At 36.3% G+C, this 115,343-nt stretch carries 91 protein-coding genes, 2 pseudogenes and 1 riboswitch (1 of these 94 running past the window's edge); of the genes and pseudogenes, 80 read left to right on the top strand and 13 right to left on the bottom strand.

Annotation, left to right across the window (positions count from 1 at the left end):
• A partial coding sequence (locus BM305_RS07085; RefSeq protein WP_143099144.1) for a transposase occupies positions 1-256 on the bottom strand: 256 nt, incomplete at its 3' end.
• A gap of 354 nt (positions 257-610) precedes the next feature.
• On the opposite strand from BM305_RS07085, the gene BM305_RS07095 reads away from it, so the two are divergent.
• From BM305_RS07095 to BM305_RS07155, 12 genes are all read left to right on the top strand, one after another.
• Positions 611-1,141: an RNA 2'-phosphotransferase gene (locus tag BM305_RS07095; protein WP_092560272.1), complete on the top strand. Its 531-nt coding sequence runs from the start codon at positions 611-613 to the stop codon at positions 1,139-1,141.
• A 305-nt stretch (positions 1,142-1,446) separates the two neighbouring features.
• On the top strand, positions 1,447-1,578 hold the full coding sequence (locus BM305_RS19735) for a hypothetical protein (RefSeq protein WP_330393435.1): 132 nt from the start codon (positions 1,447-1,449) through the stop codon (positions 1,576-1,578).
• A gap of 361 nt (positions 1,579-1,939) precedes the next feature.
• Complete coding sequence (locus BM305_RS07110; protein ID WP_092560007.1) at positions 1,940-2,647, top strand: response regulator transcription factor; 708 nt, start codon at positions 1,940-1,942, stop codon at positions 2,645-2,647.
• Positions 2,648-2,673: 26 nt separating this feature from the next.
• Positions 2,674-4,281: a sensor histidine kinase gene (locus BM305_RS07115; protein WP_092560008.1), complete on the top strand. Its 1,608-nt coding sequence runs from the start codon at positions 2,674-2,676 to the stop codon at positions 4,279-4,281.
• Positions 4,282-4,380: 99 nt separating this feature from the next.
• Positions 4,381-5,865, top strand: coding sequence for a DEAD/DEAH box helicase (locus tag BM305_RS07120; RefSeq protein WP_092560009.1), 1,485 nt, complete (start codon positions 4,381-4,383; stop codon positions 5,863-5,865).
• A complete protein-coding gene (locus BM305_RS07125; protein ID WP_092560010.1) occupies positions 5,843-6,682 on the top strand; it encodes a peptidylprolyl isomerase in 840 nt (279 codons plus the stop codon). Before BM305_RS07120 ends, BM305_RS07125 begins: the two co-directional genes overlap by 23 nt.
• Before the next feature lie 192 nt (positions 6,683-6,874).
• Complete coding sequence (locus BM305_RS07130) at positions 6,875-7,447, top strand: hypothetical protein (RefSeq protein ID WP_092560011.1); 573 nt, start codon at positions 6,875-6,877, stop codon at positions 7,445-7,447.
• A 192-nt stretch (positions 7,448-7,639) separates the two neighbouring features.
• Complete coding sequence (locus BM305_RS07135) at positions 7,640-8,863, top strand: NAD(P)-dependent oxidoreductase (protein WP_092560012.1); 1,224 nt, start codon at positions 7,640-7,642, stop codon at positions 8,861-8,863.
• A 37-nt stretch (positions 8,864-8,900) separates the two neighbouring features.
• Positions 8,901-10,148: a condensation domain-containing protein gene (locus tag BM305_RS07140; RefSeq protein WP_092560013.1), complete on the top strand. Its 1,248-nt coding sequence runs from the start codon at positions 8,901-8,903 to the stop codon at positions 10,146-10,148.
• A 90-nt stretch (positions 10,149-10,238) separates the two neighbouring features.
• Positions 10,239-11,045, top strand: a complete 807-nt coding sequence (locus BM305_RS07145) for a 4-alpha-glucanotransferase (RefSeq protein WP_092560014.1) — start codon at positions 10,239-10,241, stop codon at positions 11,043-11,045.
• 155 nt (positions 11,046-11,200) lie between these two features.
• The gene (locus tag BM305_RS07150; protein WP_092560015.1) at positions 11,201-12,739 is read left to right on the top strand and encodes an alkaline phosphatase; all 1,539 of its coding nucleotides are present in this window, start codon (positions 11,201-11,203) and stop codon (positions 12,737-12,739) included.
• 20 nt (positions 12,740-12,759) lie between these two features.
• Complete coding sequence (locus BM305_RS07155; protein WP_092560016.1) at positions 12,760-13,881, top strand: YibE/F family protein; 1,122 nt, start codon at positions 12,760-12,762, stop codon at positions 13,879-13,881.
• 61 nt (positions 13,882-13,942) lie between these two features.
• On the opposite strand, the gene BM305_RS07160 is transcribed toward BM305_RS07155, so the two are convergent.
• Positions 13,943-14,494 (bottom strand): DUF3877 family protein, encoded by a 552-nt coding sequence (locus tag BM305_RS07160; RefSeq protein WP_092560017.1) that lies wholly within the window; start codon positions 14,492-14,494, stop codon positions 13,943-13,945.
• 192 nt (positions 14,495-14,686) lie between these two features.
• On the opposite strand from BM305_RS07160, the gene BM305_RS07165 reads away from it, so the two are divergent.
• A complete protein-coding gene (locus tag BM305_RS07165) occupies positions 14,687-16,150 on the top strand; it encodes a methyl-accepting chemotaxis protein (RefSeq protein ID WP_177214605.1) in 1,464 nt (487 codons plus the stop codon).
• Positions 16,151-16,206: 56 nt separating this feature from the next.
• Here the strand turns inward: BM305_RS07165 and arcC are convergent, their stop codons facing one another.
• Complete coding sequence (gene arcC / locus BM305_RS07170; protein WP_092560019.1) at positions 16,207-17,139, bottom strand: carbamate kinase; 933 nt, start codon at positions 17,137-17,139, stop codon at positions 16,207-16,209.
• 175 nt (positions 17,140-17,314) lie between these two features.
• Between arcC and BM305_RS07175 the strand changes: the two genes are divergently transcribed.
• The 8 genes from BM305_RS07175 to BM305_RS07210 all read left to right on the top strand — a co-directional run bounded on the left by BM305_RS07175 (position 17,315) and on the right by BM305_RS07210 (position 25,739).
• A complete protein-coding gene (locus BM305_RS07175) occupies positions 17,315-18,715 on the top strand; it encodes a beta/alpha barrel domain-containing protein (protein WP_092560020.1) in 1,401 nt (466 codons plus the stop codon).
• Positions 18,716-18,740: 25 nt separating this feature from the next.
• Positions 18,741-19,904, top strand: a complete 1,164-nt coding sequence (locus BM305_RS07180) for an isocitrate/isopropylmalate family dehydrogenase (protein WP_092560021.1) — start codon at positions 18,741-18,743, stop codon at positions 19,902-19,904.
• 67 nt (positions 19,905-19,971) lie between these two features.
• Positions 19,972-20,658: a GntR family transcriptional regulator gene (locus BM305_RS07185; RefSeq protein ID WP_092560022.1), complete on the top strand. Its 687-nt coding sequence runs from the start codon at positions 19,972-19,974 to the stop codon at positions 20,656-20,658.
• A gap of 34 nt (positions 20,659-20,692) precedes the next feature.
• Positions 20,693-21,475: a transporter substrate-binding domain-containing protein gene (locus tag BM305_RS07190; RefSeq protein ID WP_242940487.1), complete on the top strand. Its 783-nt coding sequence runs from the start codon at positions 20,693-20,695 to the stop codon at positions 21,473-21,475.
• Between the two features lie 39 nt (positions 21,476-21,514).
• Positions 21,515-22,255: an amino acid ABC transporter permease gene (locus BM305_RS07195; RefSeq protein WP_092560273.1), complete on the top strand. Its 741-nt coding sequence runs from the start codon at positions 21,515-21,517 to the stop codon at positions 22,253-22,255.
• Entirely contained in the window at positions 22,203-22,925 is a 723-nt protein-coding gene (locus tag BM305_RS07200; RefSeq protein ID WP_092560024.1) for an amino acid ABC transporter ATP-binding protein, read from the top strand. Before BM305_RS07195 ends, BM305_RS07200 begins: the two co-directional genes overlap by 53 nt.
• Before the next feature lie 219 nt (positions 22,926-23,144).
• Complete coding sequence (locus tag BM305_RS07205) at positions 23,145-24,575, top strand: MBOAT family O-acyltransferase (protein WP_092560025.1); 1,431 nt, start codon at positions 23,145-23,147, stop codon at positions 24,573-24,575.
• Positions 24,576-24,602: 27 nt separating this feature from the next.
• Positions 24,603-25,739 carry a hypothetical protein gene (locus BM305_RS07210; RefSeq protein ID WP_092560026.1) on the top strand — a complete coding sequence of 379 codons (1,137 nt, stop codon included), beginning with the start codon at positions 24,603-24,605 and terminating at the stop codon, positions 25,737-25,739.
• A 168-nt stretch (positions 25,740-25,907) separates the two neighbouring features.
• On the opposite strand, the gene abc-f is transcribed toward BM305_RS07210, so the two are convergent.
• Positions 25,908-27,920, bottom strand: a complete 2,013-nt coding sequence (gene abc-f / locus BM305_RS07215; protein ID WP_092560027.1) for a ribosomal protection-like ABC-F family protein — start codon at positions 27,918-27,920, stop codon at positions 25,908-25,910.
• Between the two features lie 175 nt (positions 27,921-28,095).
• Here abc-f and BM305_RS07220 point away from each other — a divergent pair, with 175 nt between their 5' ends.
• From BM305_RS07220 to rlmH, 7 genes are all read left to right on the top strand, one after another.
• Positions 28,096-28,740 (top strand): redox-sensing transcriptional repressor Rex, encoded by a 645-nt coding sequence (locus tag BM305_RS07220; RefSeq protein WP_092560028.1) that lies wholly within the window; start codon positions 28,096-28,098, stop codon positions 28,738-28,740.
• A gap of 29 nt (positions 28,741-28,769) precedes the next feature.
• Positions 28,770-29,390 (top strand): hypothetical protein, encoded by a 621-nt coding sequence (locus BM305_RS07225; protein WP_092560029.1) that lies wholly within the window; start codon positions 28,770-28,772, stop codon positions 29,388-29,390.
• A gap of 1 nt (position 29,391) precedes the next feature.
• Entirely contained in the window at positions 29,392-30,924 is a 1,533-nt protein-coding gene (locus tag BM305_RS07230) for an NAD(P)H-hydrate dehydratase (protein ID WP_092560030.1), read from the top strand.
• A 33-nt stretch (positions 30,925-30,957) separates the two neighbouring features.
• Entirely contained in the window at positions 30,958-32,148 is a 1,191-nt protein-coding gene (alr, locus tag BM305_RS07235; RefSeq protein WP_092560031.1) for an alanine racemase, read from the top strand.
• A gap of 148 nt (positions 32,149-32,296) precedes the next feature.
• Positions 32,297-32,641 carry a type II toxin-antitoxin system PemK/MazF family toxin gene (locus tag BM305_RS07240; protein WP_092560032.1) on the top strand — a complete coding sequence of 115 codons (345 nt, stop codon included), beginning with the start codon at positions 32,297-32,299 and terminating at the stop codon, positions 32,639-32,641.
• 97 nt (positions 32,642-32,738) lie between these two features.
• Positions 32,739-34,067, top strand: coding sequence for a hemolysin family protein (locus BM305_RS07245; RefSeq protein WP_092560033.1), 1,329 nt, complete (start codon positions 32,739-32,741; stop codon positions 34,065-34,067).
• 462 nt (positions 34,068-34,529) lie between these two features.
• Positions 34,530-35,009 (top strand): 23S rRNA (pseudouridine(1915)-N(3))-methyltransferase RlmH, encoded by a 480-nt coding sequence (rlmH, locus tag BM305_RS07250; protein ID WP_092560034.1) that lies wholly within the window; start codon positions 34,530-34,532, stop codon positions 35,007-35,009.
• Between the two features lie 169 nt (positions 35,010-35,178).
• Here the strand turns inward: rlmH and BM305_RS07255 are convergent, their stop codons facing one another.
• On the bottom strand, positions 35,179-36,537 hold the full coding sequence (locus BM305_RS07255) for a flagellin N-terminal helical domain-containing protein (protein ID WP_092560035.1): 1,359 nt from the start codon (positions 36,535-36,537) through the stop codon (positions 35,179-35,181).
• A gap of 246 nt (positions 36,538-36,783) precedes the next feature.
• On the opposite strand from BM305_RS07255, the gene BM305_RS18960 reads away from it, so the two are divergent.
• The 20 genes and pseudogenes from BM305_RS18960 to BM305_RS07345 all read left to right on the top strand — a co-directional run bounded on the left by BM305_RS18960 (position 36,784) and on the right by BM305_RS07345 (position 60,834).
• On the top strand, positions 36,784-36,924 hold the full coding sequence (locus BM305_RS18960; RefSeq protein WP_177214606.1) for a hypothetical protein: 141 nt from the start codon (positions 36,784-36,786) through the stop codon (positions 36,922-36,924).
• A 282-nt stretch (positions 36,925-37,206) separates the two neighbouring features.
• Positions 37,207-38,232 (top strand): SAM-dependent methyltransferase, encoded by a 1,026-nt coding sequence (locus BM305_RS07260; RefSeq protein WP_092560036.1) that lies wholly within the window; start codon positions 37,207-37,209, stop codon positions 38,230-38,232.
• 149 nt (positions 38,233-38,381) lie between these two features.
• Entirely contained in the window at positions 38,382-38,627 is a 246-nt protein-coding gene (locus tag BM305_RS07265; RefSeq protein ID WP_092560037.1) for a phage tail protein, read from the top strand.
• A 106-nt stretch (positions 38,628-38,733) separates the two neighbouring features.
• On the top strand, positions 38,734-38,979 hold the full coding sequence (locus tag BM305_RS07270; protein WP_092560038.1) for a phage tail protein: 246 nt from the start codon (positions 38,734-38,736) through the stop codon (positions 38,977-38,979).
• 18 nt (positions 38,980-38,997) lie between these two features.
• Positions 38,998-39,999 carry a cadherin-like beta sandwich domain-containing protein gene (locus BM305_RS07275; protein WP_092560039.1) on the top strand — a complete coding sequence of 334 codons (1,002 nt, stop codon included), beginning with the start codon at positions 38,998-39,000 and terminating at the stop codon, positions 39,997-39,999.
• Positions 40,000-40,054: 55 nt separating this feature from the next.
• Positions 40,055-42,910, top strand: a complete 2,856-nt coding sequence (locus BM305_RS18785) for a cell wall-binding repeat-containing protein (RefSeq protein ID WP_143099145.1) — start codon at positions 40,055-40,057, stop codon at positions 42,908-42,910.
• 246 nt (positions 42,911-43,156) lie between these two features.
• The gene (locus BM305_RS19615; RefSeq protein ID WP_272481951.1) at positions 43,157-43,285 is read left to right on the top strand and encodes a hypothetical protein; all 129 of its coding nucleotides are present in this window, start codon (positions 43,157-43,159) and stop codon (positions 43,283-43,285) included.
• Between the two features lie 17 nt (positions 43,286-43,302).
• Positions 43,303-43,674: pseudogene (locus BM305_RS19935) on the top strand (phospholipase D-like domain-containing protein); the annotation flags it as partial.
• 57 nt (positions 43,675-43,731) lie between these two features.
• A pseudogene (locus BM305_RS19465) lies at positions 43,732-45,665 on the top strand (DUF3427 domain-containing protein).
• Positions 45,666-45,709: 44 nt separating this feature from the next.
• A complete protein-coding gene (locus tag BM305_RS07295) occupies positions 45,710-46,087 on the top strand; it encodes a (deoxy)nucleoside triphosphate pyrophosphohydrolase (RefSeq protein WP_092560041.1) in 378 nt (125 codons plus the stop codon).
• 149 nt (positions 46,088-46,236) lie between these two features.
• Positions 46,237-48,222: a methyl-accepting chemotaxis protein gene (locus BM305_RS07300; protein WP_092560042.1), complete on the top strand. Its 1,986-nt coding sequence runs from the start codon at positions 46,237-46,239 to the stop codon at positions 48,220-48,222.
• A 105-nt stretch (positions 48,223-48,327) separates the two neighbouring features.
• The gene (locus BM305_RS07305) at positions 48,328-49,020 is read left to right on the top strand and encodes an ABC transporter ATP-binding protein (protein ID WP_092560043.1); all 693 of its coding nucleotides are present in this window, start codon (positions 48,328-48,330) and stop codon (positions 49,018-49,020) included.
• A complete protein-coding gene (locus tag BM305_RS07310; protein ID WP_092560044.1) occupies positions 49,004-51,619 on the top strand; it encodes an ABC transporter permease in 2,616 nt (871 codons plus the stop codon). Before BM305_RS07305 ends, BM305_RS07310 begins: the two co-directional genes overlap by 17 nt.
• A gap of 67 nt (positions 51,620-51,686) precedes the next feature.
• On the top strand, positions 51,687-52,358 hold the full coding sequence (locus BM305_RS07315; RefSeq protein WP_092560275.1) for a response regulator transcription factor: 672 nt from the start codon (positions 51,687-51,689) through the stop codon (positions 52,356-52,358).
• A complete protein-coding gene (locus tag BM305_RS07320; protein WP_092560045.1) occupies positions 52,348-53,268 on the top strand; it encodes a sensor histidine kinase in 921 nt (306 codons plus the stop codon). Before BM305_RS07315 ends, BM305_RS07320 begins: the two co-directional genes overlap by 11 nt.
• A gap of 204 nt (positions 53,269-53,472) precedes the next feature.
• The gene (locus tag BM305_RS07325) at positions 53,473-54,423 is read left to right on the top strand and encodes an ABC transporter permease (protein ID WP_330393438.1); all 951 of its coding nucleotides are present in this window, start codon (positions 53,473-53,475) and stop codon (positions 54,421-54,423) included.
• 22 nt (positions 54,424-54,445) lie between these two features.
• The gene (locus BM305_RS07330) at positions 54,446-55,369 is read left to right on the top strand and encodes a carbohydrate ABC transporter permease (protein ID WP_092560047.1); all 924 of its coding nucleotides are present in this window, start codon (positions 54,446-54,448) and stop codon (positions 55,367-55,369) included.
• 68 nt (positions 55,370-55,437) lie between these two features.
• Positions 55,438-57,222, top strand: a complete 1,785-nt coding sequence (locus BM305_RS07335; protein ID WP_092560048.1) for an extracellular solute-binding protein — start codon at positions 55,438-55,440, stop codon at positions 57,220-57,222.
• Positions 57,223-57,303: 81 nt separating this feature from the next.
• The gene (locus BM305_RS07340) at positions 57,304-59,328 is read left to right on the top strand and encodes a beta-galactosidase (RefSeq protein WP_092560049.1); all 2,025 of its coding nucleotides are present in this window, start codon (positions 57,304-57,306) and stop codon (positions 59,326-59,328) included.
• Between the two features lie 39 nt (positions 59,329-59,367).
• On the top strand, positions 59,368-60,834 hold the full coding sequence (locus BM305_RS07345; RefSeq protein ID WP_092560050.1) for an alpha-L-fucosidase: 1,467 nt from the start codon (positions 59,368-59,370) through the stop codon (positions 60,832-60,834).
• On the opposite strand, the gene BM305_RS07350 is transcribed toward BM305_RS07345, so the two are convergent.
• Both BM305_RS07350 and BM305_RS07355 read right to left on the bottom strand, forming a co-directional pair.
• A complete protein-coding gene (locus BM305_RS07350) occupies positions 60,821-62,374 on the bottom strand; it encodes a response regulator transcription factor (protein WP_092560051.1) in 1,554 nt (517 codons plus the stop codon). The two genes, BM305_RS07345 and BM305_RS07350, sit on opposite strands and share 14 nt — an antisense overlap.
• A 4-nt stretch (positions 62,375-62,378) precedes the next feature.
• Complete coding sequence (locus BM305_RS07355; protein WP_092560052.1) at positions 62,379-64,163, bottom strand: sensor histidine kinase; 1,785 nt, start codon at positions 64,161-64,163, stop codon at positions 62,379-62,381.
• Between the two features lie 226 nt (positions 64,164-64,389).
• On the opposite strand from BM305_RS07355, the gene yicI reads away from it, so the two are divergent.
• The 3 genes from yicI to BM305_RS07370 all read left to right on the top strand — a co-directional run bounded on the left by yicI (position 64,390) and on the right by BM305_RS07370 (position 69,242).
• Positions 64,390-66,741, top strand: a complete 2,352-nt coding sequence (gene yicI, locus BM305_RS07360; protein ID WP_092560053.1) for an alpha-xylosidase — start codon at positions 64,390-64,392, stop codon at positions 66,739-66,741.
• 12 nt (positions 66,742-66,753) lie between these two features.
• Positions 66,754-68,901: a glycoside hydrolase family 3 C-terminal domain-containing protein gene (locus BM305_RS07365; protein ID WP_242940490.1), complete on the top strand. Its 2,148-nt coding sequence runs from the start codon at positions 66,754-66,756 to the stop codon at positions 68,899-68,901.
• Between the two features lie 65 nt (positions 68,902-68,966).
• Complete coding sequence (locus BM305_RS07370) at positions 68,967-69,242, top strand: hypothetical protein (RefSeq protein WP_092560055.1); 276 nt, start codon at positions 68,967-68,969, stop codon at positions 69,240-69,242.
• Positions 69,243-69,547: 305 nt separating this feature from the next.
• Here the strand turns inward: BM305_RS07370 and BM305_RS07375 are convergent, their stop codons facing one another.
• Complete coding sequence (locus BM305_RS07375; RefSeq protein WP_177214607.1) at positions 69,548-70,027, bottom strand: deoxycytidylate deaminase; 480 nt, start codon at positions 70,025-70,027, stop codon at positions 69,548-69,550.
• A 218-nt stretch (positions 70,028-70,245) separates the two neighbouring features.
• On the opposite strand from BM305_RS07375, the gene BM305_RS07380 reads away from it, so the two are divergent.
• From BM305_RS07380 to BM305_RS07410, 7 genes are all read left to right on the top strand, one after another.
• Positions 70,246-71,166, top strand: a complete 921-nt coding sequence (locus BM305_RS07380) for a phosphate ABC transporter substrate-binding protein (protein ID WP_177214608.1) — start codon at positions 70,246-70,248, stop codon at positions 71,164-71,166.
• Entirely contained in the window at positions 71,166-72,053 is an 888-nt protein-coding gene (gene pstC / locus BM305_RS07385) for a phosphate ABC transporter permease subunit PstC (protein ID WP_092560058.1), read from the top strand. Before BM305_RS07380 ends, pstC begins: the two co-directional genes overlap by 1 nt.
• A gap of 13 nt (positions 72,054-72,066) precedes the next feature.
• Positions 72,067-73,215, top strand: a complete 1,149-nt coding sequence (gene pstA / locus BM305_RS07390) for a phosphate ABC transporter permease PstA (RefSeq protein ID WP_092560059.1) — start codon at positions 72,067-72,069, stop codon at positions 73,213-73,215.
• A 15-nt stretch (positions 73,216-73,230) separates the two neighbouring features.
• The gene (pstB, locus tag BM305_RS07395; protein ID WP_092560060.1) at positions 73,231-73,992 is read left to right on the top strand and encodes a phosphate ABC transporter ATP-binding protein PstB; all 762 of its coding nucleotides are present in this window, start codon (positions 73,231-73,233) and stop codon (positions 73,990-73,992) included.
• A gap of 76 nt (positions 73,993-74,068) precedes the next feature.
• Positions 74,069-74,734, top strand: coding sequence for a phosphate signaling complex protein PhoU (gene phoU / locus BM305_RS07400; protein WP_092560061.1), 666 nt, complete (start codon positions 74,069-74,071; stop codon positions 74,732-74,734).
• A 30-nt stretch (positions 74,735-74,764) separates the two neighbouring features.
• Entirely contained in the window at positions 74,765-75,472 is a 708-nt protein-coding gene (locus BM305_RS07405; protein ID WP_092560062.1) for a response regulator transcription factor, read from the top strand.
• A gap of 18 nt (positions 75,473-75,490) precedes the next feature.
• On the top strand, positions 75,491-77,227 hold the full coding sequence (locus BM305_RS07410; protein WP_092560063.1) for a HAMP domain-containing sensor histidine kinase: 1,737 nt from the start codon (positions 75,491-75,493) through the stop codon (positions 77,225-77,227).
• 1 nt (position 77,228) lies between these two features.
• Here the strand turns inward: BM305_RS07410 and BM305_RS07415 are convergent, their stop codons facing one another.
• The gene (locus BM305_RS07415; RefSeq protein WP_092560064.1) at positions 77,229-77,918 is read right to left on the bottom strand and encodes a TIGR01906 family membrane protein; all 690 of its coding nucleotides are present in this window, start codon (positions 77,916-77,918) and stop codon (positions 77,229-77,231) included.
• Positions 77,919-78,032: 114 nt separating this feature from the next.
• On the opposite strand from BM305_RS07415, the gene BM305_RS07420 reads away from it, so the two are divergent.
• From BM305_RS07420 to uvrA, 12 genes are all read left to right on the top strand, one after another.
• Positions 78,033-78,479, top strand: coding sequence for an immunity protein YezG family protein (locus BM305_RS07420; protein ID WP_092560065.1), 447 nt, complete (start codon positions 78,033-78,035; stop codon positions 78,477-78,479).
• 60 nt (positions 78,480-78,539) lie between these two features.
• Positions 78,540-78,622: riboswitch (ZMP/ZTP riboswitch) on the top strand.
• Between the two features lie 89 nt (positions 78,623-78,711).
• A complete protein-coding gene (gene purH, locus BM305_RS07425) occupies positions 78,712-80,283 on the top strand; it encodes a bifunctional phosphoribosylaminoimidazolecarboxamide formyltransferase/IMP cyclohydrolase (RefSeq protein WP_092560066.1) in 1,572 nt (523 codons plus the stop codon).
• A 372-nt stretch (positions 80,284-80,655) separates the two neighbouring features.
• A complete protein-coding gene (locus tag BM305_RS07430) occupies positions 80,656-83,619 on the top strand; it encodes an insulinase family protein (RefSeq protein WP_092560067.1) in 2,964 nt (987 codons plus the stop codon).
• 14 nt (positions 83,620-83,633) lie between these two features.
• Entirely contained in the window at positions 83,634-84,539 is a 906-nt protein-coding gene (gene era / locus BM305_RS07435; protein ID WP_092560068.1) for a GTPase Era, read from the top strand.
• A 70-nt stretch (positions 84,540-84,609) separates the two neighbouring features.
• A complete protein-coding gene (locus tag BM305_RS18965) occupies positions 84,610-84,753 on the top strand; it encodes a hypothetical protein (protein ID WP_177214609.1) in 144 nt (47 codons plus the stop codon).
• The gene (recO, locus tag BM305_RS07440) at positions 84,740-85,480 is read left to right on the top strand and encodes a DNA repair protein RecO (RefSeq protein WP_092560276.1); all 741 of its coding nucleotides are present in this window, start codon (positions 84,740-84,742) and stop codon (positions 85,478-85,480) included. Before BM305_RS18965 ends, recO begins: the two co-directional genes overlap by 14 nt.
• A gap of 129 nt (positions 85,481-85,609) precedes the next feature.
• Positions 85,610-86,203, top strand: a complete 594-nt coding sequence (locus BM305_RS07445; protein ID WP_092560069.1) for a hypothetical protein — start codon at positions 85,610-85,612, stop codon at positions 86,201-86,203.
• 24 nt (positions 86,204-86,227) lie between these two features.
• Positions 86,228-87,616: a glycine--tRNA ligase gene (locus BM305_RS07450; protein ID WP_092560070.1), complete on the top strand. Its 1,389-nt coding sequence runs from the start codon at positions 86,228-86,230 to the stop codon at positions 87,614-87,616.
• A 346-nt stretch (positions 87,617-87,962) separates the two neighbouring features.
• Complete coding sequence (gene ppdK / locus BM305_RS07455; RefSeq protein WP_092560071.1) at positions 87,963-90,584, top strand: pyruvate, phosphate dikinase; 2,622 nt, start codon at positions 87,963-87,965, stop codon at positions 90,582-90,584.
• A gap of 595 nt (positions 90,585-91,179) precedes the next feature.
• On the top strand, positions 91,180-91,461 hold the full coding sequence (locus BM305_RS07460) for a condensation domain-containing protein (protein WP_272481954.1): 282 nt from the start codon (positions 91,180-91,182) through the stop codon (positions 91,459-91,461).
• Entirely contained in the window at positions 91,461-93,479 is a 2,019-nt protein-coding gene (locus BM305_RS07465) for a C45 family autoproteolytic acyltransferase/hydolase (RefSeq protein WP_092560073.1), read from the top strand. The genes BM305_RS07460 and BM305_RS07465 overlap by 1 nt, the downstream gene beginning before the upstream one ends.
• 2 nt (positions 93,480-93,481) lie before the next feature.
• Positions 93,482-96,349, top strand: a complete 2,868-nt coding sequence (gene uvrA / locus BM305_RS07470; protein WP_092560074.1) for an excinuclease ABC subunit UvrA — start codon at positions 93,482-93,484, stop codon at positions 96,347-96,349.
• Positions 96,350-96,525: 176 nt separating this feature from the next.
• Here the strand turns inward: uvrA and BM305_RS07475 are convergent, their stop codons facing one another.
• The gene (locus BM305_RS07475) at positions 96,526-97,302 is read right to left on the bottom strand and encodes an SDR family NAD(P)-dependent oxidoreductase (RefSeq protein WP_092560075.1); all 777 of its coding nucleotides are present in this window, start codon (positions 97,300-97,302) and stop codon (positions 96,526-96,528) included.
• A 423-nt stretch (positions 97,303-97,725) separates the two neighbouring features.
• Between BM305_RS07475 and BM305_RS07480 the strand changes: the two genes are divergently transcribed.
• From BM305_RS07480 to BM305_RS07525, 10 genes are all read left to right on the top strand, one after another.
• Positions 97,726-98,013, top strand: coding sequence for a hypothetical protein (locus BM305_RS07480; protein WP_092560076.1), 288 nt, complete (start codon positions 97,726-97,728; stop codon positions 98,011-98,013).
• Complete coding sequence (locus BM305_RS07485) at positions 98,010-98,963, top strand: SPFH domain-containing protein (protein ID WP_092560077.1); 954 nt, start codon at positions 98,010-98,012, stop codon at positions 98,961-98,963. Before BM305_RS07480 ends, BM305_RS07485 begins: the two co-directional genes overlap by 4 nt.
• A gap of 225 nt (positions 98,964-99,188) precedes the next feature.
• Positions 99,189-100,079, top strand: a complete 891-nt coding sequence (locus BM305_RS07490) for a hypothetical protein (RefSeq protein ID WP_092560078.1) — start codon at positions 99,189-99,191, stop codon at positions 100,077-100,079.
• A gap of 179 nt (positions 100,080-100,258) precedes the next feature.
• Positions 100,259-101,506 (top strand): MFS transporter, encoded by a 1,248-nt coding sequence (locus BM305_RS07495; protein ID WP_272481955.1) that lies wholly within the window; start codon positions 100,259-100,261, stop codon positions 101,504-101,506.
• Between the two features lie 36 nt (positions 101,507-101,542).
• Complete coding sequence (locus BM305_RS07500; RefSeq protein ID WP_092560080.1) at positions 101,543-107,626, top strand: non-ribosomal peptide synthetase; 6,084 nt, start codon at positions 101,543-101,545, stop codon at positions 107,624-107,626.
• A 14-nt stretch (positions 107,627-107,640) separates the two neighbouring features.
• The gene (locus BM305_RS07505) at positions 107,641-108,675 is read left to right on the top strand and encodes a hypothetical protein (RefSeq protein ID WP_092560081.1); all 1,035 of its coding nucleotides are present in this window, start codon (positions 107,641-107,643) and stop codon (positions 108,673-108,675) included.
• 636 nt (positions 108,676-109,311) lie between these two features.
• Positions 109,312-110,094, top strand: coding sequence for a molybdate ABC transporter substrate-binding protein (gene modA / locus BM305_RS07510; RefSeq protein ID WP_092560082.1), 783 nt, complete (start codon positions 109,312-109,314; stop codon positions 110,092-110,094).
• Positions 110,095-110,121: 27 nt separating this feature from the next.
• Positions 110,122-110,934, top strand: a complete 813-nt coding sequence (locus BM305_RS07515; RefSeq protein WP_092560083.1) for an ABC transporter permease — start codon at positions 110,122-110,124, stop codon at positions 110,932-110,934.
• 11 nt (positions 110,935-110,945) lie between these two features.
• Entirely contained in the window at positions 110,946-111,728 is a 783-nt protein-coding gene (locus BM305_RS07520) for an ATP-binding cassette domain-containing protein (protein WP_092560084.1), read from the top strand.
• On the top strand, positions 111,652-112,392 hold the full coding sequence (locus BM305_RS07525; protein WP_177214610.1) for a Rossmann-like domain-containing protein: 741 nt from the start codon (positions 111,652-111,654) through the stop codon (positions 112,390-112,392). Before BM305_RS07520 ends, BM305_RS07525 begins: the two co-directional genes overlap by 77 nt.
• A gap of 60 nt (positions 112,393-112,452) precedes the next feature.
• Here BM305_RS07525 and BM305_RS07530 read toward each other — a convergent pair whose 3' ends face one another.
• The 3 genes from BM305_RS07530 to BM305_RS07540 form a co-directional block, all read right to left on the bottom strand.
• Positions 112,453-113,247 carry an ABC transporter ATP-binding protein gene (locus tag BM305_RS07530; protein WP_092560085.1) on the bottom strand — a complete coding sequence of 265 codons (795 nt, stop codon included), beginning with the start codon at positions 113,245-113,247 and terminating at the stop codon, positions 112,453-112,455.
• A gap of 1 nt (position 113,248) precedes the next feature.
• Positions 113,249-114,268 carry an ABC transporter permease gene (locus BM305_RS07535; protein WP_092560086.1) on the bottom strand — a complete coding sequence of 340 codons (1,020 nt, stop codon included), beginning with the start codon at positions 114,266-114,268 and terminating at the stop codon, positions 113,249-113,251.
• Between the two features lie 135 nt (positions 114,269-114,403).
• Positions 114,404-115,343 carry the 3' portion of an ABC transporter substrate-binding protein gene (locus BM305_RS07540; protein WP_092560087.1) on the bottom strand. The gene runs 41 nt beyond the window's last position, so the window shows 940 of its 981 coding nt (coding positions 42-981); its start codon lies off the right edge, out of view; the stop codon is at positions 114,404-114,406.

Raw genomic sequence — 115,343 nt, forward strand, 5'->3', positions numbered from 1 at the left:
TCTCTTTATCTTGATCTCTAACGCGTTTTCTGAGCTCAATTAACTCTTCATTAAGAGATAATGCATTATTTGGCGTATGAACAGCCTCTTTTGCCTCTAAGCGTCCCTCCTTAAATGCTTTTATCCATGTATAAATAGTACCTGTTGGAAGCCCAAGTTCTGCAGCGGCTTTATGCCCGCCTATTTCCTGTGCAAGTTTTACTGCTTGTGCTTTAAATTCTTGATCATATGATTTTGTAATTCGTTTTTCTGCCATCTCAATTCTCCTCTTCTTGTATTTATTATATATCAAAATCCTTGAGAATAGGGTGGCAATTTTTATTATACAACATCAACATTTCTCGGAAGGTGAAAAATGAGGTATTAATTTTGCTTTGAAGTTGGTAAAGGAAACAAGGTTCAAATTATTCATGATTTTGCTAGTGATGGATATGAGCAAAGAAAAGAATATGATTGTTTTTGGAGTTGGTTCAAGGACGCTATTGAAGAAATGATAAAGGATGAAAGTAATGAATAAAATAATAGAGTATAATTTTATATCAGATGAAAGATGAAATAGGTATTTATTAATTTAAAGCTCAAATATGTGAGGTGAAAGAAATTGAATGGTATGGAGGAATTAAGTAAAGAAATATCATATGCATTGAGGCATGCACCGTGGGAATATGACTTGGAAATGGACGAGGATGGATGGGTGCCAGTAATACAACTTTTGAGTGCATTACATGTCTCGGAAAAGTGGAAAGATGTAGATGAAAATAGCTTAATAGAAATGATTATAAAATCAAAGAAAAAGCGCCATGAGATTAAAAATGGAAAAATAAGAGCATTTTATGGACATTCTATTCCTATAAAAATTGTAAAGGATGAAAAATGTCCCCCTAATACATTATATCATGGTACAGCAAGAAGGTATTTAGATTCTATTAAAGAGAAAGGGCTATTACCGCAAAATAGACAGTATGTACATCTGTCACAAGATATTGAAACGGCTCGAAATGTTGGTAAAAGGCATGATGATAGACCGATTATACTTTTAATAAATGCAAAAAAGGCATATGAAGATGGTATAAAATTTTATTACGGCAATGAAAAAGTATGGCTTGCAGACATAGTACCCAATAAGTATATAACAGAATAATAATATTAAAAAATGTTTTTGGTTTGCTAATTAAATTTATTATGGTTATACTATAGGATTTTTAGGTCAAGTTCCAATACACTCATATAAACGTACTTTTTGTAGCAAAAAAATTTGTTGCGAATGGTGCGTTTTATTATGCGAATTAAAAAAAAGTAGATTCAAAATCAATTTTTCTCCATGAGGAGACCGAAGTAAAATTCAAAACAGCGGTGGACATGGACAAGCTAATATAGATTTTTTGGAGGAAAACGGAATAGAATATAATATCGAAAAAACATATGACAATGGAGTAAGGGTTGGTAATGTTCCAGATCATAAGGTTAAAGCAAAAAGAACTGGAACCAATCAAGCTTGGTTTCCTGAAAGTTGAAGTGAATCAGATATTACTAAAGCAGGTGAATATGTTGGAAATTTATCTGAAAATGAAACTATAATATATTTACAACAGTGTTCTAAAGAAGATTTGTATTATATAAGTGAAGTATTTGAGGATATTTCTGAAAGGTTGCAAAGTAAAGCATATATAGAATGTTTGCGTAAATTAGATGAAAAATATCCAGAATTAGAAATGACAAAAGATATAGATATAGAAGAAGAATATTTTTAAAAAGCCATTTCTCTCCTTACATAATACCATAAAATTCAGACTTTGCAAGTATTCACACAACAAAAATAAATGCTATCCTATTAAGAAAGCATTTTCTTAAGAAAATCTTTCGTTTTTTCACCTTTGTATGGATCGAATTATGCTTTATGATCGAATTAAGCTTAATAAATAGAAAGGAATCAAGAGAAATGACGTCATATCATATTTTGGTTGTAGAAGACGACAAAGAAATATTAGATGGTATCGGTATTTATTTGGAAAATCAAGGTTATCAGGTTTCAAAAGCAAGAAATGGGCGAGAAGGATTAGACATGATTCAGCAAGAAACCATACACTTAGCAATCGTAGACATTATGATGCCAGTGATGGATGGTATTGTAATGACGATGAAGCTTCGAGAACAATATGATTTTCCAGTTATCATGCTGTCAGCCAAGTCAGAAGACATTGATAAAATTACAGGGCTCAATATAGGGGCCGATGACTATGTTACAAAGCCATTTGTACCAATGGAATTATTAGCAAGGGTAAATTCACAGCTGCGCCGCTATGCAAAATATTTGCAGGTATTAGATTCAAAAGAAGAGATTAAGGAAAATTGCTATGTGATTGGTGGCTTAGAGTTGAATGAGGATACAGTAGAGGTGACAGTAGATGGAAAACCAGTCAAACTCACCCCCATTGAATTTAAAATCCTCTTATTGCTTATGCGGCATCCAGGAAAAGTCTTTTCAGCAGATGAAATTTATGAATGCGTGTGGAATGAAAGGCCAATTACGACAGATACCATAATGGTACATGTAAGGAGAATTCGCGAAAAAATAGAGATCAACCCCAAAGAACCTAGATATTTAAAAGTAGTATGGGGTGTTGGATATAAAATTGAAAAGCAGTAAAGGCTGGATGGAAGGAGAATGTGGACATGGAAAAGTCAAAGAGTGTACCTAGCAGGTGGATTGGAATTTTATTAACATATGCTGTTATTGCAGCAACCGCAGGAATGGTAGTCTATATATCGGGCCAGTTGTGGAGTAACTATTATCATTCCTATGAAACATATATAAGCGAAAGAAATGCGATTTTTGAGGGCGGATTTATTTTCTTATTCGTGGGTGCAACAGCAGTGCTTGGAATATTGGCATTACTATTATTTTGTATTCCTATCCTTCAGATTGGAACGAAAAAAACAAAGAATATTCCTGTGGAACTTACAATAGCGATAGCAATTTACATGATACCGTTTGCGCAGATGCTTGCGGAGCTTACTATTTATTATGTAGATGGAAGACTGACAAGAGAATTGTATGAGGGAAACTTGCCCATGGACGTGGCTGAGATACTGGCAGAAGTATTGTGCTATATGAGTTGGGCAGTCTACCTGGGTATCTGCTTTTTTCTCTGCGTATCCATATTACAGGTGTTTCGAAAGGGAATTAAACGTTTTTTATATGAGAACAGCATCCTAATAAAATGTCTGCTGTTCACTAAGAAAACAATTGTAAAGGGTATTCAGAGGTTTGGAAAAATCAATTATGCAGACTCTCTTGTGAAAAATATTATAAAAGTGCTGGTTATTAATTACATTGTACTTTTTCTAATATGCTGTACTTGGGTTACAGGTTTTTTTCTACTAGTTATTTATTCTGTTGTATTATTTTTCTTATTGCATAAGTATTTAGGTGACATAGAGAAAAAGTATCAAGAGTTGTTAGGTGCTGTAAATAAAATGGCGGAGGGTAATTTGGAGGTGAGCCTGGAAACGGATTTAGGTTGGTTTCAGCCAATTGGAGATTCTTTGATGGAAGTGAAAAATGGATTTAAGAAGGCGGTGGAAGAAGAGGTAAAAAGTGAGAAAATGAGAAGTGAGCTAATTACCAATATATCTCATGATTTGAAAACACCTCTGACAGCCATGATTACGTATGTAAATTTGCTGCAACAGGAAAATATAACAGAGGATCAGAGAGAAGAGTATATCCATACATTAGATCAGAAATCCCAAAGACTAAAACGACTGATAGAAGATTTATTTGATGTGAGCAAATTAAACAGCAATACAGTGGAACTTCAATGGATGGAGGTTGACATTATTGCGCTAATGAAGCAGGTACAGCATGAATTGGGAGAAGGCTTTCAGCAGGCAGATATCGAACTGAAATATCAGCTGCCAGAAGAAAAAATTTGGATGGAACTGGATAGCCAGAAAACATATCGGATTTTTGAAAATCTGTTTGTAAATATTATAAAATATTCAATGCCTCAGACAAGGGCATACGTGGTTGTGCAGGAGAGAGAAGCAGAAGTATGGATTACAATAAAAAATATCTCAAAAACAGAGTTGGATTTTAAGCCAGATGAGGTTGTGGAACGCTTTGTCCGTGGCGATAAGTCAAGAAATACAGAAGGATCTGGCTTGGGGCTGGCAATCGTGGAAAGCCTTATGAAAATACAGAATGGAAAGTTTGAGATTCAATTAGACGGCGACTTGTTTAAAACCATTCTTGTGTTCAAAAAAAATTCACACATTTAGGAATGGTCATTTTATAGGAAGTAGGTTATAATAAAACTGTTATGTGTAATTACAATATGTGAAATAGTGTTAAGAAATGATGATGTGCGAGGAAGAAGAATGACCCATAATAGTTTTTCTCAATATAACCTGAGTGACCCCATTTTGGAGACATTGACGTTATTGGGATACAAAGTACCAACTCCTGTACAGCAGAAGGTAATCCCTCTTGCTTTGCAGGAAAACGATTTAGTTGTGAAATCCAAAACAGGAAGCGGAAAAACGGCATCTTTCGCGATTCCCATTTGCCAGCTAGTTACCTGGGATGAGAATTTACCACAGGCTCTCGTATTAGAACCGACACGAGAACTGGCAGTACAAGTACGAGATGAGATTTTTCATATAGGACGAAAAAAACGGCTGAAGGTTCCTGCTGTATTTGGAGGTTTTCCGTTAGAAAAGCAGGCATTGACATTAAAGCAGAAATCTCATGTTGTAGTCGGTACACCAGGCAGGGTTTTAGATCATTTTCAGAAAGGAACGCTGCATGGAGATAAAATCCAGTATCTCATTGTAGACGAAGCGGACCTAATGTTAGATATGGGCTTCATTGAAGACATTAGACGGATTATGGAGTTTATTCCAGAGAATAAGGTTATGATGTTATTTTCGGCAACTATGGGCGTGCATGTGCAGAGATTGACAGAAGAATATATGAAAACGCCGATATACATTGAAATGGAAGATAAAGAAGCAGCAATTCCAGATATTGTACAGGAAGCTTACTACGTTGAAAATGAAGAAAAACTGCCTCTTTTAATTCGGATTCTGATCAAGGAAAATCCAGAGAACGGTATGATATTTTGCGCTACAAGAGAAATGGTGAATGTGCTGTACCGACATTTGAGAAAAGCAAGGATTCGGTGCGGAATGCTTCATGGAACAGTAGACCAGAAGGAAAGACTAAAAACCATTGAGGATTTTCGTGAGGGAAGATTTCATTACTTAATAGCTACAGACGTGGCAGCTAGAGGAATTGACTTTGACAATATTACACATGTAATTAATTATGATTTTCCTACTGGAAAAGAGTCCTACGTCCACCGCATTGGAAGAACAGGACGGAATGGAAAGAGTGGAAAAGCAATTAGTCTGATTCAGAATGCAGAGAAAAAAATGCAAGAAGCAATTGAAGCCTATACGAGTGTTCCAATTATAATATGTCAGCAGCTTTTTGACGAGCATATAGATACTGCCTCTAAGAAAATATTTTGGGGACGCCAGAGAGAACCAGTAAAGCCAAGGGTAAAGAAGGGTGCGGTTTTTCATAAGCAGATTACAAGATTATGTATTGGAGGCGGACGAAAGTCAAAGATTCGTGCCGTAGATATTGTGGGTACAATCTGCAATATAGAAGGAATACAGTCTGATGACATTGGAATCATTGATATCCGGGACAGCATTAGCTACGTAGAGATTTTAAATGAAAAGGGATTAATGGTACGGGATGCTTTGCAGAGTAAGCCTGTAAAGGGAAAAGTTCGTAAGGTTCAGATTGCAGGTGAAAGGAAGAAAAAAGAAAATGAAACAAAAGCAAGTGAGTAAAGTACTTCTGTTTTTGACAGCCTCCATTTTATTGTTAGCAAGTCTAACAGGCTGTAATTCTAAGAAGTCAGAAAGTGATGATAATAAAGCAGTAGTGACCGAAACACCAGCTGTAACAGAAGAACCAACTGAAACAGAAGAACCTGCTGAAACGGAAGCAGTATCAAAAAAGGAATATGTAGAGATTGATCAGCTTGCAAAAGTGAAAAGCGGTGAGACCGTTGCCAGTATGACAATAAAAGATTATGGCACAATTAAAATGAAGTTTTTCCCAGAAGCAGCTCCTAAGGCAGTTGAAAATTTTATTACTCATGCCAAGGAAGGCTATTATGACGGGGTAACATTTCACCGTGTTATTTCCGATTTTATGATTCAGGGTGGCGATCCAGAAGGTACAGGAAGAGGCGGTGAAAGTATCTGGGGAGAAAGTTTTGAAGATGAGATTTCCCCATATTTATTACCACTGCGGGGTGCTCTGTGTATGGCAAATGCTAGTGGAGGAAATACCAACGGAAGCCAGTTTTTCATTGTACAAAACAGTGAGATTCTCGATACAGAAGGTATCGCTGAAATTTTTAATTACTACATTCCGTATTATAAGAGTGAAACAGGATTAGAGTTGGATGCTTTTGCTGATCTTGCGTTGGAAAACTATCAGAAGGTTGGCGGTTGTTTATATCTGGCAGGAGGTTATACCGTTTTTGGTCAAGTCTTTGAAGGCATGGAAATTGTAGATGAAATATCAAAGGTTGGCACAGAAAATGATAGACCGTTAAAGGATGTTGTGATTGAAAAAATTGAGATAACTGAATACTAATAAAATAAAAAACTCCTCAATACTGCTGCGGCAGGTGTTGAGGAGTTTTTTGTGTAAGAAATTATGGTATTTATAGAACTCTCTATATGTATGCATAGAATAATATTCCATATACTTCTAGCAAGTGTTATAATGTCGCGTGATAGGGTAGTTTTGACTAATTATGACTAGATGATATAAGGAGTGGGTGAAATGATAGATATGGAGCGATATTTGTATGAAAGAGTTAAGCCGATTATTGAAGGTTGGAAGGAGGAAGGAATTTATGCAATTTCTTTTTTCATAGAGACTAATCTGGTAGAGGACAATATCCCAGTTTTTATAGTGAGCTATAACACAGAAGCTGATTGTGAAGAGGAGGATGAACTAATCTCGTATCGCGAACGCAGGTGGAACTATGCTTCTTGGAGACAAGAAGAAACCCCTGTTATTTCGGATGAGGAATCGACACAATTTTTATTGGATTGGTTTTCAGAAAAGGGAATTAAAAATGTTGGCGTAGAAGAAGGGGAACAATATGATGAAGAATTTCGCTATATTGGAAAGGGCCCTAACGGATTATATGAATTACTAGAAGTAATTACTACTGTAGCAAAAAGGTTACATGCAGAAGAGGTAATTAAAAATAAATTTGGAAAAGAGATTCCTATTATTGTGCATGACCTGGAGTATCCATGGTATATGATCGAAGCTACAGAAAAGGCAAATCCACCAGGGCTGGTAGATGAGTTTATTGAAGCAGTTGAAAATGGTTTTGAGGACTAAAATCTTGGGGCATCCAAATTGATAAAATAGGTAAGAGTGCCTGCTGTCAAATGGGATAGCAGGCCTTTTCTGTAATAGGTACTTTCCTTGTTAGGAATATAACATTCATTGAAATGTACTGTATTCCTGTTTATAATAGTATTGTTTGGAATACTAAATTATAATTATAAAAGGAAGTAGAAGGAGAACATTATGGCATTACACGTAATTGACGAGGCAAAAAGATGTTTGAACTGTAAAAAACCTATGTGCAGGGAAGGGTGTCCTATCAACACGCCGATTCCTGAGATGATACAGATGCTCTTAAATCGAAAGATGAATGAAGCAGGTGAAAAGGTATTTCTAAATAATCCTTTGTCCATAATCTGTTCTTTAGTATGTGATCATGAGAAACAATGCGAAGGACACTGTATACTTGGGAAAAAGGGAGTTCCTGTTCATATTAGCAGCATTGAAAACTATATTTCAGATTCCTATTTCGACAAAAGCTCGATTACATGTCAAGAGAAAAATGGGAAAAAGGTTGCAGTAATTGGTTCAGGACCAGCAGGTATTACGATTGCCATTTTGTTAACAATAAAAGGGTATGAAGTAACTATTTTTGATGCAAAAGAAAAAATTGGAGGAGTACTTCAATATGGGATTCCAGAGTTCCGGCTGCCAAAAACAATTTTGGACAGATATAAAAAGAAATTGATGGAAATGGGAATTAAAATCCGTCCCAATACTACCATTGGCGGAGCTTTAGAAATAGATGATTTGTTTCGGGACGGTTATAAAGCCGTCTTTGTAGGAACTGGTGTATGGAGACCACGCACGCTGGGAGTAAAGGGCGAAAGTTTTGGTAATGTTCATTTTGCAATTGATTATCTTGCAAATCCTGATGCTTATGAGCTAGGTGAAAAAGTGGCTGTTATTGGAGCCGGTAATGCTGCAATGGATGTTGCCAGAACAATTTTAAGAAAAGGAGCAGTTTCAGTTACCCTATTTGAAAGAAACCAAACGGCTGCTGCCAGCCAGCGTGAGTTGTCTTATGCTATTTTAGATGGCGCTAATGTAGAATATTGCAAAGAAACAGTAGAAATTACGGAGGAAGGACCAGTGTTTCAGACATTAACCTTTGATGAGGAGGGTAATGTTACTGGCATTTCAGAAGATAAAAAATTAGTTAAAGCTGATTCTACTATTATTTCAATTAGTCAACGGCCCAAAAATAAAATTGTGTTAACAACAGATGGTTTAGAAACAACAAAAGAAGGGCTGTTGAAAACAAATGAGAAAGGAGCAACTACGCGTTCAGGAATTTTTGCTTCTGGAGATGTAGTTGCTGGAGCGAAAACAGTTGTAGAAGCAGTTGCGTTTTCCAAAATAGTTGCAGATGAAATGGATGCTTATATACAGGGTTTAGGGGAGTAGGAGTTTTCCATTATAAGTAGTTCATAAGGAGGTTTAAATGAAGCATAATAAGAAAATCCCAATGTATTTTAATGATGTAGCTTCACTTTTTGCAAATTATTTTTCAGATGGACAAATTAATTTTGCTTTCTATTTTGAAGGCTATTTGGACAAGGAACGGCTGGAACAGGCAATTTCATTGCTGCCAGAAACATTTCCAGTGCTTCGTTCCATTGTGAAAAAGGAGGAGGGCAGCTACTTTCGTGAAAAGACAAATAAAGAAATTGTGCTGGAATGTACCGAATCAGATAATAGTGAAAAAGCAATAGAAGCCTTTCTATTAAAAGGGTTTCAGTTAGAAGAAGAGGTACCAATCCGTTTTTTGCTCATCCACGAGGAAAAGAGAGATATTCTATGTATGAAGGTAGACCATACAATTGCAGGAGGAGAAGGCGTTAAATATTTATGCTATGCACTGGCACAGTTATATAAAAATAAGACCATTTCCTTTCCAGTGAATCCAAATAGAGATCCAGAGCAAATAACCGATTTGTTTGACAAGGAAATGAAGGAACAGCTGCTTGCAAGGGAGGTTTATAAAATGCCGGTTCAATTGGCACCAGTATACGATTATAAAAAGGAGAATCTGTTTTATATTACAAGACAAATAGAGAGTGAATTATATCACAAAATAAACCGGGATACAAAAAAATATAATGTAAAAATGAACGATATTTTTTTGGCAGCCATGTACTTTGCACTATTTAATAGTTATGAAGTACCTGAGCATGTGAAAATACCAATTATGGTATCTATTAGTATGGGGAGATATTTGCCTGTGGAGGAACAAATAGCATTGTCAAATTTCTGGGGTATGTTTTTTACAGAAGTTGCTTATAGAAAGAATTTATCCAATGAAGAATTATTACAGCTGGTAAATAAATGTACAACAGACTGTAAAAAGGATGATTCAGGCTTAGCTTCTTTTCTGCATTCTCAATGGCAGATGGAGCATGATCTGGAAGGAATGGAGAAGCAGCTTCAGGCAATGGGAAAAACAGGAACACAATATTATTCCTTATCCAATATGGGTATAGTGAATGAGGAATATTTGGACTTCGGTGATGTTTCAGTTGAAATGCTAAAATGTTTTGGACCACCTCAATGTCCGCCAGGAGGCTTGTTTACTATAATGACCTTTAAAAATCAAATAAATCTGTGTTGTACCTCGTTTGATACAGGTGGGTATAAAAAGAACATTCAAAATATTATGGAATATTTTTTATTGTATTTAAGAAGTATATAATTGATATGGATAAGATTTACAGTATTAGTTTGAGATGTTTTTGTAAAAAATATGGGAATGAAGGTGAAGTAAACTTAGAAGGAGAATGCTATGAGAGTAAAGGGTGTTTCGCTTCCAGTTTTTGAACTGGCATTTCCATATGGTACAGGGACATTTTTGGAATATTACTGTAAATCGGTTGATAATTTGAAGAAAATGGGGCAAAAGTGCTGGGAAGTATCTGTATTAAGGCCTATTCAGGAGGAACCATCAGCAAAGCAGGTGTTTTCCTGCTTTGCTGGAAACCCTGGTTTAATTGATTTGCAGACGCTAATAGAAGAAGACTTATTAACGAAAAAAGAATGTGAAGACAGTGGATTATGGGGAGAGGAGGATTGCTTTTCTCATGAAATGCTGTACTATTCCAGGTATCTTCTTTTTCAAAAAGCATTTGAAAGATTTTCATGTGAAAAAAAAGATTTCCAGGACTTTGTGGAAGAAAACAGGTTCTGGCTGGAGGGGTATAGTTTGTTTGAAGCTATACGAGAGCAGCATAATGGACAGAGCTGGAATAACTGGGTAGATGGACTTCGTTTTAAAGAGCCAAAAGCAATCCAAAAATTTCAACAAAAATGTGAGAAGGAAATACAGTTTTACCAGTTTGAGCAATATTTATTTGACAGACAGTGGAAAAGGCTTCATGAGTATGCCAGACAGGAAGGAATTCAGATTAAAAGCAGCATTCCGTTTTCGGTTGCTGTAGATGGTGTGGATCGCTGGTACTGGCCTGAGTTATTTCAGGTAGAACATCCTTTTTATGATTGGGAAACTCATAGACAAACAGACTTTACATGGTGGAAACAGAGAATGAGACATAGCTTTTTATTATATGATGAAGTACAAATAGATTTAATTTAAGTATTGGATTAGAATCCTTAAAAAATTCATTTACAAAAACTTAACTAAGATTCTTATAATACCTTTACAAAGGGATGGTAAGTTATGTACGTAAACTTACATAACTAGTGAGGCTGAGAGAGCAGCCCATTCATCAAAGGAGAAGAGGTATGATAATGAATAAGAAAGTTTGTTCTATTTTTTTAGTTGCAGCATTAGCACTTACGACATTTGCGGGAATTCAGTCCGTGAGAGCAGATAAAATTGAAGCGTCTGCTAAAATGCAGGGAACAGTCCAAAGTGAGTCCACAACAGGAACAGAATCAGAAGAAAAAAATACAATTCCAAAATACATTTTTCTATTTATCGGTGATGGCATGAGTTATCCACAAATTCAATCTGCATCCTATTACTTAGGAGCAACACAGAGTGATGGAAAGGTAGAAACAAAAGAACTTTCCTTTATGCAGTTTCCAGTAGCAGGATCGGCACAGACTTATGACAGCACTTCTTTTTGTCCAGATTCGGCATCAACAGCAACGTCTATTTCTACAGGTTATAAAACATATAGTGGTACCATAAATATGGATACGACTATGACAATTTCTTATGAAACAATAGCAGAAAAGTTAAAGAAACAGCTAGGATACAAAATAGGAGTCTTATCCACTGTAAATTTAAACCATGCTACACCAGCAGCATTTTATGCTCATCAGGCATCTAGAAATAATTACTATGAAATAGGATTAGAATTAGTAAAAAGTAATTTTGATTATTTTGCAGGAGGTGCTTTAAAACAGACTACTGGGGCTGATGGTGATCAGACAGATTTATATAAGTTAGCAGAAAGAGCAGGATATACAGTTATTAGAAACCAGGGAGCAGCAAACGCTTTAGAAGCAAAGGACGGAAAGGCAATTGTCATTCATGATAATCTGGCAGATTCCGATGCAATGCCATATGCAATGGATGCAGATGAAAACGAAATGCAGATAGCAGACTATGTAGAAAAAGGAATTGAAGTATTAAAAAATGATACAGGATTTTTTATGATGGTAGAGGGTGGAAAGATTGACTGGGCTTGTCATGCAAATGATGCAGCCTCCAGCATTCATGATACGCTTGCATTAAACGATGCAATAGAGAAAGCAATTAAATTTTATAAGCAATATCCAGAAGATACCTTGATTCTTGTAACAGGTGACCATGAGACAGGTGGCTTGACTATTGGATATGCCGGTACCAACTATGATACTTACTTAACTAATTTAGAAAACCAGAAAATTTCATATGCAAAGTTTGATAGCGATTACGTATCAAAATATAAAAAGGACTTTACTGATTTTTCTTTTGTACTAGAGGATATAGAGGAAAACTTTGGTCTTGCAGTGGAAGGGGAAAATCAAACATTAGTATTGACAGACTATGAGTATAAGCTTTTAGAAAATGCTTATAACCGGACCCTTGACTGTGGAATGAAATCACAAAAGGATATGACACAGCGGGAATATGAATTATATGGTAGTTATGAGCCACTAACGGTTACGATTACTCATATATTAAATAAAAAATCTGGAATCAGTTTCTCTTCTTATTCACATACAGGAATACCAGTACCTGTGTTTGCACAAGGTGCAGGTGCAGAAGAATTCCAAGGTTATTATGATAACACAGATATTTTCAAGAAACTGGCTGGCTTAACACAAGTGAAATAGCAATTGTCATGGAGGCGTAGATGAAACAGATATTAAAAAAACATCTGCCATCCCTTTTAGGAATATCCTTATTGGTGATCCTCATAGTCATCCCAACTGGCTATGAGGATCTAGTCATTTTTCAGGGGACGGAAAAGTGTGTGGCAAAGGTAATCAAAACAGATGAGAGCCAGGTGATTAGCACAGGATTAATAAAATCTGGTGAACAAAGATGTGAATTACTATTTTTAAATGGAAAATTTAAAGGACAGAAAGCGGAAGGGTATAATTTGCTGAATGGCTCGCTGGAAGCGGATAAGCTGTTTAAAGCAGGAGATAAAGCGTTAGTTGCTGTCAGCTATCAGGAAAATAAAATTTTGTCAACCAATATGATTGACCATTACAGAATGAATAAAGAACTAATTTTGGCAGTTATTTTTGCAGTATTTCTAATTCTTTTTGCAGGAAAAACAGGTGCGCGTGCCCTGTTGTCATTCCTCATTACCATTTTAACTATTTGGAAGGTGCTGGTGCCCTGCTGCTTAAAAGGAATAAACCCTATTTTTGTTGGTCTGGCAATGGTACTTATTCTAACAGTGGTGATTCTGGCATTGGTATATGGTTTTGACCGAAGGTGTCTTTCGGCTGCCATTGGTTCTTTTCTTGGGATTGTTACAACCATGATATTAGGTGTGGTGTTTACAAATGCTTTTCAAATCCATGGTGCAATTATGCCCAATTCAGAAAGCTTGCTTTATAGCGGTTACCAGAATCTAAATTTAACACAGATATTTATGAGCAGCATTTTTATTGGAGCATCTGGAGCAGTAATGGATCTTGCCGTAGACATTACCTCAGGAGTGTATGAGGTAGTGCAGAAGAAGCCAGATCTATCATGGAAGGAAGCCAGTCTTTCCGGAATAAACATTGGAAGGGCAGCTATGGGAACTATGACGACAACCTTGCTTCTGGCGTATTCAGGAGGCTATCTGGCGCTTTTAATGGTCTTTATGGCACAAGGCACCCCAATTACCAATATACTTAATTATAAATACGTAGCAGCAGAAATATTAGAAACCATTGCAGGAAGCTTCGGGCTGGTAACAGTGGCACCGTTTACGGCACTTGTATGTGGGTTTCTTTTAACAAAAAGAAATAAGTAAAAACAAAGCGAGCCAGGTGAACAGAACGGGAATGTTCTGCTTTCATTACAGGCTCGTTATATTATAGTTTATCAAAGTCATAATCTAATAATCGATGGTAATAGCCACCTATTTCGTCAAAATTAAAGCAATATTTATACTCATCAAACTGGATGTCATTAAAATAAAATACATATTGAAATTCGGAGTGATCTACTTTTTCACCGACAAACTCTGTAGAATATTTTTGAAAAAGAGCATAAATATCATCAACGCTAAAAATATGAGTTCTCACCAAATCTACCAGTTCTTTTAAAAATGGTTTATGCTTATACTGGCTGAGAATCTGTTCAATTCCCAAATTAGTTACTGTAAATTTAAAACGGCCATTCTCAGGGAAAATTAAACAAGTCTCTGACTCAGAATTTTTCTCGGAAATATAGTCCATAAGATACGTAATGCATTCTTGATTAGTTTGAAAGCTAGTATCAAGCAGATGGTTTAACAAATCAAGATCATAATAAATGCTCATGTTATGCCCCGTATCATAACCAAGCTTTAATATACCTTCGTAAATAGTAGAAGTTATACTGTTGTCCAGTCGCTTAAATCTTTGAGAAACATTAAATTCCATATGAGACCTCCTGGTAAAAATAAAGTGCTTTTATTCATTATAAGTGAAAAATAGATGAATTTGCAATGTATATTTTCTAAAACAAGAAAAAATGAATAAATTGGTTGTTTGGTTTTGTTTACAATGTCGAATTTTGCGAGTATAATATTGGGTGCTAATATTTATCATCATAAAAAGGAAGGGTTTTACATAATGAAGAAAATACATCGGATTAATTTGTTTTCAATATGGCTATGTGGAGTTGTGATGTTGTCAGCAACCGCATTGAATCTTGGGATAGGAAAAGAGTTTTGGCAGGCGTTTGCTGTTATAGGTGCGGGAGTTTTTGCGGTACAGGTGATGTATTTTATACCAATGAATGACACGGTCAAAGGAATATTAAGCACTTTGTGTATTCAAATGGCTTGTTTTGCCCTTTCTATTATCCAGGGAGGAAATGAAAGAGCATTCCAGGCCAGCTATATAGGTCTTGGCTTTGCATGTCTGTACTTTAAACCTAAAATTATGCAGATTTATTCATCGATTGTGATTCCGGTTATGATAGCGCTGGCTGTGATAAATCCAGCCTATATTGATGGAAAAAACTACAATATGCAGATGGTTATAATGAAAATTATTGTATTTGCCGCATTGGCAGCTGTTTTATGTGTTGCTACGTATCAGGGCGATAAAATAATGAAAGCAAGTGAATTGCAGAAACTAGATGCAAATGAGAAAAGTACTAAGATGGGGGAAGCAGCAGTATTGGCAAAAGAGATTGCGAAGGATTTGAATCAATCTATGGAACAAAGCAATAAAAAATTATCCGTAGCAGCAGAAGAGGCCAATTCTGTTGTAGCGTCTACGCAGCAAATGTCGGGTGCAATGGAAAATACAAACCGTTCTCTTATGGTAGTAAATGAAAAATTATCCAACGTAGATTTGCAGGTTCAGAATAATTATAATAATGCCATGACGTTAAAGGAAAGCTACCACCAGGTAATAGACAATGTTATTTCGGGTAAAAACGAAGGAGATAAGGTAAGAGCAGCCATGGAAGATATTCATATAACTGTAGATCTAGCATACAACTCCACCAATCATCTAATCGAGGAAACTTATAAAATAAATCAGATACTAGAGGAGATACATTCCATTGCTTCGCAGACCAATCTTCTAGCATTAAATGCATCCATTGAAGCGGCCCGGGCAGGGGAACATGGAAAGGGCTTTTCTGTTGTAGCAGATGAAATCCGGAACTTATCAGAGCAAAGCCAGTCTGCTTCCCAGAATATCCAGAAGATTCTTAATAGACTGGAAGAGGTAATACATGATGTGTCAGATAAAGTTTCAGCAGGAGCAGATACAGTGAATACAGGTACAATTACATTAAATGAATTAGTAAACAAGCTGGATGGAATTAATTTGGCTGTGCAGAAGTCTGAAGAGATTATTGAAAAAGAATTTGAAACGATTCATACAATTCGTTTTGATTTTGAATCTATAGTAGGTGAAGTTGAAAATGTAGTTGCTATTTCTGAAGAGAACGCAGCCATGCTGGATACTATTGCAACTGCTGTTTATCATCAGTCAGACCAGTTAGATGAGACTGTGGAGGAAATCACAAAATTAAAGGAACATTCAGATAAATTAAAAATGCAGTATGAATTGTTCTAGTGAAAAAAAGAACTGCCAGAGTCAGTAAAGATTCTGGCAGTTTTTATGCACATATATTACAGTGTAATTCGTGTTCCCGCTTTGCCCTTCACAGCTGACTTAGCTTTTTCCAAAGGAGCTATGATAGCAGTTTTTTCAGGACTCATTGATGCAAAAGTTATACCAGCTTCTATTTTAGGCAGCATGGAATGAGGAGCAAAGTGTCCTTCCTCAATATATTCTTTTGCTTGTTCTACTTGTAGGGAGTCTAAAAGAAGTTCACCAGGCTGTCCAAAGTTTAGAGCTACTTTTTCTACTCCTGTCAAAAATAGCAAGGTATCTGCTTCAATTAGTTCTGCCAGTTTTTCGCCAATATAGTCTTTTTCTATAATAGCACTGGCGCCCTTTAGATTGGCACCCTGTTCAAGTACAGGAATACCACCACCGCCAGCAGCAATTACAAGCTGACCTGCGTTGAGTAACGCTTCAATGGCATCACTTTCATAAATGCCAAGAGGCTTAGGAGCAGCAATAATCCTGCGATAGCCACTGCCTTCCTTCACCACGTAATTACCCTTTGCTTCTTCTGCTTTTGCTTCCTGTTCAGACATAACACGGCCAATTACCTTAGAAGGTTTGCTAAAAGCTTCATCAAATGGATCGACACGTACCTGAGTAATAATAGTGGAAACGGGTTTAAATATGCCTCTATTCACTAATTCTGTACGAATTGCATTTTGTAAATCATATCCAATATATCCTTGGCTCATGGCGCTGCAAATAGACATAGGTGCTTTTGTATATTTTGTATCCAGACGGCTGAATTCAGTTAAAGCAGAGTGAATCATACCGATTTGAGGGGCATTGCTATGAGTAATTACAATTTCATATTTTTCCTGCACTAAATCTGCAACGGCATTGGCAGCTGATTTAACAGCTTCCTGCTGTTCAGGAAAAATTCTGCCAAAAGCTTTACGGCCTAACACTACAACAATTTTTTTATTTGCCATAATAATACCTCATTTCTAAGTTGAGTAATATCATGAAGCATGTTTGCTTCCTACTATTTATTATGCCATAGCAAGGGAAACCAATCAAGAGAAAGATAGAACAAAATTCGTTTGTACTTGACAATACATGTATAATTGTATACAATTATACAAAATGTAATGGAGGAGCAATTTCATGGAGAACAGAAAAGTAACTATAAATGAACATACCAATTTATTAAAATTAGAAGAGCATATGTATCCTTTAGTGGATGTAGAAGTACCGAATACTTTCCGAAACCTGTTTCCTTATGACGAGGTGCCAAAAATTGCTTTTAATGAAAGAATCGTCCCACACAACTTTCCAGAAAAAATCTGGATTACGGACACGACATTTCGTGATGGACAGCAATCTAGAGCACCTTATACAACGGAACAGATTGTTACATTATATGATTACATGCACAGACTGGGCGGTCCTAATGGTATTATTAAGCAGAGTGAGTTCTTTTTATACAGTAAAAAGGACAGAGATGCCGTATACAAATGTTTGGAGAGAGGCTATGAGTTTCCAGAGGTCACTTCTTGGATTCGGGCAAGCAAATCAGATTTTGAACTGGTAAAGGATATTGGACTGAAAGAAACAGGTATTTTGGTAAGCTGTTCTGATTATCATATTTTTTATAAGATGAAAATGACTAGAAAGCAGATTATGGAGCAGTATTTAAGCGTGATTAAAGAGTGTCTGGAAATTGGTGTTTCCCCAAGATGTCATCTGGAAGATATCACCAGATCAGATATCTATGGATTTGTAATACCATTTTGCGTTGAATTGATGAAATTAAGTGAGGAATATAAGATACCTGTAAAAATTCGTGCTTGTGATACAATGGGATACGGTGTTAATTTTACAGGAGCAGTCATTCCAAGATCAGTACAAGGAATTATTTATGGAATTTTAACCCATGCAGGTGTACCATCTGAATGGCTGGAATGGCATGGACACAATGATTTTTACAAAGCGGTTTCTAACTCAACTACTGCATGGCTTTATGGTGCCTGTGGAGTAAACTGTTCCTTATTTGGAATTGGAGAACGTACAGGAAATACACCTCTTGAAGCAATGGTATTTGAATATGCCCAGTTAAAAGGCACTTTAGATGGCATGGAGACAACGGTTATTACAGAGATGGCAGAGTATTATGAAAATGAGATTGGCTATCGTGTTCCATCACGTACTCCTTTTGTAGGAAAGAATTTTAATGTAACACGAGCAGGAATTCATGCAGATGGGTTATTGAAAAATGAAGAGATTTATAATATATTTGATACAGAGAAGTTTTTAAACCGACCTGTATTAGTATCCGTATCAAATACCTCAGGTATTGCTGGAATTGCACACTGGATTAATACGTATTACCGTTTATCTGGTGACAAGGCAGTAGATAAGGCACATCCAGTAGTTTTATACGTAAAGAAGTGGGTAGATGAAGAATATGAAACGGGGCGTGTAACAGTTATTACGGATGATGAGCTGATTGATGTGATTGGCAAGGCATGTCTTGAAACAAATACAGTGGGGTTTAGGAAAGAATAGCTCAATAAATTTTAGGAGGATTACAATGTATAACGAACAGATTGAAGCAGCAAAGGAGAAGTTTGGACAGCTATTGGAGAAACAGCTAAAAAGAGTAGAAGCAATGAAAGCCCAGGGCGATTTTGTGGATTATAAAGCACTTGAGAAAATTGTGATTGGTGTCTGCGGTGGAGACGGAATTGGTCCAGCGATTACGGCACAGGCGCAAAGAGTGTTAGAATATTTGTTACAGAAGGATGTAAAGAGTGGTAAAGTAGAATTTAAAGTAATTGATGGTCTTACAATTGAAAGAAGAGCAGCAGAAATGGCTGCAATTCCAGAGGAAGTTCTGGCAGAATTAAAGATCTGTGATGTTATTTTAAAAGGACCTACTACTACACCTAGAAAAGGGGATCCATGGCCTAATGTGGAGTCAGCAAATGTTTCCATGAGAAAGGAACTGGATTTGTTTGCCAATGTAAGACCTGTGCGGATTCCTGAACTGGGAATTGACTGGACGTTCTATAGAGAAAACACAGAAGGCGGTTATGCAGCAGGTAAAGAGGGTGTTCATGTTACTGAGGATCTGGGAATTGATTTTACTGTTGTAACTAGCCAGGGATGTGATAGAATTATTCGTGCAGCATTTGAATTTGCAAAGAATAATGGAAAAACAAAAGTGACAGCAGTTACAAAAGCAAATATTATTAAAACAACAGATGGAAAATTCTTGGATGCGTTTTATCGCATTGCTAAAGAATATGAAGGAATTCAGGCAGATGACTGGTATATTGATATTATGACAGCTAAACTGGTTGATGAAAAAAGAAGAAGAGACTTCCAGGTGCTTGTCCTGCCAAATCTTTACGGTGACATTTTGACGGATGAAGCCGCAGAATTCCAAGGTGGAGTTGGTACTGCCGGAAGTGCAAACATTGGTAAGAAGTATGCTATGTTTGAAGCGATTCATGGTTCCGCACCACGTATGGTTCTGGAAGGCAGAGATAAATATGCAGATCCTTGTAGTGTAATTCGTGCAGGAGCAATGCTTTTGGCGCATATTGGATATAGCGCAGAAGCTGATAAACTGTATCAGGCACTTGATATCTGTACCGTAACAGAGAAGAAGCTTGTACTTACTGGCAGAGATACTGGATGTACAGGAGAAGAATTTGCAAATTATATTATGGAAACAATTGAAAAACTATAATGTATCGAATGGGAACTAGATACCGTTGATTATGTAAGGTTTGTTCCAGACAATAGGAGGTTCACCTGTGGAAGAGTTTGATGTGGAGAAAGATACCACAGATAAATATACTCTGAGAGGAAGAGTATTTAGTCAGATTAGAGAGGGTATCCTATCAGGGAAATATAAGTCTGGTGATGAGTTAAAGGAAAGCACGATCGGACAGGAGCTTGGGGTAAGCCGGACTCCTGTCCGGGAGGCTTTAAGGCAGTTGGAACTAGAGGGATTAGTAAAAATTATTCCGAATAAGGGTGCTTATGTGAACGGATTGTCATCTAAGGACTTAAAAGATATTTATTCAATACGTTCCTATTTGGAAGGACTGTGTGCAAGGTGGGCTTGTGCCAATATTACAGAAGAACAGATTGAGGATTTAGAGGAAATTATTTATTTATCGGACTTTCATGCGCAGAAAATGCACCATGAGCAGTTATTGGAACTTGATAATAAATTTCACGATGTTCTTTATGAGGCATCGAATAGTAAAATGCTAAAGCATTTATTAAAAGATTTTCATCATTACGTGCAGAGGGTTCGTAAAACCACGTTATCTGCTATGGAGCGTGCAATTGAATCGAATCAGGAGCACAAAGCCATTCTGGAGGCCTTGAAAGAGAAAAATTGTGATAAGGCAGAGGAACTGGCACATCAGCATCTTTTGAATACAATGGCAAATATTGAAAAGCAGGGTCTTGAAAACTTAATACAAGAATAGAAGCTTACAGAGCATTATTAATGGAGGAATGATTATGAAAAAAAGTATTTATGTAGTTTTAGGTATGTTAATGATTGTATCATTAGCAGCATGTGGCAAGAAAGAAGATAATGCTGCGGATGGTGGAAGTAACGATTCTAATACCATTATTGTTGGAACAGAAGCTGGATTTGCACCATATGAATATATGGATGGTGATACAGTAGTTGGTGTAGATATGGATATAGCTCAGGCAATTGCAGATGCAATGGGAAAAGAGCTGGTTATAAAAAATATGGATTTTGATGGTGCTTTATTAGCGGTGCAGAATGGAAAAATCGATTTTGTGGCAGCAGGTGTTTCTGTAGATGAAGAACGTAAGAAATATGTTGATTTTTCAGAAGAATATGTTGATTCTACTGAAGTAATTGTAGTAAATAAGGAAAATCCAATGGTTTCTAGCGCAGCAGATTTAAAGGATAAGGTAATCGGTGTACAGCAGGGTAATATTGCGGACATCTGGTGCTCGAAAGAAGAAAATGTAAAAGCGAAAGAAGTAAAAAGATATACAAAATTTGTTCAGGCAGCAGAAGATTTGGCCAATGGAAAAATTGACTGTATTGTAATGGATGAGCTTCCAGCGGTTGAACTGGTAACTGCAAATGATAAGCTTGTAATTTTAGAAGGCGAAGAGAACATTGTATTTCAGGATCAATATGCAATTGCTTTGAAAAAGGGAAATACTGAATTGCAGGAACAGATCAATGAAGTAATTAAGGATTTGAAGGAAAACGGCAAAATCGATGAATTTATTGCTAATCATGCTACTCAGAAGTAATAGAAAAGGGGCAGGGAACCAGTTATGATACAAAATATAATGGATTGGATGCAAAGATTAGGCCCACGTCTGAACGATGCATTTCTGGTAGATGACCGTTATAAAGCTTATTTAGAAGGATTAAAGTATACCATTGAAATAGCACTGATGGCAATTCTAATCGGTTGTCTGATTGGTGTGGTTATTGCAATTATAAAGGTTAGTGCATCTGGAGTCAGAGGACTAAAATGGCTGAATGTATTATGTGATCTGTATATTACGTTAATTCGTGGAACACCTCTTGTACTACAGCTTTTAATTATTTATAATTTGATTTTTACAGCAAGGGACACCAATGAGGTTGTCGTAGGTGCAGTTTGTTTCGGTATTAACTCAGGTGCTTATGTTGCTGAAATTGTCCGGGCAGGTATTGAGTCCATTGATAAAGGGCAAATGGAGGCAGGACGTTCCCTTGGTTTTAATCATATTCAGACTATGTTTTATATTATATTGCCTCAGGCCATTAAAAATATTCTTCCAGCATTGGGAAATGAGTTTATTGTGTTAATAAAAGAAACATCTGTGGCTGGATATATTGCAGTTCCAGATCTTGCTAAAAATGCGCAATATGTTGGTTCCCGTACGTATGATGTTTTGCCGCCGCTTTTTATAGCTGCTGCTTTTTACCTGATTATTGTGCTGGGGCTGACATGGCTGCTGAAAAGGTTGGAAAGGAGGATGGGACAAGGTGATAGAGACAAAAAATCTAAAAAAAGCCTTCGGAAGCATTTCCGTCCTTAATGGCATTTCGGAGAAGATTGAGAAGGGAGAAAAAGTAGTAATTATAGGACCATCTGGTTCAGGAAAATCTACTTTTCTCAGGTGCCTGAATCTTTTAGAGACTCCTACCAGCGGGGAAATTTGGTTTGAAGGAAATCAGATAAATGGTCCTAAGACAAATATTAATCGCCTTCGTCAAAAGATGGGGATGGTATTTCAGCAATTTAATCTTTTTCCACACCTGACAGTAAAAGAAAACATTACACTGGCACCAGTAAAGCTAAAGCTGATGAGTTCGCAGGAAGCAGATAAGAAGGCAGTGGAATTGTTAAAAAGAGTTGGTCTTCCAGATAAGGCAGATGCTTACCCCAAACAGCTTTCGGGAGGGCAGAAGCAGCGTATTGCTATTGCCAGGGCGTTAGCCATGAATCCCGATGTCTTGTTATTTGATGAGCCGACTTCTGCACTAGATCCAGAAATGGTAGGAGAAGTTCTGGAGCTTATGAAGGAATTGGCAGAGGAAGGAATGACTATGGTTGTTGTAACCCATGAGATGGGATTTGCAAGGGAGGTTGCAACAAGAGTTATGTTTATTGATGAGGGAATTATTAAAGAACAGAATACTCCACAGGAATTTTTTGATCAACCACAGGATGAAAGGTTAAAGAACTTTTTATCAAAGGTATTATAGAATAATTCATAAATGTAAAGAGTTGTCTTGTTATGCAGAATAATAGGACAGCTCTTTTTTTAGCATCGAAAATTATATTATTTTCTTTCCAATTAGTCACAATTTTGCCATAAACAGTCCCTATACTTTTAAATATGGTGTTTTATTACAAATAAAATGCATAGAAAGTGTATGATAGAAGGGTGAAACTAGTAAACAGCACAATGAAAGGAAATAGTTATGATATTTACTACGTATGAATTTCTACTACTATACTTACCACTTACATTTATAGGGTACTTTATTTTAAATAAGTGTAATTTTTATGGAATCTCTAAAATATGGCTTATAACAGCATCTTTTATCTTTTATGCTCAAGGAAGTCCTGATTTCTTCCCTTACTTTTTAGCAAGTGTAATTGGAAATTTTGTTGTAGGAAGTGCATTATCCGACTTGAAGGAGAATGATAAACTTCAGAGAAAACTGCTTTTACTCATTGGAATCCTGGCAAATGTATTTTTATTAGGATACTACAAATACATGGATTTTTTTATTGAAAATGTGAATGCATTAGCGGGAACAGATTTTACATTGAAACATATTGTATTGCCTATTGGAATCTCATTTTTTACATTTCAGCTTATTGCCTTTTTGGTAGACTCTGCAAGGGGAGAGACAAAAGGCTATAATATTATGGATTACCTTCTATTTATTACATTTTTTCCCCAGCTAATTGTAGGACCCATTGTTCACCATAAGGAGATGGTACATCAGTTTGAAAACAAGGATAATCTAGTCATTAATTATGATAATATTGCGAAGGGATTATTTATCTTTTCAATTGGATGTGCAAAGAAAATGTTATTTGCAGATCCACTGACAACAGATGCACAAGCATTTTACGCCAATGTTCACAGTAATATGCCATTACTAAATGCATGGTTTCATAGTTTAGAATATACGTTATCCTATTATTTTGACTTGTCTGGATATGCCGATATGGCCATAGGGATGGGCTGGATGTTTAATATTCGGATTCCACAAAATTTTAATTCTCCATATAAGGCAAAGGATTTTCAGGAGTATTGGAAACGTTGGCATATGACACTTTCAAAATTTCTGGGGGATTATATTTTCCGTAATGTATTTCGTAAAAATGTGAAGTGGCGTAACTATTATATTGCCACAATGGTTACATTTTTTGTATCGGGATTCTGGCATGGTTCAGGCTGGACCTTTGTGCTATGGGGGATTATTAACGGTTTACTTGTCTGTGTAGCTGCATACCGTAATCGTAAAAATATGAAAACACCATACGTGGCAGGAGTTGCCGTTACTTTTTTCTTTGTTATATTAACAAGAGTTTTATTTGTATCCAATACCTTTTCTACTGCCTGGAATGTAATAACCAGCATGTTTCATTTCTCTTCTCTGTTTGGAACTGGGGAAATGTCATTTATTAATCAGATAACTTCTTTTGTAGTAAATAATCAGAGAATGGGATTGTTATCTGTATTAGCACTGGCAATTTGCTGGTTCACTCCAAATACAAGGGAGATTACAGATAAATATAAGCCAGATGCAGCGACTCTTGTTTATGGAGCAGTGCTGTTGACGATTTGTATTCTGAAAATGGATCGTGTTGTACAATTCTTGTATTTTCAATTTTAACAAAGAAAAAAAGTTTGGAGGGATACTATGACAGGAAAAAATTGGACATGTTCTTTTGTTGCAATCATAATAGGCGTACTGCTTTTTATTGGAGGAACAAACTATTTTGTAGACCCATTTGGGTACTTTACTAATAAAGATGGAGAATATCATCCTTACAGTAATACAGATGGCAGTTATACCAGATACATTAAGGCTCAGTATATCGCAAATCATCCAGATGATTTTGATGCGTATATTGTAGGAGGATCAAAGGTTGGAGCTATTTCTACAGAGTCATTATCTGAAATGGATGGGTACCATTACTATAATATGTGGCTGCTGTCTGGGAACTTTAGGGAATATGAATTATACATTAGTTTTATTCTGGAGCATACCAGTGCAAAGAAAATAATTTTGCATATTAGTGGACCAGAGGTTAGAAGATTTAATAGGGAGTTTTATGGAGATATTTATGTTACACCAGCAATTGTAACAGGAAAATCTACGTTATTAGAAAGTTTGGAATTTCTGGGAAAAAATTTAAAAACCAGCTTGGAAGTACTGAGAAACAGGTGGAGTACCAAAGAGGATACTAAGTATTATGATTTGGAAACAGGTGAAATTAATCTGAATAAGTATTATGACTTAATGGCTCAAAACCGAAATAGTTATTTTAAAAACCGAGTTATGCAACAGTATGATCAACGATTACAACAGTTATTTTATGTGGACAGAATGAATAATGCTTCTAAATCAAGTTTGGATGCAATGAAACGAATTAAGCTTGCATGCCAGGAGAAAGGTGTAGAATTAGTTGTAATAATTGGGGCAAATGCAATTACAGAATTGTATGAGTATGAAGGAGAAAGCTATTGGAATTATTTAGAACAAATATATTCTATTTTTGATGGTGTTTGGGACTTCAGTGGCTATAACTCAGTTTCCATGAATCCGTACAATTTTTACAATGAAAGTCATTACAATGGATATGTGGCAGATAAGATGCTTAAAATCATTTCTGGCAGAGACACAGCAGATGATTTTGGCGAATTTGTGACAGCAGAAAATGCGTATGAGCATTTGGAAAAAAGAAAAGAGGCATATTACACATTAAAAGAAGAGTTTGATGCAACAGGTACCATTGATTTATCTCAATATTCCTATGAGGAAAGGGTACAGTAAATAAAATGTTTTATAACAAAGTGTGTGTTCCACGCATTCTAGCGGTTTATTTAACTATAAGGAACACACACTTTGCCGCGCCTTGGGGGTGTGGCTGTCCTTTCACTCCAATATTCCTTACCCACAAGTGCGCATCTCCTGCACCCTGTTTTTTAGGGTGCTTTTTCACTATGCCAGACTTTCCCAAAGTTCCAGGAGTTCTTGTAAACGGACTTCAATATCTTTCTTTTCTTGGTTTAGTTCCATTAACCTGGTTACATTTGTGTAGACTTCCTCTTGAGACAGTAAATCATCTATTTCAGCGTCTCTTGCTTCTAATTCCTCAATGTCTTCTTCACATTTTCTAATTTGATTTTGTAATTTTCGCAGGCGGGCATTTTCTTCCTTCTGCTGCTGCCAGTCTGATTTTCCGTTTGCAGAGGAGACAGCAGAATTGCCAGGGGTATCTGGCTGTTCCGTTGCATCTTTCTGGTTTAAATAGGTGATTGCATTAACAGAACCCTTTCCATTCGAAGCAGTCTGAGAATCAGACGTATTTTGAGAAGAGTCAGAAACACCAAAATATATTTTTTCCATCTCTTCTTTTTTTTCTAAGTAATAATCATAGTTCCCAATATAATTTAATAATTTTTTACCAGTCAAATCTAGTATGCGGGTTGCTGTCTTGTTAATAAAATAACGGTCATGGGAAACGTATAAAACAGTACCAGTGTAACTGTTAACGGCCTCTTCCAAAATTTCTTTAGAAGCAATATCCAAATGATTGGTAGGTTCATCCAGTATTAAAAAGTTAGATTCGGAAAGCATTAGCTTGGCTAAAGAAACCCGGCCGCGTTCTCCACCACTTAAATCTTTTATACGTTTAAACACTTCATCATTGGTAAATAAAAAGGCAGCTAAAGTACTTCTGATGGTAGTATTGTCCAAATCTGGGTACGTGTCATGGAGCTCATCAAACAGGGTTTTATCCATATCTAATACCTGCTGTTCCTGATCATAGTAACCAATCTGTACCTTTGAACCAAGCTTGAATTCTCCAGAATCTGCTGCTATTACAGAATTTAGTATTTTGAGAATGGTTGTTTTTCCAGTTCCATTATTCCCAATAATAGCAACCTTTTCACCTCGTTTTATTTCAAAATTAAGCTGATTAAATAGTTGGTGTGATCCAAAACTCTTGCTGAGGTCCTTTACAGTTAACACATCATTACCGCTGGTAACCCGGGGATCAAGTGAAATCTTAATTTGTGTATTCTCCGTCACTGGCTTGTCCAGACGGTCTACTTTGTCCAGCAGTTTTTCACGGCTCTCCGCACGCTTAATGGACTTTTCACGATTAAAAGATTTTAAACGGGCAATTACTTCTTCTTGATGTTTAATTTCTTTCTGCTGGTTATAATACTGCTTCAATAATGCATTTCGCTGCATCGCTTTTTTGTCTGCATAGGCAGAATAGTTTCCAAGGAAAACCTGAGCCTTGGTGCGTTCCAGTTCTACCACTTTTGATACTACCCGATCTAAAAAATATCTGTCGTGGGCTACAATTAGTACGGTACCAGAATAGTTTAATAAGTACGTTTCAAGCCAGGATATTGACGCAAGATCCAGATGATTAGTCGGCTCGTCCAATAAAATGATATCTGGCTTGGATAAAAGCAGCTTCCCAAGTGCAACGCGGGTTTTTTGACCACCTGAAAGAGTACTGGCCGTTTTGGAAAAATCATTTTCTTCAAAACCTAGTCCTTTTAGTACACCTGTAATTTCGCTTTTATAAGCATATCCATTTTTTAACTCAAATTCATGTGTTAAGTTTGTATAAGTATTAAGCAAACTGTCAAGTTTATTTTCATCAGCCGATTTCATTTCTAATTCAATTGATCGTATTTTATTGTCCAGCTCAATGATATCCTTTTTTACTTCAAGCATTTCATCATAAATAGTATTATCGCCGGATAACGCTTGGTGCTGAGCCAGATAGCCAATGCTGGCACCTTTGGCGAAAATGACTTCTCCATCATCAGCCGATAGTTCATTCATAATTATTTTTAATAATGTTGACTTCCCGGCACCGTTCACACCAACAATAGCCGCTTTCTCACGCTCATTTATATGAAAAGAAACATTTGCTAAGACTTGGTCTGTACCAAAAGATTTTGAAATATTTTTACATGCTAAAATCATAAGAAACCTCTCCTTGTATGTTGATTATAAGTGGAAAATTGAAGGATGTCAACTTATTGACTTCATATTGACATACTTTTCACATTTTAATATAATATACAATAGCGATGAGTCTGAATTAGAAAAATAGTTAAGAGAAGGTAAAATAATCGGGGGAACTAAAGGAGGGATTGCATTGAACGAAAAGGAGATTTCCTTAGCAGTAATAAAGCGTCTACCTCGATATTATAGATATTTAGGTGAATTGATGGAAAACGATGTAGTGCGTATTTCATCAAAAGAGTTGAGTGAAAGAATGAAGGTTACCGCTTCACAGATTAGGCAGGATTTAAATAACTTTGGCGGCTTTGGTCAGCAGGGATATGGTTATAATGTGGAGTATCTGTATACGGAGATTGGTAAGATACTGGGGCTTGACCGAAGATATAATGTAGTAATAGTAGGTGCAGGTAATCTGGGGCAGGCATTAGCCAATTATACAGATTTTGAAAAAAGAGGATTTATGGTAACAGGTCTTTTTGATGTGAATCCAAGATTAATTGGTATGACAATCCGAGGCATTGAGGTTAGACTGGTGGATGAATTAGAGGAGTTTGTGAAAAGCCACAATGTAGATATTGCAGCTCTTACATTACCAAAGGCGAAGGCACCTGGTGTTGCAGCTGATTTGGTTAAGTGGGGTGTGAGAGGTATTTGGAACTTTGCTCCGACTGATTTGAACCTGCCTAGTGATATAGTAGTTGAAAATGTTCATTTAGCAGAGAGTTTGATGAGAGTATCTTATAACTTGAAAAACAGGGAATGGGAACATGAGATTTAGATACTTCAGTAGAGAAAAGGGGTTTCTAGATGGCAAAAAAGAAAGAGCAGAACTTAGAGTGGTTAAGTATTTTACAAAATAAGAAGGTTCCTATTCTGACATTAGATCCAAAATGGCATGAATTATTTCCTGAGCATATTAAAACAAATACTATTAGAGAACTGGAAAAGAAAGTGAAGGAGCTTTTAAAGGAACAAGGAAAGCTTGTGAACGATATAAAAGATATGAAAAAGCTAAAACAGCGTCTCATGGGTCAGATTGTAGCAAACATGGGAGAGGGTTCTGAAAAATCTAATGAGAAAAGCAGAGCGAAAAAGCAAGACGTCAGTCAAAAAATGATTTTAGAGATAAATACAAAATTGGAAGAGTCTAATGATCAATTATTAGATATGCCATATAAAATCCGAGAAGCAAATAATTTACTGCTGGTAGAATGTATGAAAATATGGTATGAAAATTTAAGTAAAAATGCAGAAGAAATTAAGGCATTGGAGCAGTGGATTGAAAAAGCAAGAGAAGAATTAAAAAGAAATTTATTAATTAAACAGGATAAAGAAATGATGAACGAGGCAATTTATACGTATATGCATGATTTGTTGGGTTCAGATACAATTGACAAATTTGATGTGAATATGGTAGGAGACAAATAATATGAGATATGTAGTGAATTCAGAGCAGATGAGAGCAATTGATCAGTATTCCATTGAGCAGGTAGGAATTCCTGCTATGGTACTGATGGAAAAGTCTGCGCTGTCAGTAGCATCGGTAATGATGGAAAAGGTCAGCCGATCAGATAGAATACTTGCGGTTTGTGGAACGGGCAATAATGGTGGTGATGGAATAGCTTCTGCAAGGATTTTAAAGGAAGAGGGATTCCAGGTAGAAGTGCTTATCATCGGTGACGAGAAGCGTGCTACAGAGCAGACAAAAAATCAATTACGAATTGCAAGGAATTTAGGCGTGTCAATCTTGAACACAGCCAAGGTTAGTGAATATAATGTAATTATAGATGCTATATTTGGTATCGGTATTAAGAAAACGGTAGCAGGAGCATTTGAAGCAGTTATAAATAGTATTAATGAAGCAAATAATACAGTTTTTTCTGTTGATGTTCCATCTGGAATTAACTCCAATGATGGAAAAATCATGAATGTTGCCGTAAAAGCTGATTATACTATTACATTTGGATATCATAAGTTTGGTACAATTCTATATCCTGGCTGTGAATATGCAGGTAAGATTATTGTGGCAGACATTGGATTTCCTAAAAATTACCACAAGAAATTTCCACTTTCTACTTTCATTTTTGAATCAGAAGATATATCATTATTACCTGAACGCCGGAATTATTCTAATAAGGGAAGCTTTGGAAGGGTTTTGATTATTGCAGGTTCAAGAAATATGAGTGGAGCATGTTATTTATCCGCGAAATCTGCCTATCGAAGCGGAGCTGGACTTGTAAAGGTGCTGACAGTAAAAGATAATAGAAATATTATGCAGACTCTTTTGCCAGAAGCGTTGCTGGCAACCTATGATCCTCTTAATTTGAAAAATAAAATGGAAATGGATCGGATTGTCAGTGAGATAAAATGGGCCACTACAGTTGTAATTGGACCAGGAATTGGTATTATGAACTCCTCGGAATGCCTGCTGGATATTGTATTAAATCATACGGATGTTCCAGTCCTAATTGATGCAGATGGGTTAACCATGCTTTCAGGAAAAGAAAAGTATATTAAAAAAGTGAGTGAAGAGAACAAGGATTTTGAAATAAATTTACCAGATAATGTGATTATTACACCACATTTGAAAGAAATGGAGAGATTAACAAATCTGCCAGTTGAACAGATTTCTGAGCAAATTGTTGATATTGCCAAGACTATTACAAAGAATAAATCATTTGTACTTGCGTTAAAAGATGCAAGAACAGTGGTTACAAATGGAGAGCAGACATATATTAATATATCAGGTAATAATGGTATGGCAACAGGTGGCTCGGGTGATGTTCTGACGGGAATCATTGCAGCTTTTCTGGCGCAGGGTATGGAAAAGTTTGTAGCAACAGCTTTAGGCGTATATGTTCATGGGTTAGCAGCTGATTATGCGGTAAAAGGGAAAAGCACATATGCACTGATGGCCAGTGATATAGCAGAAGCTTTGCCGTATATATTGTTAAATAAATAGTAACTAACTATATGAATGGAGATTGGATGCATCATGAAAGAGTATTACAGAGTACATGCAGCAATAAGTCTGGATGCGGTTGTAAATAATATTCTAGAAACTAAGAAAATTCTAAAGCCAGATACCAAAATAATGGCTGTCATTAAAGCGGATGGCTATGGACATGGGGCAATTCCAATAGCTGAAGTGTTAAATGATATTGTGGATGCATATGGCCTGGCACTTTTGGAGGAAGCAATTGAAATCAGAAAAATGGGAATTACAAAGCCGCTTCTGATTTTAGGTTTTACACCAGAGCCACAGTATAAAGATATGGTAAAGTATGATGTCATGACGACGGTATTTAAGTATGACATGGCAGAGCAGATTGCAAAAGAAGCAATGAAACAAAATAAAATTGCCAAAATACATCTGGCTGTGGATACGGGAATGAGTCGAATTGGTTTTAAAACTAATGAGGAGAGCATCGATATAATCAGCAGGATTTCCAAGTTAGAAGGAATTGAGATAAATGGATGCTTTACACATTTTGCTAAAGCGGATGAAATGGATAAATCTTTTTCCTATGAGCAATTAAGACGCTTTAATGAATTTATTATTGCATTGGAGAAGAAAGGGATTTTCATTCCGATTAAGCATATAGCCAATAGTGCAGCTATTATGGAGATACCAGAAGCAAATCTGGATATGGTCAGGAGTGGTATCAGCACTTATGGGTTGTATCCTTCTGATGAAGTGAACAGAGAGAGGTTATTTTTAATGCCTGCTATGGAGATTAAAAGTCATATCTCATTTTTAAAGGAATTAGAAGAAGGTATCGGAGTCAGCTATGGTTTAACGGCTGTTACAAGCAGGCGAACAAAGGTTGCCACAATACCAGTGGGATATGCAGATGGATATTCCCGTTCTTTATCAAACAAAGGCCGTGTGCTTATTCGAGGAAGGTCTGCACCAATTCTGGGAAGAATATGTATGGATCAGTTTATGGTAGATGTAACAGATGTCCCAGGGGTTCAGGAAGGTGATGTGGTTACTCTTGTGGGGAGAGATGGAGACGAATATATTGCGGTAGAAGAAATAGCAGACAAATCATATTCGTTTAATTATGAAACTATATGTGCAATTGGGAAACGCATACCAAGAGTTTATTATTATCAAGGTAAAAAAGTTGGAACACTAGATTATTATTGTTGCTCAGAATCAACTTATGAATTGAATCTATAGACTTGCAGCTGTGTTTCAGAAGAAACATTTGTAAGACGCTCATTTGAAAAATAAATAAAGCATTTATTCGCAAAATGAAATTTTATGGAATACATGAGACAAAACTGGTAACAATAAAGAAAAAGCCATAAAACGGAGTGTGAATAATGTGATCATAAAACGTGGAGATATTTTTTATGCCGATCTTAGACCGGTTGTAGGGTCAGAACAAGGTGGCGTCCGCCCGGTTCTAATTATACAAAATGATACAGGAAACCGCCACAGTCCAACTGTGATTTGTGCGGCGATTACTTCTAAAATGAATAAGGCAAAGCTGCCTACACATGTAGAGCTGAATGCGGAAAAGTATGGGATTGTGAAGGATTCTGTTATTCTGCTGGAGCAGGTAAGAACAATTGATAAATCAAGATTAAAGGAAAAGGTTTGTCATTTAGATGATGACATCATGGAGAAAATTGAAAAAGCGTTACTTGTAAGCTTTTCCTTGACATAAACATCTATTATAGCTAAGATAGATATATGAAAGTAAGCAAGTTAATGTGTGAATGCTTACATAGGAAATAGTTGAGGAAAGAGGAGTATTTTTAAAAATGCCGGATGGATATCCCTATTGGAAAGTTGCAATTATATTTGTACTAATTGTAATAGAAGCTGTTATATCAGCTGGCTATGCAGCACTTAATACGGTTAATGAAAATCAGGTACGAAAGAGAGCCGAGGAAAGCAAAGGTGACAAGCGATCTCTTCAAATATTAGCCCTATTACTGGAGCCGAACAGGTACATAAGTTTATTTGAAGTGCTCTTGACAGGGACAAGTATTATGATTGGAATTTTGTTTTCCACAAGTATGTATGAAGAACTGGATCAATATGTGGAAGGTTTATTTGGAATCCAGGAGGGAGCCATTATTAATGGAATTGTTATTATCGTAGTTTTGGCTGTCTTGCTTTATGTAACGATTTTTTTTGGTAATATACTTCCAAGAAGGCTTGCTATGGTGAACCCAGAAGCAAGTGCATATGCCTTTGTACGGGTAATGAATGGTCTGCTATTTTGTTTCAGGCCAGTGCTGTTTATTTTTAATTTATCAACAAAAGCATTTATGTTTATTTTTCGGCTCCCCCAGAAGGAAGCTGGAGATAATGTGACAGAAGATGAGATTATTTCAATTGTCAATGAAGGGCACGAGCAGGGAATTCTGGAAGATAGTGAAGCAGAGATGATTTCTAATATCATTGAATTTGACGAGAAAGAAGTTATGGATGTTATGACTCATCGAAAGAAGATTATTTCTGTAGATGCTAATATGGATATTGAAAGTGCAATGCATTATTTATTGGAACGAAAGTTTTCACGTTTTCCTGTCTATGACGAAGATAGTGAGAATATTGTTGGAACCATTCATGTGAAGGATCTGACACGGTATTATCTGTCAGAAAAAAAGGATTTGGTTTCAGTTAGAGAGATTGCCAGTCCGCCTTATATGGTGCCCGATACTCAAAGCATCAATGTACTGCTTAACGATATGAGGGCTAAGAAAGTGCATATGGCAATTGCAGTAGATGAGTATGGGCAGATTGCAGGTTTGGTAACGATGGAAGATATTCTTGAGGAAATCGTAGGGAATATTTTGGATGAACATGATGTGGAAGAGAAAATGATTGTCCGCCACGGTGAAGGCCGATATCTGATGAAAGGACTTACCCCATTAGAGGAAGTGGAGGATGTTCTTGGAATTTCATTTGAACAGGATGAGTATGATACCGTAAATGGATTTTTAATCTCTATGCTGGGTCATATTCCTAGCGACAATGAAAAGGTTGTATTAAATTATGAAGGATATCGCTTTTATATTGTAGATGTAGAGAATAAAATGATACGTTATGTGCGGGTAGTAAAGGATAACCCAACAGAATGACGAAATAAGGATAAGATAGAAGTCCCACTTTGTGGGACTTTTCATATGTGTAAGGCTTTCGATTTACAAAGAGGAAAGCAGCCATATATGAAATATGGCTGCTTCTTGTGTACTGCTTTAGTGTATAATAGGGTGGGAGTAGAAAGTGTGATTCACTTTCTATAAAACAAGTATATAGGAAAAATGTGAATATTTTGTGAAAGGATTATGTAAATTTTGTGGATTACCCAGCAGTCAAAAACAAAACCTTTGGAAATGTATCCAAAGGTTTTGCAGCTCTATTTTTATATGAATGTTGGGGAGGAGAAAGTGAATTGTTAGTTATCACTATCTTAGTTAAAATTATACAAAACAAATATGTGCAAAGTATGTCGGCATTGAAAACATAATATGAACTTTTTTGTTCACATTATTTGAACATATTGAAAGGCTGCTAGTTAAATAAAAGGAAAGGTTGTTGTTATGAAAATATCAGTATTATGTGTTGGAAAAATAAAGGAAAAATATTTTGCACAGGGAATCGGGGAATATGAAAAGCGGTTAAGCCGGTACTGTAAGTTAGATATTATAGAAGTGGCAGATGAGAAAACACCAGATCAGGCAAGTCTGGCAGAAGAAGCACTGATTAAGAAAAAGGAAGGAGAACGCCTGGCAAAATACATTAAGGATGACTCTTATGTCATTGCCCTTGCCATTGAAGGACAGCAAATGGATTCAGTGGAATTCTCAAAGGCAATTGAGCAGCTTGGTATTCATGGGGTAAGCCATATTGTATTTGTAATTGGTGGATCTTTGGGACTGGATATGGACATTTTGAAACGTGCAGATAAAAAACTCAGCTTTTCCAAAATGACGTTTCCCCATCAGATGATGCGGATGATTTTGCTGGAGCAGGTATATCGTGGGTACAGGATTATGAAGGGGGAACCGTATCATAAGTAGGGGACGTTTTATTAAATTTGGTTACAAATTAGAGGCAGGTTATTTAGAAGGCTGCTAGGTTTAAATCTCGTCGAATGCAATAACGAAAAAAGGAATCAAATATCCAGCTCTTGTTTCATGGTATATGCTAATTAATTTAACTGTGTTCAGATAACATAGAATTAATACATTAAGATAATAAAGTAAGCAAACGATTAGAGTTTTGATTCCATTGGGTCATAAGAGATTCTGCGATTTGTTCTAAGATACTGCTTTTTGACACTTGTAGTACTTCTTTTTCCATATCGGTATCTCGTATTCTGCTTTCCGCATACTGTATATTTTCTGATGTATTATCGGTAGTAGCAATTGTATGTTCTAATCTATTTTGATAAGCACCTAGGGCGGATCTTCCATTCGATACTTTGGTAATTGCATTATCGATGATAGATATTGATGCATTGGCTTTGGGCTGTGTAAGGACAGACAACTTATCAATGCCAAGATGCTCTGTTGTTACATTAGTGATATCAATTTGTATGCTTTGAAAACGGTTGCTTCCTAATTGAAAATTTAGAGGTAAAAATAAATTTTTTTCAGCTCCTTCTCCATGCACATAAAGATTAAATGTGCCTGAATTACCGATAGGCCAATCACGGTTCGCCAATTCAGGTCGATTATCAATGATATATAGTTTAGCACCATCAGAAGAAAACTGAGAGAAGTGATCTACAAATTTGGTAGTACTATTTTGTTCTGAAGGGTCAAATATATGGCTTGAAGTTCCATACGCAGTTTCAATAATCTTGTTAACTAAGTCAGTTCCATTAGTTAATGAACTAACATCTACCTCCATAATTGGATTCCTTTCATTAAGATGAGAAGTGTCTGGAGTACCATTTACGAAACGTACACTATATACTTTATCACACGTACAGCAAGTATAACTGAAACCATTCTCAGCTAATTTGGCTACATCACTAGCTGAACTGATATTACTAAAATCAACAAGTGCACCTGCATATGTTTGTCCGTCAAACATATACCTATAAGTTAGCCCTCCACTAGTTGTAACATCTTGAACAAAATTTTTTAGGGATTCCGACTTAACTAAGTACCCTTCCTTATCATATCTTCCAGCAAGCAAAGAGATTTCATTAAATTCTGTTTCATTGGCTATCGTATCAATTTCTTGAAGATGCAGAGAGATTTCGTCTTGAATCAGTTGCCTATCATCGTCAGTATAAACATCATTAGCAGCTTTTACAGATAGTTCTCTACATCTTTGTAAAAGGCTATGTATCTCATTCATACCTCCCTCAGCTGTTTGAATTAACGATATGCCATCCTGAGTATTTTTTGATGCTTGCTCTAATCCTCTAATCTGACCTCGCATTTTTTCTGAGATAGATAAGCCAGCAGCATTATCGGCAGACCTATTAATATAATAACCAGTTGATAATTGTTCTATTGATTGTGCTTTATTGTTACTGATTGACTTAAAGTGGTTATATATATTTATTGATTCTAAATTATGATTGATAATCATCACTTTCACTCCCGTACAAAATATAAGTATAATATACCACAAATATCATAAAATGACAATAATAAACGGTTTTTATAGAAAATAATAGCAAAATATAAAGTTTTTTGAATTACATGATTAAGTTAAACATATTACTATGAACTTAAAGATATATTATATTAGTTAAACAGTAGTATATAATAATGTTAATGTGGCATACTACTGTTAAAACATACTATAGTTAAAATCTGAAATGAGGTAAACAATATGGATGACGCAATAAAGAAAAGCCTTCCTCAGCAAGGTTCTCAAAAAAGCAGGGACAGAAGTGGATTAGAAAGTGATCCTGGTACAAAAAATACAGAATTTAAAAAGCACTGGCATCAGAATATAAAGAAAGTAGATTAGATTTGTCAGGCAAAAGGAAAATGTAGTATCTGGCTATAGGCTTATAGAAGTCTATAGCCTTTTTGCATATTTGGTAAAATTACCATTCAGACATCATATTTACCATTCAAACATTATATTTGCATTTTGACAGAAATAATACCAGATTCTTTACATATATATTAAAATAATTAAGTATATAATTTTTTATTTGCATTATTGGTTTTTTTATGTATGATATTAATATAGAGTATATGATAAATATTCCAATTGGGATAAAATAGACATGATTAGGGAGGCAATGTGAAGAGCGCAAATGAGGAGTTGAAAAGAATTACAGACATTATATTGACTAGAGAGGAGGAATATGGGGAATTAAAAAATGCTTGTGATGATTTATTTCAGTTTTTTTTGGAATTGTCAGATCTGAATCTGGAGAGCGAAGAGTCTAAGAAGGATTATTTTCTTCCAGGAGGTAAGGCAATTGGTACGGTTTGGGCTGGAATGTGCGTTAAAGAATTTATGAGGACAAAAAAGTTCCTTACAGGTATTTACAAAGCAGTCCAGCGGGCACAGGAACGATTTTCTGGTCAGCCAGTTCACATTCTATATGCGGGTTCTGGACCATTTGGGACGTTGTTGGTTCCTTTGACAACAAGGTTTCAGCCAGAAGAGATTCAAATCACGTTTCTGGAGATTAATGAAGAGAGTCTAGAGAAGTTAAAACGGATTATAAAAGAACTGGAGATAGATTCCTATGTAAAGGATATTGTATTGTGTGATGCATCGGATTATCAGGTTGACAGACAGGACCCGATACATATGGTGGTGACAGAAACCATGCAGAGAGCTTTGTACAAAGAACCACAGGTTTCCATTACAGCAAATCTAGTTCCACAGATGGCAGAAGGAGGCATACTGATACCACAAAATATTAAGATTGATGCATCGCTTCTGGATTCTAAGCGGGATTTGGAAAGAATGACAGGTGTAGAGGGTGCAGAGCAGGATTTTTCTTTCTATATAGATACGATACTGGAGTTAAATCAGACAAGTATAAAAGAATACAGTAGAGAAACTCATACGTTTCCAGAGTGTGAAGTATATCTGCCCGACAAGATGGAAGACAGATTCGACAGCTTCAGCTTATTCACTGATATACAGGTTTTTGAAGATGAAATACTTACATACATGCAATGTTCTTTAAATATGCCATATCATATTATGAAGAAAAGAGTCATGGAAGCTGAAAGTGCAGGCAGAAGAAAAATTGGATTGCAGTATATGGTAGGTGAAGTGCCAGGTTTTCAATATCGATGGCTTTCATAGTATTTAATTATGGAATTGGAAAAGGAAATTAGATGATATATTTGGCTAATAGCCATTTATATTGTTTGATGATAAAGACGGAAGAACAGGAGGACAGTATAAAGTATTTAAAGCAAAATGCAAATGAATATAGAAAGTGAGGAGAACACATGGATGAACCATTTTTAGGAGAGATAGAATTGTTTCCATACGGTTTTGCACCACGTGGGTGGTTATTGTGTAATGGAGCATTATTAGCTGTAACTAGTAATCAAGCACTTTATTCCCTTATAGGTAATAAGTACGGGGGGAGTGCTGTTACTACGTTTGCAGTTCCAAATTTGTTGGGAGCCGAGCCAGTTCCCTATATGAACTATTATATAGCCATTACGGGGTTGTATCCACAAAGATCTTAACTGAAACAAGGAAGTATCTTATTAAGGTCGGAGAAAGTAATAAGTATCATAGTTGTGAATTTACAAAAATACAATTAGAATGTTAAAGATAAAGGAGAAAAATATTATGGAAGAACCATTTGTAGGAATGATAGAGTTGTTTCCTTATGATTTTGTACCAGAGGGATGGGCGTTATGTGCTGGACAGGCGATGTCGATTATGCAGAATCAGGCATTATATTCATTAATTGGAGTAAAGTATGGTGGTAATGCAAGTACAACGTTTAATTTGCCTGACTTGAGAAACGCAGTGCCAATACCAGGTATGAGGTTTTGTATTTCAATGCAGGGGCTTTATCCAGTGAGATCATAAAGAGGGGGGTGGAATAATATGGTGAATTTATTATTAGGTAAGCCTTGTACAGCAAGCAGCTATGTTCTGCCTTATGAACCAGCCAGAGCAGTAGATGGAGTATCAACATCAGTAGATCCTACAAGCCGGTGGCTGTGCAATACGTTACCAGGTTGGATGCAAGTTGATTTGGGAAAGAATTATTTGGTCAATCGATGGGTTGTAAGGAATATGGGCAACGTTATGGGATGGAATACTTATCCCAATGGCGGATATAATATGTCTGACTATAAATTACAGTATATGAATACTGCAAATGGCACATGGATTGATATGGACGGTGTGGTAAGTAATACAAATGCTATTACAGATCGGACTTTTCCAGATCAAATTGTGCGATATGTGCGTTTATATGTTACAAAGGGTTTAAATATTAATCCACAACTGGCTTCTTGTATGGAATTCGAAGTTTATGAGCATCCAAGTGCAGATCTTACAAGTATTCAGGTGGCGGGAGGAACTTTGGAACCAGTGTTTGCATCCAATGTGACAAGTTATACAGTTAACCTAGGATATGATACAGAAGAGTTTGCGTTAAATCCAGTTGCAAAGGATCCAAATGCTACTGTTGTAATGACTGTTGACGGATCAGTTGTGCATCCTAACAGTTGTATTGAAATTGAGCCTGGAACAAGTATGGCGGTTACAATTACCGTAACAGCTGGAAATGGATCTGTTCAGAAGGTTTATACGGTGAATGCAGTGAGAGCAAGTAGTCCGTATTTGGAAAGTTTATTTACAGATCCTGAGTTATCCCCAAGTTTTAGTTCCAAGGTGTATTCATATAACTTGAATGCTGTAGGTAGATCGTCAATAGAGTTGATTTATATAGGCTCTGCTGCTGATTTTACAATCAATGGAAATATTATAACAACATATCCCTATTCGTTTGATATTACAACAGAAAGTTCTATTACAATTGTTACTACTTCAACATATGGTGTGGATTCTAGAACTTATAAAATTACATTAATAAAATAAGTATTGGGTAATTAATAGTTGAATTTAATTATTGATTTATGTAAGGAGGCATATTTTGAAGAAAAAAGCGAGAAGTAAAATTATTGTTTCATTCATAATTGTTTTTACTATGATTATAAGTTGCTTTTGCCATATATCTCCATTGAGAGTAAAGGCAGATGATGGTTCTAGTTTAGCCACTGCGCTGTTTATTGGGCAAAGGGACACGGATATTTCTTTTGCATACAGCGGAGCAACTTGTTTCTATTTTTATCCAGCGGACACATGTAGTTACAGTATAACCATTACTAGTGATTATATTGGTGGGAGCATAATGGGCTACTGCTATGTGTATAAGGATGATATGGTAACAAAGGTAATCTCTAAATCAACTACAGTATCGCCATACGTAGCTTCTGGAACACTTGAAGCTGGAAAAAAATATTATATAAAAGTGTCTTTTGCTGGAAGTGGTTTAGCTGCGGCTACTGGAAGTTTTCAGATTAATAATGGAAATTTGAATGTCTCCGATCCGACAGTAACCCCGACGCCAGTGATCACGCCAACCCCAGTGGTAACGCCAACACCAGTAATTACACCGACGCCAGTAATCACACCAACGCCAGTGATCACGCCAACACCAGTGGTAACCCCAACGCCAGTGATCACCCCAACGCCAGTGGTAACGCCAACGCCAGTGATCACACCGACGCCAGTAATCACACCAACGCCAGTGATCACGCCAACACCAGTGGTAACCCCAACACCAGTGATCACCCCAACGCCAGTGATCACGCCAACACCAGTGGTAACCCCAACGCCAGTGATCACCCCAACGCCAGTGGTAACGCCAACGCCAGTGATCACACCGACGCCAGTAATCACACCAACGCCAGTGATCACGCCAACACCAGTGGTAACCCCAACACCAGTGGTAACCCCGACGCCAGTGATCACGCCAACACCAGTGGTAACACCAACACCAGTGGTAACACCGACGCCAGTAATCACACCAACGCCAGTGATCACACCGACACCAGTGATCACGCCAACACCAGTGGTAACCCCAACGCCAGTGATTACGCCAACACCAGTGGTAACCCCAACGCCAGTGATCACGCCAACACCAGTGGTAACCCCGACGCCAGTGATCACGCCAACACCAGTGGTAACACCAACACCAGTGGTAACACCGACGCCAGTAATCACACCAACGCCAGTGATCACCCCAACACCAGTGGTAACCCCAACACCAGTGATCACCCCGACGCCAGTGGTAACGCCAACGCCAGCAAAGGTGGTATACCAAACACCAATAGAGGATTCAGGTATTTTATATGCAGGTATTGGAAATACAGTAAATATTATATATCAGATTCCAATTGCCAGAACTGAGAAATCAGATGGAACAAAAGAAGATCGTGTAACTTATTATACAGATAAGGCAAAGCAGACAATTCAGGAACTGAATAAAGAAGGCAAGGATACAGCTGAAATTATTATTCCAGATGAAAAAGATGAAGTATCCCAGTCCACAGTAAATTTGCCTCAAGACAGTTTACAGCAGCTTGCTTCAAATGATATTGGTTTGAATATTTGCACACAAAATGCAAAGATTTGTTTGCCAGTAGATTCCATGGAGAAGGCGAACGAAGAACTTGAAGGTAATTTGTATTTTAAGTTGGTACCAGTAAAGAATAAAGATGAGAAAAAAGAGGTATTGGAGAGGGCTAAAAAGGAATCTGTAATACAACTAGCCATAGGAGAAAGTAGTATCTCAGTACTGGGAAGACCAATGACCATTGAAACCAATATGCCATCAGCTCCTCTTGACATTGTATTGCCATTGACTGGGGTTACACTTCCAACCGATGAAAAGGAAAGGGATGAATTTTTAAGTAAACTGGGAATCTATATTGAGCATGATGATGGAACAAAGGAACTAGTAAAAGGTGAAGTTGTAACTTATAGTGATGGTCTTCTTGGAATAAAATTCGGCATTACAAAGTTTAGCACCTTTACCATTTTACAGTCTGACAGCTTTAAGGAAAAATCTTCATTATGCAAGGTTACGAAGGTATCAACACCTGCAAAGGCAGTGATTTCAAGCAGTAAAATAAAAGCTTCTGTAGGCAGTACAGTAAATACAGTTTCAGTGAAGCTTTCTGTCAGCCAGGGAGCATCTTGGAAATTATATAAGGATGCTGCATGCACTAAGGAAATTTCATCTAAGAAGTTGTCTCTGTCGATAGGAAAGAATCAAGTATATGTGAAGGTAACAGCAGAAGACGGAACCACAACAAAGGTGTATTCACTGATAATTACAAAAAAGCAAAAAGTTCTTGTGCTAGCTACTAATAAGGATTTTGCAGATGCTCTGGCTGGTCAGGTGCTTGCAGAACATGTAGGTGGAACCGTGCTTACCGTTGGATATACAGATGCAGAAGCACAGAAAATGGTTTCTTATATCACCAGTATCATGACGAAGCAGGATAAAATTTATATCTTAGGATTGTCAAAGGCAGTTAATTCTAATATGGAAACATTGCTGAAAAACAAAGGCTATACGAATATTGTTCGGATCGGTGGTACAGATAAATATGAAACGGCAGAAAAAATTGCAGCTGTTATGAAACCAGCCAAGGGAACAAAAGTAGTTCTTATGAATGGGGAAGAACCATTATCCTATCGTAAGAGTGTTGCAGAAGTATGTGCAGAAAATGGATATCCAATTCTTTATGTGGAAGCAGATAGTATTTCAAATTACACATTAGAAGCATTGGAAAAGATTGTGCCTTCAGAAATTTACGTGGTAGGCAGCACAGAAAGAATTGGCAGTGCAACGGTAGAGAAATTAAGAAGTAAGCTAGATATGAAAAAGAGCAGTATGATAAGAATCAGCAGTAGCAATTATATAAGCAGAATAAAATAATTGAATACTGTATTAAAAAAGTTTCAGATAGAAGCAGTCAATAGTAGAATTTGTATTATTGGCTGCTTTGTTTTGTATACGGATATAAAATACAATTTTATCAGGCTTGAACAAGAGTGAGTAAGTAAGGTATAATAAAATTCACAAAAACACAAAGCCTTTTATTTGCAGGCTATATAGAAACAGAAGCATAGAGCACTAATTTTAGAGAAGCTATCGGGCGAAAGGCTTGAAGGGGAGGAAAAAATGAGTGAGAGAGCGGAACAGATTTTAGAAGCAGCTAAAACTGGTTTGGTAGAGGCGGAATATAAGTCCATAGAAAGTTTGCGTCCTAAATTATTATACAATAACATAAAAAAGGAAATACTGTTTTAGCATATTTAGAAAGAGAATTGAAGAATTGTGATTCGTTTTGGTTTTCCATTGCTTTCATTACAAAAAGTGGACTAATTGTATTAAAAGATGTTTTACAGGAATTGTCTGACCGAAAAATTCAAGGAAAGATTTTGACTACAGATTATTTGGAATTTAATGAGCCTGGGGCATTACGAGAACTCCTGCAATTTGAAAACTTGGAAGTGAAGGTTTTTACAAGGGAGCATTTTCATACCAAAGGATATATGTTTCGAAAAAAAGAGGAGTACACGTTTATTATAGGCAGTTCTAATCTAACCCAGTCTGCGCTGAAAGCAAATAAAGAGTGGAATTTGAGGGTTAGTTCACTTCAGCGTGGTGAGTTAATACAAGAAACCAATGAAGAATTTGAATATATGTGGGAACAGGCAGAGATACTGACAGAACAATGGATTGCTGAATATGAAGTGATATACAAGGAAAAAAAGAAAAGAAATAATGAACTGAAAGTAAAAAGAATTAAAACCTATACGTTATTACCGAATTTAATGCAAAAAGAAGCTGTGAAAGCGTTAGAAAAACTAAGACAAGAAAAGAAAACAAGGGCATTGTTGATTAGTGCAACGGGTACAGGTAAAACATATTTGTCTGCGTTTGATGTGCGGAATTTTAAGCCTAAAAGGATGCTTTTTTTAGTGCACAGAGAACAAATTTTGAAGCAGGCATTAGAAAGCTATAAGGATGTAATAGGCAATGAAATAAATGCAGGATTATTATCGGGAGAGCATAAAGATTTTGACGCAGATTATTTGTTTTCTACAGTACAGACTATGGCAAAGGAAGCTATTTTACAAAAATTTGATTGCATGCATTTTGAGTATATTTGTATTGATGAAACCAACGAGGATATCATACGGCAGCCCTATTCGGTAAGGATTCACAAGAGACCAGAGAAAAGGCAATCAGAAGGTTAGAACAAGAGGAAACTGAGAATCGTTTGGATTATATTTTTACAGTTGACATTTTCAATGAAGGAATCGATATTCCTGCTGTTAATCAGGTTATAATGCTTCGGCCAACGGAATCTGCCATTGTTTTTGTTCAACAATTAGGCAGAGGGTTACGAAAAACAGAAGACAAAGATTATGTTGTAGTCATTGATTTTATTGGTAACTATACTAAAAATTTTCTGATTCCCATTGCCTTGTCTGGTGACCGGACATATAATAAGGATTCAATTCGTAAGTACATTGCAGAAGGAAATCGGGTAATTCCTGGATGTTCAACGGTACATTTTGATGAAATAACAAAAAAGAGAATATATGAATCGATTGATTCAGCAAATTTTAATGATATAAAACTGATAAAAGAGAGTTATAAACAGTTGAAGTATAAGATTGGAAGAATTCCAAGCCTAATAGATTTTGAAAAACATGGTGAAATCGACGTTATAAGAATTTTTGAGAATGGTTCATTGGGTTCATATTATAAATTTTTGGTAAAGTACGAGAAGGATTATACAATTCGTTTGAGTGAGCCTCAGGAAAAGTTTATAGAATTTATTTCAAAGAAATTTGCCGCTGGGAAGAGAATTCACGAGTTGGAATTACTAAACCGCCTATTAGTAGAACAAGATGAATTTTTTTCGATTTGGAAAACCACACTGGTTGAGAAATATAAAATACAAATTAGCGAGAAGACAGAGGTAAACGTTCTTAATTTAATGACAAATAAATTTGCTGCCGGATCAGGAAAAGATACCTATAAGGATTGTATATTTGTGAAAAATCAAGGTGATAACTATGCTATTTCAGATTCTTTTAGGATAATGCTTAGAGATAAAGAATTTTATCATATGATAAAGGAGCTAATTGATTTTGGACTGTATCGGAATCAGAAATATTACTCAAATCGATATATGGATACATCATTTCAATTATATGCCAAATATACATATGAAGATGTCTGTCGGCTTCTGGAATGGGAAAAAGGAGAAGTGGCATTAAATATTGGTGGGTATAAATATGATAAAAAAACTAAGACTTATCCTGTGTTTATAAATTATGATAAGGATGAAAACATTCAAGATACAATCCGTTACGAAGACCGCCTTCTGGATCCTTCCACATTAATTGCTATATCAAAATCTGGACGAACTTTACAGTCGGAAGATGTGTACATAGCAATGAATGCAAGAAAGATGGGAGTTGAAATGGAACTATTTCTACGTAAAAATAAAGATGATAAGATTTCAAAAGAATTTTATTACGTAGGGAAAATATATGCAACAGGAGAAGCGAAAGAGTTTATTATGCCAAATACAAATAAATCAGCTGTTGAAATTTACTATAATTTATTGACACCAATAAGAGAAGATTTATACGAATATTTTATTAACTAATCCAGATACGTTAGAAGAAGAAAGAATAGAAAGCAGGAGGACAGATGAAAACAATTGAGGTAGTTGCTGCCATTATTAGAAAAGAAAACAAAATATTTGCGACAGAGAGAGGTTATGGAGATTTTAAAGGAAAATGGGAATTTCCAGGAGGAAAAATGGAAGCAGGGGAGTCAAGAGAAGAGGCTTTGAAGCGGGAAATAAGAGAAGAATTAGATACAGAAATACAAATAGATAAATTGCTTTGTACCATAGAATATGATTACGAAAAATTTCATCTGACCATGCACTGCTACTTTTGTCAGGTAATCAATGGGGATTTATCACTTTTAGAGCATCAGGCATCAAGATGGCTGACAAGAGATGAATTGCATCAAGTAGATTGGCTCCCAGCTGATCTGCAAATTATAGAAAAATTAATGTAGTGAGGTTTTGTTCAATATTAATAACATTAGTTTGACCAGTGAAACTAAATTTATTAAAAGAATTAGTAAAAACATAGGGAGTTTTATTGAATAAAATTTGATATCGTGGTAAAATAAGTAAAAATAGGTCAAACCAAGGAGGATTTACCATGAAGGTGAAAAATTCATTACAATTTAAAGCAATTCTATTAATTTCTATTGTTTTTGTTGCATTAATTACTACCGTAACAAGTATCGAATACTTGAATTCGAAAAATCTCATATTGGATTCTATGGAGGATTCAGGAAAACAGACGGTTACCATTCACGCAAAAAATTTGTCCTCGTGGCTTCAGGCCAGGTTATCTCAGGTAGAAGTAATTGCAAATACTCAGCTTGTTAGAAGTATGAACTATGATGAAATATTAGATTATTTCCAAATGGAACAGGAAAACTATGACGGAGTCTTTAATACGTTTGGAATATCAGACAAAACGGGAAAGTTGACATTGCAGAATAATACGGTGATTGATATTAGTACAGAAGCAAGCTTTCCTCTGGTAATGCAAGGAGAGAAAGTTATTTCAAATCCTTTTCAAGATCAACAAGCAGACGCAGAACTTATTATTTCAATGGAGTGTCCTGTTAAAAACAGTGAAACTGGAAATGTTATAGGTCTGGTTAGTGGAGCTTGCCTTGTATCTACCGTTTTTCGCGACAATACGGATTTTCATCTGGGAAAAACCGATATTGTGTACATATTAAGTGGAGATGGAACTGTTTTATATCATTCAGATAACACTCTTATCAACAGTTCTAATTTTTTAGATGACTCAAACAAAGATTTTACAAAGACTGCAAAGGAAGCTCTTTCAAATGAAAGTTATATGGGGAAATTTAAAGATGATAACGAGACAAAAATGTTATTTACTTCTCATGTAGAAGGAACAGACTGGTATATTTTTCTGGAAGTTCCGACAAAAGAATATACATCAAGTGTGAATGCGCTTCTTTTGCTGATTGTTATAGTTTCATTCGCTGCGGTGTTTGTCTTAGTAGTATTCTTGATTTTTGTGTTAAGAAGTTTTTTTCAAAGACTTCTTAAACTAGCCCATTTGTCTGGAGAAGTAGCAGAAGGGTATTTGTTAAGTGCTCTTCCAGAGTCTTCAGATGAGTTGGGAAAAATTAATTCTGCATTTAATAAAATGATTTCAAATTTAAGAAATATTATTGTGAAAATCAGAAATGTTTCAGATATTGTGATTGAATCGTCAAACAGTTACAAAAATGTCAGTGCTGAAGTTGTAGAATGTCGAAAAAGTATGATGCAGTCGGTGGAAAACATTACATTAGGGGCTAAAAGTACCACAGATGAAATTCAAAATATTACGTCGTCTGTTAATGACATGGAAAAACGTTCGATAGAACTAGTAGACATAAGTGAGAGCATTGACTTGCTGATAACCGAAACAAAAGATAAAACCTTAAATGGCACAAAGAATTTAGGCAAGACCGTAAAAATTTTATATGAAATGAAAGATAGCGTAGAGCAATCCTCCCAGGTTATTATAAATCTCTCTAAAAAATCAGAGACAATTGCGAATATTACTACCACAATTTCATCCATTTCTAACCAGACAAATCTGCTGGCTTTAAATGCCAGTATTGAAGCTGCAAGAGCAGGTGAAAGTGGAAAGGGATTTACGGTTGTAGCAGAAGAAATCCGTAAACTGGCAGAGCAGTCACAGAAAGCTACAGCAGAAATTACAGGAGAAGTACAGCAAATCCAACAGCAGATTGCAGATGCAGTTAAGGCGATGAAAGATAGTATTGACTATGTAATACAAGGCACAGGTTCTATCGATCAAATTTCTAATATTTTTGACGGAATTGAAGAGGAAATTAAGAAAATTGATTCTATGAGTTCAAGTGTTTTTGGAGTTGCAAAAGTTCTAAGGGAAGAAAACATGAAAATAAATGCAGCAGTAGCAAACACTTCTGCAATTAGTCAGGAATCTGTTGCCAGCACTGTATGTTTTCAGGAAATGATGAACAATCAGGAAAAAATATTTATAGATTTAAAAAGTGCTTCAGAACAACTGGATGAAATTTCGGCTTCTTTATCAGGTGAAATTTCAAGATTTGTAATTGAGTAATGCCTTTAAATATTACAGAACTGTCACAATGGATTTCTATATGAAAGATTTGAGAAAGATTTCTTTGTTATGATATAAAAAACAATAGAAGCAGGAGGATTTTTCATGGATATTTTAGTGACAAAGGATTTAATAAAGCAGTATGGAAAGGGTGAGATGGCAGTACATGCCTTGGATGGCATTAGTATGAATGTGGAAAAAGGAGAGTTTGTATCTGTGGTAGGTACATCTGGTAGTGGAAAATCTACGCTGCTCCATATGCTGGGAGGACTGGATAAGGCTACATCTGGATACGTAGAGGTAGACGGTAAGGAGCTTTCAAAGCTTTCCGATGACCAACTGACCATATTTCGCAGAAGAAAAATTGGTTTTGTATTTCAGAATTATAATTTGGTGCCAGTACTGAATGTATACGAAAATATTGTACTTCCTATTGAACTGGACGGAAATCAGCCAGACAAGGAGTATATAGAAAAAATAATTGAAATGCTGGGATTGGGAAAGAAAGTAAATAATTTACCTTCGCAGCTTTCCGGCGGGCAGCAGCAAAGAGTAGCAATAGCAAGGGCAGTAGCAGCAAAACCTGCAATTGTACTGGCAGATGAGCCAACAGGTAACTTGGATAGTAAGACCTCTCAAGATGTATTGGGAATGTTAAAAATTACCAGTGAAAAGTTTGGGCAGACAATTGTAATGATTACACATAATGAAGAAATTGCCCAACTGGCAGATCGCATCATTCGGATAGAAGATGGCAGGATTGTGAAGGGCGGTGAAGCGAATGCTACGGGTAAATAATAGAAAGACAGTCCGCCGGCTGGCAGGGAAAAGCTACAAAAGCAATGAGAAGAGAAATAGAACAGCGATTATTGCCATTATATTAACCACTGTTCTATTTTCTGCATTCTTTACCATTGGACTGAGTCTGGCCAAGAGTCTGGAATACAACAGTATGCGTCTGTCAGGAGGAATGGGGCATGCAAGTCTAAAGTACTTAAGTGACAAACAGTATGACGAGCTTACAAAGAATCCTTTGATTAAAAAAGTGGGCAAGTCTTATTTTTGTGGAACGATGGAGGATGGTGTGCTGATAAAGAGACCTGTTGAACTCAACTACAAAAATAAAGAGGATATTAGACAGGCTTTTATGGAAATAAACGGGGAAGCACCCGTAGAAGAAAATGAGTTAGTTCTGGATTCTATTGCACTGGATATGCTGGGGCTTGAGCATAAAGCAGGACAGAAAATTTCATTACTAGTCAATTTTGATGATCATACGGAACAAGTTGAATTTACTCTTTCTGGCTGGTACGAAGGGGATCCAGTATTTAATTCGAGTATAGGGCTGGTTTCGGAGGCTTTTAAGAATAAGTATTTAGCTGGAAGAGGACAAAAATACAATCAGGATTATGATGCCTATGGCAGTTGTAATGCAAATATTATGTTTCAGAATAGTTCAGAGATTGAAGAAAGGATTCAACAGGTAATTACAGAAGCAGGGTATAGTATAGAAGAAGGAAAGGAAAACAGCATTGCTTATGGTGTAAACTGGTCTTATATAAGTACGGGAACAGATGGCGGTAGGGAAACTAAAATTGCAGTTGCCGCAGGATTACTCCTTATTATGTTAACGGGATATCTGATTATTTACAATATCTTTCAAATATCTGTTATCCGGGACATTCGCTTTTATGGACTGCTGAAAACAATTGGAACCACAGGAAATCAAATTCGGAGGATTTTGATTTATCAGGCATTACGCATGAGTGTATTGGGCATACCAATTGGGCTGGTGACAGGATATGGACTAGGGCTTATATTAACACCAATTATTGCAGCTGAGATGTACGGAAAAAGAGCATTTTTATCAAGAAATCCACTGATATTTGCAGGAGCAGTTCTATTCTCACTGATAACGGTTTTTATAAGCTGCATAAAACCTGCCAGGATTGCTTCTAGAATATCTCCAGTAGAAGCAGTTAAATATAGTGGTGTAGAAAAATCCTATCTAAAAAAGCAAAAAAGAACCACCCATGGTGCAAAGCTTTATAAAATGGCATTCTCTAATTTAGGGCGTAACAAAAAGAGAACGGTAATCGCTGTAATATCTATGTCATTGTCATTAATTTTGATGAATATGGTGTTTTGCCTCTCCAGTAGTTTTGATTTGAATCTGTTTATAAAAAGGTTTATTGATGTGGATTATCAGTTGGCAGAGGCTTCTTATTTTAATTCAGATTATTCTCAGGATGAAGATCCAGTTAGCGATGAGTTTATAAAAGCATTTCAGTCACAACAGGGGTTTGTTGATGGGGGCAGCATATATACAAATTATTCTAAGATGTTATGCGTGGAAGCAGAAGGAGAATTTGAACAATGGGGGCTCCACTATTCTTTGCAAAAGGGAGATGTTGCAGAAGCAGAGGTGTACGGCATGGATTCTTTTGTGCTGGATTCGTTAAAAATGGTAGAGGGAGAATTTGATGCAGAAAAATTTGCAACTGGAAAATATGTGCTTCTAGGGGTGGCTACAGATGATCAGGGGCATCCAGAAATGGAAACAGCCTGCTTTCATACAGGAGATAATATCAAGCTGAAGGAATGTACAAAAAGTGAATTAGCTCCAGAAGTGGAGCAGTATGATATGGAAAAGAGAGCCTATGTGGATAAAGAGGGAAATGTAGTTAGGAAGCCTATTCTTTATGAGTTTGGAAGCGAAAAAGAGTATGAAATAATGGGGATTTATGAATTGAGTTGGACCAATATGGACAGAAGCTATGGAAGCTTTGCTGTATTTTCTATGCCTACGTCAGAACTACAGAAGTGGTCGGAGGACGGCAGAATAAATAGGATGAGCTATCTGGCAGAGGGTGAAGATGAATTAGAAACTCAATTGGATGGATTCCTGGAACAATATACTAGTATTGTAGAGCCAACAATGAATTATGCATCAAAGAAAGTATACCATGCAGAATTTGACCAACTGAAAAGTATACTTGTTATAGTAGGAAGTATATTAAGTGGTATTATTGGATTTATTGGAATACTTAATTTTATAAATTCAGTCAGTACAGGAATAATTGCCCGGAAAAAAGAATTTGCTATGTTGCGAAGTATTGGAATGACGGTCAAGCAGTTGAAAAAAATGTTGGTATATGAGGGGATTTATTATCTTGCATTTACCATTATGTTTTCTGTATCAGGGGTGTTAGTAACTTCTTTTACAATGATTCGTCCATTGGCAGACTCACTAAGCTTCTTAATATTTAAATTGACGCTGGCACCAGTTTTGCTTGCAGTTCCAGTGCTTGCCATCATTACGGGAATCATACCATTGGTTTCTTATCGGAGCAATGTAAAAAAAACAGTGGTAGAATTAATTCGAGATGGGGAATAGAATGGGGTTGAGCTTTTTGTGATTTTTTGGTAACATAATAGGGAGAAAGATGAGAAAAGGAGCAGGTATGGAATCAATTCTAATTATTGAAGATAATAAAGCACTTTCACGCGGGATCAGACTTGCCATGGAACAGTCGGGATATAATGTGACAGAGGTTCATCAGCTGAACCAGGCAAAGAAAATTCTTTTGATACAGTCTTTTTCTGTTATATTATTGGATATTAACCTGCCAGATGGAAACGGAATTGATTTTTGCCGCATGTTCCGAAAAGAGAATCATACACCCGTTATTATTCTAACTGCCAATGATATGGAGCTGGATGAGGTGGCAGGACTTGAAGCTGGTGCCGATGATTATATTACAAAACCATTTAGCCTTGCGGTACTTCGGGCAAGAATTGGATCTGTAGTAAGACGGGCATCCAGAAGGGAAGAAGAAAATAAGGTACAACTGGATGAGTTTTCATTTGACTTTCATAACATGGTTTTTACTAGAGAAGGAAAAGAAATTGTTCTAAGCAAAACAGAGCAGAAGCTATTGAAGGTATTGGTTGAGAATAGAGGAACAACTCTTTCTCGTGAACGACTATTGGAAAAGGTTTGGAATTGTGATGAGTTTATTGAAGAAAATGCTTTGTCTGTAACAGTAAAGAGACTTAGAGAGAAGCTTGGTGATACAGAGCCAAAGTATATTAAGACCATTTATGGTGTGGGGTATGTGTGGAATGAACGATAGTATCTGGCTAAAAGGAAGTGTTTTGACAGTAATAGCTGCAATTTTCTGTATAATCTGTGCTTTGGCTACGTACATAAAATTGAAAGTAATTATGAAGAGGCTGGAGAAAATGGTGAGGAATGCAACAGAAGGCTGTTTCCAGGAAGAAGAATTTACAGAAAGCAGAATTTCTAAGCTGGAATCTGACATGGCAGAATTTTTTAAAAGAAGCAGCCTTTCTTCAAAAAATCTGGAGGCAGAACATTTGAATATAAAATCACTTATAGCAGATATCTCACACCAGACGAAAACGCCCATATCAAACATTATGCTTTATAGTGAACTGCTGGGTGAAAAGAATCTTCCAGAAGATTGTCAAGAGCTGGTTCGGCAGGTTACTAAACAAAGTGAAAAGCTGGATTTTCTAATCCGATCTCTGGTAAAGACCTCCAGACTGGAAAGCGGGATTATTTCAATAAACATTTCGAGGCAAAATGTCATGACTGTTATTCAAAGAGTAGTAGATGAAATACGGGCAAATGCTGAAAAAAAGCAGATTGCAGTTGAATTTGAGAGAAGAGAAGCACTTTTTTCTCAGATAGATGCCAGATGGACGGAAGAAGCAATTTATAATATTGTGGATAATGCAGTAAAATATACACCGCATGGTGGAACTATAAGGATAACGGTAAGTGAATATGAAATGTTTGTGCGAATTGATATTGCTGACAATGGAATGGGTATTGCAGAAGCGGAGCAGGCAAATATATTTGGTCGTTTTTACCGCAGCCCCAATGCTTCTGGGGAAGAAGGGGTTGGCATCGGACTCTATTTGGCGAGACAAATTGTAAGAGCAGAAGGGGGTTACATGAAAGTGATTTCTGAACTTGGAAGAGGAGCAACATTCTCTGTTTATTTAAGGAAAGGATAGAAAAAAAGCATATGAAAAGTCAGCGGGTAGGTTGTTTTGTCTTAAAAGAATTAAATGTCAGTACAGTCATTTGTAGTAATTTCCTAAAAAAATAGAAAAAGTCTAATTGTTTCTATAACTAATGTATAATTTTTGGGGTATCAAATGGACATAATTTGTACTAAAATTTATAATATAAAAGAGAAAAACAAAGGGGGGCTTACTTTGAGACAGATAAAAGCGACGAATGGTGAAAAAGTTGGAATTCTCAAACGTATACCACATGATAAGAAACTTTTTTTTATGATAGCACCATTTTTAGTGCTGGTGTTAATTTTTTCCTACTTTCCATTGTATGGATGGGTTTATGCGTTTTACGATTACAGAGCTCCTTTGCCGCTGTCAAAATGCGATTTTGTAGGTTTCAAATGGTTCAAATTTTTATTTGCTAATAAATATCAGATAGCAGAAGTTGTAAGAGTGTTACGTAATACATTGGCTATGAGCGGATTAGGAATATTGACTTCCTTTTTACCGTTGCTTTTTGCGGTTTTCTTAAATGAAATTAAGAGTAAAAGATTTCGTAAATTTGTACAGACCTTTACAACCCTGCCAAACTTTATTAGCTGGGTACTTGTATACTCTGTAGCATTTTCCTTATTTTCTACAACGGGAATGTTTAATAATCTGTTAATGGAATTGGGTTGGATTAGTGAGCCACTCAAATTTTTAGATTCAGATTCCCATACATGGCTTACCATGCTTCTATGGAATATATGGAAGACATTGGGATGGGGAGCAATTATGTATCTGGCTGCCATTGCTGGAATTGATCAGGAATTATATGAGGCGGCAAGAGTAGACGGTGCGGGAAGATTTAAGTTAATCCGTCATATTACAATACCGGCATTATTGCCAACTTATTTTGTGTTATTAATGCTTTCTATTGCCAATTTATTATCCAATGGTATGGATCAGTATTTCGTTTTTGCCAATTCATTTAATAAGCAGCATATTGAAGTTTTGGATTTGTATGTGTATAATCTTGGTATAACTTCGGCAAGAAGTTTATCCCTTGCTACTGCGGTCAGTATGATGAAGAGTTTTGTCAGCGTTACATTACTTTGTGTTGTGAACTTTATGTCAAAGAAGACGCGTGGCGAATCAATTGTATAAGTAGAAGGAAGGGAGAAGAGTTATGGAAGAGAACGAAAAGAGAGACGGGAAAAGTGTTTATAAAAAAGATCCTGTTTTTACAATTATAAATTATTCTTTATTTTTTATTTTTACATTAATTTGTATGTATCCGTTTTATTATTTATTTATTAATAGTATTAGTGCCAATAACTTAAGCAGCAGCGGCGATATTGTATTTTTTCCAAGGCAGATTCATTTTCAAAATTATAGGCAGGTATTGCAGATTCGTGGTTTAATGACTGCCGCATATGTATCTGTGTTCCGTACATCGGTAGGAACAGTGTGTACTGTATTAGCATCTGCATTTCTAGGTTTTATGTTTACCCAGGAAAAAATGTGGAAAAGAAAAATATGGTATCGTATGCTTGTTATTACTATGTATTTTAATGCTGGTCTGATTCCAATGTATTTAATTATGATGAGATTACATCTGGTAAATAAAATATGGGTTTATATTATTCCAGCAATTGTCCAGCCGTTTAATATTATATTGGTGAAGACATTTATTGAGTCCATTTCCAAATCTTTGCAGGAAGCAGCGGAAATTGATGGTGCAAGTGTATTTAAAGTGTTTTATAAGATTGTACTACCGATTACGAAACCAATTCTTGCAACCATTGCGATTTTTTCAGCTGTGAATCAGTGGAACTCTTTTCAGGATACATTGATTTATATTACGGATCAAAAGTTATATTCCTTACAATATGTGCTTTGGACTTACATCAATGCAGCAAGTGCCATTGCAACTCAGATGAAGAATAGTTTTGGTTCTGCTGTAAATGGAGCAGCGATTGCTACTACTCAGACACCAGTATCTGTACAGATGACAGTATCCATTATTGTAATTATACCTATTATTTGTGTTTATCCATTTTTCCAGAGATATTTTGTAAAAGGTATTATGATTGGATCTGTGAAAGGTTAAAAGGGAGCTTAACAGAATTCTAGCAGAGTTCTAAGCTATATAAAGAATCATTAAGGAGGAGTTACATTATGAAAAAGTTTAAGAGGTTGACAGCCCTTGTTCTTGCACTTACACTGGCGATGGCATCGTTAAGTGGATGTGGCAAGGCGAAAGAAGATGACAAGGCAACTACTTCAGAGGCAGTAGAGGCAACAGAGACTGCTGATGGTGAGGAATTGACAGGTGCAGATAAGTATCCTGAATTTCTTACGGTAGACGTATTTTCCAATCAGTCAAATTTCCAGGGCATTCAGGCTGGATGGTTTGGAAAAATTGTAAAAGAAAAATTTAACATGGAGCTTAATATTATTGCTCCAAATGTTGCAGGTGGTGGAGATACTTTATATCAAACACGTTCTGCTGCAGGTAATCTTGGCGATATCGTATTTATGGGTTCTGAAAATGGACGTCTTTCTGATATGATAGAAGCTAACTTACTATTAGATATTACAGATTATGTAGCTAATAGTGAGTACATTAAAACTTATACACAGGGTATTGAATGGATGAAATCTGTAGGGGGAACTGATAAGATTTATGCAATCCCATCTTTGGTGTCTACTCAATCCGCTACAACTCCATCAGAAGGTTTGGATTTAACTTATGGTCCATATATTCGTTGGGATTACTATACGGAACTTGGTACACCAGAAATTAAAACTTTTGAAGACTTATTACCTATATTAAAGCAAATGCAGGATGCACACCCAACTAGTGATTCTGGTAAACCTACGTATGCTATCTCTCTTTTCAAAGACTGGGATGGAAATATGATGAACAATGCAAAACAGCCAACTTGCTTATATGGTTATGATGAAATGGGATTTGTTTTATCTAAAGCAGATGGTACTGATTACCAGAGCATTATTGACAGTGATTCTCAATATGTTCGTGTATTAAAATTCTTCTTTGATGCAAATCAAATGGGATTAGTAGATCCAGAATCTACAACACAGGATTATTCTATTATGTATACAAAATATCAAGATGGCGCTGTCTTATATTCTCCATGGCCATGGTTAGGTCAGTCTGCATATAACACAGTAGACAATAAAGCTGCTGGAAAAGGCTTCATGGTTGCCCCTGTTCAGGATATGACTATTCTTTCTAACGGATGTTCTCCACAAGGAGATAAATATGTTGCTTCTGTTGGTGCAAAAGCAAAAGATCCTCAAAGAATGGTAGATTTCTTAGACTGGCTTTATAGTCCAGAGGGAATCATGACAAACTGTGCACCAATTGATGGTACTTGTGGTCCAGAAGGCATGACTTGGGAAATGGTTGATGGAAGACCAGAATTAACGGAATTAGGTAAAGAACTATTATTAAATGGTGATGGTGCCGTTCCAGATGAATTCGGTGGTGGTTCATGGAAAGAAGGATCATCTTGGATTGCCTTTAATGCGGTATTACAGAGCGATATTAATCCAAATACTGGATTTAGTTACAAATACAATTTGTGGGATTCTGTTCTTGAATTAAAGGAAACTCCATTAGATACTTCATGGAAAGAAAAAATGGGTGCTAAGAGTACATTAGAATATTTACAGAACAACAATCAGATTTTAATTGCACCAGGCTGCGATTTCCTTTCTCCAGCAGAAGATGCACAAATCAGCACATTAAGAAGTCAGTGTAAAGCGATTATTGTTGAAAATTCATGGAAAATGATTTTTGCTGATTCTGAAGATGAATTTAACAGTTTATTAGCTACTATGCAGGATCAAGTAAAAGGCTTAGGATATGATGAAGTATTAGAATTTGATATGCAAAATGCAAAAGATCAAAATGCAGCAAGAGATGCTGTAAGATAGTTGTAAAGTAAATTACATGATGTGAAAGTAATGAATTAAGTAAGTGACTGTTGAAAACCATACGAGAATGAGGTGTTTGAAATGATACACAATAAAAGAATTGTTAGTATGCCTTATGGAGGCGACTATAATCCAGAGCAATGGCCAGAAGAAATATGGGAAGAGGATATGAGGCTGTTCAAGTTAGCACATGTTGATACGGTTACTATTAACGTATTCAGCTGGGCAAAGCTTCAATTGGATGATGAAGTGTATGATTTTAGTATGCTGGATCGCATTATGGATATGGCAAAAAGAAATAACTTAAATGTATGTCTTGCTACATCTACAGCGGTACACCCAGCATGGATGGCTAAAAAATACCCAGAAGTTCTCCGGACCGAGTTAAATGGAATGAAGCGGAAGTTTGGCGCTAGGCACAATTCTTGTCCAAACAGCAGTGTTTATCGTAGGTTTTCAACAGAACTTGCAAAACGTCTGGCATTACGATATAAGGAATATGATAATATTGTTGCTTGGCATATTTCAAATGAGTACGGTGGTACCTGTTATTGTGAAAATTGTCAAGAGGCATTCCGTGGATGGCTGAAGGATAAATATGGTACCCTTGAAGAAGTGAATCGAGCATGGAATACAAGCTTCTGGGGACATACTTTTTATGATTGGGATGAAATAGTAGTTCCGAATCTTCTTTCAGAGCATTTTATATGGGAAATGGAGAGAACTAATTTTCAGGGGATTTCCTTGGACTATAACAGATTCAATTCTGATAGCTTACTAGAGTGTTATCGGGCTGAATATGTTGAAATAAAAAAAATAACACCTCATATTCCAATTACTACAAATTTAATGGGTTTTTACAAGCCGTTAGATTACCAAAAGTGGGCAAAGTATATGGATTTTGTTTCTTGGGATAATTATCCTAGTGTAACAGAAACAGCTGCAGATACGGCGATGAAACATGACTTAATGAGAGGTTTAAAAGGCGGAAAGCCATTTATATTGATGGAGCAGACACCTAGTGTTACAAATTGGCAGTCTTATTGTGCATTAAAACGTCCAGGTGTAATGAGGTTATGGAGTTATCAGGCAGTTGCACATGGTTCTGATTCGGTAATGTTTTTCCAAATGAGACGTAGTATTGGGGCATGTGAAAAATTTCATGGAGCATTAATTGATCATGCTGGACATGAAAATACAAGAGTCTTTAGAGAATGTAGTGAATTAGGCAGCGAGTTGGAGAAGCTGGGAAGCCAGACATTTGATGGTGTATTTCATTCAGATGTGGCAATATTATTTGACTGGGATAATTGGTGGGCCGTTGAATATTCCGCAGGTCCTAGCTGCGAAATCAGATATGTAGAAGAGGTTCTTCAATATTATAAAGGACTGTTTGGACAAAATGTGTCAGTAGATTTTGTTGGAGTAGAAGATGAGTTATCAAAGTATAAAATGGTTATTGCACCTCTTTTATATATGGTAAAAGGAGATTATCATAAGAAAATTGAAAGTTATGTAGAATCAGGCGGCACGTTTGTAGTAAGTTATTTTAGCGGTATCGTTGATGAGCATGATTTAGTGACTTGTGGAGGTTATCCAGGCAAGCTGAGAAATGTAACAGGAGTCTGGGTAGAAGAAATTGATGCACTTCCATCAGGTTGTTTTAATGAGTTTGTATATAAAGATAAAAAATATGAAGCGAAAATGTTATGTGACATTATCAGACCAGAACATGCAGAGACAATCAGTGTGTATGAAAAGGACTTTTATGAAGGAGAAACCGTTATTGCAAGAAACCAATTTGGAAAAGGAACTTGCTATTATGTAGGTACACGTTCTTCAGAAAACTTTTACAGTGATTTTTTAAGTGATTTATGCAAAGAATGTGGGGTCACCCCTATTTTGTCTACACCAGAGGATATAGAAGTAACAAAGAGAATAAATGAAAATGGAGAATTTCTTTTTTTGTTAAATCACAGTGAAGAAAAGAAGGTAGTGGTGCTGGATGGCAGTTACCAGGAACTTATTTCTGGCAGAAGCTATGAGTTAGGTGAGCAGCTGGAATTAGATAAAAAAGATGTTGGAATTTTGTTGAAAAGAAAATAATTGAACTTAAAATATAGAAATAGAAAAGAGTAGTGTGCAATGAAAGAATATTTGAAAAAAATAGACGATGTAATCGCACAGGGATATTATAAGGATACATGGGAATCATTAAGTCAGAAACAGGTTCCAGTCTGGTTTCGTAAAGCCAAGCTAGGGATATTTATCCACTGGGGTCCGTATTGTGTTCCTGCTAAAACCAATGAGTGGTATTCAAGAAATATGTATATTAAAGGTATGCCAGCTTATGAATATCATGTTGAAACATATGGAGAGCAGAAGAATTTTGGCTATCAGGATTTTATTCCCATGTTTACAGCAGAGCATTTTAATCCCAATGAGTGGGCGGAATTAATTAAAGAATCTGGAGCTAATTATGTATTTCCAGTTGCAGAGCATCATGATGGATTTCAGATGTATAAAAGCAGATTTTCAAAATGGAATGCAGTAGAAATGGGACCAAAGAGAGACATTTTAGGGGAGTTAAAGGAAGCCTGCTGCGAAAAAGGAATTGTATTCTGTACTTCCTCTCACCGTGCAGAACATTGGTTTTTTATGGGGCATGGAAAAGAGTTTGACAGCGATATTAAGGAACCAATGAAGCGTGGTGATTTTTATTGGCCAGCTATGCCAGAGCCTGATAACAGTGATTTGTTTAGCGAGCCTTATCCAAATGAGGAATTTTTACAGGACTGGTTAGTAAGAACCTGTGAAATTATAGATGAATATCAGCCGAGGGCTTTGTATTTTGATTGGTGGATTCAGCATGTTGCATTTAAACCTTATTTGAAAAAGTTAGTTGCATACTATTATAACAGAGGAATTCAGTGGGACGAAGAAGTAATTGTATGCTACAAATACGATGCTATGATGTTTGGAAGTGGAGTTGTGGAAGTAGAAAGAGGACATTTTTCTGATATGAAGCCTTTTTACTGGCAGACAGACACTTCAACCGCTTACAACTCATGGTGCTATACAGTAGACAATGAGTACAAAAAGCCAATGGATGTTATTTATGAGTTTATTGATGTGGTAAGTAAAAATGGTAATCTGTTGTTAAATATCGGACCAAAGTCAGATGGCACATTCCCAGAGCAGGATAAAGAGATTCTGAAGGAATTAGGGACTTTTCTAAGACAGACTGGGGAAGCGTATTTTGGAGCTGGAATATGGAAAAAGTATGGAGAAGGACCACATAAAACAGTAGAGGGACATTTTTCCGAAAATAATGCTCAGGAATATTCATCGGAGGATATTCGGTTTACAGTGAAAGAGAATCATTTGTATGCAACTGTAATGGTTTTTCCAGAGAATAAGATTGTGAATATCCGTTCCTTAAACCGGGCTAAGGATATGAATCAATCAACGTTTCACGGAATTATTGAGACGGTAGAAGCGCTAGGTTTTGAAGAGGAGCTTAATTGGGAACAAAATGAAAATGGACTGCTCATTAAGAGTCAGACCATTTCATCTAACTATCCAGTTGTATTTAAAATTACTGTGAATTAATATTATGCTTTGAACGATATTCGGCAGGGCTGATACCAACATAGTTTTTAAATTTTTTGTGGAAGTAGTCTACATTTTTATAGCCTACCTTTTGGGCAATTTCATAAACACGCATTTGATCGAGTAGAAGCAGCTTTTTAGCAGCGTCTACTCGAATTTGATCTAAATAGGAATTAAAGTTTGAGCCGACCTTTTTGCGGAAAAGTTTACCCAGGTAAGAGCTATTGTAGCCAAATATTTCTGCCAGAGTCTCTAATTTTAAATTTTTATAGTAATTGTGCTTGATATAGGAAACAATTTCATCCACTATGCTGTCATTTGTGGAGTTTCCGGTTGCTATCATAATTTTTTCTGCTTCCTGCTTCATATACGCTGTAATTAAATAAAGATACTGCATTTTTCGCATTTCTTCAATAATTTCCTCATTAGAAGGAAAGGGCAATTCCTGCTCAAAATGGGATTGAATCAGGGAATGTTTTAAATGAAGGTAATTTCCAATTAAAATCGATGTGGCAAGTTCCTGGTTCAAATTGCTGGAAAATAGTATGGTTTCTATGGATGATAAAATATCATTAATTTTGGAACGGTTATATGCCTGTATGCTTTGAAGAAAAAGTAAAAAATAGTCATTCAGTTTTTCCTTCACTGCCTCTGGATCAGATGCTTCTGGACTTTCTGGCAATTGGGTATATGAAATAATGTGCATATGCTTTTTACAATAAAAGCGGCGGTTGAATAAGGAAAGGGCATCCATATAGGACAGATGAATATCATAGATTGATTCAACAGGCCTTCCCGATGATATAAAAATTGGTCCATAAGCAGAGTCGTTGGGATTGGCTTCCATATCTTCTTTAAGAGCTGTAAATTTGGTAACTAAACGGTTTCCAAATAATACAACGACACACAATCCATCAATTGTCATAGACTCCATATTTTTTGTTGCACCACTTGTGTGTAATAATTTACAAAAAACCTCATAGTAGGAAGAATCTTCTTTATGGTAGCTGTCTAAAATAAGAACTTGATAGGTATCTGTAAGAAGTTCTTTTGGAATCATATTCTCGTTAAATTGCTGGGAGCTTTCAGCTTTCTGAAGCAGATCGTGCAATATTGTATTTTTAGTAGTGGAAATATATTGTGACAATTCTAACTGCTCTTTTTTTGTTTTCTGAAGATCATGAGCAATTTGGGTCACACTTTCAAACAATTCATCCTCATCTACTGGTTTGGTTAAATAAAAATTTACACCATACCGGATGGCATCCTGTGCATACTTGAAATCAGAATAGCCACTTAAAATAATAATTCTGCCAGTAAAACCTTGTTCACGAGCAGCTTTTATCACCTCTATCCCTTGCAGTTTAGGCATGCGGATATCAAGGAGAGCTAAATCAGGCTGAAGATTCAAAAGGCCATCTAATGCCGCCAAACCATTAGAAGCTTCTCCACAAATAGTAAATCCGGCAGCATCCCAGTTAATAATGGATTTTAATCCGTCTCGAACAATTTTTTCGTCATCTGCTATAAATACTTTCATTTTGTTACCTCCATGTGTAGTGTAAGGGTAGTCTAATTGTAACAGTAGTGCCTACAGCTTCTGTACTTTCTATGTCCAAGCCATACTTTTCGCCATAAAATAGCTGGATACGATGATGAATATTATAAAGGCCGTAACTGGACTTCTCCTGCTTGTCCTTTTGCTGCATGGAAAAAATTAACTCCTTTAAAATATCTTCAGACATTCCATCACCGTTATCTTTCATTTCAATAATAAGAAAAGAATTTTGCGGATAAATATTAATTTCTATTAGTCCATTCTCTTCTGTATTTTCTAGTCCATGAATAATTGAATTCTCAATGATTGGCTGTAAAAGCAACGAAAGTATTTGGTAGGAATCAATAGCAACCTCTGGAGAAAAGTGAAACTGATAGTTAACCCGATCACCAAATCTTAGCTGCTGAATCTGTAAATAGATTTCAATGTACTCTAATTCTCGTTTCAGTGTGGTCACAGTTCCGCTTGTTTCAAGATTGTGCCGCAAGTATTGCCCCAGCTGTTTAATTGCTGTAGCAACCTCTTTATTATTCTGTGCCAGCGACTTCATACGGATGGTTTCTAATGTATTGTACAGAAAGTGTGGATTAATCTGACTTGCCAAAATGTCAAATTCCATCTTCTGCTGATGATTAATTAAATGCTGCTGTGTAATTTTATCTTGATAAAGCTCCATATCTTTTTGCATAATACTTTCAATCATAGTTTTCAAATCTGTAAACAACTCACTTAACTCATCATTACCCGTAAAATCAGTAATAATGTTATAGTCACCATTACTTACCCGGTGCATTTCTCTTCTTAAAATATATAACCTGTTCGTAAATTTTTTAGTATATAATATAATTAGGACGATCGGAAAAATCATACTAAAAACGATAATGACAAGGCAGGTAAGGGTAATATCTTCAATTTCTTCAGAAGCATTTATATTATTTGTAATAATAATTAGCCGGTCATTTGTAGATACAGGCACAAAGGTGGTAATGGAAACAATACTTTCTCTGCCATGATAGGTGCTGATTCCTTGATAATTATAATTTCGCTGGTCAATTTGATCTGCATAAATGGAATTCTGCCAGTCTGAATGGTCACTATTATAAAAATTCCCCATAGTATTCACTGAAATACTAGTGAGCAGGTCACTTTGTTCAATAATAGACTTTAAATAGTTATTGCTTACTGAAATAACAAGAATGGCGTATTCCTGTGTTTTTAATATAGGGATACGATAATACAAAGTAAGCTCCTGCTTTTTTGTACCATGAGAGTCAGCTTTCGTTGCAGAGGACCAAATAATATTTGGTTGTGAAAGTGCTTCCTTATACCAGTTCTGCTGTGCAATTTCCTCTGTTATTTGTAAAAAGTTATGTTGTTCAGGTATGGAAGCGTTAGTTGTATAAACATTAATAGAAGACAGTTGAGTGTAGTCTGATAAATAATCTGATAATTTCTTGTATTTTGACAATTCTTTTTGTGCGTCACTGGTTGACGTATAATTTGACGAAAGAAGCTTCTGAAGCTGCTCATCAGTAAATATATCGTCAGCAATAATAGAAAGAGTGGTAGTTACCTCCAGCATAATATTTTTTACTCTTAATGAATCGGCAGCAGTCTGGTCGTAATAGTGAGATAGCAGCAGGTGTCGGGTATTCATAATTAAGTAACAGCCAACTACTAATGTAGGTATAAATAAGGCAATAGATAAAATAAGATAAAGCTGCTTTTTTATTGTAATATTAATGTTTTTTTTCAATTTAACTTTATTCATAAAAGGTTCCTTCTTTTATTTTGCATAATTGCGATATAAAGTAATTATATATAATGAATAAGAACGTGTCAATTCATAAAAGGAATTCTGTTAAACCTGACTAGTTTTACTCTGGAAAGTCTAATTAGTGCGGTGCATATAGCCAATTATTTCGGTATGAAATCAATAAGTTTTGTTATATAATTTAATCAAGTATAGAATGTTGCTGAAAGGAGACAGAAATTATATGAAATTTAGTAATGGTTGTTGGTTGAACAAGGAGAAAATGGAAACGTTTGGACCAAGTGAAATTTATTATTGCAAGCAAGAGGATCAGATGGTACAGATATGTGCCCCAACGTATCCTGTAAGACATAGAGGAGATACATTAGGGGGAGTAAATCTGACGATTCAGATCACATCTCCTATGCCAGAAGTAATTGGAGTAAAAACATTTCATTATGCTGGAGTTCAATGCAAAAAACCAGAATTTCAGCTGAATATTGAGAAAAGTGAAGCATTAAAAGTAAGAGAAACAGAAGATTCCTTTGAAATAACAAGCGGAACACTCCGTTTAGTGATTACAAAAAAGGATTTCAGTATGACTTATTATAGAAATGATGAACTGCTGACAAAAAGTACGGGAAAAGATTTAGCTTATGTAAAGACTGACTGGAGGGGACTGGCTTATGATGATGGCTTAGAACATGATACTTATATGAGACAACGTTTATGCCTATCTGTAGGAGAATTGGTTTACGGCTTTGGTGAGCGTTTTACATCATTTACGAAGAATGGACAAACTGTAGATATTTGGAATGATGATGGTGGTACTTCTACAGAACAGTCTTATAAAAACATACCATTCTATTTATCTAATAGAGGATATGGAGTGTTTGTAAATCATCCAGAAAAGGTTTCATTTGAAGTAGCATCTGAAACAGTTAATAAAGTGCAGTTTTCGGTAGAGGGAGAGAGTCTGGAGTATTTCTTGTTTAACGGTCCTACTATGAAGGAAACCATTATGAGATACACGGATTTAACTGGAAAACCAGCATTAGTAGCGCCTTGGACATTTGGACTTTGGTTATCTACATCTTTTACAACTCAATATGATGAAGTAACGGTAAATTCTTTTGTAGATGGTATGTTTGAACGTGATATTCCATTAAGAGTCTTTCATTTTGACTGTTTTTGGATGAAGGAATTTTGCTGGTCTAATTTTGTATGGGATCAAAGGGTATTTCCAGATCCAGAAGGAATGTTAAAGAGATTAAAGGAAAAAGGGCTTAAAATCTGTGTATGGATTAATCCGTATATTGCACAGGAATCCTGCCTGTTTGAAGAAGGCGCTTCAAAAGGATATTTTATTAAAAGAAAGAATGGAGATGTATGGCAGTGGGATATGTGGCAGCCTGGAATGGCAATCGTAGATTTTACCAATCCAGATGCTTGCAGCTGGTTTAAAGAAAAATTAGGTGTATTAATGGATATGGGAGTAGATTGCTTTAAGACAGATTTTGGTGAAAGAATTCCTACAGATGTTATGTACTATGACGGATCTGATCCAAAGAAAATGCATAACTACTATACATTCTTATATAATAAAACGGTATATGATTTAATTATTGAAAAGAGAGGCAAAAAGGAAGCTGTATTATTTGCCAGAAGTGCAACGGTAGGTGGTCAGCAGTTCCCTGTTCACTGGGGTGGAGACTGTTGGTCAGATTATGAATCTATGGAAGAAAGTTTACGTGGCGGTTTATCCCTTACCATGTCTGGTTTTGGATACTGGAGCCATGATATAGGTGGTTTTGAGCATACTTCTACACCAGATGTATATAAAAGATGGGCAGCATTTGGACTGTTATCCTCTCACAGCAGATTACATGGAAGTACCTCTTATCGGGTGCCTTGGGTTTATGATGAGGAAGCCGTAGCAGTTGTAAGCTTTTTTACAAAACTAAAGATGAGTTTGATGCCTTACCTGTATCGTTATGCAGTAATGGCAGCTCAGACAGGTATTCCAATGATGAGAAGTATGGTGTTGGAATTTACAGATGATTTGAACTGTAACTTTTTAGATAAACAATATATGCTAGGTGACTCTATTTTAGTAGCACCAATATTTAATGATCAAAGTATGGGAATTTACTATTTGCCAGAAGGAACCTGGACAAATTATTTTACTGGTGAAGAGAAAACTGGTGGTAAATGGGTAAAAGAGCACCATGACTATTTAAGTATACCAATGATGGTAAAAGAGAATTCTATTATTGCAATAGGAAGCAGACAAGATATTCCGGATTATGACTATGAAAAAGAGGTTACATTTAAAGCTTATTGCTTGACAGAAGGTAAAACTTCCACAGCTGTAGTATATAGTCAGGATACAGAGAAAAAAATTACAATTGAGATTTGCAAGAAAGCAGAACAAATTTTGATTCAGGCAGAGAGCCAGGAAGATTTTACGGTTGTATTTGTTAATGTTACAAATATTTCAGAAGTTGAGAATGGTGAGCTAGTGAAAGAAGGTTCCAATTCAATAGTTAAGATTACGAAAAATACGAAGCAAGTAGTTTGTCAGCTACAGAATTAAATGAGGAATATGATGAATCGAACAATTGAAGAATTAATAACTGAAATGACAATAGAAGAAAAGGTTTCCTTAATCCATGGAAATGGTTTGTTTCGAAATGGAATGGTAAAAAGGCTGGGAATTCCATCGCTGAAAATGTCTGATGGCCCTATGGGTGTGCGCAATGAATTTGCAGACAATGCATGGATTTTAGTCGGTACAACGGAGGATGCGGCATCTTATCTGCCATGCGAGTCAGCAGTTGCTGCAACATGGAATACAGATATGGCATATCAGATTGGTAAAGTACTGGGAAATGAAGCAAGAGGAAGGGGCAAGGATGTTATTCTTGCTCCAGGTGTAAATATTATCCGAAGTCCTCTTGGTGGAAGAAATTTTGAATATTTAAGCGAAGATCCTTTTCTAGTAGAAAAAATGGCAATTCCTTATATAAACGGAATTCAAGAAAATGATGTGGCTGCTTGCGTAAAACATTTTGCAGTAAATAATCAGGAAACCAATCGGATGCATGTTGAAGTTCTGGTAGATGAAAGAACATTAAATGAAATATATTTCCCTGCTTTTAAGGCAGCAGTTCAGAAGGCAAATGTGCATACTTTAATGGGTGCGTATAATAAATTTAGAGGGAACTTTTGCTGTGAAAGCAAAGAACTATTAGATGTAATTCTGCGTCAGGAATGGGGATTTGATGGTGTTGTTATTTCTGACTGGGGGGCTGTTCATAATACAAAGGAAGCAACGGAATGCAGCTTGGATTTAGAAATGTCAGTAACAAATGAATTTGATGAGTACTGTCTGGCAAATCCATTACTGGAAATGGTTAAAAAGGGCGAAGTTTCTGAAGATTTTATTGACGAAAAGGTCAGAAGAATTTTAAAGTTGATTGAGAAATTAAAAATTGGCTGTGAAGACAGAAAAGCAGGTACGTATAACACACCACAACATCGGGAAGTGATTTATCAGGCAGCGGCCGAGTCAGTTGTTTTATTGAAGAATGCAGACAACAAGCTGCCAATTCACATAAATAAGATAAAATCTATTGGTATTATTGGTCAGAATGCTGAGAAAATCCATTCTAATGGAGGAGGAAGCTCCGAAATTAAGGCGTTATATGAGATTTCTCCACTTATGGGGATGAAAACAAAAATTGGCGGAAATATTGAAGTTCGGTATGCGAAAGGATATTTTTATGAAGAGCCAAAGAAAGAAGAGCATAACTGGCAGGAAACTAGTTTGGAGGATGTAATAAATAAAGCGAGAGTCTTTACTAAGGAAGATGAGGAAGCTAAAAAAATGCGGAAAAAATATCTGGATGAAGCGGTGCAGCTTGCTTCAGAAGTAGACGAAGTCGTTATTTTTGGCGGATACAATCATGACTATGATTCAGAGGGACTAGATCGTGAGAATATGACACTTCCATATCAGCAGGACGAATTAATAAAAGAAGTGCTGAAGGTAAAGCCAGATGCAGTTGTTGTAATGATTGGGGGGTCTCCAATTGATATGTCAGCATGGGTAGAGGATGCAAAGTCAATTGTATGGGGCTGGTATGGCGGAATGGAAACTGGGAACGCATTGGCAGATGTTATATTAGGTAATGTGAATCCATCTGGTAAGCTGCCTGTCACATTCCCAAAAGTTGCATCGGATGCACCAACACATTATTTTGATTGTTTCCCAGGTGGTGAGACAGTAGAGTATAAAGAAGGTATTTTTGTTGGCTATCGATACTATGATACCTATCAGGTTGAACCACAATTTTGTTTTGGACATGGATTATCCTACACTACATTTGTATGTTCTATGGAAGAAGTAACAGTAAAAGAAGAAGACGAATTAAAAATTCTGGTATCTGTTAAGGTGAAAAACACAGGAAACATTGCAGGGGCTGAGACGATACAGCTTTATGTTTCTAGTAAGGATAGTAAAGTACAACGAGCTTCCAGAGAACTGAAAGGGTTTAAGAAGGTTTTTCTCCATCCAGGGGAAGAAAAAACAATTACCATAATGTTGGGAAAAGAAGCAGTTTCTTATTTTTCTGTGGAGAAAAAACAGTTTTGCGTGGAAAAAGGAAGCTATGAAATTCAAGTAGGAACATCTTCCAGAAATATTGTGAAGACTAATCAGATTTTAATTGAAAAAAGTTATATGTATAAGTAAGGTTAGTCGTCGCATGAAACCAATTATTTGTTACTGCATATAATAAGTATGAGGTGGTGGCATTTATGATTTCATGCGACGTGACTGCTAAGATTTCTGCACTATCGGTAGCATTGGCTGAGGGTAGAAGTGTTACAGAAATTAGACTGATGGCATCTTACTGTACTGCTATTTCTAGCAATTTAACAGCCATATGTAACCAAATACTGTTGTGTGAGGAATTGAAAAAGAATCAAACAGTAAGTGAAGAAGAGGAAGAAACAGAGGATGTGGAAGAGGAGGATTTACAAGAAGTAGAGGATGAAATCGATGAACTGGATGTGGAGCCAAGAATAAAATAATCAGGAGTATGATAAAAAGGGTGGTGTAGGACTATAACAAGTTCTGCCCTTTTTTATGTGAAATAATAGAAGTCTAATTTTACATGTATAAAATATGCAATTTTTATAGTATTAAAATGTAAAAGAATACTTTAATATATTAAGCATGGAATTCAAATATCGTTGATTCCTAAGTGAATAAGCTAATTACAAATATTTTGATAAATCCCTTTTACAATCTTTATAACTCCATTAGCGCAATTGTTTGCGCTAATGGGACATCCACCTTATAATTCTATAATATTTCAATTACTAATCCAGAATTTTTATAAATGTAATACAATATCTTGTCCAATTGGTTCATATTGCCGGTATAATATGCCTACTGTATCCATCATCTTTTTTGCTGCAAGGACAGAATCAGTATGTGAATACTTATCACACATGTAAATCACTTCTTTTATTCCTACCTGAATTAAGGCTTTCGTACACTCGTTACATGGAAATAAAGTAGTATAGACCCGTGCTCCCTTCATATCTGTTCCCGTATAATTTAAAATCGCATTTAATTCTGCATGGCACACAAATAAGTATTTAGTATCTAAAGGATTACCATCTCTGCCCCATGGAAATTCATCATCTGAGCAGCCAAGAGGCATCCCGTTATAGCCGAGAGATAGTATTTTATTTTCTTCACTTACGATGCATGCGCCTACTCCAGTACTGGGGTCTTTGCTTCTTTGAGCAGACAGCATTGCAATTCCCATAAAATAAGTATCCCAGTTTATATAATCATCTCTTTTCAATTTATTTCCTCCATTCCGCATATTCGTTATATTTATTATAGTCATAAAGCGTTTATTTGGCTAGTTTTAATTTAGATTTAATACTTAACACAGACTTAACAATTCAACAATATGGCATTTACAATATTGATTTATAGTATCAATTGTAAAGTAGAAAAAGAAATGAAAGAATAGCTTTCGATGACATGATATCGACTGAAATGTGGAGGAAAGAGAATATGAAGAAGAAAATTTTTAGTATGATGATGGTTTTAATTTTAGCATTTGCCATGACGGCATGCGGAAGCAGTAAAGATGAGAATACAAGCAGCCAGACACCTACAGAAGAAAGTACAACAGAAGAGACACCAGCTGCACAGGAAGCAACGGAAGAAGTACAGGATACAACACAAGATTTGAGCGGTACTATTGTAATTACTGGATCAACTTCAGTAGAAAAAATTATCAATGACATGATTGATGAATTTACAGCATTAAACCCAAATGTAAATGTTACGTATACGGGAACAGGTTCTTCAGCAGGTATTGAAGATTCTATCGGTGGAGTGAATACATTAGGAGTTTCTTCAAGAGATTTAAAGAATGAAGAATCCGAAGCAGGTGCAGTAAGTGAAGTATTTGCCTATGATGGTATTGCAGTAGCTGTTAATCCAGCAAATGATGTTACAGATATTTCTATTGAAGATTTATGTAAAATATACAGCGGAGAAATTACAAACTGGAATCAGGTTGGTGGTAAGGATGCAGAAATTGTTGTAGTTTCAAGAGAAGGTGCTTCTGGTACCAAGTCAGCATTTGAAGAATTAATTGGCTTAGAAGATGCAGGTGGATTAACTGAGAATGCAATGGTAGTAGAAGGAAATGGAAATGTTCAGGCAACAGTGGCAGGAGATGAAAATGCAATTGGTTATGTATCTTTCTCTTTTGTAGATGAATCGGTAAAGGCGTTAACAGTGGCTGGTGTGGAAGCAACAGCAGAGAATGCAAAAGCAGGATCTTATCCTTTATCAAGACCATTCTTATTTGTATATAACAGCTCAAAAGAATTACCAGTAGAAGCAAAAGCATTTGTTGAATTTGCCCTTAGTGCAGATGGCCAGGTATTTGTAGAAGAACATGGAGGAATCGTAATAGGATAATGAATACGAAAAGAATGCGGAATATTACAGAAAATAGTATGAGATTAGTGTTTCTGACTTGTGCAATGATAAGTGTAATAAGCGTACTATCCATTATAGCATTTGTTTTCTACAAGGGACTTTCTCCCTTTGTAGGAAACAATGCTTATTCCTTTTGGAAATTTATTTCCGGTACCAAGTGGGATCCGAATAATGAGATGTATGGGATTCTTTACATGATTGTTGCATCAATTTTGGGGACATTGGGTGCAGTTGCAATTGGTGTTCCAGTGGGACTTATGACAGCAGTTTTTATTGCAGAAATTGCACCAGAATGGATTGTAAAAATAGTCAGACCAGCAATTGAATTATTGGCAGGCATTCCATCCGTTATATTTGGAGCATTTGGATTAGGCGTTATTGTTCCTTTTATTGATAAAATATCACCTAGGCCTTATGGACAGTCATTGTTTGCTGTTATTTGTGTTTTGACACTTATGATTTTACCTAATATTATTGCATTATCCGAAAATGCAATTCGAACTGTGCCAAAATCATACAGAGAAGCATCGTTGGGGCTTGGAGCAACCAAGATGCAGACTATTTTTTCTAGCGTAATTCCAGCAGCAAAGTCGGGAATTTTATCTGCAACTGTACTTGGAATTGGACGGGCAATTGGTGAAACCATGGCAGTTATGATGATAGCTGGAAATCCAATAGGAGGAATCCCACTTAGTATTTGGGATAAGGTAAGACCTCTTACAACGAATATTGCAATGGAAATGAGTTATGCTTCTGGAAGGCATCAGGAAATGTTATTCGCAACAGGTGTCATCCTGTTCATTTTTATTATGTTGGTAAATATTACGTTAATTAGGCTTACAAGTGGGGAAAAAAAGGTAGAGTAGGAAGGACGATAAAATGAAAAAGGATGGAATTTTATATGCATGCGTATATTTATCAGCAGCTTTTACCGTTTCAATATTGGTGTTCATTATTGGTTTTATTCTATATAAGGGACTAGGAAATTTAAATCTGAGTTTTCTGACTAACATGTGGGAAGACAAAACAACTTTTGTAGTGGTTTCTGAAAATGAGGGAATAGATGAAGAAACTATTTCAGAGGGATTAAATTCATGGGAAATAAAATCTCTTGGAATTGTAATTGAAATGAATGAAGAAGGAAATGCAGTTATTAAACAGATTGCTAAAAATTCTCCGTTTAAAAAAGCTAGAAATCTGCAAAATAATTTATATCCATTAAAGAAATCGGATTTGATTACCAAGGTGGGAAGCACCAGAATAGAAGATATGAGTCTTAGTGAGGCTGTTTCTGCAATCAGTCAGGAGTTTGCAGCCAGCAGTGAAGCAATCAGGGTTAAAGCAGTAAGACCAGGCGGCGGTATTTTGCCTATGTGTGTTACCACTTTTTATATGATATTTTTATCAATTGGTATTTCCGCACCAATAGGAATTTTATCGGCTGTTTATCTGAATGAATATGCAAAAGCAGGAAGATTATTGCGGATTATCCGGTTTGCCATTCAAAATCTGGCAGGAATTCCATCCATTATTTATGGTCTTTTTGGTATGATGTTTTTTGTACAAATACTTAAAATGCAATACTCAGTTCTGGCAGGTGCTATGACCATTGCTATCATATTGCTGCCAACCATTATATCAACCACAGAGGAAGCATTAAAGGCAATTCCTAACACATATCGAGAGTCTTCCTTAGGATTAGGAGCAACAAAATTACAGACTATTTTTAAGGTGATTTTGCCTAATGCCATACAGGGAATTCTAGTAGCTGTTATATTAAGCATCGGCAGGGTTGTAGGAGAGTCAGCAGCACTGATTTTAACTGCGGGAACGGTTGCACAAATTCCAACTGCCTTAACAGGTACATCGGCGGGTGGCTCCACACTTACCGTTAAATTGTACTGGATAATAAAAGAGACAGGTGATTTATCAGCTGCTTGTTCCATTGCAATTATTATTATTGGAATTATTATTCTTTTAAATATTGGCTCAAAGCTTATTACGCGGCATTTTCTGATTAAAAAATAAGGAGAAGATAAAGGTATGGAGAACAAAATGGCAAAATTTTTGGTGGAAAAGCTGAATTTGCATTATGGAAAATTTCATGCATTGAAAGATGTGAGCATGGAAATTAAGGAGAAGGAAATAACAGCTTTTATTGGGCCTTCTGGGTGTGGAAAGTCTACTTTTCTAAAAACAATAAACAGAATGAATGACCTTATAGAGGGAGTTAGAATAGACGGAAAAATTTTATTAGATGGAGAAGACATTTATGATGGCTATGATGTCATTCAATTAAGAACACGGGTGGGAATGGTTTTTCAGCAGCCAAATCCATTTCCTATGACAATATATGATAATGTGGCATATGGACCTAGAATACATGGAATAAAAAAGAAAAGCATTTTGGATGAGATTGTGGAAAGAAGCTTACGGCAGGCAGCAATCTGGGATGAAGTAAAGGATAAGTTGAAGAAAAACGCCCAGTCTGTTTCAGGTGGGCAGCAGCAGAGAATTTGTATTGCCAGAACACTGGCGGTAGAACCAGAAGTGATTTTAATGGATGAACCAACCTCTGCATTAGATCCAATTTCGACTTTAAAAATCGAAGATTTGGCAGTGGAATTGAAAAATAATTATACAATTATTATTGTAACTCATAATATGCAGCAGGCAAGCAGAATATCGGATAAAACGGCGTTTTTCCTGACAGGTGAAGTAATAGAGTATGGAGAAACAGAACAGATATTTAACAATCCGGTGAATCAGAAGACAGAGGATTATATTACAGGAAGATTTGGATGATGTAAATTAGAAAATTTATAATATAAATATAGATAACAGGTAGTAAAAATGATAAAATTGGGAGTGATTAAACAATATGACAAGACAATTTTTTTTAAAAGAATTAGAAGAGTTGAATCAAAATGTAATCAAGATGGGCAGCATTTTAGAAATATCATTAAATGAAATGATTCTTTCGCTGGAACATATAGACATTGATTTGGCTAAGAAAATTATTATCCGGGATGATGACATTGATTTGCTGGAACAACATATTGAAAGAGAATGTATTAATCTAATTGCAAAGCAGCAGCCATTAGCAGGTGATTTGCGTAATATAACTTCTATTATGAAAATTATCACAGATATTGAACGGATTGCGGATCATTGTTCAGATATTTCGGAGTATATTATTACTTTGCACAGACTGGAGCGTATTAAGGCACCTAAGGGGCTGTCCCATATGATTGAAACTATGAAGCATATGGTTGTGGATACAATAGATAGCTTTGTCAATCATGATTTGGAGAAGGCAACAGCAGTTATTGTAATGGATGATGAGGTAGATGAAAGCTTTCGACTGCTCAGTATTGAACTGACGGAAATGATGCAGAAGGATCAGGAGATTATACCACAAGGTGTTGCGTATTTAATGATTATAAAGTATTTGGAGAGAATGGCAGATCATTCTACCAATATTGCGGAATGGATTAAGTTTATTGTAACAGGTCAATTTGTAACGGCCAAAAATGATATGTTATAAGTGGAAGTAAGATAGAACTGGAGGATAGATATGAGTAATAAGGTGATATTAACTGTAGATGATGAAGAACACATTTTAGAGTTAATCGGTTACAACTTGATAGGTGCAGGGTATCAGGTAGAAAAAGCGGATACAGGAGAGGAAGCACTGGAAATACTGAATCAAAAGCAAGTGGACCTTGTTATTCTGGACTGGATGCTTCCTGGAATCGATGGTATTGAAGTTTTACAGAAAATCAGAAACCATGACAGCCATAAAAATCTTCCGGTTATTCTTCTTACCGCAAAGGGAGACGAAATCAGTAAGGTGGTAGGGCTGGAGATCGGCGCCGATGACTATATCGCAAAGCCCTTCGGAGTTCATGAGCTTCTTGCAAGGGTAAAGGCATTACTGCGGCGTGTAGAGAGGGAAGACTTACCAGCACAGGATAAGGATGAACTGCTGCTATTTAAAAATATAGCGATTAATCGACAAAAGCGGGTAGTTACAGTAAATAATGAGCCCATTGAGTTGTCTTATAAAGAGTTTGAATTGCTGTATCTTTTAATAAAAAACCGAGGAATTGTCTTTTCAAGAGACTCTCTGCTAGAAAAGGTGTGGGGATATGATTATATTGGAGAAACAAGAACGGTGGATGTGCATATCCGGAATTTGAGAAAGAAAATTGAGGAAGATGATACAAAACCTATACTAATAAAGACAGTTCGTGGAGTTGGATATAAATTTGCTGAAAAATAATGATATGGGGAGGATGGTATGCGGAAAAAGCTTATTGTTTCATATGTTGTATTAATTATCATTGCAATTGGGATATCAAGCTTGTCCTACTGGACAAAGGAATATGAATATCTGAATGAAAAAAGCAGTGAGTACTATTTACTACAGGCCAAATTATTAGGCGATGTGTTGGAAAATTCCAACATTTCTGACGAAAAAGATTATAAAGACTTTGTCCAAAGATATGCGAAAGAGTATCAGATACGTATTACCTTAATAAGCAGAGATGGTAGTGTTGTTGCGGATAGTGATAAAGAACAGCTTGAAAATCATGGAAGTCGTGAAGAGGTAGTAAAAGCGTTACGAGGGGAAAGTGTAACCGTTACAAGGTATTCTAAAACGATGCAGCAGGATTATTCCTATAGTGCAGTTCCGATTACGACAGAAAATTTTCAAGGTGTCATGAGAATCTCATTGCCCCTATCGGATCTAAAAAAACTTAACGAGGACTTTGCGGGAGCTGTTAGCAGAAATATTTTTGTTTGTCTTTTAATAGCAGTAATTTTAGCAGTTGTATTTACACGATTTATAAGTAATCCTATTGTAGAGGTAACAAAGGCTGCTGAGAAAATTTCCAATGGAAGTTATGGTATAAAAATATATACAAGAGAAAAATCTGAGTTAGGACGGCTGGCCTCTTCCTTTAATGTGATGTCAGAAAATCTAGAAAAAAGCATTACAGGATTAACCCAGAGAAATATTGAACTGGAAGCTATGCTGAGAAGTATGAATTCATCTGTAGTAGCAATTGATGAAGATAATGTGATTCTATTTTATAATGAAGCATTTGCAAAGCTTAGCGGCAAAAGTGAAAATTTGAGAAAGCAATATTTGTATAATGTATTTCGAAGTGGAGTTATCTTTCAAGTTTTAGATGCTGTGAAAGAGAAGAAAGAAACCGTTGTGGAAGAAGGATGTTTTCTAACCGATACAGAAGATCAGGATCGCCTGCTGAGAATTACTGGTACGCCACTTTGCAAGGCGGATGGTGAAATTCTGGGTATTCTGTTTATCATGGAGGATATTACGCAGATTAAAAAGCTTGAGACGATTCGTTCTGATTTTGTTTCTAATGTTACTCATGAGCTAAAAACCCCATTGACATCCATCAGAGGATTTATTGATACCCTGAAAAACGGAGCTATCAGTGATCCAGCAGCAGCAGCCAGGTTTTTAGATATTATTGATATTGAAGCGGATCGTCTTTATTCTCTTATTCAGGACATTTTAACATTGTCTGAGATCGAACAAAAAAAGGAGTATGTGCTAGTTCCGGTAAATGTGAATGAGTGCATACAAGAGGTAATTAATTTACTAAATGGAAACAAAAAGGAGCAGGTTGTACTAATTTACGAACCTGTGCCATATGTGAAACCGTTTATGTGCAATCCAATCCGACTGAGACAACTGATTATTAATCTTCTGGATAATGCCATGAAGTATACGGAAGAAGGCACAATCCAGATTTTCTGCTGGGAAAAGGAAAATGTTCTGAATATTAAAATTGCAGATACAGGAATCGGCATGCAGAAGGAACATTTGTCCAGGATCTTTGAGCGGTTTTACAGAGTGGACAAAGGACGTTCCAGAAAGCAGGGAGGTACAGGTCTTGGATTATCCATTGTAAAGCATATTGTAGAACTTTATGGCGGCAATATTATAGTGGAAAGTGAAAAAGATAAGGGAACCACATTTTTAATTAAATTGCCTTATTAAATTATAAACGTGCAGATTTTCTTTCATTGTGCCGGTATACTAAAAACAGAACAGTGCTTCCTAGAAATACAAAAAAGATTATCACAAGGGCACAGTGAAGGAAAAAAGTATTTGGAAGCATTAGTATAATAGGATCGGTAGCTGGGTCAAATAACCAGTAATCGTTCCGAAAGAATAATTTATGAAAGAGTTCGAAAGCCTGTTCAAAATTTAAGGCACAGCCAGCACCGACCAGTAAAGGGAGCACCAGGGTTGTAATAGAAGATACCAGTAAGTATCGGTTGCTCTTTTGTTTTCGAAATCCACGGATGGATTTCTGATGGGAATGCTTTGTTAATAGAATGAGAAAAAGTGCAGCAAAACATAGAATGCCACAGTAAAAGAAAAAATTAAAAATGTTTTTTACTTCTGCAAAATGAATGGTAGCATTTACTGACTGGGGAATGGAAGGAAAATCCAATTCTCCACTGTAAAAAGGTGAGCAGTAGTCAATCAGTGTATCATAGTTTTCAAGAATGACCGCTTTTTCAAAGCCACTGTATTCCTCAATATGCAAGTAATCCACATCCCAGTAATAGAGTGGTCTGAAGTGAACAGACAAATATACTCCTATTGAAATAAAAAGTAATGTAAATAGAAGTCCAATTAAAAAGTCAGAAAGTGCAATTGTTAACCTTTTCGTTTTTTTCATAAGAAATCTCCTGTTTTATAATATGTTTAATTCCATATTTAGTATTATATAGAATTTTCATGAAAAGTAAATGTGTTTTTAGTATGAAGTCTATTAGAATAGATTATTCAGTTTATGGAAACAATTGATAACAGTAGTACGGAGGGTGTTATGGTGAAAGAAAGCAGACTAAGCAAATTTTATAAAGACATAGCAGAAAAAGTAGATTCTATTATACCAGTAGAGTGGAGCCAGCTTGCCGTATATGCTGAAATAGAAGAGAAGGCATCCGTCAGTTTTTACTTTTATAGTACTTACGATAGTAAAATATATGAATGCTATAGTATTCCAAAGGAATTTGGAGTAAGTGAAGAGGAGTATCAAAGTATTATGGAAGATTTGCTGGATTTAAACAGTTCCATGAGAGAAGAGTTTATAGAAGAAGAGGAAAAACCATTTACTAAGTATGTTTTTTTGTTAGACTCAAAATGGAATTATAAAATGGAATTTAAATATGCCAAGGATGATGAAGAAAGTAATTTGGAAAGGGTTTTATTATGGGAGTGGGAAGATTTTGATTAAGATACGGAAAAAACTATTTTTAAGGTTGAAATCTGAAAAAAAGTGTTGTACACTAAGAGCAGATGTCTATGCGACTGGCGGAATTAGTAGGTAAACTACAGGGAGCATAGAAGTGAACAAAGTCGGCCGCCTGGGCACCGTTTGGTTCTTCTTTAGGAAAAGGAAGAAGATGGTACCAGGCGGTTTTTTATGTAATAGGAAATTGCAGGGTTAGAAGAAAAGGAGATTTAAGATGAGAGCATTAGTTAGTGTTTCTGACAAAACAGGTATTGTAGAATTTGCAAAAGAATTAATTGACTTGGGAATTGAAATTATTTCAACTGGTGGTACTTATAGTAAATTAAAGGAAGCAGGGCTGCCTGCAATTGAAATTTCTGAATTAACAGGATTTCCAGAGTGTCTGGATGGACGAGTAAAAACACTTCATCCAATTGTACATGCTGGTTTACTTGCCATGAGAAGCAAGCCTGATCATATGAAGCAATTAGAAGAATTAAATATTGAGACTATTGATATTGTTGTGGTTAATTTGTATCCATTTAAGGCTACTATATTGAAAGATGGTGTGACACGAGAAGAGGCAGTAGAGAATATTGATATTGGTGGTCCTACTATGCTCCGTTCGGCAGCAAAAAATTACCAGGATGTTGCTGTGGTAGTAGATCCTACTGATTATGAAGCGGTAGTGAAGGAATTAAAAGAGAGCAACGAAGCAAAGGGAACATTGGAAGTTACGCTGGATACTAAATTTTATTTGATGCAGAAAGTATTTATGCATACATCTAATTATGACACAATGATTGCAGATTACCTGAAAAAACAAAGACAGGATTTTGATTTTCCAGAAACACTTACTATGACCTTTGAAAAGGTTCAGGACATGAGATATGGTGAAAATCCACACCAAAAAGCAGCGTTCTATCGTGAAATTGGGAAAAAGCAAGGTTCCATTACAGATGCAGTTCAGTTAAATGGAAAAGAATTGTCTTTTAATAATATTAATGACACCAATGGCGCGTTAGAGCTTTTGAAGGAATTTACAGAAACGACAGTAGTTGCATGTAAACATGGAAATCCATGTGGTGTAGGCAGTGCTGAGAATTTATTAGAAGCTTGGAATAAGGCGTTTTCCGCAGATAAGGTATCTATCTATGGCGGTATTGTAGTAGCAAACCGTGAAATTACATTAGAGGTTGCAGAAGAAATAAAGCCAGTATTTTTAGAAGTGTTAGTTGCACCTTCTTATGAAAAGGAAGCTTTGGAATTATTACAGACTAAGAAGAATTTAAGAATTTTGGAATTAAAAGACATTGGGGTTCCACAAAATGAAAATGCTTATGACATTAAGAAGGTAAATGGCGGACTGATTGTGCAAACAATTGACAGTAAGCTTTTGAACCAAGAAGAGTTAAAGGTTGTGACGGAGCGTAAGCCTACAGAAAAAGAAATGGACGACATGCTATTTGCATGGAAAATAGTTAAGTTTGTTAAATCAAATGGAATTGCCATTGCTAAAGATAAGCAGTCAGTAGGAATTGGACCAGGTCAGGTGAATCGTGTCTGGGCAACGAAGCAGTGTTTTGAACATGCAGATGAGCTTATTGATGAAGAGGCAAAAAAAGGGAGTGTACTGGCATCGGATGCTTATTTTCCATTTGACGATTCTGTAGAGGCTGCACATCAGGCAGGTGTGACAGCAATTATTCAGCCAGGTGGTTCTATTCGTGATGAGGATTCTATAAAAAAATGTAATGAATATGGAATTGCAATGGTGTTTACAGGTATGAGACACTTTAAACATTAATAAAATAAAGACGGTGCCATAAGCCGCGCAGGAAGTCCTTGCAGTTGTTCTCTATTGTGCAGCTGCAGGGACTTTTTTATGCGATAGGAAATTGCTACGCATTTCCTATCGCATAAAAAAGCACCCTAAAAAACAGGGTGCAGGATGATGCACACGTGTGGGTAAGGAATATTGTGGCTAAAGGACAGCCACACCCACAGGTTGCGGCAAAGTGTGTGTTCATTATAGTTGATTAAAATCGCGAGAGTGTGTGGAACCCACACTTTTTATGTAATAGAACCTCTACATGACAATAAGAGGAAACTATGGTATAATGTAGACGATATTGAGAACAATGAACGTATATAGATTTTAAAAGGAAAGGACAAATTCATGAGCAAGACAATAAAAAATAGTAGTGAATTAAATGCACTTCCAGCCTATGAACTGGTAACAGAGCAATATATTGAGGACCTAAAAAGCTTAGGACTTGTACTAAAGCATAAGAAAACAGGAGCCAGAATTGTAATATTAAGCAATGATGATGAGAATAAGGTGTTTTCAATTGGATTTCGGACCCCGCCAGAGGATTCTACAGGCGTGGCACATATTGTAGAGCATACGGTGCTTTGTGGATCAAATGAATTTCCATCCAAAGATCCCTTTGTAGAATTAGCAAAAGGGTCATTAAATACATTTTTAAATGCTATGACTTTTTCGGACAAAACAATTTATCCCATAGCAAGCTGTAATGATAAAGATTATCAAAATTTAATTCATGTATATATGGACGCTGTATTTTATCCTAATATTTATTCTAAAAAGCAAATTTTTCAGCAGGAAGGCTGGAATTATGAATATGACCAAGAGACTGGGGCATTAAAGTATAATGGAGTTGTATATAATGAAATGAAAGGTGTTTTTTCTTCTCCAGAACAGCAGTTGTATCGGCTGATTCAGCAGTCCTTATTTCCAGATACTACTTATGGAACGGAGTCAGGAGGAGATCCAGAGTATATTGTAGATTTAACCTATAATGACTTTTTGGCTTTTCATAAAAAGTATTATCATCCATCTAATAGCTACATTTATTTGTATGGTGACTTAGACATTGAGGAAAAGTTAACCTGGATGGATGAAAAGTATCTGGGGAATTTTACAGCAGCACCAGTTGATTCTGGAATTAAACAGCATGAAGCCTTTACGGAAACAAGAGAAGTGGTGGATTATTACTCCATTTCAGAGATGGAACAGAACCAGGCAGGGACATATTTAAGCTACAATATTGTGGTGGGAGACAATCTTGACAGTAAGTTATACCTGGCATTTCAGGTATTAGAATATGCGCTGATTACTGCGCCAGGGGCACCACTCAAGCAGGCACTGATTGATGCAGGAATTGGAAAGGATATTTTAAGCAACTACGAAAATGATATTTTACAGCCTTATCTTGCAATTATTGCAAAGGAAGCAAATGAAGATCAGAAGGATTCTTTTGTAAAAGTTATAAAGGATACCTGCAAGCAGATTGTTGAAAAGGGAATTAGTGAAAAAGCAATTCTTGCAGCAATTAATAATTTTGAATTTAAGTATCGGGAAGGCGATTACGGTTCTTATCCGAAAGGGCTTATGTATGGTATTCAAATACTGGACAGCTGGCTTTATGATGACAGCAAGCCATTTATTCATCTGGATGCAGGAGAAACTTTTGAATTTTTGAAACAGCAGGTAAAAGAGGGGTATTTTGAAAAGCTGATTGAAAAATATGTTATAAATAATACGTATACATCCTTAGTGATTGTAAAACCAAAGGTTGGCATGACTGCTGAAATGGAGGCAAAGACAGCAGACAGGCTTGCCAGATTTAAGGCTTCCCTTTCTGAAGAGGCGCTGGAACAGATTAAAGAGGAAAACCGCCTTTTAAGAATTTTTCAAGAGACACCTTCTACACAAGAGGAACTGGAAAAAATTCCGCTTTTGAGCAGAGAAGACATTGGAAAACAGATACAGCCGATATTAAATGAAAAGTATACTATATTAGATGTACCAGTCCTTCATCATAACTATACTACCAATGGAATCGGGTATTTAAGAATCGGCTTTTCCATTGATGATTATGTGGGATATGCAGAGTATCTTGGGCTTCTTGGTTTTATTTTAGGAAAAGTAAGTACCAAACGTTATAACTATCAGGAACTGTCAAATGAAATTAATATTCATACAGGTGGAATTGTTGTAGATGTAGAAAGCTATGACAAAAACAGTCCAGATGAATTTAAACCATATTTTGAAATAAGAGTGAAAACTTTATATGGGGAAATGGAATCTGCATTTGAACTGGTAAAAGAAATATTGTTTGACTCTATTCTGGATGACGATAAGAGAATAAAGGAAATTGTTTCAGAAGTAAAATCAAAAATGCGGATTCGTATGAATGGAAATGGACATTCCCTGGCAGCAGGAAGGGCTCTTGCCTATACCTCAAAGAGTGCCAGGTTTACGGATAAGCTTGTAGGACTGGATTTTTATCATTTCTTAAAAGATCTGGAAGAAAATATGGAAGAACGGATTGAAAATCTCAGGACTGTACTGAAGGGGCTTGTGAACTCTATTTTTGCCAAGGAGAATATGATTTTTGGAATAACAGCAGATGAATCTGGACTGGAAGTTTTTCAAAAAACAGCTGAAAATTTTGTGAAATCGATAGAGGAGCAGGCTGGTAAAATATTTGACAAAGAGTCAGGCAGTGCAGAAAAGAAACCTGTCATTGAGGACTTTGCTGTAGTCAATGAAGGGATTAAGACAGCCGGTCAGGTTCAATATGTGGCAAAGGCAGGAAATTATGCTTGTGAAAACATGCAGTACGACAGTGCGCTGAAGGTGCTGAAAACCATTTTAAGTTATGAATATTTATGGGTAAACATTAGGGTAAAAGGTGGAGCATATGGAAGCATGTGCAGCTTTATGAGAAATACCAACTGTTATTTTGTGTCATACCGAGATCCCAATTTATCAGAAACACTGGCGGTATATGATAGTGTTTACGAATTTGTCAAATCATTTCAAATAGAGGACAGAGATATGACAAAGTATGTTTTAGGGACTATCAGCATGATGGATACTCCATTAAATCCTTCGGCAAAAGGAACTCGTGCATATAGCTGCTATATGAGTGAGATAACGGAGGAACAGCTGCAAGAAGAAAGAAATTCGGTGATTCAAGCCAATGCAGAAGATATCCGAAAACTTGCAGACAGAATAAAGGTTGTTTTAGAAAAAGGTAATATATGTGTAGTGGGAAATGAATCAAAAATTGAAGCATGCAGCGAACTATTTGGAAGCACACAGAATTTGTAGAGGATGGAGTATAGATGAAGAAAATGTATAAGTCAGGCTTTGTAACTTTAATAGGAAGGCCGAATGTGGGAAAATCAACTTTGATGAATCAGATTATTGGACAAAAAATTGCTATTACCTCTAATAAACCGCAAACCACAAGAAACCGTATTCAGACGGTTTATTCGGAGGAAAGGGGGCAGGTTGTTTTTCTGGATACTCCAGGGATTCATAAGGCAAAAAACAGGTTAGGTGAATACATGGTTATGGTGGCAGAAAGAACTCTGAATGAAGTAGACGTGATACTGTGGCTGGTAGAGCCGACAAAGTTTATTGGAGCAGGCGAGTCGCATATTGCGGAAACCCTAAAAAAAGTGCATACACCTGTAATCTTAGTAATTAATAAAATGGATACTATTAAAAAGGAAGAGATTTTACCTGTAATGGAAACCTATAAGGATGTGTGCCAGTTTGCTGAGATTGTACCTGTTTCTGCAATCAATGGTGAGAATAAGCAGGCATTGATGGATGCTGTTTTTAAGTATCTGGAAGAGGGACCACAGTTTTTTGAGGAAGACACCATTACCGACCAGCCTGAGCGGCAAATTGTTTCAGAACTAATTCGTGAAAAAGCATTACGTCTTTTAAGTGATGAAATTCCTCATGGAATAGCGGTATCAATAGATTCCATGAAAGAAAGAAAGAATGGAAATATAATGGATATAGATGCTACCATTATATGTGAGAGGAATTCTCATAAAGGAATTATTATTGGCAAAGGCGGTGCTATGTTAAAAAGTATTGGAACTGCTGCCCGGAGAGAAATAGAGAATCTGTTGGATCAAAAGGTGAATCTTCAAATATGGGTTAAAGTGAAAAAAGACTGGCGAGACAGTGAAATGATGATGAAAAATTATGGATATAATGCAAGAGAGTTATAATGTAATAGAATAGATTTTTCAAAAATGGCAACCCTAATAGAGAAGAAAATTATTATTCAGGGGGTCTAAGATGATGAGTGATAAAGAGCTTTGGTCATTATTTGAGAAATCGGGAGCAATACATGATTACTTAAATTATGCATGTACATCCGAGGATAGTTTATGTCAAGAAATAGAAATGGAAGAAGGTTCTGTATATGATGAACCAGAATGAATTAACTGGCATGGTGCTTTCTGCCCTGCCAGTTGGTGATTATGATAAAAGAATTGTTATTTTAACCAGGGAAAGAGGGAAAATTTCGGCATTTGCCAAAGGTGCAAGAAAGCCGAATAGCCCTCTTCTGGCAGTCTGCCAGCCATTTTCTTTTGGAAAATTCTTTTTGTACCAGGGAAAAACTTCATATAATATTATTTCAGCAGAAATACAAAACTATTTTACAGCCTTGCGGGAAGACCTAGAGGCTGTTACTTATGGTATGTATTTTTGTGAGTTTGCTGATTATTATGCCAGGGAGAATCTGGAGGCAGGTGATAGTTTGAAATTATTGTACCAGTCCCTGCGGGGCTTATGCAAAAATACAATACCAAAGGTATTAATCCGGTACATATTTGAGTTGAAAATTATGACGGTAAATGGAGAAGGTCCACAGGTTTTTGAATGCATGGAATGCGGATGCCCAGTTAGTACAGAGTGTCCTTATTTATTTGACAGCAGGAAAGGCGGTCTTATGTGCAAACAATGTGGAACGAAAAATAACCTGCTATTAAGTCCTGCTACGATATATACAATACAATTTATTGTGGCAACTCCTATTGAGAAGTTGTTTTCTTTTCGTGTGTCTGATGAAGTGTTAGAGCAGCTAAAACTAGTTACCGAGAACTATTTATCTGTTTATGTAGAACGTAAATTTCAGGCAATAAAAATGCTGGAAGTTTTTTAGACGATGTAAAAAAATAAAAATTGGATTTCATATATGGAATATTTGAAAATGGGATTGAAAATATTATAGATAAAGGTTAAAATAGAAAGGATCATGAAGTGATTCGGGAAGAAAAGTGAAGGAGCAGCTATGAAAAAAATTGCATTAACAGTAGGATTATGCCTATGCACTTGTATGCTGGCGGGTTGTAAAAGTAAGATGAAGTCACTAGATATGGATGATGTAAAAACCAGTACAATTCTGATTCGAAGTGACGGTACAGTGCAGTCTTCTTCTGTGGAGAATTTTGAAAAGGAATATTATAGTGAAAGTGAGTTAAAGGATTTTATTGATGATGCAGTCAGTGAATATAATGATAAGACTGGTGAAAAGGTAATAAAGCTTGAGGATTGCGAAGTAAACGATCAGAAAGCAAGCATGATTTTAACTTATGACAGCTTAGAGCACTATAAACAATTAAATGAAGTTGAAACTGTTTCTTATACAATGGAGGAGGCAGTTGATGCAGATATTTTTCCAGAGAAGTTTGTAAATGCGGTTGATGGAAGTGAAGCGCTGCTAAAAGAGGTAACCGCGGATACATCATATAAGGTTCTTTATGTAGAGGAAGCAACAGAAGTAATTGTTCCAGAAGCAATTAAATTTTACTCGAATGCAATGCTGTTGCGTGCTGACTCTGTACAAACCACAGGAGAAGAACCAGCAGTAATTATTTATAAATAAATGAGTTGAAAGGTTGATAATAAAATGGAAAAGACAATGGAAAAAATTGTTGCATTGGCAAAGGCGAGAGGATTTATATATCCAGGTTCAGAGATTTATGGTGGTCTTGCAAATACATGGGATTATGGAAATCTTGGAGTAGAGCTTAAAAATAATGTCAAAAAGGCATGGTGGAAAAAATTTATTCAGGAAAACCCTTATAACGTAGGTGTTGATTGTGCGATTCTTATGAATCCACAGACATGGATTGCTTCTGGCCATTTAGGAAGCTTTTCTGATCCATTGATGGATTGTAAGGAATGTCATGAAAGATTTCGTGCAGATAAAGTGATTGAGGACTATATGGCAGAAAAGGGAATTGCAGTGGAAGGTTCTGTTGATGCTTGGTCTAATGAAGAGATGGCTAACTATATTGAAGAGAACCAGATTGTTTGTCCAAGCTGTGGAAAACATAACTTTACGGACATTCGTCAATTTAATCTTATGTTTAAAACTTTTCAGGGAGTTACAGAGGATGCTAAGAATGTCGTGTACTTAAGACCAGAAACTGCACAGGGTATTTTTGTAAACTTTAAAAACGTACAAAGAACATCCAGAAAGAAAATTCCTTTTGGAATTGGGCAGGTTGGTAAATCTTTTCGTAATGAAATTACACCAGGTAATTTTACATTCCGTACAAGAGAGTTTGAGCAGATGGAGTTAGAATTTTTCTGTGAACCAGATACCGATTTGGAATGGTTTGCTTATTGGAAAGAATTCTGTATTAACTGGCTGAAGACTTTAGGAATGAAAGAGGAGGAAATGCGTATACGTGATCATGACCAAGCAGAACTTTCTTTCTATAGTAAAGCAACGACAGATATTGAATTTTTATTCCCATTTGGTTGGGGTGAGCTTTGGGGAATTGCCGATCGTACAGATTATGACTTGACCCAGCACCAGAATGTATCAAAAGAAGACTTGTCATATTTTGATGATGAAAAGAAAGTAAAATATGTTCCATATGTTATTGAACCTTCTCTTGGTGCTGATCGTGTTACACTGGCATTTTTATGTGGTGCTTATGATGAAGAAGAACTAGAAGGCGGAGATATGAGAACGGTGCTTCGCTTTCATCCAGCACTTGCCCCAGTGAAAATCGGAGTACTTCCTTTGTCAAAGAAATTAGCTGAGGGTGCTGAAAAAATTTATTCAGAATTATCAAAATACTATAACTGTGAATACGATGACAGAGGTAACATTGGTAAACGATATAGAAGACAAGATGAAATCGGTACACCATTTTGCATTACCTATGATTTTGAGTCTGAAACAGATGGTTGCGTAACAGTTCGTGAGAGAGATTCCATGGAACAGGAAAGAATCAAGATCGAAGAGTTAAAAGCATATTTTGAGAAGAAATTGGAATTCTAATTAGTACAGATAAATAGTAAGAATAAAAGAAAGGATAGAGTACCAGAAGGTGCTCTATCCTTTTAGCTGTAATTATATAAAGGGGTCATAAGAAATAAGTCTATTTTTTAACAGTATTACTTACCAGTTTTTCATAATAATGTCGTTATTTATGTGAAAATGAGCAATAAACAACCGCTGTCAAGTGGTATTACTATTAGATTTCAGATAATTTTAACAAAAAATACTTTTATGCGTTCAAGTAGTGTGTTATAATACGAGCAGTGACTAATGTTTAACAAAGTATGGTATGTACCTGATAGGTAAACTTTAGTATGTACAATATAATTTAGGAGGAATTATCACAATGACAAAATGGGTATATTTGTTTAAAGAAGGTAATGCTGACATGAAAAACCTTTTAGGAGGAAAGGGCGCTAACTTAGCAGAAATGACTAATTTAGGATTACCAATTCCACAAGGTTTTACTGTAACAACTGAGGCTTGTACAGATTATTATACTAGCGGAAAGAAAATTACAGATGAAATTCAAGGACAGATTTTTGATGCACTTACAAAATTAGAAGAAATTCAAGGGAAAAAATTTGGTGATACAGAAGATCCATTATTAGTTTCAGTACGTTCTGGTGCCAGAGCTTCTATGCCTGGTATGATGGATACAATTCTTAACTTAGGATTAAATGATGTTGCGGTAGAAGGCTTTGCTAAGAAAACCGGAAATCCAAGATTCGCATATGATTCATATAGAAGATTTATTCAAATGTTCTCTGACGTAGTTATGGAAATGAGTAAAACTTTCTTTGAAGGAATTTTAGATGAAATCAAAGAAGAAAAAGGTGCTAAATTTGATACTGACTTAACTGCTGACGATTTAAAGGAAGTAATTGCAAAATACAAAGCAATTTATAAAGAAAAAATGGGAGATGATTTCCCACAGGATCCAAAAGTTCAGTTGATGGAAGCTGTAAAAGCAGTATTCCGTTCATGGGACAACCCTCGTGCCATTGTTTACAGAAGAATGAATGATATTCCAGGTGACTGGGGTACAGCTGTAAACGTTCAAGCAATGGTATTTGGTAATATGGGTAATACTTCTGGAACAGGTGTTGCATTTACACGTAACCCATCTACAGGTGAAAACGGCATTTATGGTGAGTACTTGATCAATGCACAGGGTGAAGACGTTGTTGCTGGTATCAGAACTCCACAGCCAATTACAAAATTACAGGAAGATATGCCAGAATGTTATGAACAATTCATGGAAATCGCTAATAAGCTTGAAAATCACTATCGTGATATGCAGGATATGGAATTTACAATTCAGGAAGGGAAATTATTCTTCTTACAGACTCGTAACGGTAAGAGAACAGCTCCAGCTGCTTTACAAATCGCTTGTGATTTAGTAGATGAAGGAAAAATTACTCCTGAAGAAGCTGTTATAAGAATTGAAGCAAAATCTCTGGATCAGTTATTACACCCAACATTTGATGTAGCTGCATTAAAAGCTGGTAAAGTAATTGGTTCTGCACTTCCAGCATCTCCTGGAGCAGCAGCAGGTAAAGTATATTTTACTGCTGATGAAGCTAAGGCTGCACATGAAAAGGGAGAAAGAGTTATTTTAGTTCGTCTTGAGACTTCACCAGAGGATATCGAAGGTATGCATGCAGCTGAAGGTATCTTAACTGTTCGTGGTGGTATGACTTCTCACGCTGCTGTAGTTGCTCGTGGTATGGGTACTGCTTGTGTTTCAGGTTGTGGTGAAATTAAAATCGATGAAGAAGCTAAGGTTTTTGAACTTGGTGGAGAGAAAATTGTTGAAGGAGATTATATTTCCTTAGATGGTTCAACTGGTAAAATTTATCTTGGTGATATTAAAACAGTAGAAGCTTCTGTAAGTGGAAACTTCGGAAGAATTATGGAATGGGCTGATCAGTTCAGAACATTAAAGGTTAGAACAAATGCAGATACTCCAGCGGATGCTGCTAATGCAGTTAAGCTTGGTGCAGAAGGTATCGGTCTTTGCCGTACAGAGCATATGTTCTTTGAAGAAGATAGAATTCCTAAGATTCGTAAAATGATTCTTTCTGAAACAGTAGAAGGAAGAGAAGCAGCTTTAAGTGAATTACTTGCATTCCAGAAAGCAGACTTTAAGGCTATGTACGAAGCATTAGAGGGAAGACCAATGACAGTTCGTTATTTAGATCCACCTCTACATGAATTTGTTCCTACTAAGGAAGAAGATATTGCAGATCTTGCAAAAGATATGGGACTTACTGTACAAGAAGTAAAAGATGTTTGCGACAGCTTACATGAATTCAACCCAATGATGGGTCACAGAGGATGCCGTCTTGCTGTTACTTATCCAGAAATCGCTAAAATGCAGACAAGAGCGGTTATGGAAGCAGCAATTGAAGTGAAGGCTGAAAAAGGATATGATATCATTCCTGAAATCATGATTCCATTAGTTGGTGAGAAGAAAGAGTTAAAATTCGTTAAAGATGTCGTAGTGGAAACAGCAGAAGCTGTTAAGGCTGAAAAAGGTTCTGACATTGAATATCATATTGGTACCATGATCGAAATTCCTCGTGCAGCATTACTTGCTAACGAAGTTGCTGAAGAAGCAGAATTCTTCTCATTTGGTACAAACGATTTAACTCAGATGACATTTGGTTTCTCACGTGATGATGCTGGTAAGTTCTTAGATGCTTACTACAAAGCAAAAATCTATGAGTCAGATCCATTTGCAAGACTAGATCAAAATGGTGTTGGACAACTTGTTCAGATGGCTGCTGAAAAAGGTAGATCTGTTCGTCCAGAACTTAAATTAGGTATCTGTGGAGAGCACGGCGGAGATCCTTCTTCTGTTGAATTCTGCCACAAGGTTGGTTTGAACTATGTATCTTGTTCACCATTCCGCGTGCCAATCGCAAGATTAGCAGCAGCTCAGGCAGCATTGAATAATAAGTAGTATAATTTTTATATCTAATTAATTGATATGTACCCCATTGTATTGCTAGCAGTACGATGGGGTATTTTTTTCTTTTTGTCAAGAGTCGGGGTAAAACTTTTAACAGGACGATACAATCAAATTCAGCATTATGGTGCTTGGTATCATAATAAATCAAGCATATACAAAATTTACATAAGTAAACCTGAATGATTCATGATAATTCATTTCTCAGCGGTTGTTTCTTCATAGTTACAGCTTTTCTTGATACTTTCAGCTTTCACTTAACAAGTTGCTTAACGGTTTAAAAATCAAAAATTGGATTATTCGATGAGCATTGCGTCCTCATGAATAATTCAGGGTAAAGTATATTGACAAAAAAATATGTATCATATAATATTAAAAAGAATACATAATATTGAATTAAAGTTACATATATGAACAATTTTTAGAAAAATGAATTAGCAGTGGTTTTGTTTAAGTGATAGCGAAACTAGAGTTTAATTTTGCGGAGTTTGCATTGCAGGAATCCTAGTATTTTTTGAGATATCAGCTTATAAGATTTAGAAAAGTAAATTTGCTCAAGGACAAGCCAAAATGAGTTAGTAAGCGTTGAATAGAAAAACAGAATTATAGGGATTTATTTTATAGTGCACCAGGAGAGAGTTATCTATTTATGGCTGCACATCACTTAGTCATAGATGGTGTCTCTTGGAATATTATCATAGATTTCCTTGTTAACACGTTGGAACACAATCAGAAAGCAGTGATTCAAGGAACGTCTTATCAGAGATGGGCACGGTACATCGCTGGACAGAAGGGGACAGGGAAAAATAATTTGATTCAGCCTGTAACATTTCTAGCACAGGACGTATGCGTCGGAGGGAGTTGTGATTAATGGATGAACGAATTAGGAAAGAAGTTCTATTTAAACATGCAGTATTAGAAGGAAGTTCATATGAGGTAGGTACCCAGTTGGCCGCATTATATCAAGGCAGGGATGATTACTTAAAACTATGTTCAACACCATTTTATGGAAGTGCAAAGAATACGCAAGAGGAAGTAGCTAAAATAAGTAAGCTCATTGATCAATACTGTCCAGGTATGAACGAGGAAATACAAGGATTTGCAGAACAGATACATAAAAAACCTCAAGATATTCTTCTATATTATTCATATTTAGGGAAAGAAGAATTACATTGCAGTCATTTTGCAGTTATGCCAAAGGATACAGAAGAACTGTATTTAGCTAGAAATTATGATTATGGCTGGGATGTGGAGCCACTTTTTCTTACCACTAAGATAAAGGGAATGGCAAGTCATTTCGGATTCGCTTCATTTTTATTTGGTCGTTTCGATGGTATGAATGAATATGGTGTAAGTGTGACAACGTCGGGAGTTCCAATATCATATAGCACAGAATTAAGCGGTTTTGTTTTTATTATAGCGGTTAGGGCGATACTGGAACATGCCAGAAATGTAGAGGATGCAGTAAATATTCTTATGGAGATGCCCATTGGGGAGGGGCGAAGCTATATTATTGCAGATAGTACGGGAAAAGCAGCACTAGTTGAAGTTGCTGGCAATGAGAAGGCATATCGCATGATGGAACCAAAATCAAAACAGAGGTACTTGGTAGCGGCCAATCATTTTTCGTTACCAGAGATGAATCAGTATAGCACTAGTATTGTATGGCATTCCCAAAAGAGATATGAAACGATGGATAGGGTACTTCAAAACAATAGTTCTGATTTTGACATTGAGGATATAAAATCCCTTCTCTCTAAACCGGTGCCAGAAGGGGTGTGCACGGAACATTATGTCGAAGGATTTGGAACAATTTGGTCCGTTATATTTAAGCCAATGAAAAAAAAGTTATTAGTATGCTTTGGAGCTCCCAAGTATGGAAATTGGGTTGAGTTTGATTTTCAAAGAAAAACGAAAAATAAGGATTATATAATTCAACTCATCAATGAGATAAGTCCTTCTGAATTCTGGTCAGTTCCAAGTTCTGAGATATTGGAGACCGTGATTCAGAAATTGTCCAAAGAAAAGGATATACTTGGAGTTGTATTGGTACACGGATATCAGTTAGATGAAGTGTGGATAGATGAGGGAATGGATGTGACAGTAATTGTCTCTTCATTAGGCAAATACAGGAGTTATTATTGCACTCAGCTTGCGGGGATTATTGTAAGGATACATGCTATGACTCGGGAAGATTTGAAAAACGAGGATGCATTACTCGTACGTAGTTATAGTACAGGCTATCCAGGTGTTTTAGTTTATACAAAGGATGAAACACTAGGTGAGTTCTTTAAGAAAACATTTGAACCCAAAGAATATGGTAAGAAAATTATTATGTTTAGAAGCGCAGTAAGGGCGGTGAAACTGATACAGCAGGCAAAAATAAGTCTATACAGGTTTCGTGATTTTTCTGGAACCTACCTTCTATTAATTAACATGATTCAGGACCTGGCAGAAATTGAAGTGAACCTGCATAATGAAGCACTTCAAAATCCAGTTCTTATGAAAGCATTTCATGAGAATCCTGAGTTTTTTCACTCGATTTATACAGACCTCATATATGGGCAGGTGAATGAAAAGATTATATATCATACATTAGATGAAATTGAGGCTTATCTGGAAGCAAAGGCAGATATTATTTTTGAACCTGTTTTAAATTATTTAGGGAAAAAGTATGAATTCCAAGGAGTTTCAGATATAGATGATGTACTTGGTAAGAAGTATGGTTTATCAGAATCTTTATATAAAACGCTTGAGTGGCTAGCACAGAAAGAGATAATCCTACAGGGAACCATCACCAGTAAGCTGACTTATAAGGGAAAGGAAGAGTTTGAACAACTCGCGTATTTTTATTCAACAGGAAAGTTCCAAAATGAAAGGGGTGAGTAGAATTGGAGACAATTATAGTACGTGGAGCAAGGGAAAATAACCTAAAAAATATAAATGTTGAAATTCCAATCAATCAGTTGGTTGTGATAGCCGGTGTGAGCGGATCTGGTAAATCATCGCTAGCATTTCAAGTACTCTATGGAGAAGGTCAAAGACGACTGATGGATGCATATTCAACAGGCATGAGACGCTTTACATCTTTTATCAGAAAACCCGATGTAGACTCCGTTGAAGGACTTACACCTGTCCTTGCAGTGCGTCAGAAGATGGCTGTAAAAAATCCACGTTCAACAGTAGGCACAATGACGGAAATAATGGATTATGTCAGGGTTTTGTATGCGAATGAAGGTGATGGAATCTGCCCATATTGTGGTGAAACAATAGAATTAAAAACAGCCTCTCAAATGGTAGAATATTTCTTTTCCTACGGAGAAGGAACTGTGATAGAAATTTCTATCCCAGTATTTAGACAGGAGGAGCAGAATTATGAAGATACCATAGAAAAGCTTTATGAAAGTGGATTTCGAAAACTGAGAGTGAATGGGGAGCTTCTAGAAATTGAAGATAGTAAAACATTGGAACAAATGAAAATTATCAGCGTAGAAGCTGTTGTTGATCAGATACTGATAAAAAGGGAAAATGCAAAATCAATTGAGAGAGTGGTTAATCATAGCCTGCGCTTGGGTGAAGGCATGCTTTGTTATACAATGATAGAATGTACAGAGCTGTCAAAACGGGAAGAAACCGGATGTCATAAACATCATATAATCATGCAGAAGCAGTCACCCAATGCATTTACCTACAATAATCCCGATAATGCCTGTCCAAAATGTATGGGGTTAGGAATGGATTTAGTGGCTACACCTAAGGCAATAATACAAGATGAGAATCTTAGTATTATGAAAGGTTCTTTTGTGAAAGATGCATTCCGGTATGATAAAAATTCATTTCGAAGTATGTTAATGTCCAGTGTTGCAAAATATTATGGTTTTAGTCTGGATACACCATTTAGCCAATTATCAGATGAAGTCAAGCATATTATATATTACGGTACGGGCGATGAAGGAATTCCATTGATTGAAATTGAGAATGCTACGAAAAAAAGTATCTATGCCAAACGTATGGAAGGTAAAAATCATAATACATTATATCCGTTTACGGGTCTTGTGAATACGATTGAAGAATCATATAAAGAGTATAAGAAAAAAGGGATTATGACCCATGATGCAGAGCTGCATTATAAAAATATAATGGAGGAGCAAATTTGTATAAACTGTCATGGTTCAAAATTAAAAAAGCAACGATTGTATTTTAAAGTAGGCGAAAGAAATATTGATGAAGTAAGCAAAATGTCCGTTAAGGAATTGCTTGTTTTTCTGGAAAAGTTAGCACTAAAAGATTTGTCTGACATACAAATAGTAAATGAAATTATAAAACGGTTACATCTGTTGCAAGAAGCGGGATTAGGTTATATCTGCCTGGATAGAAAGTCAGACACCCTGTCAGGTGGAGAATTACAAAGGGTAAAGCTTACTTCTCATATAGGTTCTGGACTTAGGGGCCTTACATATGTGTTGGATGAACCGAGTATTGGGCTGCACCCGCGTGACAATGAGAATCTAATCCGGATGATGAAGAAGCTTCGTGACAGTGGTAATACGGTAATTGTCGTGGAACATGATATGGAGACAATCTGCAATGCTGACTATGTGATTGAAATGGGTCCTAATTCTGGAGCAAATGGAGGACAGATTATAGCAAAAGGGACAATTGATCAAATAAAGAAAAATAAAAATTCAATTATAGGAAAATATTTGAATTCCGGACAAGGTGCAAAGAATCTACAAAGAAGGAAGCATGATATTGAAAGGCAGATAGTGATAAAAGGAGCAAAAGAAAATAATCTAAAAAATATAGATGTTGCCATTCCTTTAAATTGTTTTGTCTGTATTACTGGAGTTTCAGGGTCAGGAAAAAGTACATTAATTAATGAAATTTTGTATAAAAGAATCTTTGCGGAATTGGAAGACCATCGTATTCGTTATGGAAACCACGACGCAATTCTTGGTCTTGAATATATAAAGCGGGTGGTTTATATTGACCAGACCCAGATTGGCAAGAATTCAAGATCAATTCCTGCCACCTATTTAGGTATCTTTGATGCGATACGAAAACTTTTTGCCGCAGAACAGGAAGCAATAGATAGAAAATATACAGCTTCGCGGTTTAGCTTTAATCAAAAAGGCGGAAGATGTGAAGAGTGTCAGGGTGAAGGAATAATTACGACAAATATGCATTTTATGCCAAGTGTGGAATCTACATGCAAGGTTTGTAATGGAGCAAGATACAATCGTGAGACACTTGAGATTCAGTACAGGGGAAAAGATATTTCAGAAGTACTGGATATGTCAGTAGCAGAAGCAATACAGTTTTTCAGTGAACAGAAAGATATCATGAAGAAACTGCAATATATGAGTGATATGGGACTTGATTATCTAAAGCTGGGACAATCTTCATCTTCACTGTCAGGAGGAGAATCACAAAGACTCAAGATTGCCTATGAGTTAAGTAACGTAACGGAACACCAAGATAATCTTTATATATTAGATGAACCAACGACTGGACTTCATTTTGCAGATATAGATAAGCTGCTTCAATGTATACAGCGTATTGTATATTTAGGGAATACAGTGCTCGTTATTGAACATAATACTGAATTTATCATGGAGTCCGATTATATGATTGATTTAGGCCCTGAAGGTGGAATGGAAGGTGGCAGATTAGTTGCGTACGGAACTCCAAAAGAAGTAATGAAACATTCAGGTTCATATACTGGAGCATATATGAAGAAGAAACTAGAGGAAAAGTAATGATAGTGTCAAGTAAGTTATGAGAAAACTATAAGTCTCAAGAGGATGAACAAGCCCTTATGAATTATACAAAATTAAATTTAACAGAATATATCAATAAAATCAATTGTTTAAATGGTCATACATAGCACCAGTTGCTGTTTAGAGAAAGCGGCAGCAACTGGTGCTATGTATACTTAAACTAACGATCCACCGCCATCTACAATAATAAACTGACCTTGCACATAACTAGAAGCGTCGCTGGACAGATAAATAATTGTTCCATTGAGTTCTCCCTTTTTGGCTGGTCGTCCAGCTGGAGAGGCAGCGTTATATGCTTTCAAAAATTCTTCAGATTTAAAAAGCGTATTGGCGGTCATTTCGGTTTCAAATAGTGCTGGACCAACGGCATTTACGGTGATACCGTATTGTGCGTAGGAGCAAGCCATTCCTTTTGTCAAACCTAGTACAGCTGCTTTGGAAGAATTGTAAGAATGGCGAATGAACAAATCATTCTTATCCGCCACTACGGCATTAACAGAAGCAACATTAACAATTTTTCCATAACAACGCTCTTTCATATGAGGAATTACATATTTAGAAGTAAGGAACATGCTTTTTACATTTGTATCAAATGCCTTGTCCCAATCTTCGGCGGTCATTGAATCAACACCACCCCTCACAGCGATACCTGCATTATTTAGTAGAATATCGATATGACCCAAGGTATCTAGCACCAGTTCAATAGCAGATTTCACGAGCTGTTCATCCGTCACATCACAACATGCCGTTATCGCCTTGCACCCTAGTGCTTCAATTTCTTTTTTTACCCGATCTATATTTTCTTGTTGTAAATCAAGCAATCCAACATCAGCACCAGCTTTTGCATAAGCAATGGCAGCATCTGCCCCAAGACCAGAGCCTGCACCAGTAACAACAGCAACTTTTCCACTTAAATCAAATAAATTGTTCATTGTATACCTCCCTTATTATGTAAAAATATGTACATAGAACATTATTACATTATTATAAACAAAATGTCAATAATAAGACCAAAGGAACATTAATTGGGTGCTCACTCGTTGTGACATTTTAATTTGCCTTATTTCTTGGGTTTTGTTAAAAATATAAACTAATATAAATACATTTTTTATAAAAATTTAATCAGACAACATAATTGAATAATGTGAAAAAGTGCAATAAATTGTTTGATAGTGGAGGTAGCAAAATGACAGACTTTAAATAGGTTCTGTCATTTTTTTATAGTTAATGGCTGGTGTTGCAGAACACTTAATATGTAACTGTAACATAATACTAAAAAATTAAGCATAAAAAATAGACACAGCGATTACGATGTTATAAAATAGATATATATTTTGATTACAAAGGAGGAAAAAATGAAGGAGATAAAAGTAGTCATTCTGAAAGTTATTATTTTTGCAGCAGTCTGTATTGTAGTGTCTGCGGTATTTCAGTCTTATGAAACCACCTACTACAATGAACTGGCATTAAAGCAGTTGAATGGAGGAGCGGATGAATATGCAAAACTGAAAGCTTATGGTTACATAAAAAATTACTTAGGATATGGATATGTTTTATTGTTTCTTCTACTGTTTTTCAAAAATATAGTAGATTTAGCAAAAAGATGTATAGAAGCTTTGAAGGGTAAAGGAGATAAAGCATGAAAAGAGTTAAAATTTTATTATTTGTAGCAACTTTAGTAGTTATGGCAGGCAGTATGGCTTCCTGCAAACCTTACGACAAGCCGGAGTTTGTTGAGATTACAGCGTCCCAGACAGCATTTCTGATTCCACTTGTTGGAGACACTTCCGATCAGGCTGTTTTTGAATCAGAGGAATTGCTGGAAAAAACAAAAGTTGCAACAAAAAGAGTCAGGATACCACATGAGTGGGTTAAAAAAGGGAGAATGCCATCCAGTGGTGAATATATGCCTACAGAAACTATTATTATTGTGGAGAGAAAACCAGAAACAAGAGAGTGGACATCAGAAAAAGATAAAGGAACATCAGCTGTGAATCAGGCTATTTACGCAGAGTCAAAGGAATCCATTGGATTCAGTGTGGGAATGAACTGTACCGCTCAAATTGATGAAAAAAATGCAACAAAATTTTTGTATCGCTACAATAACAAAACTCTGTCAGACATTATGGATACAGAAATCAGGGCAAGAGTAGAGAGTGACTTTGTAGAACAGTGTGCAAAATATACTTTAAATGAAATTTTGCAAAACAAAGAAATAATTATGAATTATGTGAGAGATGACGTTACAAGCTATTTTTCTGAGCGAGGTATTACGATTAACAACTTGGGAATGAAAGAGGGCCTTACTTATGAGGATGAAACGATTCAGCAGGCAATTAACGATAAATTTTCATCTGAACAAAAGATTGTAACACAGAAAAACAATAATAAGGTGATTTTGTCTAAGGCACAGGCTGAAGCAGATGCAAAAATTCTGGCAGCAGAAGCAGATGCAAAATCAAATAAACTTCTTTCTGCAAGTATTACCCAGGAACTGATTGACATGAAATTGGCAGAAGCGAGATTGGCAAATGGCTGGGTAACCGTTGATGGTGCAGGCACAACGATTGTGGACGCAAAGGATAACAAGTAATATGTAAATAGACTGGCCTTACGGCCAGTCTTAATAAGGGGAGTTTTTAAAAAAATGAAAATAAAAAATTAAAAAGGGGTTCTGTCTTTATATAAGAGGAGACAATCCAGTGTGCGTTGGCTGTTCACCTCATCGACTTCATAGGTATATCATACAGGGAAAGTATGAAGAGAAAATGGTGAAATGGTGAAGAAACTGTGAACTTATTTGAATAGGAGGATTATAATGAAAAAGAGAGTACTAATTTTTTTAACAATTTTATGTATGTTAACGATTATGGGTTCAAAGTATCAAGACATGGGAGTGATAGAGGCTTATAGTGAAGGAAATAAAACAGTTGCAATGGATAAGCCTCCATTTCGGTACTATTTGTCAGGGAAAGCGGTTACGAAAAAGACCAGTGCTTTAAATCTAAAAGTAAAATCTAGTAAGGCAAATAATATAACGGATGATGAGGAGTGGTTTACAAAGAATAAACTCACTATGAATACATATGAAGTACCAAATCCTTATGCAGATACATTGGGCAATGTTCCAGATGGTATAGATACCTATTGGAATGATTTAATGATCACAGCTGCATTTTACGATTCTTCCTATATTTATTGCACTTATGGCTCAAACTTTATTGAAGGTTATGTTTTAAATGTGTACGATGCAAAAACGTTAGAAATTATGTATTCTTTGGATTTTTCAGAATACAGATATGCTCCAGACTATATAAAAGGAGATTATGATTATGTACAGCAGAAAATCAACTGGGCAGCTATAAAAAATAATATTTTATATGTTTCTCATAGTCATAGTACCTACGCGAAAAGCTCTATGAATAAAAATGCTTATATAACTGCAATTGATTTATCGGATAGAAGTATTTTGTGGAGAACTAAGGCATTAGTCTGCAACTCATATAATTTTGTTATTGTGAATAATGTAATTTTATGCGGCTATGGATTTACCGCTGAACCAGATTATTTGTATCAACTCAATATAAGTAACGGAAAGGTATTAAAGAAAACGAAAGTGAAGTCTGCCATATCTTATATTGTTAAAAAAGGAAGTGCGGTATATGTACGTACCTATAATACAGATTATAAGTTTAAGATTGTAAAATAAGAAAAGGTTTGGATGGAAAATTACAGAATTTTTATAGCGGAAAAGTGGTATTATTGTAAATTGTATTGACAATTTGTCATTTAATAGTATAATAATAATGCAAAAGCATTATTTGGAAAGGAGCAGCGCCTACGAAAAGTAATATTTCAAAGAATGCAGTTTTATCGAAAGATTTTATAATATTAATAGTTGGTCAGTTTATTTCGCTATTTGGGAATAACCTTCAGCGATATGCTCTTTCTCTTTACATTCTTGACATCACTGGTTCAGCCACAATTTTTTCAACATTAATAGCACTTACCGTTATCCCACAGATTATTATTGTGCCATATGGTGGCGCCATTGCGGATTATTACAGCAAAAAAAGAATAATGGTAGTCTTAGACACCATATCAGGTGTACTTTTATTAGCATTTATACTTACAATGGAACATACGGATACTGCGGTCTTAGGAATTGGTATTCTAATGTGTTGCATGGCTGTTATTCAAAATATGTATGATCCCTCTGTACGTGCTGCGATTCCTAATCTCATTGATTCTCAGCAGCTGGCAAAGGCTAACAGCATTTCACAGCTGGCAGCTACCATATCGGGTCTGGCGGGGCCTGTTGCAGCAGGATTTATTTATGGCTTATGTGGAATTAAAGTTATATTAATTATTAATTGCATTAGTTTTTTTGCTGCTGCATTTATGGAAATTTTTTTAATCATTCCCTACCAGAAAAAAAAGATGAACCAGAATCCATTATTATCATTTTCAAAAGATTTAGTACATACTTTATATTATATAAATAGAGAAAGAAAAATATTGCTTTATATTGCCTATATTTCAGCAGGGCTAAATTTTTTAATCATGCCACTGTATATAATAGGGATTCCTTATCTGGAAAAGGAAATATTTCATGTTACAAATCAGATGTACGGGATTTCCGAAACGTGTATTGGGCTGGGAGTAATCGCTGGGGCTGTAGTTACAGGGTTTTTAAGTAAAAAATTATCAATTCAGAAGTTTCATCTTCTGTTTATTGCAATTGCAGTTATTATACTATGTATGGGATTTTCTACATTACCTTTTATCATTGGTTCAAAAAAAGTTAGTTATCTCGCATATGTTATACTGACAGTTACAGGTTTTTTATTTACCATGTGCATTACGGTTTCCAGTATTTTTTGCGTTACTTTTATACAGAAAGTAACGCCTACTGAGCATATGGGAAAAGTAATGTCATTGGTAAATGCATTTAGTACCATTTTTCTGCCAGCTGGTCAGATCTTATATGGTATATTATATAGTACCATTGTAAATATGTGGTTTCTAATTTATGGTGCAGTAGCTTTAATTACATTATTAGAGAGCTATTTGATATATAACATAATTCATGATAAAAAATTAAGTGATGAGGTAAAAGAGAAATTTGTTCCATAAGAATAAGAAAATGATATATTTTTAGGGGGAATTATTTTGGAAGCATTATTTGACTTGACAAATCCACAAAAGCAGATTTTAGAAATGTATAGTTATGGTGGAAAAGATGTTGCAAGTATTTTCATTGGAATAAAGATAAATTATAAATATGAGTATGAAATTTTGCAAAAAGCTGTAAATGAATTAATAAGAAGAAATGATGCATTTCATTTAAGAATAGTAAATGATAATGGTTTGATTCGGCAAAAAATACAAAGGCCCCAGAAAATCGTATTGAGCATGAAACAGTTTCATACAAATGAGGAATACGAAGTATGGGCATCTGAATTGTCAAAGCAAGGACTTGATATATATGGTGATTTGTTTCAGGTATATGGATTTAGAATAGAAGATACTTTTGGCGTATATTTTAAATTTCATCATCTCATAAGTGATGGGTGGTCTGTGCAGGTGGTTGCCGCACAGATGGACGAAATATATAAGTGTCTGCTAAATGGCGTGGAACCACAAATAAATAATGGAACATATGCAGATTATATTATTAGTGAAGAACAGTATATGGCTGGCAGCAAATATCTAAGGGACAAGCTTTACTGGGAACAAATTTGTGAAAAAGAATTACCGTTAGCTCAAATTTCAGATAAGCCAATAAGCTCTATTGATGCAAAAAGGATGGAAATTATCCTAGATCAGGAAAAGGCAAAGAGTATCAGGAATTACAGTAAAAAGCACGAATGTTCCTTGTTTGCATTTTTTACAACGGTATTTGGATGCTATTTAAGTATGCTGAATCATCAGGATGAAATTGTAATTGGTACAACCTTTGTGGATAGAAATAGCAGGAAGTTTAAAAATACAATAGGAATGTTTGCGAATGTTATTCCGTTACTTTTACATATCAATAAAGATAATCTGGAGGATAATTTTAAAAGAACCCAGAAAAGTATTTTTGAAGCTTATAAACACCAGAAGTATAACTATAACTGTATGGCAAGAGAAATGAATGTCCGAAATCTGTTTTTGGTTGAAATTAATTATCAGATAGCGGCCAAAATAGGTTCTGATTATTATGATTCGGTAGACTGGTTTTTTCAGCATGGTCAGAACGAAAGTCTTATTATAAATATTTTAGATGAAACCGATGAAACGATAAGAATTAACTATGACTATTTGACTTGTCAGTATACAGTAGAAGAGATTCTGTTATTACATAATCATATTATAAATATTATAGACGAAGGAATAGCAGGGAAAGAAATACTGTCCTATTTGTGTGAAGAAGAAAGGCATAAAATCTTAAAAGAATTTAATGCTACAGAGGCAGTACTTCCAGCAGGGAAAACGGTAATTGATTTGTTTGAAGAACAGGTAGAAAAAACGCCTGGTTGCACAGCGATAGTTTGTGGGGAAACAAAGCTGACATATAAAGAATTAAATAACAGAATCAATATTCTTGCCCAGAAGCTTCGGGAGATGAATGTGGGGCGTGGAGATTTGGTAGCACTTCTTACGGAACGCAGTATAGAAATGGTGATTGGAATATATGGAATTATAAAAGCAGGCGGAGCTTATGTGCCAATCGACCCCATGTACCCAGATGAAAGAATACAATATATATTAAAGGATTGCAGCCCGAAAGTGCTGTTAACTTATGGAACAGAAATAAATACAGAAATTCCGCTTCTGAGGTTGGAGGATAGTATCAGCTGGCAGGGCGAAAGTATGAATCTTATAAAAGTGAATAAGCTGGAAGACTTGGTTTACTGTATTTATACATCAGGGACGACAGGAAAGCCAAAGGGAGTTATGATAGAACATGGAAATTTATTAAATTATATTTATTATGCAATTTGCAATTATTTCCATGAATCAAAAGTAATACCTCTATTCACAAATTATTGTTTTGACTTAACGGTAACGACTTTATTTGGGGTGCTGCTTAGTGGCGCAGCTCTTGCTATTTATGGAAATGACCATGATGAAAATATGAAAGATATATTTCAGGGTAATGATGTTACATTTGCAAAAATGACACCGATTCATTTGCGGTTAGCAGCAGGAGGAAATGAAAACAAAGATAATCAGATTAATACGTTGGTATTAGGTGGAGAAGAACTAGATACTGTAACATCTAATACGATATTGAAAAAGTACGGTGAACATATAAAAATACATAATGAATACGGACCAACGGAAGCTACAGTAGGCTGTTGTGATTACGTATTTAATACGCAATATGATGTGGGAAAGACGGTATGCATTGGGAAACCAATCAGTAATACAAAAATCTATATTATGCAGGGAGAACGGCTGTGTGGAATCGGAGTTCCTGGTGAGCTTTGTATTGCAGGAGCAGGAGTAGCAAGAGGATACTTAAACAGACCTGAGCTGACAGCAGAAAAATTTATCCATCATCCTTACGGAGAAGGAAAAATGTACCGGACAGGAGATTTGGCAAGATGGCTGCCAGATGGTAACCTGGAGTATCTGGGAAGAATCGATGAACAGGTGAAAATCCGTGGATTCCGCATAGAGCCAGGGGAAATTGAGAATGTCATCCGGAGTATGAAGGGCATAAGGGACTGTGCGGTAGTTGCAAGAAAGGAAGAAGCAGGAGAAAAAGCGCTATATGCATACCTTGTTTCAGAACAGGAATTAGAACTTGGGGAGATAAGGAGCTGCTTGCTGGAACAGCTGCCAGACTATATGGTACCTTCTTATATGATGCAGATAGAGGCAATCCCTATGACCATAAATGGAAAGCTGGATAAAAAGGCACTTCCTGAAATCAAAGCAAGGAGCAGACAGGAATATGTGGCTCCAGAAACCAAACTGGAACAGAAAATCTGCCAGATCTTTGGGGAGATCCTGGAAGTGGAAAAAGTAGGACTACGGGATAACTTTTTTGAATTGGGGGGGCATTCTTTGAGAGCCACCAGACTGGTAAACAGACTGGAAGCAGAGTTTCACCAGCGGATAACATTAAAGGAATTCTTTGCAAATCCTACGGCAGAGAGAATAGCAGGCTGGATGGAACAAGAAAGCAAAGAAGAATATGAGCCAATTCCAGAAGCAGAAAAGAAAGAATACTATCCGATGTCGTCGGCACAGAAACGGATTTATCTGGTATGCCAGATGGACGAGGCAGGCATTGCGTATAATATGCCACAGGGAATCCGGCTGAAGGGGGATGTGAACCCAGAGGCAGTAAGACAGGCATTACAGCAGGTGACAGACCGCCATGAAATTTTGCGGACAGAGTTCAGTATGCAGGACGGAGAGCCAGTGCAGAGAATACGAGATCAGGTAAAAGCAGATTTTACCTATGAAGAAGATGGAGAAACAAGGGAGAACAGATTACTAGAGGAATTTGTAAGGCCATTTGATTTGGCACAGGCACCGTTACTTCGGACCAAGCTGGTAAAAAGAAGAGAGGGATATGTTCTCTTAATGGACATGCACCATATCATAGGGGATGGAATGAGCGTGGGAAATTATATTCGTGAGATAAGTGCCCTCTATAACGGAGTAGAAATGGAAAAACCAGTCAAACAGTATAAGGATTACAGCCAGTGGATGAGAATGCGGGATTTTACGGAGCAGAAAAAGTACTGGGTGCAGCAGTTTCAGGATGAAATTCCTGTGCTGGATATGCCGCTGGATTATAACCGCCCAAAAAGTCAGAGCTACAAGGGGGCTGTAATAGAGGATAAGCTGGAGGAAAGGCTGTATGAAGCAGTCCGGAGATTGGCAGAGGAAACAGGAACAACAGAATACATGATTTTTCTATCTGCGGCAATGGTTCTGTTGGGAAAGTACAGCAGGCAGGAAGAGATTATCATAGGAAGTCCCATCAGTGGAAGGGTACACCAGGATACAGAAACTATGCTAGGGGTATTTGTAAATACTCTGGCGATCAAAGGAAAACCAGAGGAAGAGAAAAGCTATGAGGACTTTTTACAGGAAATCAGAGAAACTTGCTTAAAGGCATATGAAAACCAGGAGTATCCGTTTGAAGAGCTGGTGGAGGAAATCCAAGTCACAAGGGATATGTCTCGTAATCCGCTGTTTGATGTGATGCTTGTACTGCAAAATAACGAAGAAATACAAGTGAATTTTGACGGCGTGGAAACAGAGCCAGTGGTGCCAGAGTCTTCAATCGCAAAGTTTGATTTGACGTTTACCCTGTATCAGGAGAAAAAGCATTGTCATATTTTACTGGAATACAGTACAGATTTATTCCGAAAGGAAAGTGCAGAGAGGATTCTGTCCCATTACATAAAGGTATTAGAGCAGGTTTTAGATAACCGAACCAGGCGGCTGGCAGAAGTGGAGGTTATTACAGAAGAGGAAAAAAAACGGATTTTAAAAGAGTTTAACAGGACAGATGCCAGTTTCCCAGAAGAGAAAACAGTGATAGATCTATTTGAGGAGCAGGTAGAAAAAACACCAGAACAGACAGCAGTAGTCTGTGGGGAAAAGGAACTAACCTACAGAGAGCTGAACCAAAGAGTGAATGTACTGGCACATAAATTGCGGCAGGATGGCGTGAAGCCAGGAGATTTTGTGGCAGTAATGGCAGAGCGGAGCATAGAGCTGATCATAGGAATTTATGGGATTCTAAAGGCAGGAGGAGCATATGTGCCTGTGGATCCAGGGTATCCAGAGGAGAGAATCCAGTATATGCTGGAGGACTGTAGGCCAAAGGCACTGCTGACGTACCATTGTCAGATAGAAACGGATCTTCCAGTTATCGATCTGGAGAACTGTATAAGCTGGAAGGGTGAGGAGAAGAATCCGAAAAAAGTAAACAAGCCAGAAGACACAGCATACTGCATCTATACGTCAGGAACAACAGGAAAACCAAAGGGTGTTATGAATAAACATGTCAGTCTGGTTAACAGGCTTCACTGGATGAATTCAGCTTATCCCTTAACAGAGCAGGATGTAATTCTACAAAAAACAACATTTACGTTTGACGTTTCTGTATGGGAACTAATCTGGTGGAGTCTTGTAGGAGCCAGAGTAGTTATGCTGGAACCAGGTGGAGAAAAAAATCCAGAACAGATTTGCCACACAATAGCAGAAAATCATGTAACGGTGATGCATTTTGTGCCATCTATGTTAAATTCCTTTATGGCATATATTGAAAATAAAGACGAGGAACTGGAACGGATAAGAAGCTTAAAGCAAGTTTTTTCCAGTGGAGAAGCATTGAATTCCAATGTAGTCCACAAGTTTTATGCAACGATTCATAGCAGGAATCATACAAATTTAGTGAATTTGTATGGACCAACAGAAGCTTGTATTGATGTAACTTTTTATGATTGCAGTGGAAAAGAGGAAGAACGTATTATTCCTATTGGAAAGCCAATTGATAATACCCAGATTTATATTTTGAATGAAAAAAAGCTTTGTGGTATTGGTATTCCTGGTGAATTATGCATTGCAGGAACAGGAGTTGCAAAAGGCTATTTGAACAAACCTGAGCTGACCAAAGAAAAATTTATCAAGAATCCATTTGGAGCAGGATGTCTGTATCGAACAGGAGACCTTACCCGCTGGTTGACAGATGGAAATATTGAATATTTGGGCAGAATGGATCGCCAGGTCAAAATCAGAGGCTTAAGAATCGAATTAGGGGAAATTGAAAATGCCATCCGGAGAATTAGTTACATTAAGGACTGCGCTGTGATTGATACAGAAGATAAGAGTGGTGATAAAGTTATTTTAGGATATTTGGTGTCTGATGTAAAAGTGCAGGTTACAGAAATTAGAAATATTTTAAAAGAAACATTGCCAGAGTATATGATTCCTTCACAAATGATGCAGGTAGATAACATTCCAGTAACAAGCAATGGTAAATTAGACAGAAAAGCACTTCCCGACATTGTGATAAAAAGTGATAGAAGATATATACCAGCTCAGAATGAAAAGGATGCCCTATTGTATGCGTGCTGTGAGAAAGTACTAGGTGTTGGGCAATTTGGTTCTAATGACGATTTTGTTGAACTTGGTGGTGATTCTATAAAGGCACTTAAAATTGCCACAATGATGCAGGAAGCAGGAGTTGAGATAACAGTCAAAGAGGTTTTACTAAGATTATTACAAAATATTTAATGAGGGGGATCATCATGAAAAAAATATTACCAATTGAAGTTCAGCATAAAATAAATAATCAGTTGTGTAATGCTGGATTTTTATGTATTCTTCTGGCATACAAAAATATGTATGAATGGTTTTATGAACATTATGTGCAGCTATATTTTTCTTCAAATAAAAGAGTTCTTTATTCGGAATATTATGAAATGTTTTTGGATTTTTATGGTGGATGGACGGATCCAAGAGAGTTATTTAAAGTCAGTACTTTAAACAGGAAGGATGTGGAACAGTATAATTGTGCTTCTTTTGAAAGCCTGATTGAGGAAGGAAAGTATATTTATTGCTATGTGGACGAACACTATATTCAAGACGTTCCCCACAATTCACACGACATTTTAGTTTATGGTTACGACAATGAGACAAAAATATTTGAAGTAATTGGTTTTAAGGATGGATTTTTTCAAAATTATCAGGTGGAGTATCAGACATTTCTAAAAGCATTTCAAAGCGGTATTGAAATGTCTAAAAAGTACGATACTCATCAGGGAATTAATTATATTTTCTGCATTAAGCCAAATTTTGATGAGAAGACAGAATATAAGTTTAATATGATCTGTTTTCTGGAACGTCTGAAAGAATTTATAGGGTGTATTGATTCGGGAGAATTATATAAAAGTGACGATCCCAACCACAAGATGTATGAGAAAGAAGGGAATGTTTTCGGGTTAAAGGTTTTTCAATGTCTGACAGAAGAACTGGAACATTGTAAAAAAGCGTTGGGATTAATTGACTACCGGGCATTTCACACGTTATACGAACATAATGTAATTATGAAAGAACGGTTGGAATTGTTTCAAGAAAAAATCCCTGGCAACAAGATGACTCCTGCAATGCAGACTTCCATGGAAGAACTAGTTAGTTTATCAAACAAGCTTAGAATGCTGGCAATAAAGTATAATTTAAAACCCGATATGGAGAGCATGAATAGGATTATAAAGAAGACGAATTCTTTGTATGATTTAGAAAAGAAGATATATACACAGATTTATAGCAGCCTGAGTGTATAATGGGTAATTTTATTCAAGTATCACATTTTTATAATTAAAACAGTATAATATGTAATTACAATTTAGTAAAAATGCTTTATTGTGTCATATTATATGTAAAACCTGTAAAATGCAGTTTTGATATTGTTGGAATATGCTAATTGGTGTAATATATAGACATACCAAAGAGAATCAGTAGACAATACAAAAGATAAAGGAACAGACTAAAAAGAGGGATTAAGACAATTATAAAGCAGACAGAGACTTATTTACGGGACAAAGGTGGTTTGCTTTAAAAACAGAGCGTGAGATAACAGAAGAATTCCCAGTGACAGAATGCAGCTTCCGAACAAAATGAAAGCTATTGAAGTGCTTGGTGGCAAAACAGTGACTGTCCACTAGTTTCACAGTCACTATAATATAAGTATATAAAATTAATCATACAACAAATGTTCTACATGAAAAAATGCAAAAAACCGATTAAAAGCCCTAAAAAAATGTATATTATAGACATAGAAAATCAGCTGTACAGTTGATATAATAAGCATATGCCAAAATAAATGAATAACCGTTGCTATACAGTATAAAACAAAAGCGTTTTCTATCTTTGATAGAAGGCGCTTTTGTTTTTACTATTTATGCAGAAGGAGGACTTGTATGAGAGTAAAAAAATGGAGTGGTGTTCTAAGCACTATGTTGCTAATGGTCTTAATCGTTACAGCCTGTTCAAAAGAAAATAAACAGACTGGGCAAAGTAAAGAACTGGAGGGCAAGAAGCTGTTTGTATATTGTGGAGCAGGAATGACAAAGCCATTTACAGAAATTGCGGAAAGCTTTCAAGGAAATACAGGAGCAGTGGTGGAAGTGACATTTGGAAATGCAGCTCAGATTATTTCCCAGATTACAGCTTCAGAGGAAGGCGATTTATTTATTGCCGGAGCAGAAGGTGAACTGGATTCAATCAGGGATGATTACATAGCTGACGTAAAAAATCTTGTGAAACATATTCCAGTTATCGCAGTTCAGACAGGTAATCCTAAAAATATTAGTGGAATCATGGATCTTGGAAAAGAAGGAATTACTGTAGTTCTTGGGGACAGCGATGCTACACCGATCGGAAAAATAGCAGATAAGGCTTTGACAGATGCAGGGATTTATGAACAGGTAGAGGTAGCTGCCCGGACAGCAACAGCTCCTGAAATTTCAACAGCACTTTCACTGGGACAGTGCGATGCAGCAATTGTTTGGAAGGAAAATGCGGGGATAGAAGGAGTAGAAGTAGTATCTACCACAGACTTAGATAAATATGTGAAAATAGTACCAGCCGCCAGCTTAAAATGCAGTAAAAATGCGGGTGTTTTAGAAGAATTTCTATTGTATCTGGAATCAGATGAGGCGATAAAAATATGGGAGAATTATGGATATGAGGTAGTGGAGTAATGACAAAATAATAGACAGGAGCAATGAATGAGAAAAAGATATTTACCAGTCAGCTTTTTTGAAATTATTACAATAATCATTGCAAGTATGGTAATTCTGCTTATTTCAATTTTGACTATTACCATATTTGTAACAGGAGTACCCTATCTTGGTCAGGCATTGCATTCAAAGGAAGTACTTTTTTCAATAAAGCTTAGTTTGTATACAGCAAGTGTGTCCACGGTGATATGCACGATTCTTGCAGTTCCAACAGCATATGCGCTGACAAAAACAAGATTTCCTTTATGCAAGATATGGCAGACTTTGCTGGAACTTCCGTTGTCTTTACCTTACTTGGTAATTGGATTAGGGCTTCTGCTGATATTTTCATCAAAACTGGGTAAAGAATTATCAAGAGCAGGATTTCAGGTGGTGTTTTCAACAAAAGGAATTATTGTGGCACATATCTTTGTCAATCTTCCTTTTGTTATACGAATTGTAAAGATGTCATTTCAGGAAGTGGATATGAGACTTGAATTGATTGCAAGAATGTTAGGAGCAACAAAGGCAAAATGTTTTTGGACAATTACATTACCGCTGGCTAAAAATTCCATTATTGGAGCAGTAATATTAGCCTGGTCAAGGGCATTAGGGGAATTTGGAGCAACACTAATGCTGGTAGGTACTACCAGAATGAAGACGGAAACGCTTCCAGCAAGCATCTACTTAAATATGGCGACAGGAGACCGAGGAGCTGCCATGGCTTCCGCAGTAATTCTTCTAATTATATCAGTAGCTGCCCATTTTCTATTTCATTTTATTCAGATTAAGCCAGAAAAAAGCAGAATTAAAGTAGTATAAGGAGGGCTGAAATGATTCATATTGAAAATTTTACGTATCAGGTTGCCAATTTTAAATTACAGAACATAGAACTGGAAATTAAGGAAAATGAGATTTTTGCTTTTTTAGGTAAAACCGGATCTGGAAAAACGATGCTGCTGGAAGCCATTGCTGGGTTTTACAGAGGAAATTGTGGAGCAATTTATATTTCAGGAAAGGATGTTGTGGATATTGTGCCAGAAGAAAGAAAAATAGGATTTGTTTATCAAGACTTTGGACTTTTTCCACATATGACGGTTTACGAAAATATAAGATATGGTTTAAAAATGCATAGGGTTGAAAAAAGTAAAATGAATTTGCGCATCAGCGATATGGCTAAATTATTAGGCATTGAACATATTCTAAAACACTATCCTGCTACGCTAAGTGGGGGAGAGAGGCAAAGGACGGCTTTGGCAAGAGCGCTTGTTTTACAGCCTAGAATTTTACTGATGGATGAGCCATTTTCAGCCCTTGATCCTGGAACCAGAAGCCAGATGTATCAATTAGTTGAGCAGATTCATAAAACATTTGCCTGTACAATACTGTTTGTTACCCACAATCTGTATGAAGCAGAAAGAATGGCACAGAGGATCGGAATTATGGTCAATGGAAAACTTAAAATGGTTTGTAATACTGATAAACTATTTCAAAACTATGAGGACACAGAGATTTTAGAATTTATAGGAGGATATTTAAATGACAATGGAACAGATGTTTCAAAAATTGAAAGAAGGCTTAATGCAGATTGTACAAGACTACAACCTGACAAATAGTCAAATCTGTATTACCTCCAATGCGTTAACACCAGAAGAAGCCATTGGTGAAACACAAAGAAAGGACTTCCCGATTCTAGCGGGAAAAGAAATTATGATACAAGCGTCTTTTGAAAATGGGAAGGGACAAGCATTTACTGATTCACCAGCAATTTTTAAGGGAAGCTTAGAGGAGGTATTGAAGCTGGATGTAGTAAAGGATGATTATGCCCGTGCTTTGTTTGTTGCTTCTTTAAATGCCATCATGAGGCAGGTTGGTCTGGTTGAAAATACGGTTCACTGTAAAAATGGGGAACCTGAATTATGTGCGCAGCGGTTTTTAACTTATATCAAAGAAACCTACGGATTGCCGAAAATAGCATTAATTGGATATCAGCCTGCGTTATTGGAGCATTTATCAAAAGAATTTCAAATCAGGGTATTGGATTTAAACCCAGAGACAATTGGAACAGTTAAGTGGGGAATCAAAGTGGAAGCTGGAAAAGATGATTTTGAAGAGGTTGTCCAGTGGGCTGAATTAATATTATGTACAGGAAGTACTATCTGTAATGGTTCCATCATTGATTTTTTAAATTTAAAAAAGGAAGTTTTGTTTTTTGGAACAACTCTTGCAGGAGCAGCACATCTGCTTGGATTAAACAGAGTATGCTTTTACTCTGCATAAAGAATTTTATACCCCTTCAGACAAAGACAAGAGCCTTTTTACTGAAGGGGTATAAAATAATTAAGATAACATCATACGGTCATTTGCAAATTCACCACCGCTTGCCTGTTCAAATTTTTCAAGAAGATCGCTGACATGCAGATTCTTCTTTGCTTCGCCAGATACATCATAAATGATTTTACCATTATACATCATGATTAGGCGGTTTCCATACTGAATGGCATTTTTCATATTATGAGTGACCATTAAAGCGGTAAGAGAATTTTCCTGGATTATCTGATTGGATAGTTCCAGTACTTTACTTGCCGTTTTTGGATCAAGAGCCGCCGTATGCTCATCTAATAAGAGTAGTTTTGGCTGTTTAAGAGTTGCCATAAGTAAAGTTAATGCCTGGCGCTGACCACCAGATAATAAACCAACCTTTGCTGAAAGTCTGGTTTCCAGACCTAAATCAAGCATTTTCAGCTTTTCTATATAAAGCTCTTTTTCTTCTTTCTGAATTCCCCAGCCTAAACCACGCTTTTGTCCACGTCGGTAAGCAAGAGCCAGATTTTCCTCAATTTCCATATTTGCAGCAGTTCCCATCATGGGATCTTGGAAAACCCGGCCAAGGTATTTGGCACGGACATGCTCTGGAAACTTGGTAATATCTTCTTTATCTAGTACAATAGAACCTTGATCGGGATAATGCACTCCTGCAATCATGTTCAGCATAGTAGACTTTCCAGCTCCATTACCACCAATGACAGATACAAAGTCCCCATCATTTAGTACTAAATCAAGCCCTCTCAAAACCACCTTTTCATTTACAGTGTCGGGATTGAACGTCTTATATATATTCGTTAATTCTAACATCTTATTCCCTCCCCTTCATCATATTCTTAACCAGCTTGGCAATAAGAGAGAACAGCACAAATTTTCCAATGAGAGAAAACACTTTCGCCAGCACAGTGCGGATAAAAATAAATGTTTTTGTTTTCTTTATTACAGGTATGGAAAGAGCAACGGCAACAACAATGGCTGTAAGAAGCTTTAAATCGTTAGCATCTAAGCCCATAAGAAGAACAAATGCAATAATTAAGCGGTAAATGACAGAACCCAGTACAATGGCAATTAGTTTGAAAGCAAAACTAGAGGCTCTGGCAAAAATGACTTCTCCAATTACAATAGATGCCAATGCAATTACAATGGCACCAACACCCATACCAATGTCAGCATATCCCTGGCTTTGTGCCACTAATCCGCCAGAAAGGGCAACCAGTGCATTGCCTAAAACCAACCCTAGAATTTTCATTTTATCTGTGTTGACACCTTGGGCTCTTACCATAGCAGCATTATTACCAGTTGCCCGAATACAGCAGCCTAGCTCTGTACCAAAGAACCAGTATAAAAAAACAATAGCGATGCCTGAAAATAGAAGACCGATTCCTATTGTAACAAACATCTGTAAAACAGAATTTTTAATACCCAGCGATTGAGCAGAAGGTAATAATTTTTGAATCATGGATACAATGGTTTTTTCTCCAAGCAGGGCGGTGTTAGCCTGCCCCATAATCCTTAAATTAACTGAATATAATCCAACCATAGTTAAAATTCCAGCAAGAATTGCAGGTATCTTTAATTTGGAATGTAAAAATCCAGTAATCAGACCAGCAACCATTCCAGCGAATGTTGCAATTAGTAATGTAACAAAGGGATTCCAGTGAAAGGTTACCATTAAAATGGCGCTAACGCTTCCTCCCAGTGCAAAGCTTCCTTCGCAGGACATATCAGGAATATCTAAAATACGAAATGTAATATAGACTCCCAGGGCCAGTATTGCCCAGGTTAAACCTTGGGATGCTGCTCCCAATAGTGACAATAATGTACTACTCATTTTCCTTTTCCTTTCTTCCTTTGAATGTATTTATTATAACTGAAAATTCCCAAAACGAAAAGAAAAAGATTCTGCGCCGCAAAATCTTTTTCTGGTAAATTAATATGAACATTAGCACAGGAATAATAGATGGTATTATTCTGCCTTCAAATCATCAGGAATGGTAACTCCCAGTTTAGCTGCAACTTCTTCGTTAATAGTAAGTGTAAGCTTATCAATGGATAAGTATTCAATTGGCATAGCAGCAGTTTCTGTTTCACCTTTTATAATTTTAACTGCCTGAGCTCCTGTTAACTTGCCTAATTCATAATAATCAATACCATAAGTTGCAAGACCACCAGCATCAACCATACCGGCTTCGCCACAAATAACAGGAAGATTATTTTCGTTTGCAATCTGTGCCACCGTTGGCATGCCAGAAGCAATGGTATTATCAGTTGGTGCATAGATAGCGTCTACCTTACCAACCAAGGATTGTACTACCTGCTGGATTTCATTGGAATTGGATACAGATGCTTCCTGAACTGTTAAGCCGGCATCTTCAGCAGCAGCAGTTGCCAATTCTACTTGAATCTTTGAGTTACTCTCACTGGAGCAATATAAAATGGCAATATTTTTCGCAGTCGGAAGTAACTTTGTTAATAATGCAATCTGATCCGTTACAGGATTTAAGTCTGAAGTACCAGTTACATTTCCGCCAGGTGCTTCATTAGATGAAACCAGACCAGAACCTGCTGGATCGGTAACTGCTGTTATCAGAATAGGGATATCCGTTGTTGCATTTGCACAAGCCAGCGCAGATTGGGTTGCAATGGCTAAGATTAAATCATTTCCATCATTCACCAGTTTGGTCGCGATTGTATTAGCGGTTGACTGGTCATTGTTGGCATTTTGATAATCAATTTTAATATTCTTGCCATCTTCATAGCCAGCTTCTTTCAATGCATCAATAAATCCCTGATAGCTTGCGTCCAAAGCAGCATGAGTTACTAACTGGTTCACACCAATCTTAAACATTTCTTTTTCATCCGTACCTGTATCTTTTTTGCCACAACCTGTCAGTAGAGAAGCAGCC

This window comes from Anaeromicropila populeti, from assembly GCF_900112775.1.
Classification (GTDB): domain Bacteria; phylum Bacillota; class Clostridia; order Lachnospirales; family Lachnospiraceae; genus Anaeromicropila_A; species Anaeromicropila_A populeti.

Coding starts and splice junctions, on each gene's coding strand:
- BM305_RS07415 (WP_092560064.1), bottom strand. CDS start 77,918: ATGAAAAAAACGAAAAGGTTAACAATTGCACTTTCTGACTTTTTAATT.
- BM305_RS07315 (WP_092560275.1), top strand. CDS start 51,687: ATGGAATCAATTCTAATTATTGAAGATAATAAAGCACTTTCACGCGGG.
- BM305_RS07160 (WP_092560017.1), bottom strand. CDS start 14,494: ATGGAATTTAATGTTTCTCAAAGATTTAAGCGACTGGACAACAGTATA.
- ppdK (WP_092560071.1), top strand. CDS start 87,963: ATGACAAAATGGGTATATTTGTTTAAAGAAGGTAATGCTGACATGAAA.
- BM305_RS07350 (WP_092560051.1), bottom strand. CDS start 62,374: ATGAAAGTATTTATAGCAGATGACGAAAAAATTGTTCGAGACGGATTA.
- BM305_RS07245 (WP_092560033.1), top strand. CDS start 32,739: ATGCCGGATGGATATCCCTATTGGAAAGTTGCAATTATATTTGTACTA.
- phoU (WP_092560061.1), top strand. CDS start 74,069: ATGACAAGACAATTTTTTTTAAAAGAATTAGAAGAGTTGAATCAAAAT.
- BM305_RS07420 (WP_092560065.1), top strand. CDS start 78,033: ATGGAAACAATTGATAACAGTAGTACGGAGGGTGTTATGGTGAAAGAA.
- BM305_RS07095 (WP_092560272.1), top strand. CDS start 611: ATGGAGGAATTAAGTAAAGAAATATCATATGCATTGAGGCATGCACCG.
- BM305_RS07275 (WP_092560039.1), top strand. CDS start 38,998: ATGGTGAATTTATTATTAGGTAAGCCTTGTACAGCAAGCAGCTATGTT.
- BM305_RS07300 (WP_092560042.1), top strand. CDS start 46,237: ATGAAGGTGAAAAATTCATTACAATTTAAAGCAATTCTATTAATTTCT.
- BM305_RS07410 (WP_092560063.1), top strand. CDS start 75,491: ATGCGGAAAAAGCTTATTGTTTCATATGTTGTATTAATTATCATTGCA.
- BM305_RS07140 (WP_092560013.1), top strand. CDS start 8,901: ATGAAGCATAATAAGAAAATCCCAATGTATTTTAATGATGTAGCTTCA.
- BM305_RS07205 (WP_092560025.1), top strand. CDS start 23,145: ATGATATTTACTACGTATGAATTTCTACTACTATACTTACCACTTACA.
- BM305_RS07365 (WP_242940490.1), top strand. CDS start 66,754: ATGAATCGAACAATTGAAGAATTAATAACTGAAATGACAATAGAAGAA.
- BM305_RS07450 (WP_092560070.1), top strand. CDS start 86,228: ATGGAAAAGACAATGGAAAAAATTGTTGCATTGGCAAAGGCGAGAGGA.
- BM305_RS07485 (WP_092560077.1), top strand. CDS start 98,010: ATGAAAAGAGTTAAAATTTTATTATTTGTAGCAACTTTAGTAGTTATG.
- BM305_RS07330 (WP_092560047.1), top strand. CDS start 54,446: ATGGAAGAGAACGAAAAGAGAGACGGGAAAAGTGTTTATAAAAAAGAT.
- BM305_RS07475 (WP_092560075.1), bottom strand. CDS start 97,302: ATGAACAATTTATTTGATTTAAGTGGAAAAGTTGCTGTTGTTACTGGT.
- BM305_RS07230 (WP_092560030.1), top strand. CDS start 29,392: ATGAGATATGTAGTGAATTCAGAGCAGATGAGAGCAATTGATCAGTAT.
- recO (WP_092560276.1), top strand. CDS start 84,740: ATGAACCAGAATGAATTAACTGGCATGGTGCTTTCTGCCCTGCCAGTT.
- BM305_RS18965 (WP_177214609.1), top strand. CDS start 84,610: ATGATGAGTGATAAAGAGCTTTGGTCATTATTTGAGAAATCGGGAGCA.
- BM305_RS07310 (WP_092560044.1), top strand. CDS start 49,004: ATGCTACGGGTAAATAATAGAAAGACAGTCCGCCGGCTGGCAGGGAAA.
- BM305_RS07165 (WP_177214605.1), top strand. CDS start 14,687: ATGAAGAAAATACATCGGATTAATTTGTTTTCAATATGGCTATGTGGA.
- modA (WP_092560082.1), top strand. CDS start 109,312: ATGAGAGTAAAAAAATGGAGTGGTGTTCTAAGCACTATGTTGCTAATG.
- pstB (WP_092560060.1), top strand. CDS start 73,231: ATGGAGAACAAAATGGCAAAATTTTTGGTGGAAAAGCTGAATTTGCAT.
- BM305_RS07320 (WP_092560045.1), top strand. CDS start 52,348: ATGAACGATAGTATCTGGCTAAAAGGAAGTGTTTTGACAGTAATAGCT.
- BM305_RS07155 (WP_092560016.1), top strand. CDS start 12,760: ATGAAACAGATATTAAAAAAACATCTGCCATCCCTTTTAGGAATATCC.
- BM305_RS07190 (WP_242940487.1), top strand. CDS start 20,693: ATGAAAAAAAGTATTTATGTAGTTTTAGGTATGTTAATGATTGTATCA.
- BM305_RS07295 (WP_092560041.1), top strand. CDS start 45,710: ATGAAAACAATTGAGGTAGTTGCTGCCATTATTAGAAAAGAAAACAAA.
- pstC (WP_092560058.1), top strand. CDS start 71,166: ATGAATACGAAAAGAATGCGGAATATTACAGAAAATAGTATGAGATTA.
- BM305_RS19615 (WP_272481951.1), top strand. CDS start 43,157: ATGAGTGAGAGAGCGGAACAGATTTTAGAAGCAGCTAAAACTGGTTTG.
- BM305_RS07120 (WP_092560009.1), top strand. CDS start 4,381: ATGACCCATAATAGTTTTTCTCAATATAACCTGAGTGACCCCATTTTG.
- BM305_RS07525 (WP_177214610.1), top strand. CDS start 111,652: ATGACAATGGAACAGATGTTTCAAAAATTGAAAGAAGGCTTAATGCAG.
- BM305_RS07465 (WP_092560073.1), top strand. CDS start 91,461: ATGGATGAACGAATTAGGAAAGAAGTTCTATTTAAACATGCAGTATTA.
- abc-f (WP_092560027.1), bottom strand. CDS start 27,920: ATGATTTTAGCATGTAAAAATATTTCAAAATCTTTTGGTACAGACCAA.
- BM305_RS07380 (WP_177214608.1), top strand. CDS start 70,246: ATGAAGAAGAAAATTTTTAGTATGATGATGGTTTTAATTTTAGCATTT.
- BM305_RS18960 (WP_177214606.1), top strand. CDS start 36,784: ATGGATGACGCAATAAAGAAAAGCCTTCCTCAGCAAGGTTCTCAAAAA.
- alr (WP_092560031.1), top strand. CDS start 30,958: ATGAAAGAGTATTACAGAGTACATGCAGCAATAAGTCTGGATGCGGTT.
- BM305_RS07135 (WP_092560012.1), top strand. CDS start 7,640: ATGGCATTACACGTAATTGACGAGGCAAAAAGATGTTTGAACTGTAAA.
- BM305_RS07480 (WP_092560076.1), top strand. CDS start 97,726: ATGAAGGAGATAAAAGTAGTCATTCTGAAAGTTATTATTTTTGCAGCA.
- BM305_RS07180 (WP_092560021.1), top strand. CDS start 18,741: ATGTATAACGAACAGATTGAAGCAGCAAAGGAGAAGTTTGGACAGCTA.
- BM305_RS07355 (WP_092560052.1), bottom strand. CDS start 64,163: ATGAATAAAGTTAAATTGAAAAAAAACATTAATATTACAATAAAAAAG.
- BM305_RS19735 (WP_330393435.1), top strand. CDS start 1,447: ATGTTCCAGATCATAAGGTTAAAGCAAAAAGAACTGGAACCAATCAAG.
- BM305_RS07110 (WP_092560007.1), top strand. CDS start 1,940: ATGACGTCATATCATATTTTGGTTGTAGAAGACGACAAAGAAATATTA.
- BM305_RS07515 (WP_092560083.1), top strand. CDS start 110,122: ATGAGAAAAAGATATTTACCAGTCAGCTTTTTTGAAATTATTACAATA.
- BM305_RS07255 (WP_092560035.1), bottom strand. CDS start 36,537: ATGATTATCAATCATAATTTAGAATCAATAAATATATATAACCACTTT.
- arcC (WP_092560019.1), bottom strand. CDS start 17,139: ATGGCAAATAAAAAAATTGTTGTAGTGTTAGGCCGTAAAGCTTTTGGC.
- era (WP_092560068.1), top strand. CDS start 83,634: ATGAAGAAAATGTATAAGTCAGGCTTTGTAACTTTAATAGGAAGGCCG.
- BM305_RS07195 (WP_092560273.1), top strand. CDS start 21,515: ATGGATTGGATGCAAAGATTAGGCCCACGTCTGAACGATGCATTTCTG.
- BM305_RS07145 (WP_092560014.1), top strand. CDS start 10,239: ATGAGAGTAAAGGGTGTTTCGCTTCCAGTTTTTGAACTGGCATTTCCA.
- BM305_RS07175 (WP_092560020.1), top strand. CDS start 17,315: ATGGAGAACAGAAAAGTAACTATAAATGAACATACCAATTTATTAAAA.
- yicI (WP_092560053.1), top strand. CDS start 64,390: ATGAAATTTAGTAATGGTTGTTGGTTGAACAAGGAGAAAATGGAAACG.
- BM305_RS07150 (WP_092560015.1), top strand. CDS start 11,201: ATGAATAAGAAAGTTTGTTCTATTTTTTTAGTTGCAGCATTAGCACTT.
- BM305_RS07210 (WP_092560026.1), top strand. CDS start 24,603: ATGACAGGAAAAAATTGGACATGTTCTTTTGTTGCAATCATAATAGGC.
- BM305_RS07370 (WP_092560055.1), top strand. CDS start 68,967: ATGATTTCATGCGACGTGACTGCTAAGATTTCTGCACTATCGGTAGCA.
- BM305_RS07535 (WP_092560086.1), bottom strand. CDS start 114,268: ATGAGTAGTACATTATTGTCACTATTGGGAGCAGCATCCCAAGGTTTA.
- BM305_RS07270 (WP_092560038.1), top strand. CDS start 38,734: ATGGAAGAACCATTTGTAGGAATGATAGAGTTGTTTCCTTATGATTTT.
- pstA (WP_092560059.1), top strand. CDS start 72,067: ATGAAAAAGGATGGAATTTTATATGCATGCGTATATTTATCAGCAGCT.
- BM305_RS07490 (WP_092560078.1), top strand. CDS start 99,189: ATGAAAAAGAGAGTACTAATTTTTTTAACAATTTTATGTATGTTAACG.
- BM305_RS07405 (WP_092560062.1), top strand. CDS start 74,765: ATGAGTAATAAGGTGATATTAACTGTAGATGATGAAGAACACATTTTA.
- BM305_RS07340 (WP_092560049.1), top strand. CDS start 57,304: ATGATACACAATAAAAGAATTGTTAGTATGCCTTATGGAGGCGACTAT.
- BM305_RS07520 (WP_092560084.1), top strand. CDS start 110,946: ATGATTCATATTGAAAATTTTACGTATCAGGTTGCCAATTTTAAATTA.
- BM305_RS07505 (WP_092560081.1), top strand. CDS start 107,641: ATGAAAAAAATATTACCAATTGAAGTTCAGCATAAAATAAATAATCAG.
- BM305_RS07445 (WP_092560069.1), top strand. CDS start 85,610: ATGAAAAAAATTGCATTAACAGTAGGATTATGCCTATGCACTTGTATG.
- BM305_RS07530 (WP_092560085.1), bottom strand. CDS start 113,247: ATGTTAGAATTAACGAATATATATAAGACGTTCAATCCCGACACTGTA.
- BM305_RS07335 (WP_092560048.1), top strand. CDS start 55,438: ATGAAAAAGTTTAAGAGGTTGACAGCCCTTGTTCTTGCACTTACACTG.
- BM305_RS07225 (WP_092560029.1), top strand. CDS start 28,770: ATGGCAAAAAAGAAAGAGCAGAACTTAGAGTGGTTAAGTATTTTACAA.
- BM305_RS07115 (WP_092560008.1), top strand. CDS start 2,674: ATGGAAAAGTCAAAGAGTGTACCTAGCAGGTGGATTGGAATTTTATTA.
- purH (WP_092560066.1), top strand. CDS start 78,712: ATGAGAGCATTAGTTAGTGTTTCTGACAAAACAGGTATTGTAGAATTT.
- BM305_RS07125 (WP_092560010.1), top strand. CDS start 5,843: ATGAAACAAAAGCAAGTGAGTAAAGTACTTCTGTTTTTGACAGCCTCC.
- BM305_RS07265 (WP_092560037.1), top strand. CDS start 38,382: ATGGATGAACCATTTTTAGGAGAGATAGAATTGTTTCCATACGGTTTT.
- rlmH (WP_092560034.1), top strand. CDS start 34,530: ATGAAAATATCAGTATTATGTGTTGGAAAAATAAAGGAAAAATATTTT.
- BM305_RS07130 (WP_092560011.1), top strand. CDS start 6,875: ATGATAGATATGGAGCGATATTTGTATGAAAGAGTTAAGCCGATTATT.
- BM305_RS07430 (WP_092560067.1), top strand. CDS start 80,656: ATGAGCAAGACAATAAAAAATAGTAGTGAATTAAATGCACTTCCAGCC.
- BM305_RS07305 (WP_092560043.1), top strand. CDS start 48,328: ATGGATATTTTAGTGACAAAGGATTTAATAAAGCAGTATGGAAAGGGT.
- BM305_RS07345 (WP_092560050.1), top strand. CDS start 59,368: ATGAAAGAATATTTGAAAAAAATAGACGATGTAATCGCACAGGGATAT.